This window comes from Actinoplanes sp. ATCC 53533, assembly GCF_003947245.1.
This window is the reverse complement of sequence record NZ_QHHV01000063.1, coordinates 1-87,898: the sequence shown is the minus strand read 5'-3', so window position 1 is coordinate 87,898 and position 87,898 is coordinate 1. Positions and strand designations below refer to the sequence as shown.

Sequence of the window (87,898 nt, the reverse complement as noted above, 5' to 3'; positions counted from 1 at the left end):
TCGGGGTCGACGTGCCGGAACACGTACGAGGTGGTGACCATGGCCAACGCGATCTCCCAGGCGGGGAAGGCGTCGATCTCGAACGTGATGAGGTAGTGCAGGAACACGAACAAAGGCACTAATAGGACGAACATCCCATACTGCGCGTACGGCAGGTGCATGGGCAGCGTGTAACCGGGCGGGCCCAGGTAGACAAGGCGTGCCCGGTAGATGTCGTCATCGGTGCGCAGCCGCATATGTCCGCCCGCGGCCTCAGGTGAAGATGAGGCTGATGAGGAAGTCGCCGACGAAGAACAACGTCGCGGCGCCGGCGATGAACGCGAGGCCGACGATGGCGATCGCTGAGCTGGTGAGCACCTTGGAGATCTCGCCGCGGCTGGCCCGGCCGATGAAGATGACCCCCAGCACGGCGAGCAGGATCGGCGCGACATTGCTGGCGAAGAAGGTGACGACACCCTCGGTGTTGATGCCCTTGGGCTCGGGGGCGGCCAGAGCGCCCTGTTGCAGCGCCGCTGCGACCTGCGTAGCGAACTCTGTGGCGATCATCGGTAAACCTCCCGGGTGCCCGGCGTGAGGGCGCCGCGCACACTGCAGTTGTAAAGCCTCGCTGACGGCAACGCCCATATGGTGCTACTTCCAGCTCACCGCGTCGAGTGAGCTGGTCAGGGCGCTCCTGTCCTACCCAAAGCCCGTCTGCTCTCTTCGGTCCTTCAATGATGCCCAGTTCCAAAGAGTACGGGCCGTACTTCTTACCTACAAGCTGCCTGATTCGTTACCCAAGGTAAAGGCGTGATTGAAGATGAGTCACGGTCGATCGTACACGTGTACTAAAGAGCCCGGCCCGGTACCGTCTTCCCGTGACCGATCCGACCGGTAGCGCAGCGACCGCGCAGCTCAGCGGCGACCTGCTGGCCCAGCAAGATCACCCGGTCGTGATGGGCGTTCTCAACGTGACCCCCGATTCCTTCTCCGACGGCGGCCGGTATGCCAATGTCGACGCGGCCGTCGCGCATGGCATCGAGCTGCTCCGGGCGGGTGCCGACATCATCGACATCGGTGGCGAATCCACCCGGCCGGGCGCCGACCGGGTGGACGGTCCGACCGAGACGGCCCGGGTGCTCCCGGTGATCCGGGCGCTGGCCGCCGCCGGCGTGCCGCTGAGCATCGACACCACCCGGGCCGAGGTGGCCGCGGCCGCCCTCGGCGCGGGTGCCGTGATGGTCAACGACGTGTCGGGCGGCCTGGCCGACCCGGGGATGGCCGCCGTGGTGGCGGACGCCGGCTGCCCGTGGATCCTCATGCACTGGCGCGGGCACTCCCGCCGGATGCTCGACCTGGCCCACTACGACGACGTCGTCGCCGAGGTCCGCGCCGAGCTGAGCGAGCGGGTGGACGACGCCGTCGCCGCCGGTGTCGACCCCGCCCGGCTGATCCTCGATCCCGGCATCGGCTTCGCCAAGCACGCCGAGCACAACTGGGCCCTCAGCGCCCACCTGGACGAGTTGATCTCCCTCGGCCACCCCGTGCTCTTCGCGGCCAGCCGAAAGACGTACCTCGGCCGGCTGCTTGCCACCCCGGACGGCGTGCCGCGGGGTGTGGACGGCCGGGAAGCGGCGACGCTTGCCACCTCTGTGCTGGCGGTGGCCGCCGGCGCCTGGGGCGTCCGGGTGCACGACGTACGCGCGACCGTCGACGCCCTGGCGGTGTGGCGGGCCACCGGCAGCCCGCGCATCTCACGCTCGACAGCCGGAGGCACGCCGTGAACGACCGCATCTCCCTGCACGGCCTGCGGGTCCGGGGCCACCACGGGGTCTTCGACTTCGAACGCCGCGACGGCCAGGATTTCGTGGTCGACGTCGAGCTGGAGCTGGCCCTCGCCAAGGCGGCGGCCAGCGACGACGTGGCCGACACCGTCCACTACGGCGAGCTGGCCGGCCGGCTGGCCGAGGTGATCGCCGGCGAGCCGGTCAACCTGATCGAGACGCTGGCCGAGCGGCTGGCGACGGTCTGCCTCGCGGATGTCCGGGTCGACGCGGCCACGGTCACCGTGCACAAGCCCCAGGCGCCGATCCCGCACGAGTTCGCCGACGTCGCGGTCACCGTCCGGCGCGCCCGGTGACCCGGGCGATCCTCTCGCTGGGCAGCAACCTCGGCGACCGGTACGCGTACCTCAAAGGTGCCGTGGAGCAGCTGGGCGAGACGGTCGTGCTGGTCTCCGGGGTCTACGAGACGCCGCCCTGGGGCGATGCCGACCAGCCCGCGTACCTGAATGCCGTGGTCCTGGTCGTGGATCCGGCGGCGGAGCCGGCCGGCTGGCTCACCCGGGCCCGGGCGGTCGAGGAGGCCGCGGGTCGCGTCCGGGATCCGGCGCGGCGGTTCGGGCCGCGCACGCTGGATGTGGACGTGATCGCGGTATGGCGGGCGGACGACACCCCGGTGCTCAGCGACGACGCCGAGCTGACGCTGCCGCACCCCCGCGCGCACCAGCGGGCATTCGTGCTCAAACCCTGGCTCGATCTGCAGCCCTATGCCCAACTGCCCGGCCACGGGTGGGTGACGGACCTGCTGAACGGCCCGGAACTCACAGCCGACGCGAACGCACTGACCCCGCGGCCCGATCTGCCGTTAGAGTCACAAGAGTGAGCAGCAACCCCGGCGGCGGCGCACCCGATCCGTCGATGCGGCCGACCAGCCTGTCCGTGCTGGTGGTCGCCGGGCTGGCCGCCGCCGCGGTGGGCTGGCTGCTGCTGAGCGCCTTCTACGCGCAGATGCCCCGGCTGCCCTGGCTGCCGATCATCGTGCTCGGGACGCTGGCCGTGGTTGAGGCGATCCTCGCGCAGAACACTGCGGCGCGGATCCAGCACAAGTCCGGTTCACCCCGGGTCGACCCGCTGGCCGTCGCCCGGTTCGCCGTGCTGGCCAAGGCGTCGTCGCTGGCAGGTGCGCTGTTCGCCGGCTTCTCCGCCGGGCTGCTGGCCTGGCTGGCGCTGGAGCCGACCAAGGCCGCCCGCGACGACGTCCCGGCCGCCGTCGCCGGCGTGGTCGCCGCGCTCGCGCTGGTCGTCGCGGCGCTGTGGCTGGAGCGCTCCTGCCGGGTGCCGGAGCAGCCAGATCAGAAGGACGGCGGGAAGTCGGGCCGACAGGGCAGACGGTCCTGATCGCCCCCGGTTCGCGACTTGAACCGCGGGCAGTTCATTTCCGTATCCTGTTCCGGCGGCGAAGGAGGTGTGCGGGATGGCCTACGACGAGACCACGTATCGGCGTACTACGGGTGACCAGGGCGAAAGCGACCCGGCGGCGTACCGGACCGGCCTCGCGGCCACCGACTACCGGGCCCGGCGGCGTGACCTCGACCCGGAAGAGGTCGAGGGCATCCAGCTTGTCGAGCCCTCCGGCGAAATGGGCCGGCGCGACGTCGACGACGGGCGCGACCGGCTCGGCATCCACATCGGCTGGGAGATCGTCCTGCTGCTGGCGGTCGCCGCGATCGCATACCTGCTCTACCGGCTCGACCCGGCCAGCCTGCGCCGCCCGGCGCTCGACACCCTGCTCATCACCGGCGCCTCGATCGGGCTGCTCACCCTCGGTGCCGGCCTGACGCTCCGGGCCGGCGTGCCCAATCTCGCGGTCGGCCCGATCGCCCTCGGCGCATCGCTGCACTTCGCCGAGAACGGCGACAAGGGCCTGGTCCAGGCCGTCGTGCCGGCGCTGATCGTCGCCGCCGCGGGCGGCCTGATCGTGGCCTTCCTCGTGCTCGTGCTGCACGTGCCCGGCTGGACGGCGACGCTCGCCGCCGCCATGGGCGTCATCGTCTACGACCAACTGCGCACCGCACCGGTCACCGTCCAGGCCGACTACGACCCCGCCAACCAGGCATTCTACCTCTTCGGTGGCTTCGCGCTGCTGGCCGTCCTCGGCGGCGCGCTGGGCACCGTGATGCCGATCCGGCGGATGATCGGGCGGCTGCGGCCGGTCGACGACCCGGCCCGGCGCCCGGGTGGGTCCGCGGTGTTCCCGGTGCTCGCCGCCCTGGTGCTCTCCTCGGTCTTCGCCGTCGGTGCGGGCGTCCTGATGGCCGCACAGTCCACCGGGCCGATCCGGCCCGGGACCGGCCTGGAGTGGACCGGCCTCGCCTTCGGCGCGGCTTTGCTCGCCGGCACCAGCGCGTACGGCCGGCGCGGCGGCATCTTCGGCACCCTGCTCGCGGTCGCCGGGCTGACGCTCTTCCTGGACTACGCGAACCGGCGCGATTTCGACATCGCCCTGTTCGCGATCGCGGCCTGTGCCGTCGGCGGCGGCCTGATCGTCACCCGGCTGGTCGAGACGTACGGTCGCCCGCTGCTCGTGCCCGCGGTGACGGACTGGAACGCCGCGGCCTCGACCGGCACCGCCTGGACCCCGAACATGCCGCAGACGTGGTCCACCTCGGCCGAGCCGCCGGAGAGCCGCCCGCTGCGCTGGGACGAGGGACCTTGGGGCAGTGGCCGTTGAGCAGCAGCCCGGCCGTCCTATGCTGGCACCCATGACCGACTCGACCTTCGCCGAACTGGACGCCCTGCCCACCGAGGAGCTGCGTGAGCGGGCCTTCGCGAAGGCGCGGGAGCGCCGCGACCTGAGGTTCTTCTGGACGGTCGTCAAGCACCTGCCGGACGCCGACGAGGCGGCTTCGCTGGACGGCGCGCCGAACTCCGTCGGGCCGACGATCGAGGAAGCGGTCGCGCTCTGGCGTGAGCTGGCCGGTCACGGGTACGGGGAGCAGGAGCCGTTGCTCCGGGCAGCCTTCATCGATTACCTGCAAAAGCACTGATAGCACCGCAAGGATCACATTCACGGATATCAGTTCTGGCGCGTTTGGTGACCGGAATCCGTTGGGAAATAGCGGGTTCATGGCTCTCACCAACCGCTACAAAACCGCACCCGGCGCGGGCACGCTCGCCGCGCTGATACTGGTCCTGGTCTTCGGCAGCCCCTGGTATGCCGACTGGGCCCAGGACAACACCAACCCGCAGACCGCCGGTGGCTGGTGGCTGCGCCTGCTGGCGTGGCCGCACTGGCGCTTCGACTCCGACGACTCGCTGCGCTCGATCCTGATCGCCGACCTCAAGGCGATCCTGGTGGTCGTGCTGACGCTGCTCTTCCTCTACCTGCTGCCCGGCTCTCAGCTCGCGCGGGCCCGCGGCACGCTCAGCCAGTTCTTCGCGGGCTGGGCGGCGTACATCTTCGCCGGCGGCTTCGCCGCGCTGCTGACCACGCTGTTCCTGGCCAACCCTTCGCTGCTCGGAGCGTTCCGCACCGCCGGGGAAGGCGCCACCTACGGCCTCTTCATCGGCTGGATCGTCGGACTCGCCACGCTCGGTGGGCGCCGGGGCACCCACTGATCACGCCTTCTCGGCCCGGCCGTCCGGCATCCCCGCCGCTGCCGGACGAAACCGGGCCCGCGTCGCGGCGCGCCAGGTGACCGGCCGCCCCCGCCGGGCACCCGCGCGCCGCGTCACGCCGCGGCGCGACCGGACGACCTCCCCGTCCTCCGGTCGCGCCGCGGTTCGTCGCGGTAGCGCGATGAGTGCGCCGCGGTCCGTCGCGGTTCGCCCGTAGCCGCGCCGCGGGTTCGTCGCGTCAGGCGGTGGCTGCGGCCTCCTTGTTCGGCACGTCGAACAGGGCCGAGCGGGACACCGTGCCGACCGGCCTGCCGTCCTCGAGCACCACGACGTTGAGCGAGTCGCCGGTCAACAGCACCGCGAGCGCGTCGTAGAGGGTGCCCGACACGTCGACCGTGGGCAGCCGCTCGATCTCCTCGATCTGCCCGACCGGGCGCATCGCGGCGCGGATCGGCGTGACCGCCAGCCGCCGGATGCCCCGGTCGGTGCCGACGAACTCGCTCACGGCCGGCGTCGCGGGCTTGCTGAGCAGATCGGACGGGGACGCGTACTGCATCAGCCGGCCGCCCTCGGCCAGCACCGCGATCCGGTCGCCCAGCCGTACGGCTTCATCGATGTCGTGGGTGACCAGCACGATGGTCTTGCGAACCGCCTCCTGCAGCCGCAGGAACTCCTCCTGCAGGCGACCACGCACGATCGGGTCGACCGCGGAGAACGGCTCGTCCATGAGCAGCACCAGCGGGTCCGCCGCGAGCGCCCGGGCCACGCCGACCCGCTGCCGCTGGCCGCCGGAGAGCTCGTGCGGATAGCGGCCGCCGTACCGCTTCGGGTCGAGCCCGACCAGCTCCAGCAGTTCGTCCGCGCGGTCCTTGATCCGCTTGCGGTCCCAGCCCAGCAGCCGCGGCACCGTCCCGATGTTGGTGCGGATGGTCTGGTGCGGGAAGAGGCCGACGTTCTGGATCACGTAGCCGATCTGCCGGCGCAGCTCGACCGGATTTTGCGCCGAGACGTCGGCGCCGTCGATCAGGATCCGGCCCTTGGACGGTTCGATCAACCGGTTGATCATGCGCAGCACGGTGGACTTACCGCACCCGGACGGCCCGATCAGCACGGCGAGCTCGCCCGCCCGCACCTCCAGGCTGATGTCGCCGACCGCCACAGTCCCGTCCGGATAGACCTTTCCGACGTTCTCGAGCGTGATAGACGCCGCGGTCCGGCCAGCGCCGGAGTCCTTGATCGCGGTAGCGTCCACGTATGTCCTTCCTGTCGAGGGCCCCGGCGCCTGCGTGGCCCCTGGCCGCCCCCGCTGATGACGGGCCGGGAAATCCGTGGTTCTCCTGGCGCTATGTCCACGACAACGCCGACGAGATCCTCTCCGCACTGCAGTTCCACGCGGGTCTCACCGCCCGTGCGGTGATCATCGCGCTGGTCGTCGCGCTGCCGCTCGCGGTCGTCTCCTACTGGTGGCGACCGCTGACCGGCCCGATTCTCGCACTCTCCGGCGTCCTCTACACGATCCCGTCGCTGGCGCTTCTCGCGTTGATCGCCCCGGCGGTCGGCACGACCAGGGACACCTCGGTGCTGATCGCCCTGGTGCTGTACGCGCTGCTGGTGCTCGTCCGCAACTCCCTGGCCGGGCTCAGCCAGGTCCCCGCCGAGGTCCGTGACGCCGCGGCCGGCATGGGCTACGGGCGCTTCGGCCGGTTGTGGCGCATCGAGCTGCCGCTGGCCCTGCCCGGCATCCTCACCGGCCTGCGGCTGGCCACCGTCTCGACGGTCGCGCTGGTCACCGTCGGCTCCCTGATCGGCAAGGGCGGCCTCGGCGAGATGATCCTCGGCGGCTTCCGGAACAACTTCTACAAGGCCGAGATCATGACCGGGACGCTCCTCTGCGTCGGCCTGGCGCTGGTCCTCGACCTGGCGCTGGCCGGCCTCGGCCGGCTGCTCACCCCCTGGGCGAGGGAGCGCAGCTCGTGAACTACTTCCACGAGGGATACATCTGGCTCAACGACCCGCTCAACTGGACCAATCCCGGCGGCCTGCTCGACCGGCTTGAGGAACATCTGCTCATCAGCCTCTGGGCGGTGCTGCTGGGCTGCGTCATCGGCTGGCCGCTCGGCATCTGGCTCGGCCACCGTGGGCGGGGCGGCGGCGCGGTGATCACCTTCGCCAATCTGACGCTGGCCATCCCCACCCTGGCCCTGCTCACCATCCTGCCGCTGACCCCGCTCGGCTTCGGCAAGCCGCCGGTGGTCGTCGCGCTGGCCGTCTTCGCGGTGCCGCCACTGCTGGCCAACGCCTACACCGGGTTGCGGCAGATCGACCCGGAGACCCGGGAAGCGGCCCGGGGCATGGGGCTCTCCGGCGGCCAGTTGCTGCGGCAGGTCGAGCTGCCGCTGTCGGTGCCGTATCTCGCGGCCGGGCTGCGCACCGCGGCCGTGCAGGTCGTGGCGACGGCCGCGCTGGCCGCGTTCGTCAACGGCGGCGGGCTCGGCGAGATCATCTCGGCCGGCTTCGGCATCGGCATGAGCAACGGCGGTGGCGGGCAGATCGTGGCCGGCGGCATCGTCGTGGCGCTGCTCGCATTGCTGGTGGAAGCGCTGCTCGCCGGCCTGCAGCGGCTGGTGACGCCGGCTGCGCTGCGGACGGACCGGCGCCGCCGACCGACTGCGGCCGCGCCGGCCGGGTAATGGTCTCGCATCGTTACGAAACTTGTCACACCCACCGAGTAGGAATGAACGTGGCCCTTCGGCGGGCCGACAACGGAAACACACGGGCATCGAACACCGACAGCCCGTCGGACACGCGGCACGGCCAGCCCGGCCGTGCCGGGACACAGAAGGCGGCAGAATGCGTCGACACCTGCTCCTGACGGCCGGCACCCTCGTGGCCGCCGCCGTCATCCTCGCCGGCTGCGGCGAGTCCGGCTCCTCCGGCACGGAGGCACCCGCGAGCTCCGCCGCCGGCAACGGCTGCGCCCCGGTGGCCGGCGACACGCTCATCGTCCTCACCGATGACAAAAACCTGCAGAACACCGACAACGTCGTCCCCGCGATCAACAAGAAGTCGTCGTCGCCGCAGCTCATCGCGGCGCTCGACAAGGTCTCGGCGGCGCTCGACACGACCAAGCTGATCGCGCTGAACAAGGCCGTCGACATCGACCGCAAGTCGTCGAAGGCGGCGGCTGAGGAGTTCGCCACGGCGAACAACATCGCCGCGGGCATCGAGAAGGGCCCCGGCGGCGACCTGACGGTCGGCGCCGCGAACTTCAGCGAGAACGCGACCCTGGGCGAGCTCTACAACATCGCGCTGACGGCCGCGGGCTACAAAGTCAAGGTCCAGCAGATCGGCAACCGCGAGCTGTACGAGCCCGCCCTGGAGAAGGGCGACATCGACGTGGTCCCGGAGTATGCCGCCACCCTGGCGACGTTCCTCTCCGGCAAGGTCGACGGCAAGGGCGCCAAGGACCCGTCCTCGCCGCAGCTCGACACCACGATGACAAACCTGACGGCCCTCGGCGCGAAGGTCGGCCTGGTCTTCGGCAAGCCGTCCCCGGCGCAGGACCAGAACGCCTTCGCCACGACGGAGGCCTTCTCCACAAAGTACGGCGTCAAGACCCTGTCCGAACTGGCCGCCAAGTGCTCGGGTGCGGCCACTGTCCTGGGTGGTCCGCCGGAGTGCCCGCAGCGCCCCAAGTGCCAGCAGGGGCTGGTCGAGACATACCAGTTCCAGGCGGGCAAGTTCAGCTCGCTCGACGCGGGTGGCCCGCTGACCAAAACCGGGCTCAAGCAGGGCACCATCAGCGTCGGCCTGGTCTTCAGCTCGGACGGCGCACTCGCCGCCGGCTGACCGCGGTCAGCCGGCGGGCTGATCACCGGCTGACCGGCGGCTGATCACCGGCTGATCGTCGGCTGGCCAGCGGCTGAGAAGTTCCGGACGCCGGGCACCACCCGGGTGATGCCCGGCGTCCGGCCGTTTTTCGTGACGGCTGCCACTCTCGGTAGCATCTGCGACCATGTCTGACCGGGACCCCGAGGCGCCGCAGAACGCCCGCCTCCTCACGGTGTTGATCTGGGCCGGCGTCGGCCTGGCCCCGGTCGCCGCACTCGTCGTGCTGCTCGCCGGCAGCGACAACGCCATCCGCTTCGCCGTGCTGCTCACCGCGGTCTGCGTCGTCCTGATCGGCGCCGCGCTGCTGATCCGCAACGACTCGGTGCCGCCGGAGACGAACGTCGAGGGACAGGTCGAAGCGCTGCGCGGCGAACTCCGGGAGGAGATCGCCGCGAGCGGGCGCGCGGCGGGCCACCGGGTCAAGGTGCTGCAGGACGAGATGACCCGGATGCGCGCGGCCGGCTCCCCGGCCATGGCGCTCCCCCCGGCCGTTGCCGCAGCGCCGGCTGGTGCTGGAGCGCCGGCTGGCGCTGGAGCGCCGGTTGGTGCTGTGCCGCCGGGTGGTGCTGGAGCGTTTGCTCGGCCGGTTGGTGGTGTAGCGCCGGGTGGTGCTGGAGTGTCCGCCCGGCCGGTTGGTGCTGTGCCGCCGGGTGGTGCCGGAGCGTTTGCTCGGCCGGTTGGTGCTGTAGCGCCGGGTAGTGCTGGAGTGTCCGCCCGGCCGGTTGGTGCTGTGCCGCCGGGTGGTGCTGGAGTGTTCGCTCGGCCGGTTGGTGCTGTGCCGCCGGGTAGTGCTGGAGTGTCCGCCCGGCCGGTTGGCGCCGCAGCGCCGGCAGGTGCCCTGGCGTCCGCCTATCCGGCCGGTCCCGCTGTGCCGGCCGGTGCCGGGACGTCGGCTGGTCCGGTGGGGCCGGTCGATCCCGCAAGGCCGGTTGGTCCCGCAAGGCCGGTAGGTGCGGCAGCGGCGGCAAGTGCCGGTCGACCGGAGGCCGGGCATACGACAGGCGGTCGCGCGGGAGCGGCTGTGCCGTCGATGGCCGATCCTGGGCACTCGACAGGGGGAAGGGCGTCCGCCGGGGTGCCAGGGCGGCCTGCTGCAGCTCAGGTCCGCACCGGCGATGCCAGTCGGGTCCGGACCGGTGGCCCTGGTTGGCTGCGGTCTGCGAACGGCGAGCCCGCGCCGGTCTCCAACGGACGGCCCGCGGCGGCTACGGCGTCCGTCGCTCCGGCGGCGGGGCATATCTCGGTGGACTGGGTACCGGGAGTCGCAGGGGCCGCTGGATCGGCAGCCGGGCCGGTGTCGGCGGGATCCGTCTCGGCAGGGTCTGCTTCTGTGGGGTCTGTTTCGGTGGGAGCCAGGGCTGTGGGATCCGGGACTGCGGGATCCGGTGCTTTGGGATCGGTGCCGGTTGCCGCCGGGCCGCTTCCGCGCCAGCGCGGTGCCGCAGTCGGCCCGCCCGCCGGCAGTGGCGGTTATCAGAGCGCATACGGAACGGGCGTGCCGGACCCGGACGCGGACCTGGCTGCGCAGAGCGGGTCGCGGGCGGTCAATGACTACGGACCCGGGCTGTCCGGCTCGGCGTGGGCCGAGCGCAGCGCGCCGGCCGAGCATGGTGCCCCTGCCTACGGTGGCTATGGCGCGGCCGAAGGTGGGCCTCCGGCCGAGCCGCGTCCGTCGCGGCGGCATGCGGCGCCCGACACGGGCACGGACATCGCCCGCTTCGGTCTGAGCGCCCCCGAGAGGCCGTCGGGCCAGGGCTTCGGCGTTCCTGTTTCGCCGGTGGCCCAGGGCTATGCCGCTGCTGCTACGCCTGCTTCTCAGGTTTATGGCGCTGCCGAGACACCTGCGTCTCAGGGCCAGGACGCCGGACATGGGCTGCGGGGCGGCTATGACCGGACCGGGGATGCGTCCTGGACCGGAAGCGGCGATGACGGCTATGCCGACTCCGCTGCCCCTGATCTGCCGGCGACCGGCGGCTTCGGCGGCCGGGCGTCTAGCTTCTTCACCCAGGAAGACTCCGGCGGTTTCGCCCCGGACAGCGGATATCCGCAGCCGGACGAACAAGACCAGTCGGTCGCGGACCCATACTCCCAGGGCGCCGCCCACGGCTGGCGGAACGACTTCGGACAGCCAGCAGCCTCCGACGAGGCCGACGACTACGGCCAGGCGTCCGGCTACGGCCAGGCGTCCGGCTACGGCCAGGCGTCCGGCTACGGCGAGGCGTCCGGCTACGGCGAGGCGTCCGGCTACGGCGAGGCGTCCGGCTACGGCGAGGCGTCCGGCTACGGCGAGGCGTCCGGCTACGGCGAGGCGACTGGCTACGGCGAGGCGTCCGGCTACAGCAAGAAGACCGGCTACGGCAAGGCGACCGGCCAGGAGCATGCCGACGGCCACGACCAGCGGGTTGAACAGGAACAGGCCGGTGATCAAGCGACTGGCTACGGCCTACCTACCAGCTATGGCCAAGCGAACGGCTACGGCCAGGCGAGCAGCTACCGCCTGACTACCAGCTACGGCCAGGCCAACGGCTACGGCCAGGCCAACGGCTACGGCCAGGCGAACGGCTATGGCCTCAACGGCAGCGGCCTGAACGGCAATGGCCAAGTGAATGGCTTCGGGCAGGCGAATGGCTTCGGCCAGGCCGACGGGAACGGCGGCCATGAACAGGCGAACGGCTACGGCCTTTTGACTGGCTACGACCAGGTCGACGGCTATGACGAGGACGCCGCCCACGAGCAGCCGAGAGGTCACGGCCACGACAGCGCCGACCAAGCGCAGGCGAACGGGTCCGAGCAGGCGAACAGCTACAGCCCAGGCCAAATGAAAGGCTATGGCCACCCAGCCCCGGGCAACGCCCAGGCCGCGGGAACCTACGGGCAAGCCGCTGATCATGCTCAGACTGCGGGAACCTACGGCCAAGCCGCTGATCATGCTCAGGCTGCCGGCACCTACGGCCAAGCCACGGGCAACGCTCAGGCCGCGGGCACCTACGGGCAAGCCGCTGGCTATGCCCAAGCTGCTGGCACCTATGGCCGGGCTGCTGGCAGCTACGCCGAGGTCGCGGATGACGCCCAGGCCGGCGGCACCTACGGCCAAGCCGCTGGCAACGCCCAGGCCACCGGCACCTACGGCCGGGCCGCTGGCAGCTACATCGAAGTAGCGGGCGCCGCCCAGGCCGCGGGCACCTACGGCCAAGCCACGGGCGACGCCCAGGCGGCCGGCGCCTACGGCCAGCCCGATGACGGGTACGGCGGATACGGCCAGGTCGAGAGCCGGGTCGACCAGTACGGCCCCGACCCCATGGCCGACCACCACGGCTGGGCCCCCCGCAGCCACGAGCAGCCGGGCCGCTGGTAGCGCCTACTTGTCGATGTCGCCGACCACGAAGAACATCGACCCGAGGATCGCGATCAGGTCGGGGACCAGGCAGCCCGGGATCAAGGTCGACAACGCCTGCACGTTCGCGTACGACGCCGTGCGCAGCTTCAGCCGCCACGGGGTCTTCTCGCCGCGGGACACCAGGTAGTAGCCGTTGATGCCGAGCGGGTTCTCCGTCCACGCGTACGTGTGGCCTTCGGGGGCCTTGACCACCTTCGGCAGGCGCACGTTCACCGGGCCGCTGATCTGGTCCACCCGGTCCAGGCAGGCCTGCGCGAGGTCCAGGGACACGTAGACCTGGTCCAGCAGCACCTCGAACCTGGCGTGGCAGTCCCCGGTCGTGCGGGTCACCACGGGCACGTCGAGTTGGTCGTACGCCAGGTACGGCTCGTCCCGTCGCAGGTCGATGTCCAGGCCGCTGGCCCGGGCCACCGGGCCCGAGGCGCCGTACGCCGCGGCCTGTTCGGCGGTCAGCACGCCGACGCCCACCGTGCGGGCCAGGAAGATGTCGTTGCGGCGGATCAGTTTGTCGATGTCCGGCATCCGGCGCCGGACCTCGTCGATCGCCGTGCGGGCGCGGGACGTCCAGCCCGCCGGGACCTCTTCCTTGAGGCCGCCGACCCGGTTGAACATGTAGTGGATCCGGCCGCCGGAGACCTCTTCCATGACCGCCTGCAGCGTCTCCCGCTCCCGGAACGCGTAGAACATCGGCGTGATCGCGCCGATCTCCAGCGGGTACGAGCCGAGGAACATCAGGTGGTTGAGCACCCTGTTCAGCTCGGCGAGCGCCATCCGCAGCCAGGTCGCGCGCTCGGGCACCTCGATGCCCATGAGGCGCTCGACGGCGAGCGCGACGCCCAGCTCGTTGGAGAACGCCGAGAGCCAGTCGTGCCTGTTCGCCAGGACGATGATCTGCCGGTAGTCGCGCACCTCGAAGAGCTTCTCGGCGCCGCGGTGCATGTAGCCGACGATCGGCTCGCAGGTCACGACCCGCTCGCCGTCGAGGGTGAGCTTGAGCCGGAGCACGCCGTGCGTGGACGGGTGCTGGGGGCCGATGTTGAGCACCATGTCGGCGGTGTCCAGTCCGGACCCGGTGCCGACCGTCATCTCCCGCAGGTCACTCATGCCAGCATCGTCCCACCGCTCATGCCTGCATCGTCCCACGGAGGTCGACGCCGACCTCGTGCAGCAGCCACCAGTGCCCGCCCAGCCCTGCCGGGTCGGTGAGTTCGGCGGCGGCGCCCGCGGAGCTCAGCGCGCGCAGGTAGGCCGCCGGGTCGGTGCGGGCCAGGTCCAGCGGTGGCCGGCCGCCGTCGACACCCAGGCCGCGCAGCGCGGCACGCTGACTGATGATCCGGTACGCGGTCCCGGTGGCCGCCGCGGCCGAGTCGACGGCCACGTGGGCCGTGACGTCGGTGCTGCCGTCCGGACGGGGTGGCACCTGGCGTCCGTCCCGATACCCGGTCAGGGTGCCCAGCGCCGGTCGCGCCGCGCGCACGTGCCCATAGTCGACGGCGAGTGCGCAGCCGCGCCGTACGGCCGCCACCGCGTCGGCCCACGCCGCGTCCCGGGGCCAGCCGATCTCGATCCGGTCGCCGGGTCGCGCCGCCGGCCACCAGCGGGTCAGCCAGAACCGGTCGGCGGCGTCCACGTCCGGGCCCAGCGTCTCCTGACCGGTGCCGGGGTCGACGAGCACCCGCCGCGCCCGCCCGGCCGGGTCGACCTCGGCCACGTCGAGCGGCACGTTGTCCAGCCACTCGGTGGCCAGCAGCACCCCGGTGACCTGCTCGGGGACGTACCGCCGCCAGCGGATGTCACCCGGCAGCCCGGCCGGCCGGGCGGCGACCTCGACCCCGGTGAACCGGATCCGCCGGGCCAGGTCGTCGGCCGGGTCCGCGTGGAGCAGGGCCCGCACCGCGGCGAGCAGTTCGCCGCGGCCGGCGCCCACGTCGATCACGTCGAGGGCGCTCGGCCGGCCGAGGGCGATGTCGACGTTCCGGATCAGGCGCAGCAGCGCGCCGGCGAACAGTGGCGAGGCGTGCACGCTGGTCCGGAAGTGGTCCGCGGGGCCCTCGGCGGCCCGGGTGAAGAAGCCGCCCGGTCCGTACAGTGCGCCGGTCATCGCCGCTCGCCAACCCAGGCTCGTCACACCCCCCAATCTAGGCCGTGCAGTTGTTCACACGCTCTTGTCACGAGCGTGTTACATCGGCGCATACTTGCGATCGACCGGTACCCCTTTCGCGAGGACTGGATCTTTCTATGAGCGCTGTGCAGCGCGCCGGAAAACGCGCTAACCCGCTGGTCGTGGGCATCGTCGGGGCAGGCCGGGTGGGTGCCGTTCTCGGCGCCGCGCTCGCCGAAGCCGGGCACCGGGTGATCGCCGCGGCCGCCGTCTCCGCAGCCTCCCGGGAGCGCGCCGAGCGCCTCCTGCCGCAGGCCGCGATCCTGCCCGCCGACGAGGTCGCCCGCGCCGCCACCGACCTGCTGCTGCTCGCGGTGCCGGACGACCATCTCGCCGCCGTCGTCTCCGGCCTGGTCGCGACCGGTTCGCTGCGCCCCGGCACGGTCGTCGCGCACACCTCGGGCGCGCACGGTCTCGCGGTGCTGGGCGACCGGGACGGCCTCGCGCTGCACCCGGCGATGACCTTCACCGGCGCGGACGCCGACCTGGACCGGCTGCCCGGCATCGCCTGGGGCATCACCGCCCGCGACCGCGCGTTCGCCGCCCGGCTGGTCACCGACCTCGGCGGGGTGCCGGAATGGATCGCCGAGGACGCCCGCCCGCTCTATCACGCGGCCCTGGCGCACGGCGCAAACCACCTGGTCACGCTCGTGAACGAGGCCGCCGACCTGCTGCGTGCGGCCGGCGTCGAGCGTCCCGGCGCGGTGCTGTCGCCGCTGCTGCACGCGGCCCTGGACAACGCGCTGAGCCTGGGCGACGCCGCGCTGACCGGCCCGGTGTCGCGTGGGGACGCGGGCACCGTCGGCAAGCACCTGAGCCGCCTCGCGCCGGAGTCCGTACCGGCCTATCTCGCTCTGGCCCGGCGCACCGCCGACCGGGCCATCGCCGCCGGGCGGCTGCGGCCGCAGGACGCGGCCCCGTTGCTGGACGTTCTTGCTCAGGCGACCGTAGGGAGCTCTTCATGACCGCGCTCATCCACACCCGGGCAGAGCTCGCCGCGGCCCGCGCCGCCGCGAGCGGCCGGGTGTCCGTCGTGATGACCATGGGAGCCCTGCACGAGGGGCACCGGCAGTTGATGCGCGTCGCGCGGGAGCGGGGCGACTTCGTCATCGTCACGGTCTTCGTCAATCCGCTGCAGTTCGGGCCGAACGAGGACTTCGACAAATATCCGCGCACCCTGGCCGCCGACGTCGAGGCCTGCCGGGCCGAGCGGGTCGACGTGGTGTTCGCGCCGGACCGCGACGAGATGTATCCGGGCGGGTCGCCGCTGGTGACGCTGAACGCCGGCCCGCTGGGCGAGATCCTCGAGGGGGCGAGCCGCCCCGGGCACTTCTCCGGGATGCTCACCGTGGTCGCCAAGCTGCTCCTGCTGACCCGGGCTGACCTGGCGTTCTTCGGTGAGAAGGACTTTCAGCAGCTGGCCCTGATCACCCGGATGGTGCACGACCTGGAGATCGGCGTCGAGATCGTCGGTGTGCCGACGGTCCGCGAGGCCGACGGCCTGGCCCTGTCCAGCCGCAACCGCTATCTGTCCGCCGACCAGCGGTCGGCGGCCCTCGCGCTGTCGCAGGCCCTGCGGGAGGGCGCCGAGCAGACCGACGCGCAGAGCGTGCTGGAGGCGGCCGGCAAGATCCTCGCCGACGAGCCGGGCGTGCGGGTCGACTACCTGGCCCTCACGAGCCCGCTGCTCGGCGCGGCCCCGACGGACGGTCCCGCCCGGCTGCTCGTCGCCGCCAAGGTGGGCACCACCCGGCTGATCGACAACGTCCAGGTGCTGCTGGGGAAGGCTGCCTGACGGGGTCTTGCCGAAGGCGCCGCGATGGCCGAGCCGATTGCCATATGATCGACAAATCGGACATCGCCTGGCGCTCGGGAGGCTCGGTTCATGCGACACCTGCCCCGGCTGCGCCGTGCGCGGCGCGGGCCGGTCGCGGCGGCGCTGAGCCTGCTCACGCTGGCGGTGCTCACCGGCTGTGGCAATCCGGCCGGCGTGGACGGGAACCTCACCGACGGCTGGGCGGCGATCGGCGCACCGACCGGTTTCATCCCCGGCGCCGAGACCTGCCACCTGGGCAACTTCGCCGTGTCCGGGCCCCGGGACACCTACGAGGAGGTCGACTGCAAGCTCAAGCACCGCACCGAGACCGTGTACGTCGGCAGCTACCCGAGCCCGGCCGCCGAGGCGCCGGATCCGCCGGCTCCGGACTCGGCCGGCGCGCGGGCCGTCTACCGGATCTGCGATGCCAAGACCACCGCGTACGTGGGTGGGCCGTGGCGCACCGCCCGGCTCTGGATCGGGGTGACCCAGCCGACCCGGGCGGCGTGGGCCGGCGGCGCCCGCTGGTACCGCTGCGAGGTGCTGGTGAGCAGTTCGGTCGAGGACGACGGCGGCCTGGTGCAGCGGGTCGGCACGCTCCGCAACGCGCTGTTGGAGCCGGTGTCACCGCTGCTGCTGACCTGCTACGGCGTGCTGCTGGACAAGAACGGCAAGATCGGCACGATGCCGGCCGCGCCCTGCTCGGCCAAGCACAACGCGGAGTTCGTGGGGGTCTGGGAGGCGCGGAACCTCGGCTACCCCGACACGGCCAAGGAGTGGGACAAGTTCCACACCGGTTGTCGCAGCTTGATCGCTGCGTACGTCCAGGTGCCGGACGACGACGACCTGCAGTTCCGGGCCGGCGTGATCTCGCTGCCCGGCGGCAGCGACGTCTGGGAGCTGGGTGATCGCGGCGTGCGCTGCTACCTGTGGCTGGACGCGGCGTCGCTCACGGCGTCGCTGAAGGGCGCGGGCGCCAAGGCCATGCCGGTCCAGTACCAGTAACGCCCGGCACTTCTTGGCGCCCCACCGGTGATTTCCGCGCGTGCGCGATGTTGACTGAGCGCATGTCGCATGTTGCCGGCCTTCCGGCGCTTCCCCGTCGCCTGGCCGCCGCCGCGCCCGGCTGGACCGAGACCACCGACGTGCTGGTGGTCGGCTCCGGCGTCGCGGGCCTGACCGCCGCCCTGCACCTGCGTGAGGCAGGCCTGCACGTCACCGTCGTCACCAAGGTCAACATCGATGACGGGTCGACGCGCTGGGCCCAGGGCGGCATCGCGGCCGTGCTGGATCCGCTGGACACCCCCGAGGCGCACGCGTTCGACACCGAGATCGCCGGGGTCGGCCTCTGCGACCCCGCGGCGGTACGCGTCCTGGTCTCCGAGGGCCCCGCCCGGATCCGCGAATTGATGCGGATCGGCGCGGAGTTCGACCGCAACGACGACGGCTCGCTGATGCTGACCCGCGAGGGCGGGCACCGCGCCGACCGGATCGTGCACGCCGGCGGCGACGCCACCGGCGCCGAGGTGCAGCGGGCCCTGCACGAGGCGGTGCACCGCGACCCGTGGATCCGGCTGGTCGAGCACGCCCTGGTGCTGGACCTGCTGCGCGCGGCCGACGGCCGGGCCTGCGGCCTGACCCTGCACGTGCTGGGCGAGGGCAGCGAGGACGGCGTCGGCGCCATCCTGGCGCGCGCGGTCGTGCTGGCCACCGGCGGCATGGGCCAGATCTTCGCCTCCACCACCAACCCGGCGGTCTCCACCGGCGACGGCGTCGCGCTCGCCCTGCGTGCCGGTGCCAAGGTCACCGACGTGGAGTTCGTCCAGTTCCACCCGACGTCCTTCATGACGGCCAACGTGACCTCGGTGCAGCGGCCGCTGATCTCCGAGGCGCTGCGCGGCGAGGGCGCCCACCTGGTCGACGAGGCGGGCAAGCGGTTCATGGTCGGCCAGCACGAGCTGGCCGAGCTGGCGCCGCGCGACGTGGTCGCCAAGGGCATCCACCGGGTGCTGCGGGCCAGCGGGGCCGACCACGTCTACCTGGACGCGCGGCACCTGGGCAAGGAGTTCCTCGAGCGGCGCTTCCCGACGATCGTGGCGTCCACCCGGGCGGCCGGCGTCGACCCGGCGACCGAGCTGATCCCGGTCGCCCCGGCGGCCCACTACGCCTCCGGCGGCGTCCGCACCGACCTGCACGGCCGCACCTCCATCCCGGGCCTGTACGCCTGCGGCGAGGTGGCCTGCACGGGCGTGCACGGCGCGAACCGGCTGGCCAGCAACTCGCTGCTGGAAGGCCTGGTGTTCTCCCGGCGGATCGCCGACGACATCGTCGCGGGGCTGCCGGCGCAGGCCGACCCGGTGGCACCGCCCGGTGAGCCCGGCTGGGTGGTCGCCCCGGCGATCCGCGGGGACCTGCAGCGGGCGATGACCCGCGGGGCGGGCGTGCTGCGCTCGGCCGACTCGCTCGCCGCCACCGCGAAGGAGCTGGCCCGCCTCGGTGAGCAGCACGGCACCCCGAACAACGCGTCCTGGGAGGCGACCAACCTGCTGACCGTGGCCAGCGCCCTGGTGGCCTCGGCGGCCGAGCGCCGCGAGACGCGCGGCTGCCACTGGCGCGAGGATTACCCGAACGCGTTGGACGAGTGGCGCGGGCACCTGCTGGACGCGATCGACGCCAAGGGCACACTGACCCAGACCTTCGAGGAGATGGCATGACCGACTGCACCGAGCGGCACTCAGCCGCACCCGACAAGCCTTCAGTCCGGTTTCGGGTGGCGGGCGGGGCGGTTGGCTGGGGCCTCGCAGGCGAGGGCCAGAAGGGCATGGCGGAGGTGGGCGCAGCATGACGACGGGCTTGAATCTGGCCGAGGCCGAGCGGGTCGTCTACACCGCACTGGCCGAGGACCTCGGTGACCCGCCACGCGACGTGACGAGCGAGGCGACGATCCCGGGCGGCCAGGTCGACACGGCCGAGCTGGTGGCGCGCGCGCCGGGTGTGGTGGCCGGCCTGCCGGTCGCGGCCCAGGTCTTCGCCGCGACCTCCGGCGGCACGGCCACCTTCGACCAGCGGATCGCCGAGGGCGCCCGGGTGGCCCGCGGCGACGTGCTCGCCGTCGTCACCGGCCCCACCCGTTCGCTGCTGACCGCCGAACGCACCGCGCTCAACCTGCTCTGCCGGATGTCCGGGGTGGCCACCCACACCCGCCGGTGGGCGGACGCGCTGGCGGACACCAAGGCGACCGTGCTGGACACCCGCAAGACCACGCCGGGCCTGCGCGAGCTGGAGAAGTACGCGGTCCGCGTCGGCGGCGGCACGAACAAGCGCATGGGCCTCTACGACGTGGCCATGATCAAGGACAACCACAAGCTGGCGGCGGGCAGCATCACGGCGGCCTACCGCCTGGTCCGCGCGACCTTCCCGGACGTCGCGGTGCAGGTCGAGATCACCACGGTCGCCGAGGCCCGGGAGGCGGTCGAGGCGGACGCGAGCTTCCTGCTCTGCGACAACATGACCCCGGACCAGCTCCGCGAGGTGGTGGCGGCGGTCGGCGACCGCGCCGAGCTGGAAGCCACCGGCAACCTGACCTTGGAGACGGTCGAGGCCTACGGCGCCACCGGCGTTGACTACCTGTCGGTCGGTGCCCTGACCCATTCCAGCCCGATCCTGGACATCGCGATGGACCTGCGCCCGCGCTGAGCTGGAGCCGCTCGCCGGGGGTGAGCGGCGCCGCGACCAGGACCCGTGTGGTGTGGTCGACGGTGTCGCGGTGGTGGGGCCCGGCGCCCGTACCTTCGAACGGTTTTGATTTTCCTGGATAGGCTCCCACGGTGCTGCTTTGCATCGACATCGGAAATACCAACACCGTGCTTGCTACCTTCGACGGGGACAAGCTCGTCCACAACTGGCGGATCAAGACCGACGCCCGGTCCACAGCCGACGAGCTCGGCCTGATGTTCCGTGGCCTGCTGGCCGGCGACGCGGTGGAGATCACCGGGGTCGCCGCCTGCTCGACCGTGCCGGCGGCGCTGCGCTCGCTGCGGACGATGCTCGGGCGCTACTACGGCGACCTGCCGAACGTGATCGTCGAGCCGGGCGTGAAGACCGGAGTGCAGCTCGCCATCGACAACCCCAAGGAGGTCGGCGCGGACCGGGTGGTCAACACCCTCGCCGCGCATGCCCTCTACGGCGGTCCCTCGATCGTGGTCGACTTCGGCACCACCACGAACTTCGATGTGATCAGCGCGCGCGGCGAGTTCCTCGGCGGGGCGTTCGCGCCCGGCATCGAGATCTCCTTCGACGCGCTCGCCGCCCGCGCCGCCCAGCTGCGCAAGGTCGAGCCGGCCAAGCCGCGCTCGGTGATCGGCAAGAACACCGTGGAGTGCCTGCAGTCCGGCCTCTACTACGGTGTCGCCGGCCAGGTGGACCGGATCGTCGAGCTGATGATCGCGGAGCTGGGCCAGGTGCGCTCGGTCATCGCCACCGGCGGGCTCTCCTGGCTGGTCAAGGACGCCTGCCGGACCATCACCGCGCACGAGCCGATGATCACGCTGATCGGGCTGCGGATGGTATATGAGCGGAACGTCTGAACCGGCCTTAGTAGGATTTTCGCAACCTTGAACTTGACCCGCCCGCCTTCCGCAGACAAACCCAAACCTGTCATTCACAGAGAGTCGTGCCGTGACCGAGCAGAATCCCGCAGCCGTTGACCCCGCCGAGGACCTTCCCGAACAGATGCGGGTCCGCCGGTCGAAGCGGGACCGGCTGCTGGCCGAGGGCGTCGAGCCGTATCCGGTGGGCTTCGAGCGCACCACGACGCTGGCCGAGCTCCGCGAGAAGTATGCGGAGCTGGCCACCGACTCCGCCTCCGGCGACAAGGTCGGCATCACCGGCCGGGTGATCTTCGTCCGCAACGGCGGCAAGCTCTGCTTCGCCACGCTGCGCGACGGCGACGGCACCGAGTTGCAGGCCATGCTCTCGCTGGACAAGGTCGGCGCCGAGGCGCTGGAGCAGTGGAAGCGCCTGGTGGACCTCGGCGACCTGGTCGGCATCACCGGCGAGGTGATCACCAGCCGGCGCGGTGAGCTGTCCGTGCTCGCCGATTCCTGGGCCATGACCGCCAAGGCCCTGCGTCCGCTGCCGGTCGCGCACCGCCCGCTGGGCGAGGAGACCCGGGTCCGGCAGCGTTACGTCGACCTGATCGTCCGCCCGCAGGCCCGGGAGATCGTCCGGGCCAGGGCGACGGCGGTACGCAGCCTCCGCGAGTCGCTGCACCAGCGTGATTATCTCGAAGTGGAAACGCCGATGTTGCAGTTGCTGCACGGTGGCGCCACGGCGCGCCCGTTTGTGACGCACAGCAACGCACTCGACATAGATCTCTATCTGCGTATCGCGCCGGAACTCTTTTTGAAGCGGGCCGTCGTCGGCGGCATCGAACGCGTCTTCGAGATCAACCGGAACTTCCGCAATGAGGGCATGGATTCCACGCACTCGCCGGAGTTCGCGATGCTCGAGGCGTACCAGGCGTATGCGGACTACAACGTGATGCAACGGCAGGTGCGCGAGTGGATTCAGGAGGCCGCCAACGCGACCGCCGGCTCACACATCGTGACCCACTTCGATGGCACCGAGTTGGACCTGAGTGGCGAGTGGCGTTCGATCACCCTCTTCGGTTCTCTCTCCGAGGCGCTCGGCGAAGAGGTGACGGTGCACACAGATCTGGCGAGCCTGCAGCGGCACGCCGAAAAGCACGACCTTTCCGTCGACCCGAAGTGGGGGCCGGGCAAGCTCGCCGAGGAACTCTTCGAGCACCTCGTGCAGCACACCCTGCAGACGCCGACCTTCGTGCGCGATTATCCCGAGGAGACCACGCCGCTGACCCGGGCGCACCGCTCGGAGCCCGGGCTGACGGAGAAGTGGGACCTCTACATCATGGGGTTCGAGCTGGCCACCGCATACTCGGAGCTGGTCGACCCGGTTGTGCAGCGAGAACGCCTGGTGGCGCAGTCGTTGCTGGCCGCCGGCGGCGACGCCGAGGCGATGCGGCTGGACGAGGATTTCCTGCGCGCGATGGAGTACGGAATGCCCCCCGCCGGCGGGATGGGAATGGGAATCGACCGGCTCTTGATGGCGCTCACCGGGCTGGGCATTCGGGAAACGATCCTGTTCCCGTTGGTGCGGCCGGAGTAGGACGTACCGGGACACGATTTGCATCGCCGCGCGGCAATCGGCTGCCCGCCATTGACGGATCATGCATCGCGGGCGTTATTGTTCAGGGGAAAAGCGTGGAGTGAGAACCTGTGTTCGGGAGGATAACGGCGCGTGGCCAAGCAGATCATTCACAAGCTGGTTGATGACCTCGACGGTGGTGACGCCGAGGAGACCGTCAAGTTCGCCCTCGACGGCATTCAGTACGAGATCGACCTATCCGAGTCCAACGCCGCGAAATTGCGTGACATCTTCGCGCCGTACGTGGGCGCGGGTGCCAAGGTCGCGCGCGGTGGCGTCGTCGTCGGTGGCCGCGCGGCCCGCGGCCGCGGCGGTGCGACCGCGGACCGCGAGCAGAACAAGGCCATCCGGGAGTGGGCCAAGAAGGCCGGCAAGGAAATCTCCGACCGGGGCCGGATCCCGCAGGAGATCGTGGACGAGTTCCACGCCAAGGGTCCCGGCCGCTGAGGCGGTCGGCCCGGCGTAGGGGGTCCGCAGCGCTCAGCGCTGCGGACCCTTCTGCTTTTTCGCGCGTTCTTCGCCGACTTTGCGTAAGTTATCCACAGGAGGGACGGCGTTGTCCACAGGCTGTGGACGGGGCTCCCGGCCCTGGGGATTTCGCTGTGCGCGTACTCCGCAAGGGTGGGGAACAGGCGTTGAGCGTGCGAAGTTGGGGAGAACATCGGCGCAGGACGTCCCGAGAGGGCTTGAGGGCCCAGCAGAGTCTCCCGACGGCGATAGAGTGAGAGAGCACAGGTATCACCGATACCCGTGCGCTGGCCCCGCCAGTTCATTGGCGCACGGCACGTGAGGAGCACGAGGGCATGTTCGAGCGGTTCACCGACCGAGCGCGACGGGTTGTCGTCCTGGCCCAAGAAGAGGCCCGGATGCTCAACCACAACTACATCGGGACAGAGCACATCCTGCTCGGACTGATCCACGAGGGCGAAGGCGTTGCCGCTAAGGCTCTGGAGAGCCTCGGCATCTCCCTCGAGGGCGTCCGGCAGCAGGTCGAGGAGATCATCGGCCAGGGCCAGCAGGCGCCGAGCGGGCACATCCCGTTCACGCCGCGGGCCAAGAAGGTGCTGGAGCTCTCGCTGCGCGAGGCCCTGCAGCTCGGCCACAACTACATCGGCACGGAGCACATCCTGCTCGGGCTGATCCGTGAGGGCGAGGGCGTCGCCGCCCAGGTGCTGGTCAAGCTCGGCGCCGACCTCAACCGGGTCCGTCAGCAGGTCATCCAGCTGCTCTCGGGCTACCAGGGCAAGGAGCCGGCCGCCGCCGGAGCCGCCGCGGGCGAGGCCGCCCCGTCGACCTCCCTGGTGCTCGACCAGTTCGGACGCAACCTGACCCAGGCCGCCCGCGAGGGCAAGCTCGACCCGGTCATCGGCCGGGAGAAGGAAATCGAGCGGGTCATGCAGGTGCTCTCCCGCCGCACCAAGAACAACCCGGTGCTGATCGGCGAGCCCGGCGTCGGCAAGACCGCCGTCGTCGAGGGGCTGTCGCAGTCCATCGTCAAGGGCGAGGTGCCCGAGACGCTCAAGGACAAGCAGCTCTACACGCTCGACCTCGGCGCGCTGGTCGCCGGTTCCCGCTACCGCGGTGACTTCGAGGAGCGCCTGAAGAAGGTGCTCAAGGAGATCCGCACCCGCGGCGACATCATCCTGTTCATCGACGAGATCCACACCCTGGTGGGTGCGGGTGCCGCCGAGGGCGCCATCGACGCCGCCTCGATCCTGAAGCCCATGCTCGCGCGTGGTGAGCTGCAGACCATCGGCGCGACCACCCTTGACGAATACCGCAAGCACCTCGAGAAGGACGCCGCGCTGGAGCGCCGGTTCCAGCCGATCCAGGTGGGTGAGCCGTCGCTGGCGCACACCATCGAGATCCTCAAGGGCCTGCGTGACCGCTACGAGGCGCACCACCGGATCAGCATCACCGACGCCGCTCTGGTGGCCGCCGCGACGCTGGCCGACCGGTACATCTCGGACCGGTTCCTGCCGGACAAGGCGATCGACCTGATCGACGAGGCCGGCGCCCGGATGCGCATCCGCCGGATGACCGCGCCGCCGGACCTCCGCGACTTCGACGAGCGCATCGCCCAGGTCCGTCGCGACAAGGAGTCCGCGATCGACGCGCAGGACTTCGAGCGGGCCGCGCAGCTGCGCGACAAGGAGAAGCAACTGCTGGGCCAGAAGGCGCAGCGGGAGAAGGAGTGGAAGGCGGGCGACCTCGACGTCGTCTCCGAGGTCGACGACGAGCAGATCGCCGAGGTCCTCGGCAACTGGACCGGCATCCCGGTCTACAAGCTGACCGAGGAGGAGACCTCCCGGCTGCTGCGGATGGAGGATGAGCTCCACAAGCGGGTCATCGGCCAGGAGGACGCGGTCAAGGCGGTCTCGAAGGCGATCCGGCGCACCCGCGCCGGCCTGAAGGACCCGAAGCGCCCCTCGGGCTCGTTCATCTTCGCCGGCCCGTCCGGTGTCGGTAAGACCGAGCTCTCCAAGGCGCTCGCCGAGTTCCTCTTCGGCTCCGAGGACGCGCTGATCCAGCTCGACATGTCCGAGTTCCACGACCGATACACCGTGTCCCGGCTCGTCGGTGCCCCTCCCGGCTACGTGGGCTACGACGAGGGCGGCCAGCTGACCGAAAAGGTCCGCCGCAAGCCGTTCTCCGTGGTCCTCTTCGACGAGATCGAGAAAGCCCACCCGGACGTGTTCAACACGCTCCTGCAGATCCTGGAGGACGGCCGCCTCACCGACGGTCAGGGCCGCATCGTGGACTTCAAGAACACGGTGATCATCCTGACCACCAACCTGGGCACGCGCGACGTGGCCAAGGCGGTGTCGCTGGGCTTCCAGGCGTCCGAGGACGTCGAGAGCAACTACGACCGGATGAAGGTCAAGGTCAACGACGAGCTGAAGCAGCACTTCCGCCCGGAGTTCCTCAACCGCATCGACGACACGATCGTCTTCCACCAGCTCCGCCAGGACGAGATCCTGCACATCGTCGACATCTTCACCGCGCGGATCGAGACCCAGCTCAAGAACAAGGACATGGGCCTCGAGCTGACCGACAACGCGAAGAAGTTCCTGGCGAAGAAGGGCTTCGACCCGGTCCTGGGCGCCCGGCCGCTGCGCCGGACGATCCAGCGCGAGCTGGAGGACACCCTGTCCGAGCAGATCCTCTTCAACGAGCTGCGCCCCGGCCAGATCGTGGTGGTGGACTGCGAGGGCGACCCGGAGAACATCGAGAAGTCGAAGCTGACCTTCACCGGCGCCGACCGTGGCGCCGTGGTCCCCGACGCGGTGCCCGCCGACCTCGGCGCGGCCGCCACGGAGGAGTAAGGCAGCACGACTCCGAAACGGCCCGGCACTTCCCCGAAATGGGGCGGCGCCGGGCCGTTCCGCGTTGCTCGGGCACCGCGTTCCGGGTCCTACCCCAGCGGCGGGAAGCGGGGCGGGTGGTCGCCGGCCAGCACGAAGCGGTCCGCGTCCGAATCCAGCGGCTCCACCAGGCCGTCCGTGACCAGGCCGGACAGCGCCCGCGCCCGCTGCACCTCGTCGGTCCAGACCGCGTCGAGCCGCTGCCGGGGCACCGGGCCGGTGGCGTGCCGGAGCACCTCCAGCAGCAGGCCGCGGACCTGCCGGTCGGTGCCCGCATACTTCTGCGGCCGCCGGGTCGGACCGGCCGGCGCGGGCGCCCCGCTCTGCCGCCACGCGCACACCGCCTCGAACGGGCACTCCGGGCAGCGCGGCGAGCGGGCCGTGCAGACCAGCGCCCCCAGCTCCATGAACGCGATGCTCGCCCGGGCCGCCCGCGCCGCCTCCTCGGGGAGCAACTCCGCCATCGCCGCCAGGTCCGCCGTCGTCGTGGTCGGCCCGGCATCCGGGTCACCGGCCACCGCTCGGGACACCACCCGGCGGACGTTCGTGTCCACGACCGGGTGACGTTGCCCGTAGGCGAAGGTCGCCACCGCCCGGGCCGTGTAGGTCCCCACGCCCGGCAGCGCGAGCAACTGCTCCAGGTCGTCGGGCACCCGCCCGCCGTGCCGTTCCACGATGGCGACCGCGCACGCGTGCAGCCGCATCGCCCGGCGCGGATAGCCCAGCCGGCCCCACATCCGGATGGCCTCGGACGGGGGATCCTCGGCCAGCGCCGCCGGATCCGGCCAGCGTGCCATCCACGCGTGCCAGGCCGGTGTCACCCGGACCACGGGCGTCTGTTGCAGCATCACCTCGCTGACCAGCACCGCCCAGGCGGTGCTGCCGGGGACCCGCCAGGGCAGGTCGCGGGCGTTGGCGTCGTACCACTTGATGACTGAGTCGGCGAGCGTCATAACCGGACCAGCTTAGGGGGTGTCGCACGGATCCTGACGGCCCGCGCGAGACCACCGCCTACGATGCCGGAGTGAACGAGCTTGCCATCACCGTCATCGGTCCCGACCGGACCGGCATCGTCGCCGACGTCTCGGAGGCGCTCGCCGGGGTCGGGGCCAACCTCTCCGACTCCACCATGACCCGGCTGCGCGGCCACTTCGCGATGACCCTGATCTGCACCGGCCCCACGACCGAGGAGGTCGAGCGGGCGCTGGCGCCGCTCGACGGGGTGCTGACGACCGTCCGGGAGGTGGCGCCCGAGGAGGACACCGACGCGGCGGGGGAGCCGCACTTGGTCAGCGTGCACGGCGCCGACCGGCTCGGGATCGTCGCCGCCGTCACGCGGGTGGTCGCCGCCGCCGGCGGCAACATCACCGACCTCACCACCCGGCTGACCGGCCCGCTCTACGTGCTGATCGCCGAGGTGGACGTGCCGCCGGGCGGCGCCGACGACCTGGCCGCGCAACTGGCCGTGGCCGCGCAGGAACTGGGCGTCGACGTCACCCTGCGCCGGGCCGAGTCGGACGTCCTGTGAGCGACGCCCTGGCGGGCTGGAAGCCCGACGCGCTCGGCGTCGACGGCAGGGTGCTGTCCGTGGTCACCGCCCCGGCCGGCGTGCTGAGCAGCGAGGGTGCCGAGGTCGATCCGGCCGATCCGGCGATCGTGCAGCTCGCCGCCGACCTGGTCGCCACCATGCGGGTGTCGCCGGGCTGCGTCGGCCTGGCCGCGCCGCAGGTCGGGGTGGGCGCGCAGGTGTTCGTCGTGGACGTGACCGAACACCCGAAGACGGTGACCGCGCACGGCACGTTCGTGCTGTGCAATGCCCGGGTGGTCGAGGCCAGCCGCTGGCGGCCGGGCCGCGAGGGCTGCATGTCCGTTCCGGACCTGACCGGCGACGTGAAACGCGCCAGCCGCGTCGTGGTCGAGGCCGTGCTACCCGGCACGGGGGAGCCGGTGCGGCTGACCACCGACGCCTTCGAGGCGCGGGCGCTGCAGCACGAGATCGACCACTGCGCGGGAAAACTCTTCCTCGATCGGGTGGCCGGCGCGCACGCCGTCTACCAGCGCAAGGTCTATCTCTAACGATCAACGCGCGAGTCGGTGTCGCGTTGTCGGCGCGTCGCGGCGGCCGCACCCGCTCGGCGGGGATACCGTGCACCCATCATGCGTTCGACGGTCGGTCCCCTTCCTGCCGCCGTGTACTGGCGGCGTCGCGCTGTGGTGCTCGGTGCGCTGCTGCTCGGCGTCATCGTGCTGTTCGTGTCCTGCTCCGGCGGGGACGACAAGAACAGCGATCGCGGCACGGGCGCTTCCTCGGGGGCGCCGATCTCACCGTCGGTGTCGGCCACGCCCGAGGACGAGCCCAGCTTCACCGACCCCGGCCCGGGCGCGGGCAACCCGTCCCTGCCGGACCCGGGCGACCTCACGGCCAGCGGTGCGGGCGCCAACCCGTCGGCCGGCACCGATGACGGCTCCGGGGACGACGGCGACGACGACGCGCAGGGCGGCACCAACGACACGAACGTCACGGCCCCGTCCGCTGGCACGTGCACGGACGCGGAGATGTCCGTGACGGCGGTGCCGGCGACCACGACGATCCGCCGCGGTGCCTCGGTGGCGGTCGAGCTCAAGATCAAGAACATCTCGGCCCGAACCTGCACCCGCGACGTGGGGGCGGACGTGCAGGAGCTCTACATCGAGCAGGGAGCCGGCCGGGTCTGGTCCTCGGACACGTGCAGCGCGGCCAAGGGCTCCGACGTCTACTCGTTCCCGCCGAACGGCGTGCGCGCGTTCGACGTGAGCTGGAACGGCAAGCAGGCGACGAAGTGCACGACGGGCCAGGCGGCGGGCCCCGCCCCGCCCGTCGGTCAGTACGAGATGCGCTACCGGCTGGGCGCCAAGATCAGCGCCCCGGTGGCCCTCACCATCACCGCTTAGCAGCCGGCTTCGTCGCCCGCCGACCAGCACGTCCCGGCGGCGGTCTAGTCGTCGAAGCCGCGGAATGTGCCGGTCTCGTCGGTGGCGTCCGCGAAGTCGGCGAAGTCCATGTTCGCGATGGTCAGGTTGGCGGAGACGTCGGTGAACCAGCGGGGCGGCACCCGGAATGTCCGGCCGGGCTCGCCTTCGAGGTCGACGGCCAGCAGCGCGTGCTCCTCGTCGCCCAGCGTGGTCGCGTCGGCGAGGAAGACGTACGTCAGCTTGTCGTCCTCGCTCGCGGCGGCGTCCGCGTCGACCAGGGCCTGGATCGTCACCCCCGCGTAGGCGGGGTCGCTGACGTAGGTCGCGCTGCGGTGGGCGGCCTCGCCGCGCATCTCCGCGAGCAGCGCCTCCCAGGCGGCGTCGTCGCCGAAGTCCGTGCGGAGGATCAGCGATGTCAGGTCGTCGGGCGAGGGGAGAGCGCTCATGTCCGCCGACGATACCCAGGGGGCGTCGCGCCGATCATGACGGCCCACGGGAAGCCCGGCTTCCGCCGGACAGCCCTAGCCCGCCGTCGACCCCCTTACGAACCCCGGGTTAGACGTAGCGTTCGAGGATCGAGGCCTCGGCGAGCCGGGAGAGTCCCTCGCGAACCCCGCGGGCGCGCGCGTCGCCCACCCCCTCGACCGCTTGCAGGTCCTCCACCGTCGCGCCCAGCAGCCGCTGCAGGCTGCCGAAGTGGTCGACCAGCCGCTCGACGATCTGCGCCGGCAGCCGGGGCACCTTGGCCAGCAGCCGGAAGCCCCGCGGGCTCACGGCCGCGTCCAGCGCGTCGGAAGCGCCCGGGTAGCCGATCGCCTTGGCCACCGCGACCAGGTCGATCATCTCGGTGGCGGTGAGCAGATCGAGCTCGACCAGCGCCTCGTCCAGCGTGCGGGCCTTGCGCCCGGTCGGCAGGTAGTCGCGGATGACCAGGGTGCGGTCGGAGTCGACGCCGGCCATCAGCTCGTCGAGCTGCAGGGCGAGCAGCCGGCCGTCCGTGCCCAGCTCGACCACGTAGCCGGAGATCTCGTCGGCGATGCGGCGCACCATCTCCAGGCGCTGCACCACCGCCACCGCGTCGCGGACGGTGACCAGGTCTTCGATCTCCAGTGCGGACAGCGTGCCGGAGACCTCGTCCAGGCGCAGCTTGTAGCGCTCCAGGGTGGCCAGGGCCTGGTTGGCACGGGAGAGGATGGCCGCGGAGTCGTCCAGGACGTGCCGCTGGCCGTTCACGTAGAGGCCGATGATGTGCATCGACTGGCTGACCGAGATCACCGGGAAGCCGGACTGCTTGGCCACCCGCTCCGCGGTGCGGTGCCGGGTGCCCGACTCCTCGGAGTGGATGCCCGGGTCGGGCATCAGGTGCACGGCGGCGCGGACTATGCGGGTGCCGTCGCTGGAGAGCACGACAGCGCCGTCCATCTTGCACAGCTCGCGCAGGCGGGTCGCGGAGAACTCCACGTCGAGCGGGAAGCCGCCGGTGCAGATCTGCTCGACCATCGCGTCGTAGCCGAGCACGATGAGCGCGCCGGTGCGGCCGCGCAGGATCCGCTCGAGGCCGTCGCGCAGCGCGGTGCCGGGGGCCATCAGGGCGAGGTTGGCGCGCAGCGGGTCACCGCTGACTCCACCACCGGTCAGGCCGGGCGTCGTGGGGGTCATCGGACGGGCTGCCGAACCGTTGACGCCGGCAGCAGCGCCATTGGTATGGCGGTTTGATGAGGCATCGCGGTCGAGCGGCACCTGTACATTCTACGGACTCTTATCCAGGTCAACGAGTCGCGGTTCCGACGATGCTCCAGAGCGTCATCGACGGTCACCGCCGGTGAGTGCGTCATGGGGGTCATTCGGCCGACGCCCGGGCCGCCCACTGCACGGCGGTCTGCAGGTCGCCGACCTCGACGACGCGCATGTCCTTGGGCGGGCTGTCGCCGTCACCGGTGCCGTAACCGGGCGGAACCAGGGCGAAGCGGAAGCCGAGCCGGGCCGCCTCGGCCAGCCGGCGCCCGATCGCGCCGACCCGGCGCACCTCCCCGGTCAGCCCGACCTCGCCGATCGCCACCAGGTGCGGGGCCATCGCCAGATTGAGCGCGCCCGAGGCCACCGCCAGGGCCATCGCCAGGTCGGCCGACGGCTCGGTGACGCGGATGCCGCCGACCGTGGCCGCGAAGACCTCCCGGTCGTGCAGCTTGATCTTTTCCATCCGGCGCTGCAGCACCGCCAGCACCATGGCCAGCCGGGCGCTGTCGAGGCCGGACACCGTGCGCCGGGGTGAACCCTGCACTTGGGCGCCGATCAGGGCCTGCACCTCGGTCACCATCGCCCGGCGGCCCTCCATCGCCACGGTGACGCAGGTGCCCGGCACCGGCTCGTTGTAGCGGGTGAGGAACAGCCCGGACGGGTCGGCGAGGCTGACGATGCCGGTTTCGTGCATCTCGAAACAGCCCACCTCGTCGGCCGGGCCGTAGCGGTTCTTCACGCCGCGGACCAGGCGCAACGACGAGTGCTTGTCGCCCTCGAAGTGCAGCACCACGTCGACGAGGTGCTCAAGCACGCGCGGGCCGGCGACCGAGCCGTCCTTGGTGACGTGCCCGACCAGCACGGTGGCGACGCCGCGCTCCTTGGCGATGCTGACCAGCGCCGCGGTGACGGCGCGGACCTGGGTGACACCGCCGGGCACCCCCTCGGTGCCCGGGGCGGAGATGGTCTGCACCGAGTCGATGATCAGCAGGCCGGGCTTGACCGCGTCGAGGTGGCCGAGAACCGCGCCGAGGTCGCTCTCGGAGGCGAGATAGAGGTTGTCGTGCAGGGCGCCGAGCCGCTCGGCGCGCAGGCGCACCTGGCTGACCGACTCCTCGCCGCTGACCACCAGGGAGGGGGTGTTTGTGCCGGCCGCCCACTGCTGGGCCACGTCGAGCAGCAGGGTCGACTTGCCGACGCCGGGCTCGCCGGCCAGCAGCACCACCGCGCCGGGCACCAGGCCGCCGCCGAGCACCCGGTCGAGCTCGCTGACCCCGCTGGGCACGGCCTTGGCCGGGGCGGCGCTGATCGTCTTGATCGGACGGGCCGGCTCGGACGGCAGGCGGGAACTGACCACCCGGCCGGCGACCACCGGACCGGTCAACGTGGACTCGATGATCGAGCCCCACTCGCTGCACTCCGGGCAGCGGCCCAGCCACTTGGGCGGCTGGTGACCGCAGGCGTCGCACTGATAGGCAGGTCTCGGCTCAGAGCGGGCACGGGACGGAGTGCGAGAAGTCGTCACATGGTCACGCTAGCCCGGTGGTATGACAAACCGGGGACTTACTCTTCGGTGTCTTCGTGCGGAACGCCCGGGGCGCGCGACGCCGGGACCAGCGGGATGGCCACCGGGGCCTGCAGAACCAGCGGGGCCGCGCCGCTGCTGAACTCGAACACCAGGTTGATCGACTGACCCGGGACCAGCTTGCCGCTGAGGCCCAGGGCCTGCAGCTGCTGGGCGTCCTCCGGCAGGAACGTGGCCGCGCCGAGCGGGGCGATCTCGATCCGGGCCGGCCGGGCCGCCGGAGCCGACGCGCTGGGCTCGGCCGACGGGGTCACACTGGAGCTCGGGCCGGCGCTCGGGTCCGTGCTGGGCTCCGGGCTGGCCGTCGCGGCCGCGGACGGGGTCGCCGAGGCGCCGCCGACCAGGCCGACGGACTGCGCGGAGACCACGGTGTCCTTGCCGTCCGTGCCGGCGGCCGGCTTGCTGCTGATCAGGACGGTGACGGTCTGCCGGGTCTGGTTGTAGAGACCCACCTGCAGCGTCGCGTCGGCGCCCGCCGGGTAGCCGGTGGTGCCCTTGTAGGCGACCGCGAGGTTGCGGATGGCGACCGACTGGTCGGAGCTTTCCGCGTTCACGCCGTAGACCGACGGCTTCTTGAGCGACGTCTCGGCGACCTGACCGGCGCTGCAGCCGGCGAGCGCGATCGCGGCCAGCGTGGCGACACCCGTGGCCAGGGCGGCGCGGCGGGTTACCAGCGAGCGCATCACAGTCCTCCAAGAAACTCGAGAATGCTCCGCCGATCAGCCTAGAGGGCGTAGATCCGGCGCGTACGGCGACCCGTCCATTCACACCACCCGCCCGCTGAACACCAGCAGCACGACGTCCAGCAGCGCCACCACGATGACCGACCGGAACATCGCCACCTGTCGGGTGCCGCGCCGCTGGGCCCGCTGACCTGCGTACCAGCCCAGCGGCAGGACCACCGCGGCGGCCGCGGCGGCCGCGATGCCCGGCCACGACGGCGGCCCCGCCGGCCCGAAGACCAGGGTGAGGGTCGCGATGAGCAGCAGGCCGGCCGCGGCGATCTGCGACCAGGTCGCGCCGAGCCGGTGCGGGAGGCCGACCACGCCGGTGGCGGCGTCGTCGGCGAGGTCCGGCAGCACGTTGGCGAAGTGCGCCCCGCCGCCGAGCAGGGCGCCGGCGGCGACCAGCCAGGCCGGCGGCCAGGGCTGGCCGGGCAGGGCGAGCACCACGAACGCCGGCATCAGCCCGAACGCCACCAGATAGGGCAGCACCGACAGTGGGGTGGACTTCAAGGGCCAGTCGTAGAGCAGCGCGAAGATCCCGACCAGCGTGAGGCAGACCGCCGCGGCCGCGCCGAAGGGCAGCCCGAGCAGCGGCACCGCCAGCGAGGCGAGCAGGCCCGCGATCCCCACGGCGCGGCGGGAGACCAGCCCCGAGGCCACCGGCTTGTCGGCGCGCCCGGCGATGCGGTCCCGGTCGGCGTCCAGCCAGTCGTTCACCCAGCCCACCGAGAGCTGGGTGGCCCCGATTCCGGCGGCGACGCCGAGCACGCTCCAGCCGCGATGCCCCACCCCGACGGCGAGCAGCGTCATGGCCAGGGTGACCGCGCCACCCGGTTCGGGGTGGGAGGCCTTGAGGAGAGCGACAGGTCCGAACATGAAAGCAGTGTGGTGGTTGTGACTCGCGCGTGCCACGCTCGGTCACATGGCACTGCTGCCCCGTAACGATCCGCGTCAGTACGACGACCTCGCGGGTGAGTGGTGGCGGCCCGGCGGCGGCTTCGAGCTCCTGCACTGGCTGGCGCGTGCCCGCGGTGCCCTGGTGCCGCCCGCGGAGCGCCCGGCGGCGATCCTGGTCGACGCCGGCTGCGGCGGCGGCCTGCTGGCCCCGCACGTCGAGCGGCTCGGCTACCGGCACGTCGGCGTCGACCTGCGCCGCGCGGGGCTGGAGCAGTCCGCGGCCCGGGGAGTGACCCCGGTCACCGGCGACGTGACCGCGCTGCCGCTGGCGGACGGCGCGGCCGACGTGGTGGTGGCGGGCGAGATCCTCGAGCACGTCACCGACCTGCCGGCCACAGTGGCCGAACTGTGCCGGGTGCTGCGGCCGGGCGGGCTGCTGGTGCTGGACACGGTCAACGACACCCGGCTGGGCCGGTTCGTCACGGTGACCCTCGCCGAGCGGTTCGGCGCGGCCCCGGTGGGCATTCACGACCCGGACCTGTTCGTCGACCCCGGCGAGCTGACCACGGAGTGCGCGAAGCACGGCGTCCGGCTCCGGGTCCGCGGCCTGCGCCCGAGCCTGGCGGGCCTGATCCGCTGGCTGTTCCTGCCGGCCGGCGCGGGCTCCGGTCCGCTGGGCCGGATGATCCCGACCCGCTCCACGGCGGTGGTCTACCAGGGCATGGGCCGCAAACAGGCGGCTGGGCGCCGAGGCGCTCGGCGGTGATCCGGACTCGCAAAGGCTCCGTCCCGCGATGGTGATCGCTCTTGCGGGTAAGCACCAGTCGGCGGGGTTCGGCCTGGGGAGGCACAAGTGAAGAGGAACGGTCAGGCGGTGATCGGCGGCGTGGGCATCGCGCTGCCGCCGGCAGCAGCGCAGGACGAGTTGTGGGAGGGCTACTTCGCCGGGCACTACGCGGGCGGCCGGCGCGGGCTGGCGCGGCGGATCTTCGCAAACTCGGGGGTACGCACCCGGCAGGCGGCGGTCAGCCCGCTGCTGGAGGACGTCTCCGGCTGGTCCACCGAGCGCCGGATGCGCCGCTACCAGGTGGAGGCCATGCCGCTGGCCAAGGAGGCGGTCGGCCGGGCGCTCACCGATGCCGGCGTCGCCGCCGACGAGCTGGGCCTGCTGGTGGTCTGCTCCTGCACCGGCTACGCGACGCCGGGCCTGGACATCCTGCTGGCCCGGGACATGGGCATGGCGACGTCGCTGCAGCGGCTCTTCGTCGGACACATGGGCTGCTACGCCGCGCTGCCGAGCCTGGGCGCGGCGGCCGACTTCGTCGCCGCCCGCGGGCGCCCGGCGCTGCTGCTCTGCGCCGAGCTCACCAGCCTGCACCTCCAGCCCGCGGATCCGCGGGCGGACATCCAGCAGATCGTCTCGCACGCGCTCTTCTCGGACGCCGCGGCCGCCGTCGTGCTCACCCCCGAGAGCAAGACCGGGGGGTACGTCCTCAGCGACGTCGCCGCGCTCACGGACACCACCACGGCCGGCCACATGACCTGGGACGTCACCGATCTGGGCTTCCGGATGGGGCTGTCACCGCAGGTGCCGGACGTGCTGGCGGTGCACGTCCGGCGCATGGTCGACGACCTGCTGGCGCGCAACGGCCTGACGATCGCCGACGTGGACGGCTGGGCGGTGCATCCGGGCGGCCCGAAGATCCTCGACGTGGTGCAGGAGCAACTCGGGCTCCCGGCCGAGGCCATGGCCGCCTCCAGGGAGGTGCTGGCGACGTACGGGAATTGCTCGTCCCCCACGGTATTGCTGGTCCTGGACGCGCTGCGGTGCGCGCCGCGGCCGCCGGGCCGGGTGGTGATGCTGGCCTTCGGGCCCGGCCTCACGCTCTATGGCCTGCTGCTCGACACGCCCTAAGGTGGGTCCCGTGCGAGAGGACCGGGCGGCGGGCGTGACGCTCTACGCGTTCGCCCTGGTTCTGCTGCTCGCCGGTGGTGTCTGGTTTGTGCGGGCCGCCCCGGAGGTCGGCGAGGACCCCGAGGTCGTGGCCGGCCGGGCCGCCGTCGAGCGCCTGCTGCCCGACGTGCCGCGGCAGGCGCAGGCGGAGACGATGGTCCTGGCCGAGGGCGTACGCACCGAGCGCAGCACCGTGGTGGCCGGCGGCTCGTACGCCCTCACGATGCTGTGCGTGGGCGCCGGTCAGGTGCGGGTGCGGCTCAGCGCGACGGGCGAGGACTCCGGGCGGGCGGTGCCGTGCGCGGCGCGGGAACCGAAGCCGGTGGAGCTGACCGTAGGCCTGGCGGACGGCCTCTTCCTCGCCGTTTCGGCTGAGACCCGGGGGACGGCCGTCTTCCGGTGGCGAGCCACGCGGACCCGCACCTATTGACTGTCATCCACTGACTGTTACCTGCCTGACTGTTACCTACGCGGCGGCCGGCCGGGCCGCTGTCACGCAGTGTCAGAGCCGGGCCAGATCGGGCCGGAACTCGTCGATCATGGCGGTCCGGTCGAGCTTGCGGACGATCCCGCCATTTCGGTCGACCAGCAGGGCTGCCGCGGTGCCGTCGGGGGCGCCGAGGTGGAGCCCGGCGCGGAGCTCGCCGGTGGGGTCGCGCAGCGCGCGCACGGGCTGGCCCTGGGTCGGTGAGGCGGCGTTGGTGGGCGGAGCGCCACCGGTCTGCCCGGCGGCGGCACCGGCGACGACCGTGACGACGGTGATGCCGGCCGGCGCCGCGGCGACCGTGTCGGCGATCAGGCCGGCGCAGTCGCAGCCGTCGATGAGCAGCACGACCGCCGGCAGTTGGGCCCGCAGCGGGACGGTCTTGCCGTCGCTGCCGATCAGCTCCAGCGCGGGCAGGGTGAGACTGCGGGCGTCGGTGGTGGTGGCCGTGCGCTGGGTGGCGGGCGACCGGGCCGGCCCGGGCCAGGCCGAGGCGAAGAGGCTGGCCACGGTGACCAGGACGGCCATCGAGATGATCAGGACCGGGGCGCGCAGGCTGGCGGCGCCGACCCGGCGCAGCGTGCGCATGCCGGGGCGCTCGGCGAAGCGCTGCCAGCGGGTGTGGTGCTTTGATCTGTCCAGCTCGGCCCGGACGGCGCTGACCTCGTCGGACAACTCGGAGAGATCGTCGGGGATGACGATGACGCCCCACTCGTCGGGCAGACCCGGCAGGCCGTCAGGGGAGCCGCCATCGGGCGGCCAGTTGCCACCGTTGTCACTCAGACTGCCCACGATTCACCCTCCCCACTGCAGACGAGTCTCGCGTGGCCGAGGACCTGAGTCCAGCCTCCCCCACGCATGGGTTCGACCGCCAGTGGTGGGCGGTTCCGGTCGCTAGCGATAAGCTTGACCTCGCAAAGGCTTCAGGTCCGGAATATCCGACTCGCTGAGTCGAGTGGTCACGACGCAATCACCCTGCGTTACTGAGGCAGCTCTTCGCCCGCATGTCAAGCGGTAGAAAGACGGCTCACAGGGCCTCTGAGCTGCACTAACAGTCACGGCCAGGGTGGGACATCGCTGCGTGAGCGTGTTACCCTAGACACAGCGAAAGGGGTTTCGAACCTATGGTTTTCAGTGTCGGCGAGACCGTTGTTTACCCCCACCACGGGGCCGCACTCATCGAGGCAATCGAGACTAGGGTCATCAAGGGCGAGCCGAAGCAATATCTCGTTCTGCGAGTCGCCCAGGGCGACCTTACTGTCCGGGTGCCCGCTGAGAATGCCGAGATCGTCGGCGTGCGCGAAGTGGTTGGCGAGGAAGGCCTGGGCAAGGTCTTCGACGTCCTCCGCGCACCGCACACCGAGGAGCCGACCAACTGGTCGCGGCGTTACAAGGCCAACCTCGAGAAGCTCGCCTCCGGCAATCCGCTGAAGGTAGCCGAGGTCGTTCGCGACCTTTGGCGTCGCGAGCGCGAGCGTGGTCTCTCGGCTGGGGAAAAGCGGATGCTCGCCAAGGCCCGCGACATCCTCGTTGGTGAGGTCGCCCTCGCCGAGAAGAGCACCAAGGACGAGGCGGAAGTCCTCCTCGACAAGGTTCTCACCGAGGCCTGACTTTTCCACCACTTTGCCCCACCCCCCACAGTGACACCAGTCGAACAGGACCGCGACGTGACCGCGCAGCTCAACCCGCGCGGTGACGTCGCGGTCCTCGTTCCGGCGGCCGGCGCCGGCCTCCGCCTGGGCCCCGGCGGCCCGAAGGCCCTGCGCCTGCTCGCCGGCGAGCCCCTCCTCGCGCACGCCGTCCGGCGCATCGCGGCGGCTCCGTCCGTGCGGATGATCGTGGTGGCCGCTCCCGCCGCGGAAGTCGACGCGGTCCGCGCCCTGCTCGCCCCGATCGCCCCGGTCACCGTCGTCCCGGGCGGCGCCGAACGACAACACTCCGTCGCCGCGGCGCTCGCGGTGGTGCCTCCGGACGTCCGCATCGTGCTCGTGCACGACGCCGCCCGCGCGCTCGCCCCGCCGGAGCTGACCGAGTCGGTCGCGGCGGCCGTGCGCGCCGGCCGGCCGGCCGTGATCCCGGTCCTCCCGGTCGTGGACACCATCAAGGAGGTCGGGCCCGCACTGGAGCCCGACGCCGTCGGCCCCGGATCCGCTCCGGCCGGGGCGGATGGGCCGGTTGAGGTCGTGGTGGGGACTGTTGACCGGTCCGTGTTGCGGAGCGTGCAGACGCCGCAGGGGTTCCGGCGGGAGGTGCTGACCGCCGCGCATGCCGACGGGTTCGGCGCGCACACCGACGACGCCGGGATGGTGGAGAAGGCCGGCATCCCGGTGACCTGCGTGCCCGGCTCCGAGTTGGCTATGAAGATCACCCGTCCACTGGACCTGGTGATCGCCGAGGCGCTGCTCCACGTAACCTGACGCCGTGAGTTCTGTGAGCCCGTTGAGCCAGCGTGTCGGGATCGGCACCGATGTGCACGCGTTCGATCCGGCGCGGGTGTGCTGGGTCGCCGGCCTCATGTGGCCCGGCGAGTCCGGGCTGGCCGGGCATTCCGACGCCGACGTCGCCGCGCATGCCGCCTGTGACGCCCTGCTCAGCGCCGCCGGGCTGGGTGATCTCGGCAGCAACTTCGGCACCACCGAGCCCGAGTGGGCCGGCGCCGCCGGTGTGACGTTGCTCGCTGAGACCGTCCGTCGGCTCGCCGCGCACGGTTTCGCGGTCGGCAACGTCGCGATCCAGGTCATCGGGAGCCGTCCCAAGATCGGCAAGCGCCGCGAGGAGGCCCAGCAGGTGCTCTCCGCCGCGGTCGGCGCGCCGGTCACCGTCGCCGGCACCACCACCGACGGGCTCGGGCTGACCGGGCGCGGTGAGGGACTCGCGGCCGTAGCCACCGCTCTGATCTACGAGGTCACCGCCCGTACGGCATGATCAGATCCATGACCACAGCCCTGCCCGAGAAGGTTCGCCGACTGCTCGACGGCAACACCTTTGCCGTCGTCACGACCATCAACCCCGACAGCGCCCCGCAGTCGACCGTGGTGTGGGTCAAGCGGGACGGCGACGACGTGCTCTTCTCCACCGTCCGGGGTCGCAAGAAGACCCGGAACATGGAACGGGACCCGCGGGTGTCGATCTGCGCGTACGACCCGGCGCAGCCGTACTCGTACTTCACCGTCGAGGGTTCCGTGACGCTGGTGGAGTCCGGTGGCAAGGAATTGATCAACGAGTTGAGCCTCAAATACAACGATCAGCCGTACACCTTCGACCCGCCGGAGGCCGTCCGAGTCGTATGCCGGCTCACCCCGGGCAAGGTGATCTCGCAGTAGACGACTTACGCTCGATGGGTGTCGAGCGAGCCCACGTCCCAGTCCGAGCCGGAGACGACCCCTGAGGAGTACCGGCAGCGGGCACTCCTGATGGCCGATCTCGGCCGTTATGACGAGGCGGTCGGCGAGATCGCCCTCGGTCTCGCCACCGCCCCCGACGATGCCGCGCTGCTGAGCACGCTGGCCCGGGTGCACGTCGCCGCGGCGCAGCCGGCCGACGCGCTGGCCGCCGCCGAGCGGGCTGTCGCCGCCGCGCCCGGCACGGTCGGGCCGCTGGTCGTGCGGGCGATGGCGCTGTCCGACGAGCGCCGGTTCGGTGAGGCGGCCCAGATCGCGGCATCGATCCTGGCGGCCTGGCCGGCCGACCCGTACGCGCAGCGCACCGGGGCGGCCCTGCTGAGTGAGGCGCGCAACGGCCAGGACGCCCTCAATGCCGCGTGGAACGGGGTACGGCTCACGCCCGCCGACGCGGAGGCACACCTCGTGCTGGCTGTGGTGGCGGCCCGGCTGCGGCTTTTCGACCTGGCGCAGCGGGCGTACGGGGAAGCTCTTGATCTCGATGCCGCGATCGGTGACGCGCAGCGCGACGTCGGCGTGGTCCGCCTGGAGCGCCACCGGTGGGCGCTGGCCCTCGAAGGCCTGGCCGACGCCGCGATGCCGGTCCCGGACCCGGCCGTCCCCGCCGACCTCGCCACCCCGGAGCCGCCCGCCACGCCCCCGCCCGCGATCACCCGGCCGCGCGGGCCGGTGCTGGACCGCTCGGCCGCGGTCGCCGACACGTTCCGCCAGGCGGTGCTGTACGGCAGCAACGGCGTGCTCGTCGCCGCCGTGCTCGCCGCGGTGATGACGATCGCCAGCACCGGGGTGGCCCGGGCCTGGGGCGGGGTCATCGGCGTGGTGATCGTGGTCGCGATCATGGCGTGGCTGACCCGGCAACTGCCTGTCCCGGTCGGTGCGGCGCTGCGCGAGCTCCGGGGCGCCGGCCGCCTAGTCGCCGCCGTCTACGCGACGGCGCTCGCACCGCTCGGTCTGGTGGCGTTCGCGGCCGTCGGCGGCGTTGTCCCGCTGGCCATCGCGATGGTCCTGGCCGCCTTCGCGGAGCTCGTCGTCCTGACCCAACGCTCGTAGCTCCCGTGCCGGGCGACGCCGATCGGGTAGCGCGGGTTAGAACAGCCGCGGCGGCTCGGCCGGGATGACTGTGGTGGTTGCTTCCTTTGCTCTGCTTCCCTATTGGAAACAGCCGCGGCGGCTCGGCCGGGGTGACTGTGGTGGTTGCTTCCTTTGCTCTGCTTCCCTATTGGAAACAGCCGCGGCGGCTCGGCGGGGGTGACTGTGGTGGTTGCTTCCTTTGCTCTGCTTCCCTATCGGAAACAGTGGGTTGGTCGATATCAGCTGTCGGTTGAGGGGTGTTTCCTCGGGGGAAGCAGAGCAAACGGCGGTGGAGAGTGTCATCACTGATCGCGGGAGCCGACACCGTCGTAGCGGTTAGGCCGCGGCCTTGAACTGGCTGTCGGGTTCGGTCGCGGCGAGAGCCGCGCGTAGGCCGGCCTCCGCCCGCCCGGCGGTGCCGAGATCGTCCAGGGCCAGCAGTGCCGCGCCTACCACCGGCGGAGTGTCCAGGACGCTGATCCTCGCCTGCGGTGCCTGGGTCAGCGCGCCCTCGACCACCTGGCGATGCAGCACGGGGTGCCGGGCGCGCAGCACCCCGCCGCCCAGCACCAGTGCGTGCGGGGCGTGCAGCAGGTCTAGGCGGGTCGCCGCCACCCGGTGCTGGGCCAGGATCTCGGTCACCTGGCGGCGGATCAGCTGCCCGGCCACCGCGTCGCCGGTCGCCGCGATGTTGAACAGCAGCGGCGTCAGCTCGCGCACCCGGATCAGGTCCAGTTCGCCCAGGTGCAGGGCGATGCTGACCTCCTGCACGGTCGAGTAGCCGAAGTGGTCCGCCACCGCCCCCGACAGCCCTGTCTCGTCGCCTCGGCCGTCCTCGCCGCGCGCCGCCATCCGCAGGGTGTGCTCGGCGAGGTCGTGGCCGCCGCCCCAGTCGCCGGAGATCGGGCCCAGCGCGACGAATCTCGCCGTGCGGCCGTCCGCCGCCCGGCCCACGCAGTTGTTGCCCGCGCCGCAGACGACCGCGATCGCGTCCGGCATCGACGTGCCCGCGCGTAGCAGGGCGAAGCAGTCGTTGTCCACGATCGTTCTCGTGGTCCAGGACTGCGCGCTGATCGCCGCGTGCAGGCGTTGCACCTCTATCGGGAGATCCGCGCCGGCCAGGTAGACCGTGGCCAGGTCGATCGGGGTCGCCGCGGCCAGGCCGGCGTCGGCGCGGGCCGCGGCGATCAGGTCCCGCAGCACCTCGACGGTGCCGGTCAGGCCGATGTTGTGCGGCGAGCTGGTCGGTCCTCGGACGAAGCCGAGGACCTCGCCGTGCGCGGTGCCGAGGACGACGTCCGTCTTGGAGTTGCCGCCGTCCACGGCCAGGTAGAGCGTTCTCATCGGGCCCAGGCCAGGTGCTGCGCGCCCGCGGCGAGCAGCTTGCCGGTCAGCGCCTCCGCGTCCTCGTGCTGGCCGATCAGGGGGTGGGCGAGCAGCGCGCGGTAGACCCGGTTGCGGCCACCCCGCACGGCCGCGTCCAGGGCCAGTTCCTCGTACCCCGAGACATGCGCGACCAGACCGGCCAGGTCGGGCGCCAGCGGGGTGACCGGCAGCGGCACCGGGCCGAGCTTGCCGACCCGGGCCGAGACCTCGACGACCGCCTGATCCGGCAGCAGGGGCAGCGTCCCGTTGTTGCGGATGTTGACCGAGTGCACGCCGTCCGGATCCAGGCCGTGCAGGGCCGCGATCAGGCCGACCGCCGCCTCGGAGTAGTAGGCGCCGCCGCGCTCGCCCAGCAGCGCCGGCTTCTCCACCAGCGCCGGATCGCGGTACATCGCCATCAGCGTGGCCTCGATCTCCGCGACCCGCTGCCCCCGGGTCTGGCTGCCGCGCGCCTGCCGGACGTGCCGGTCGTGCGCGTAGAAGTAGCTCAGGTAGTAGCTCGGCACGTTGCCCAGCGTCGACAGCACCTCCGTGGGCAGGTCCACCTCCTCGGCGAGTTCACCGAGGTGCTTGGCGAGCAGTTCCGGGAGCCGGTCGACGCCGTCGACGTACGCGGCGCGTTCCCAGGTCAGGTGGTTGAGCCCGACGTGGTCCAGGACCACCGCCGCCGGGTCCACGCCCAGCATCCGGGCGAAGCGGCGCTGGAAGCCGATGGCCACGTTGCACAGCCCGACCGCCCGGTGGCCCTCGTCGAGCAGCGCCCGGGTGACGATCCCGACCGGGTTGGTGAAGTCGACGATCCACGCGCCCGGCCTCGCCCGTGCCCTGATCCGGGCGGCCACGTCCAGCACCACCGGCACGGTCCGCAGCGCCTTGCCCAGCCCGCCCGCCCCGGTGGTCTCCTGGCCCACGCAGCCGCAGTCCAGCGGGAACGTCTCGTCGCTGATCCGGGCCGCCTGGCCGCCGACCCGCAACTGGATCACCACGACGTCGGCGTCGGTCACGCCGGCGTCCAGGTCCGTGGTCCAGGTGACCTTTCCGGGGTGGCCGTAGTGCCGGAAGATCCGGGCGGAGAAGGCGCCGACCACGTCGAGCCGCTCTTGCGCCGGGTCGATCAGCACCAGTTCCGACACCATGGCACCGAGCCGGGCGAACCCGTCGACCAGTTCCGGCGTGTACGTCGACCCACCGCCGACGACAGCGATCTTCACCCTTTGACTCCTGTGAGTGTGACGCCCTGGACGAATGCCTTCTGGGCGAAGAAGAACACGACGACGATCGGGGCCATGGCCAGCACGGTGGCGGCCGTGACCAGGTTCCAGTCGACGTGATGGACACCGTGGAACGAGGCGAGGCCCAGCGAGAGCGTCCACGAGTTCTCGTTCTCGCTGGTGTAGAGCAGCGGGCCGTAGTAGTCGTTCCAGGCGTAGAAGAACTGGAACAGCCCGGCCGCCGCGATGCCCGGCCGCGCCATCGGCAGCACGACCCGGATCAGGGTGCGCCACTCGCCGCAGCCGTCGACCCGGGCCGCGTCCAGGTAATCGGTCGGGATGGTGAGCAGGAACTGCCGCAGCAGGAAGATGCAGAACGCGTCGCCGAAGAGCATCGGGATGATCAGCGGCGCGAGCGAGCCGGTCAGGCCGTACCGGGCCCACATCAGGTAGAGCGGCACGGTCACCACCTGCGGCGGCAGCATCATCACGCAGAGCACGGTCAGGAACATGGCGTTGCGGCCGCGGAACCTGAGCTTGGCCAGGGCGTACGCCGCGGGCACGCTGGACAGCAGCATCAGCACGGTGGCGGACACCGCGTAGATGACCGTGTTGAGCAGGTACCGGGGCAGCGGGGTGACCTCGAAGACCCGGACGTAGTTCTCGAAGTGCCAGGTGTTGGGCCAGTAGTCGCTGGTCAGCGCCTGGTTGCTGGTCATCACCGAGATCAGGAACAAGTAGACCACCGGGGTCAGAAACATGATCGCCAGCACGATCGCGATGCTGTGCCGCGCGATCCACGCGAGCCGGTGCTGCCGGCGTACCTGTCGGACGGTGGGCGGCGCGGCCGGCGCCGGCCGGTCCAAGAGGGTTGTCACTGTTCCTCCCCGGAGAAGGCCTTGGAGCGGCGCAGCAGGATGACCGTCACCGACAGGGCGACCGCGAACAGCGCGACGGCCATCGCGTTGGCGTAGCCGAGCGCGTTGTAGCGGAATCCGACCGTGTAGAGCCAGAGCGGATAGGTGAACGTGGAGCCCTCGGGGAAGCCGAACGACGAGGAGATGCCGCCGCCGGTCACCGCCTGCCCGCTGGCGATCGACCCGGCCACCGCGGCCTGGTCGAAGTACTGCAACGTGTAGATGACGCCGGTGACCGCGGCGAACAGGATCACCGGCTGGATGGTGGGCAGGGTGACGTAGCGGAAGCGGTGCCAGGCGTTCGCGCCGTCGAGCGCGGCCGCCTCGTACAGGGTGGCCGGGACGCCCAGCACCGCCGCCAGGAAGATGATCATCAGGTCGCCGATGCCCCAGAGGCCGAGCAGGACCAGCGACGGCTTGGACCACTCGGGCGAGTTGAACCAGAGCGGGCCCTCGATGCCGATCCGTGCCAGGAACGTGTTGACCGGGCCGGTGCCGGGCTTGAGCAGGTAGACGAACGCGATGGTGGCGGCCACCGGCGGGGCCAGCGCCGGCAGGTAGAAGATCGTCCGGAAGAAGCCGGCACCCCGCTTGAGCTGGGTGAGCAGCATGGACAGGCCGATCGCGCTGACGATCCGGACCGGTACGAAGACCACGACCATCCACAGCGTGTTGCGGACCGACTGGAGCAGGAACGGGTCCTCGCCCATCCGCCGGTAGTTCGCCAGCCCGACCCACTCGGGCACCGTGAGCAGGTCGAACTTTGTGAACGAGAAGTACACGGCGCTGAGCAGCGGGTAGCCGAAGAAGACCACGATGCCGATCAGCGCGGGGGCGAGGAACGACCACGTGGTCAGGTTCCGGCGCAGCCGCATGGTCAGCCGCCCAGGGTCATCACGCTGTTGATCTGCTTGTCGGCGTCGGCCAGGCCGGCGTCCAGATCCTTGACCTTGCCGGACTGCCAGTTGGTGGCGAAGGTGCCGAAGGTCTCCTGGTACGCGGGCCCGGAGGCGGCCGGCGGCGAGGTGAGCGAGTTCGGGTTGGCGAAGATGTCCATGAAGGTCTTGAACTCGGGCTCGACCTGCAGCTCCGGGTCGTTGGTCGCGCCGGTCGTGGTCGGCACGTTCTTCAGCGCGTTGGCCAGCTTGACGATGGTCTTGTCGTTGGTGGTCAGGTATTTGATGAGCTCCCAGGCCGCCTCGGGGTTCTTGGCGTGCTTCGAGATGCCCACGATGTTGCCGGTGACGTAGCCGCCGCCGTACCGGGCCCGGGTCGCTGGTCGGGATCGGCGCGACGCCGTACTTCAGGTTCGGCGCCTGGTCCTTGACGAACGCCAGCCGGTATTCGGCGTCGACGTTGATCGCCACCTGACCCTTCTGGAACGCGTTGTCCGCGCTGAACTCGTCGCCCAGGCCGGCCCGGAACTTCTGCAGGTTGTCGTAGCCGTACCAGTCGACCAGGCCCTTCTGCCAGGTCATCAGCGTCTTCCAGGCCGGGTCGGTGCCGACCGCCGACTTGCCCTCCGCGGTGAGCCACTTGGCGCCGACGGCGGGGGCCAGGTGCGCGGCGGCGTTCTCGTAGAAGTCGAAGAGCGGCAGGAAGCCGACCGTCTTCAGCGAGCCGTCCTTGTTCTTGACCGTGAGCTTCTTGGCGTCCTCGGTGAGCTCGTCGAGGGTCTTGGGCGGCCCGTCGATGCCGGCCTTGGCGAACAGGTCCTTGTTGTAGAAGATCCCGTACGCGTCGGCGAGGAACGGCATCGCGCAGCGCTTGCCGTCGAACTCGGTGTACGAGCGCGTGGTCGCGTTCAGCTGGCTCAGGTCCACATTGTCCCGTTTGACGTACGGCGCCAGATCGACCCACGCACCGGACGAGCAGAACTTGCCCACGATGTCGGTGGAGTACGAGAGCCCGATGTCCGGCCCGTTGCCGGCGCCGATCGCCTGGGTCATCTTCGAGTCGTCCTGACCCGGCTTCACCGTCACCTTGATGTTCGGGTGGGTGCTGGTGAAGTCCTTGATGACCGTGTCGATGGCGGCGGCCTCGCGCTCGGTGAAGAAGTGCCACAGCTCGACCGTGCCGGACACCTCCGTACCCTTCTCGGCGATCTTGGTGTCCTTGGGCGCCGGGGTGCAGGCGGCGGTCAGCAGCAGCGCGGCAGCGGCGGCGATGATCGATTTTTGGGCATGGGGTATCCGCTTGTTCACGGCGAGGGGTCCTCTCAGGGGTGGTGCGGCAGGGGAATCAGGCTTGGTTGTCGCGGATCGAGGCGATCAACGCCTCGCGGACGGCGGTGAGCCCGGCGTCGAGGGCGCCGAGCAGCACCGCGTCGTCGTCGATCGTGGTGACGGCGATCGTGCTCTCCAGCGGGGCGGCGCGGAGCAGGGCGCCCTTGACCGCGGCGAGCAGCGGCTGCCCGCCGGCCTGGGCGATCGGGCCGGCCAGCACGACGAGCGAGGGGTCGAGCACGGCGATCACGGCCGCCAGGCCGACCGCGATCCGGTCGGCCAGGTGGGTGAAGAACTCGCCGGCGGCATCCGGACCGGCCGCCGCGGCGGCCACGACGTCGAACGGGGTCCCGCCGGAGACGCCGTGGTCCTGGCCGAGCGCGAGGATGGCCGCGCCGCCGAACAGGTCCTGCAGGTCGATCTTGCGGTAGGTGGAGTCCGGGGAGTAGAGCGGCATGTAGCCGATCTCGCCCGCGCCGCCGCGCGCGCCGCGGATCAGCGTGCCGGCGATGTCGATGGCCAGACCGAGGCCCTCCTGGCCGAGCCAGAGCAGGGCGAAGCCGTCGACCTCGCGACCGACGCCGCGGCGGCGCTCGGCCACGGCGGCGAGGTTGACGTCGTTGTCGACGCCGACGTCGGTGCCGAGCGCCGCGGCGATCTCCGGGACCAGGCCCGGTCGGCCGAAGCCCGGCACATCGACGTGCCGGATCGTCTCGGTCCGGCTGTCGTAGGAACCGGGCACGCCGAGTTGCACGTGGTGTACCCGGCCGGCCGCTACGCCGGCGGCCTCTCGCAACTCCGCCATGACGTCCACCAGGGCGGCCTTGGGATCGGCAAGCAGGAAGTCGACCGGGGACTCGATGCGGGACCGGACGGTCCCGGTCAGGTCGCAGAGCGCGGCCACGACGGACGGCACCCCGCTGGCTCCGACATCGCGCACGGAGACGGCTGCGGCGTAAGCTGCGTCCGGATTCGCCGCATAGATCTCCGCGTTCGGTCCCGGGCGCCCGCTGTTGTAGCCGACGACGGTCACCAGGCCGGCGTCGGTGAGCCGGCGCAGCACCTCCGAGATGGTCGGTGTGGAGAGCGCCGTGAGCCGGCGCAGGTCGGCGCGGGTGAGCATGCCCGGCTCGAGCAGGTGGGCGAGCGCCGCGCTCTCGTTCATGGCGCGCAGCAGCTTGGACGATCCCGCCAGTCGCGGCACGGAGCCCCCTCGGGTAATTGGAAAAACAGCTAACAATTAGTTGGACCGTAGGTCGGTCTCCGATCGGCTGTCAATACTTCGTCGCGCTCTGTTTCCTCCGTGAAGCAAGTCCGGCCCGTGTTCGGGCCCTGACTGCCGGTCGAAGCGGTCTTTCGCCAGCAAAAGTGATTAATCGACGGGTATTGATTAATCAACTTAACTGACCTAGCGTGACCACTCATCGCCTCGGCGACGGAACCCCCAACGTCCGTCATCGATGGCTTCACCCTGCGCGCCCACCCCCTCAACCTCACGAGGAGCGCCCATGACCATCCCCTCACGCCCCCCACGCCGGCTGCGAGTGATCGCGTACGCCCTCGGCGGCGTCCTGCTGCCCGCCGCGGGCATCGCCTTCGGCCTCCTGCCGGCCAGTGCCGCCACCGCCGGACCGATCAAGGGCCTCGCCGGCAAGTGCGTCGACGTCGCGGCCGCCAACAACGCGAATGGAACCCCGGTGCAGCTCTACGACTGCAACAGCACGGGCGCTCAGACCTGGAGCGTCGGCAACACCGACAACTCGATCAGGGCGCTGGGCAAGTGCCTGGACGTCACCGCGGGGTCCGCCGCCAGCGGTGCGAAGATCCAGATCTATGACTGCAACGGTACGGCCGCCCAGAAGTGGACCGCCGGCGCCGGCGGCACACTGATCAACCCCGGCTCCGGCAGGTGTCTCGACGTCCCGAACAACAACTCGGCCAACGGCAACCAGTTGCAGATCTGGACCTGCGGCAACGGCGCCAACCAGAAGTGGACGCTGCCCGGCGGCACCACCACACCGCCGAGCAGTGGCGTGAATTTGGACAACCCGGCCAAGAAGGACGTGGCGATGCAGATCGTCTCGGCCGCCGAGAACTCCTCGCTCGACTGGCGGGCCCAGTTCTCCTACATCGAGGACATCAACGACGGCCGCGGCTACACCGCCGGCATCATCGGCTTCTGCTCCGGCACCGGCGACATGCTGGAACTGGTCGAGGCGTACGCGGCGACCAAGCCGGGCAACGTGCTGGCCAAATACCTGCCGGCGCTGCGAAACGTCAACGGGACCTCGTCACACGCGGGCCTCGACCCGAACTTCACCAGGGACTGGCGTACGGCCGCGGCCGACCCGGTCTTCCAGGCGGCGCAGGAGTCCGAGCGGGACCGGGTGTACTTCAACCCGTCGGTGCGCGACGGCAAGGCCGACGGCATCCGGGCACTGGGCCAGTTCGCCTACTACGACGCGGCGGTGGTGCACGGCTACGAGGGCATGCGGTCGATCCGCAGCCGGGCGCTGCAGCGGGCCAGGCCGCCGTCGCAGGGTGGCAACGAGACGACCTGGCTGAACGCGTTCCTCGACGAGCGGGTCATCGAGATGAAGAAGGAAGAGGCCCACTCCGACGTCACGCGGATCGACACCGCGCAGCGCGTCTTCCTGCGCAACGGCAACCTGGACCTGAACACCCCGCTCGACTTCGCCGTCTACGGCGACCAGTTCCATATCGGATAGAACTACCTGTTCCAGGTCCAGGCGTATCCGGTGTCCTCTACGGACAGGGCCGCGTCGCAGAGGTCCAGCGGGCGGAAGGTGTCGACCATGACGGCGAGTTCGTCGAAGTGGTCGGCGCCGATCGCCCGTTCCACGGCACCCGGCTGCGGGCCGTGCGTGAAGCCCGACGGGTGCAGGGAGATCGAACCCTGCTCGATGCCCGAACCGCGCCGGGCCTCGTAGTTGCCGCCGGTGTAGAACATCATCTCGTCGGAGTCCACGTTGTGGTGGTTGTACGGCACCGGGATGGCCAGCGGGTGGTAGTCGACCTTGCGCGGCACGAAGGAGCACACCACGAAGTTCGGCCCCTCGAACGTCTGGTGCACCGGTGGCGGCTGGTGCACCCGCCCGGTGATCGGCTCGAAGTCGCGGATCGAGAACGCCCACGGGTACAGGCAGCCGTCCCAGCCGACCACGTCGAACGGGTGGTGGGCGTACACGTGCCGGGTCCAGCCCGCGCGGTGCTTGACGTACACCTCGACGTCCGTACCGTCGGCCCGCAGCGGCGCGTCCGGGCCGCGGACGTCGCGCTCGCAGTACGGCGAGTGTTCGAGGAACTGCCCGCGCACCGACAGATACCGCTTCGGCGGGCCGATGTGCCCGTTCGCCTCGATGGTCAGCATCCGGACCTGGCCCTCCGGCACGATCCGGTGCACCACGGAGGTCGGGATGATCACATAGTCGCCGGCGGTGACCCGCAGGGCGCCGAAGGTCGTCTCGATGGTGGCGGCGCCGTCCTCCACATACAGGCACTCGTCGCCGACCGCGTCCCGATACAGCGGGGACGGCCGATCGGCGACCACGTAGCCGATCCGTACGTCGCCGTTGGCCAGCAGCGGGCGGCGGCCCAGCACCGCGTCGCCGGGGCCGGCGTCGAGCTTGTGGGTGCGCAGGTGCCGGGGCTTGAGCGGCAGATTCGGCAGCTGGCTGGTGGCCGGCGGCTCGTGCACCTCCGCCGAGGAGATCGCGGTGGGTGCGTACCGGTGATAGAGCAGGGAGGAGTCGGAGGAGAAGCCCTCCTGGCCCATCAACTCCTCCGCGTAGAGTCCGCCGTCCGGACGGCGGAACTGGGTGTGTCGCTTACGAGGGATCTCCCCGACGCTGCGGTAGTACGGCATCGTTGCCACCACCCCTAGAAAACTGACATTACGGACGGTGTTGTCCGCCTCTCGAAGCGTCCATTAGGTTCAGATTCGTGTCAACGCTGGTGCCACCGCTGTTCGCAGGACTCGTCGATGACGCGTCCCTGCTGCCGCCGGGCATCATCGGGCCGCCCGAGGCCCTCGCGACGCACCTCAAACACCGCGACGCCTGGTACGCCGGACTGCTGGGCGCGCTGCTCGTGCCCTCGTCGCTGGTCCATCTCGAGATCGCCCCGCGCGGGCTGGCGGTCGGCGTCGTCAACGACACCGCGATCGGCGCCCTGCCCGCGGTGGTCGCCAAGCTGCGGGCCGCCGGCGCCGGCGTGGTCCGGGTCGAGGCGGCCGTCGCGCGCCGCGGCGAGGACCCGCAGCCCGGCCTGAGCGCGCTCGGCGCGCTCGCCGGCGAGGACCCCGACCTGCACGTGTACGCGGAGATCCCGCTCAGCTGGGGCCTGCTCGCGGGCCTCGACACGGTGGCCGCCCAGCGCGCCGCGGGCCTGCGGATCGCGCCCAAGTTCCGCGTCGGCGGGCTCGCCGCGGAGCTGTTCCCGACCCCGGTCGAGCTGGCGGCGGTCATCTGCGCCTGCCGGGACCGCGGCCTGCCGTTCAAGCTCGCCGCCGGGCTGCGGCACGCGCTGCGGCACACCGACCCCGAGACCGGATTCACCCACCACGGCTTCCTGAACGTGCTGGTCGCGTCGGTGGCGGCGAGCGACGGTGCCGAGGTGGCCGAGGTCGCCGAGGCGCTGGCGGCGACGCACCCGGTGCCGCTGGTCGAGCCGGCCCGGACCCGCCGGGACGAGCCGCGGCCGCTGTGGGCCGGGTTCGGGGCAACCAACGTGCTGGAGCCGCTGACGGAGCTGATCCGTCTCGGCCTGATCAACGGCGGCTACGAGTGACCCTCTTTGACCTGCGCAACCTCCCCTACGGCGTGTTCAGCACGGGCGGCGGGGTGCGGCGGATCGGCGTCCGGCTGGGCGACGCGGTGCTGGACCTGTCCCGCGCCGAGCAGGACGACCTGATCCTGGCCGGGGGCGCGCTGCGGCAGCCGACGCTCAACGTGCTGATGTCCCTCGGGCGTCCGCAGTGGAGCGCGATCCGGGCCCGGATCGTCGAGCTGGCCCCCACGCTGCCGGCCATCCCGCTCGGCGAGGTCGAGCTGCACCTGCCGTTCGAGGTGGCTGACTACACCGACTTCTACTCCTCCGAACACCACGCCACCCAGGTCAGCAGGATCCTGCGGCCGGAGCGGCCCGGGCTGCAGCCGAACTGGAAGCACCTCCCGATCGGCTACCACGGCCGCGCGGGCACGGTCGTCGTCTCCGGCACCCCGATCGAGCGGCCCGCGGGACAGCTCGGCCCGGGCGCCTTCGGGCCGACGCAGCGGCTGGACGTCGAGGCCGAGGTGGGCTTCGTGGTGGGCGTGCCGGGCCGGCGGATCAGCACCGCCGACTTCGCCGAGCACGTGTTCGGCGTCGTCCTGGTCAACGACTGGTCGGCGCGCGACATCCAGGCATTCGAATACCAACCCCTCGGGCCGTTCCTGGCCAAGTCCTTCGCCACCTCGGTGTCGCCGTGGGTCGTGCCGCTGGAGGCCCTGTCCGGCGCGCTGGTGCCCGCGGTCGCGCAGGATCCAGTCCCGGCGGAATATCTGACGCCGCCGGGCGACGGCCTGGACCTGTCGCTGACGATCGAGTGGAACGGGAGCCCGGTCAGCTCGCCGCCGTTCGCGCAGATGTACTGGACGCCCGCCCAGCAGCTCGCCCACCTGACCGTCAACGGCGCGAGCGTGCGAACCGGCGACCTCTTCGCCTCCGGTACGGTCTCCGGGCCCGAGCGCGCGCAGGCCGGCTCGTTCCTGGAGCTGACCTGGAACGGCACCGAGCCGGTCAAACTCGGCGACGGCTCGGTCCGGGGCTTCCTGCTCGACGGCGACACGGTCACGATCAGCGGCGCCGCGCCCGGTGTCGGCGGCGCGCCGATCGGGCTCGGTTCGGTAAGCGGAACTGTCTGTCGCTGACGGACGACTGCCCGTACCTTGTAGGCGGGAGGTCACGCAATGTCCACGGTAGCGGTGACGCGACTGGTTGAAGCGCCGGTCGCTGCTGTGTGGCAGGTCTTCACCGACCTGCCGAGTCGCTGTGACCGGCTGTCCACCGTCATAGCCGTCGAGCTGCTCACCCGGGGTCCCTTCGGCGCCGGCACGGTGTGGCGCGAGACCCGGACGATGGCCGACGGCGGGGAGATCACCGAGGAGTTCCGGGTCGACGAGTGCGTCATCCCCGAGCGCTTCGTCGTCACGTCGCCGGGCATCGGCGCGGAATATCGGATGACCTACACCTTCGTGCCGGTCATCGAGGGCCGGCACCGGGGCGGCACGATGGTCACCGTGGTGCAGGACGGCACCCCGACCGCGCCGGCGGGCCGGTTCCTGGCGCTGGTCTTCGGCGGGCTGGCCGCCCGCACGGTCGAGGGCGCGCTCCGGCGTGACCTGGACGACCTGGCCGCCGCCGCCTGACCTATCGTCCCTGTGGTGATCGGGAAGCTGCTGCGCATCGTCGCCGCCGCCGTCGTGCTGGCGGCCGCGGCCCTGATCGGCTGGCGGGTGCTGGCCCCCGCCGAGGTCTTCGAGTCTTCAGTCCGGTCAGGGGCGGGGCGGTCGGATGGGGAGCCGGCCACCGGCGCCTACCCGGTCGCCGTCACGCTGCCGCCGGGAGTCACCGGCAAGACCACGCTGGCCCCGCTGATCGTCGACGGCCGCATCCGGGTCTACGCCGGCGAGCGCCTGGTCAAGGCGGACGGACCGGTCGAGGCGAAGACCATGTCCACCGCGCGCTGGTCGTACCGCCGCTGGCCGGAACGGCTCACCGGGATCGTCGCCGTGGCGGCCACGGTGGTCACCCGCTGGTCGGACGGCGACGTGGTGGCGCTCGACGGGCGTACCGGAGAACTCGCCTGGCGGGCCGGCGGACCCGCCGCCGAACCCTTCGCCGGGCGCACCGGCTCCGCGGCGGTCTGGGCCCCACCGGGCCTGCACACGGCCGGGACCAGCGTGCTGATCACCGACGGGCGGCAGCTGATCGCCCGCGCGGCCGCGGACGGCACGCAACGCTGGGCGGTACCGTTGCCGCCCGGGTGCGGCGACGGCTTCGTGACCACCGGCGGCCGGTACGTGTGCGGAGCCGGCGCGTGGGACGTGCTATCCGGAACCGTGGTCCGCGGCTGGCCCACCGGACCGTTCACGGCGGTCGGCTGCGATGTGGCCCGCTCCGGCTGCGCCGGCCTGCGCGACGGGTCGGGCCAGGGCTGGCTGACCGGCGCCCGGCGGCCGGAACGTGCCCCGGCCCTCGACGCACCGGACGCCACCGCCGCGGCTGACCTGGTGCTGACCGTCTCTGGCGGCGGTGCGGTCGTTCCCGGGGTGACGGCTTCGGGCGGTGCGGTCGTTCCTGGGGTGACGGCTTCGGGCGGTGCGGTCGTTCCTGGGGTGACGGCTTCGGGCGGTGCGGTCGTTCCCGGGGTGATCGCTTCGGGTGGCGCGGTGACCGCCTCGGGCGGTGCCGTGGTCGCCTCCCGGGCGGGGCGGGAGGTGTGGCGCTGGTCTGGCGCGGCGCGGGTGCTCGGCGTTCGGGGCGGCCGGGCCGTGCTGCTCGCCGCCGACCGCCGGCTGATCGTGCTGGACGCGGCGACCGGGGTGCTGCGGGCGGAGTTTCCGCTGTATGTGCCGAAGGAGCGGGTCGAGGCCTGGAAGCCGGACCGCTGGCAGCTGACGGACGGCTATCTGGCCGTCGAACGCTTGCAGCCGTCGGCAGGCACCGACCCAGACGAGGCGAACCACTTCTATACGACCGACCCGGTGGTCATCGCTGCGCTGTAGGCGGCCGCGTGCCGCTTTGCGGGTGCTGCCCTGTGCGTCGGCGTCGGCGTCGGCGTCGGCGTGGGCGTGGGCGCTGGCCTTTCTTTGCCCGCTGCCGGTCTTCTTGCGCCCGCCGCCCGCCGCCCGCTGCCCGGCTTCTTGGGGTCCGCCGCTGGTCTTTTGCGCTCACCCGCCAGTTTTGCGCCCGCCCGCCGCCGGCCGGGCCTAGGTCAGCCGGGCCAGCAGTGCCGTCCAGGCCTCCTCTGCCGCTCCCGCGATCGGCCCGTCGTCGCCCAGCAGGGCGGGCAGCACCGGCGGTGGCGCTGCGCGGCGAAAACCCATCAGACCCGCCTCGTACGCGGTGCTGAGCTGTTCCGGCGCCGCCGCCAGCAGGTCGACGCCGAGGCCGCCCAGCGTGACGAGGTCCGCGTCCAGGCCGTTGACCAGGCCCGCGATGCCCCGGCCCAGGGCCGTCGCCACGGTCGCGGCGGCTGCGGCCGGCCCGGGCTCCGGCGAGGTGATGATCCGCCGGGCGTACGTGACCGGGTCGGGGGGCGGCTCGTGGCCCAGCAGCCGGGCCAGCGCCGAGCCGTCCACGGCGGTGCCCCAGCAGCCGTACGCGCCGCATGGGCACCGGACCGCGGGATCGCCGAACGGCATGTGCCCGAACTCCCCGGCCGCGCCCAGCGCGCCGATCAGCACCCTGCCGCCGTCCACCACCGCGCCACCCAGCCCCGCCTCGATCCGCAGGTGCAGGGCGACGGCCGCGCCGACGGCCATCCCGCGCCGGGACTCGGCCGACGCCGCCAGCGTCGCGTCGTTGCCGGCCACGAAGATCTCCGCCCGGGGCCAGGCCGCGGCGAGGTCCACGTCGTGCCAGCCCAGGTTGCTGGCGTCCAGCATGAGGTCGCGCGAGACCGTGCCCGGCACCGCGATGCCGATACCGCGGATCCGGTCGCCGTACCCGTGGCGCAGCCGGCGGACCGCCGCGCCCAGCGCCGCGACCACCTCGTCACCGCCGCGGCCGGCCAGCTCCTCACCCGCGGTCGCCAACAGGCTGCCGCCCAGCTCGACCACGTCGACCCGCCAGGACTCGTGGGTGATCGAGGCGGCGGCGATCAGCGGCCCGCGCGGGTGCGGGATCAGCGCGGTCGTCGGGCGGCCCCGGGTGCCACTCGGCGCGGTCGGACCCTCGGCGAGCAGTTCGGCCTGCCCGAGGCGGCCGACCAGTTCGGTGGTAGCGCCGGTGCCGACGCCGATCAACCGGGCGGCGTCCGCCCGGGTGACGCCGGGACGGGCGTGCACCACCCGCAGCAGCTCGGTTGCGCGCGTCGACACAGCGTTCCCCCTTCTTTTGCTCGGATCAAGAGCATATTGTCGATTGGTGAGCCAGAACCACCGCAGCGGACTGGTCGTGCTCGGCACTGCCTGCTTCGTCTACGTCACCGCGGAGACCATCCCGGTCGGGCTGCTCCCGCAAATCAGCGACGGCCTGGCGGTCAGCGAGGCGGACGTGGGCCTCCTGCTGACCAGCTACGCCGTCGTGGCGGGGCTGACCACCATCCCGCTGACCGCGCTCACCATGCGGATCCCGCGGCATCTGCTCATCGCCGTGACCGTGGCGATATTTGCAATCTCCCAGCTCATCGCCGCTTTCGCGGCCACGTTGCTCATCCTCACCCTGTCGCGGCTGATCTGTGCGGTGGCACACGGCGTGTTCTGGTCCACGATCGCGCCGGTGGCCGCCCGGCTCGTCCCGCCAGACCGGGCCGGCCGCGCCACGGCGCTGGTCTTCCTCGGCAACTCGCTGGCCATCGTGCTCGGCGTGCCGCTCGGCACGGCCCTGGGCCAGTGGCTGGGCTGGCGGGTCGCGCTGGCGGCGCTGGCGGCGGGTGGCGCGGCCTGCGTCGTGGCGCTGCTGGTTGTGCTGCCCAAGCTGCCGGCGCTGCCGCAGGACCTGGCGGTCGGGGCGGGCGCCCGGCTGAAGGCCTCGGTCCGGATCATCCGCAACGGACCGGTGGCGGCAGTCTGCGTGATCACGGTGGTGCTGGTGATCGGGCACTTCGCGGCGTACACCTATATCGCCCCGCTGGTGCGGCGCGACGGCGGACTGCAAGGGCTCGGCCTGAGCGCACTCCTCCTCGGCTACGGCGCCGCCGGCCTGCTCGGCAACGCGATCGTGGGACGCTTCGTGGACCGGCGACCCGGCCCGCTGCTCATCACGCTGACCGGGCTGATGGCGGTCTCGCTGACCGTGCTCGTGCCTGTCCTCGGCGCGGTCCCGACCGTGCTGGCGGCGCTGGTCTGGGGCGGCACGTTCACCGCGATCCCGGTGGTGCTCCAGTCGGCGATCCTGCGCGTAGCGCCGCAAGCGCGAGACGCCGCCTCGGCCGTCTACGTGGTCGCCTTCCAGGTCGGCATCGGCGGTGGCGCCCTGGTCGGCGAGCGACTCGTCTCCTCGGCGCGCCTGGCCTGGCTGCCGGGGCTGGCCGCGGCGCTCACCATAGTCGCGGCCCTGGTCGTCCTGGCGGCCCGGCGGACCTTCCCGGCGCACGCACCGACTCCGGGGCCGGCAGCGGCCTGACCAGCCCGGTCTCGTACGCCACGATCACCAACTGGGCTCGGTCCCGGGCCTGCAGCTTGGCGAGCAACCGGCCGATGTGGGTCTTGACCGTGGCGAGGCTCAGCCGCAGGTGCTCGGCGATCTCGACGTTCGACAGGCCCCGGCCGACCAGGGTGAGGACCTCGCGCTCGCGGTCCGTGACACCAACGAGCGAACCGGTGGGCTCACTCGCGGGCTCCCCCCGGGCGGCGAAGTGGGTGATGAGCCGCCGGGTGACCGTGGGCGCGAGCAGCGCCTCACCCGCGGCCACCACCCTGATCGCAGCCACCAGGTCATCCGGCATGACGTCCTTGAGCAGAAAGCCGCTGGCCCCGGCGCGCAACGCGGCGAAAACGTACTCGTCGAGGTCGAAGGTGGTCAGGATCAGCACCTTCGTGTCCGGCGTCAGGGGCGACCCGGTGATCAGCCGGGTCGCCTCGATGCCGTCGAGATCGGGCATCCGGATGTCCATCAGGACGACGTCAGGCTGCTCCCGCCGCGCCGCGGCCACCGCCTCGGCTCCGTTGCCGGCCTCGCCCACCGCGACGAGACCGGGGGTGACGTCGATGAGCAGCCGGAAACCGGCCCGGAGTAGCGCCTGATCATCGGCGATGAGAACCCGGATCGACCCGCTCGGCTCACTCAGGCCGGTCATCGATCCCCTTCCGTGGAAACCCACGGCTTTAGCCGTGGGGAGGAAATGGAACCCCCGCGGAGCAGGCCAGCGATAGCCGATCCACCGTCAAGGCGGACGGGCGTCACCCTGTGCGTCCCGTCAGGCGTTGTGCGGACGTCGACCTTGCCGTCGATGACGTCGCGCAGGTACTGGCGGCACCCGGCGATATGGTAGTAACATCGGTACACAGCGACGTTGTATCGCTGCGAACCCTTGCCCATGATTCGACTGCGTAGCCTCGCGCTGAAAGGTCGTGGATCTGGTGACCGAGACGGTGCGTTCCACCTACCGCCTGCGGCCCGGCCGCATGGCGCAGGCCGCCCTGCTCGCGGAGTGGGGCCGTTGCCGGTGGCTGTGGAACGAAGCCGTCCACCAGCAGCAGACCCGCCGTAAGCCGACCCTGTGCAAGCTGTCCAAGTTGCTGACCGAGGCTCGCGGCAGAAACGCCTGGCTGCGCGAGGGCTCGCAGGTCGCCCAGCAGCAGACACTGCGCACCTACACGACTGCCCTGGACGCCTCGTTTAGACTGAAGGGCCGGGGCAGGCCGAAGGCCAAGAAGCTCAAGTCCGCGTTGCCGAGCCTGCAATACACGACCCGAGGCTTCCGTATCAAGGCCGGGCTGCTGTGCTTGCCGGGTAAGGTCACCGTCCCGGTGGTGTGGTCGCGGGATCTGCCGTCGGATCCGACCAGTGTGCGGGTGTACCGCGACAACCTCGGGTACTGGTATGCGTCGTTCGTCGTCAGACGCGACGCCGTCGTGCCGGCCGTTGCGGACGGCTCTGCCATCGGCGTCGACTGGGGTGTGAAGGCCACCGCGACCACCACCGACCCCGCGTTTGACCTGCCGCACCTGGGCCACCGGAAACGCTGCGCCGCCGAACGGGCCAAGGCCCAACGCCGGATGGCCCGCCGGCGGCGGCCGAAGGGCACGCCCCCGTCGAAGGGCTACCTGAACGCGAAGCGGCAGGCAGCCCAGGTCGAGAAGAAGGCCGCCCGGCAGAACACCCACGACGCCCGCCAGTGGGCCGCCCGCGTGGTCGCCGGCCACCACCTGATCGCGGTCGAGGACTTCAAACCAAAGTTCCTGGCCAGATCCACCATGGCCCGTAAGGCGGCCGATGCCGCTGTCGGGGCTTGTAAACGTGAGTTGATCTATCGGGGTGTGCGGGCGGGCCGGAAGGTGGTGTTGGTGCCGCCCGCCTACACCACGATGACCTGCTCCGGGTGCGGAACGAGAGCCAAGGAACGCCTCGGGTTGGGTATCAGGACCTTCGAGTGCTCGACCTGCGGTTACACCGCTGATCGTGATGTCAACGCCGCGAGGACGATCCTCGCCACGGCAGAGCGTGTCCGTGCCAGTGCTGACGACGTCAGACATGCGATCGCCTCCTTCCGGGACGGTGGATCGGATGCGGTCCGAGCTGGAAATCCCCCGGATTCATCCATGGGGAAGCGTTAAGTCGGGCGCTCGTAGGGCAGGGTCGCCTGTACCCGGAAGCCGCCGTGGTCTCGCGGGCCGGCGGTCAGCGCGCCCGCGTGCAGGGCGACCCGCTCGCGCATGCCGGTCAGGCCCGCGCCGTCGGTGGCCGGGCGGAGACCCGGCGCACCGTCGTTGGTCACCTCCACGCGCAGCTCGCCGGGGCTGCCGACGACGTCGATCCGGCAGCTCGTCGTGCCGACGTGCTTGACCACATTGGTCAGTGACTCCTGCACGATGCGGACCGCGGCCAGCGCGACGCCGTCCGGGACATCGCAGTCGCCGCGCACCTCCAGCCGCACGGCGACGCCGGCCTCCGCTGCGCGGTCTGCCAGCTGCCGCAGGTCGGCCAGCGTCGGTGCGGGGGCGAAATCCGGCTCGGTGCGCAGAGCGCTGACCGCCCGGCGCAACTCCGTCAGCGCACTGCGGCTCGTCGCGGCGATGACGTCCAGCGCGGCTCCCGCCTCGGCAGGTCGCTGAGCCGCGACGTGGCTGCCGATGGCGGACTTGACCGCGATCACCGTCAGGCTGTGCCCGACGATGTCGTGGATCTCGCGGGCTATCCGCAGCCGCTCCTCGGTCACCGCCTGGGTGGTGGCCTGCGCGGCGGCCCGGGCCGCATGAGCCCGCCGCTCCCGCAACGTCCAACCGAGCAGCCAGCAGGCGCCGAACACCAGGACCACGAAAGCCACCTCGATGCGCCCCGGCCCGTCGGGGGCGTCGTCGGCGACGAGCGTCGCCGCGGCCACCAGGCCGGCGCCGGCCGCCAAGGTGACGAGGCCGGGGCGAGTGGGAGCCGCCGCACCGACGGAATACAGCGCGACGCCGGCCGCGAGCGCCGGGGCGGGAAACGTATAGGCCGGAATCAAGCCGGTGGCCAGGCAGGAGGCCGCCGCGAACAGCACGACTGCCGCGACGCTCAGGGGCCGGTGCCGGCGTGCCGCGAGCGGGGCACCCAGGGCCAGAGCCGCGATGAGGGTCAGCCACGCTGGCTCGCGCGGGCCCGCGGCCGGTGACTCGGCGGCTGCCAACAAGCACACCAGGGCGACCGCGGCGGCCAGCACGGAGTCGAAGATCCGTTGCTGGACAGGGCGGGGTCGCCAGAGCAGTGCGGGCGGGACAGGCACGTCATCGACCCTAGCGGCGCGCGGCTGCGGTGGCGTCGTCCCTGAGTCGTCGTCCCTGGGGATGAGCCCGCGTCCGGTCGTACGGCCCGGGGTGGACTATTTGATGACGCCTGGAGCGTGACGACATGCCGGGGCGGACGCGACATCGTGCTGGGCATGACAGTCTCACTCCGCGACGTGCGGATGATCTACCGTTCGGGCATCCGGCAGGTGCTCGCCCTCGACGACGTCACTGTGGAGTTCCCGCCCGGGACGTTCAGCGCCGTGATGGGCCCGTCGGGGTCCGGCAAGTCGACGCTGCTGCACTGCGCCGCGGGCCTGGAACGGCCAGTCGGCGGTCACGTGTCTATCGCCGGCACGGCCCTCGGTGATCTGGGCGAGACGGCCCTGACCCACCTGCGCCGCGACCGCGTCGGCTTCATCTTCCAGGCGTTCAACCTGGTCTCCTCGCTCACTGCGGCGCAGAACGCGGCGCTGCCGCTGCGCCTGGCCGGCCGCCGCCCCGCCACCGGCGAGGTGACCGCCGCGCTGGCGGAGGTCGGGCTGGCCGACCGGGCCCGGCACCGTCCGAGCGAGCTCTCCGGGGGTGAGCAGCAACGGGTCGCCATCGCCCGGGCCCTGATCACCCGGCCGGCCGTCGTCTTCGCCGACGAGCCGACGGGGGCCCTCGACAATCGCACTTCCCGACAGGTCCTCGACCTGCTGCGCGCGCTCGTGGACGAGCACGGCCAGACGATCGTCATGGTGACCCACGACCCGGTCGCCGCAGCCGTGGCAGACCGGGTGCTGCTGCTGGCCGACGGCCGGATCGCCGGTGAGCTCACCGAGCTCGACGCGGGCGCCATCGCGGCCCGGATGACCACGCTGGAGTCGGCATGCTGACCCGCGACCGGCTGGGCACGTTCCTCGCCGTGGTGTTCAGCACGGCGATCGTGGCGGCAGCTCTGCTGCTCTGGGCGTCCGCGCGGCCCCGGGTGCCGGAGAGATTCGCGGAGCTGAGCGTGGTGGTGCAAAGCCCGACCGCGGCGAATCCGGCCGAGTTCTTCACCGAGTCGGTGCCCTGGTCGGCCGCCACCGCGCAGGAGCTGGCGGATCGGCTGGCCGCGCTCCCGGGGGTGACCGCTGTCGTCCAGGACCGGCCGTTCTATGCGCAGCCGGTCCGCTCCGGCCGGCCGCTCCCAAACCTGACCACCGGATACGGCTGGACGGCGAGTGCTGGGCCGCTGGTCGCCGGCAAACCGCCGGTGGGCGAGCGGGAGGTGGTCGTCGGCGCCGATCTCGAGGTGCCGATCGGCCAGGACGTCACCCTGCTGACCGCGACGGGCCCGGCGTCGTGGCGGGTCACCGGTCACGTCGGCACGTCGGCGGTGTTCGTCTCCGCTGACGTCGCGGCCCGGCTGCGACCGGGCGTGCGGGCGATCGGGCTCGGCGGCAGCCCCGACCCGGCCGCGGTGCGCGCTGCCGTCGGCGAAGCGGGAACGGTGCTCACCGGGACGGCACGTGGGGCGCTGGAGCCGCGTGTTGACGCCCGCACCCGGTGGATAGGCACGCAGGTGTTGTCCGCGACGGTCGCGCTGGCGGGCTTCGCCTGTGTGTTCCTGGTGGCCTCGACCTCGGCCTTCGCGGTCAATCAGCGGCGTCGCGAGATCGGGTTGCTGCGCGCGGTGGGTGCGACGCCGCGGCAGATCCGGTCCTCTCTCTACCGGTCGGCCCTGCTCACCGGAGGGCTCGCCGCGGGGCTGGGCGTCGTGCTGGGCGGCGTGCTGGCGGTGCCGTTGGGCGGATTCCTGGTCGATGCCGGCTTCGAACCGCCCGGGTTCAGCGTGCGGTGGGAGCCGTGGGCGCTGGCGGTGGCGTTTCTCGCCGGGCCGATGGTGTCGCTGCTCGGCGCGGCGGCGTCCGCCCGCCGGGCGTCCCGGATCGGTCCGCTGGAGGCCCTGCGGGTGGCCGAGGTGGAGGGTAGGCCGATGTCGCGGCCGCGCTGGATCGCCGGCCTGGCAGCGGCGGTGATCGGCGCCGCCGCGGGCATCTACACCGCGACTGCCGCGAGCGTCACCGACATGGCCCAGTTCGCGTTGCTGGGCGCCATGGCCCTCGTCGTCGCGGCTGCCCTGCTGGCGCCGGCTGTGGTCCCGCTGCTGGTCCGCGTGCTGCTGCGGCCGGTCACCGGCATCACCGGCACGCTGGTGCGGCAGAGCGCGCTGGCCGGCGTCCGGCGTACGGCGTCGACAGCCGCGCCGGTGCTGCTCACGGTGGCCTTCGGCGTCTTCATCGTCGGCACGGTGCAGACCTCGACGGCGGCCTATGCGGCCCGCCGGGCCGCCGCCGTGCACACGGGCACCGTGCTGATTCCCGATGGCACGCCGGGCCTGACGGATGCGGCGGCGCCCGACGCGCCGCTACCGACCCAGGTATACGTCGCCGGCACGGCCGTCGCGGCCGTCGGACTGCCGAGCCAGGCACCCGGCACCGCACTCGCAGCCCCGGACGCGGCCGACCGCTTCGGTGACAGCGTCACCCTCACCTACGCCGACGGGGTGCGGGAAACGCTTCGAATCACCGGCCCCGCTCCGGCCGGCCCGATCGCGGCGGATCTCGTCCTGGCCCGTGGCGCGGTCCGCGACCACGACAGGTCGGCACTGGCCCCGGCGGCCTTCACCCCGAACGCCGCCCTCACCCCGGGCGCGGAGCTGGTCCCGGTGGCCACCTACGCGCGCCGGGCGGATGCCGCAGAGGACCGCCTCGTCTGGTCGTTCACGTTGTTGCTGCTGGGGATGTCCGCCGGCGCGGGCGCGCTCGCGGTGGCGAACACCCTGCTCATGGCGACCAGGCACCGCATCCGCGACTACCGGGTGCTGCGCCTGGCGGGAGCGACACCACGCCAGGTGGCCGCGACGGTGGCCCTGGAATCGACTCTGGTCGTGACGATCGGCTCGATCCTGGGAGTGGCGGCCGCCCTCCTCGCCCTGCTGGGCTCGACAAGATCCCTCAGCGCCCAGGTCGGCACCGAGATCAACGTGATCATCCCCTGGCCGCTGATGGCTCTGGTGATAGCGACATGCCTCTTGCTCGCCCTGGTGGCGAGCACACCGTCGGCCTTGACTGCTCGACCTGCGAGATGATTCAGGCCGTCGGGCCTCTGCTCGACCTGCGAGATGATTCAGGCCGTCGGATTTCTGCCAGCAGAACGCCGCGAGAGCCGACCAAGATCGATGCCGCATTCCGAGAAATGCCGCCGACCAGCACGGGCGCGATATCCGGCAGGTGCAGCTCGGTAGTGCGCTGGGTAGCGGCGGGGCCGGACAACACCACGGGCCAGGCAACTCGCACCGGCCGGGTTGAGCTGCACGGGCTGGGCAGGGCTACCCACCGACCTGGCCCGTGCCGCCTCGGTTTCCGCGATTATCTGATCTTTGAGCTAGAGGGCCGCCTCGGCCGCGGCCAGGAGGGCGTCGTTCTCCTCCGGCTTGCCGATCGTGATGCGAACGCCGTCCCCGGGGAAGGGCCGGACGATCACTCCGCGCTTCTCGCAGGCCGCGCCGAACGCCGCCGCCTGGTCGCCCAGCGGCAGCCAGACGAAGTTCGCCTGGCTCGTGGGCACGTCGGGGTGCAGCTTGCGGAGCGCCTCCGTGACCCGCTCCCGCTCGCTGATCACCAGCGCGCAGCGGCGGAGCACCTCCTTTTCGGCGTCCAGCGCCGCCAGCGCCGCGGCCTGGGCGACCACGCTCGTGGAGAACGGGGTCAGTACCTTGCGGATCGCCGCGGCCACCTCGGGCTGGGCCACCAGGAAGCCGATCCGCAGCCCGGCCAGGCCCCAGGCCTTGGACAGCGTGCGGAGCACCACCACGTTCGGCCGGTCGCCGTAGGTCGCCAGGCCGTCGGGGACCTCGACGTCCGTGACGAACTCGCGGTACGCCTCGTCCAGGACCACCAGCACGTCCGACGGTACGGCGTCCAGGAAACGGTCGAGTTCCGCCTTTCGGATGCTCGTACCGGTCGGGTTGTTCGGGGTGCAGACGAACACCAGCCTGGTCCGGTCGGTGATGGCTTCGGCCATCGCCCGCAGGTCGTGGCCGTGTTCCGGGGTGTTCGGGACGCGGATGCCGGCCGCGCCCACGCCGGCCGAGATGATCGGGTAGGCCTCGAACGACCGCCATGAATACACGATCTCGTCGCCCGGCAGGCACGTCGCCTTGGCGAGGTGCTCGGCCAGCGCCACCGAGCCGCAGCCCGTGACGATCCGGTCGGGGCTGACGCCGTAGCGGGCGGCGAGGCGGTCCCGCAGCTCCAGCACGCCCATGTCGGGATAGCGGTGCGACTGGGCCATCGCCGCCGCCACCGCCTCTGGCACTCCCGGTAGCGGGCCGTACGGCACCTCGTTGCTGGCCAGCTTGATCGCCTCGGCGATGCCCAGCTCGCGGGCCAGGTCGGCGACGTTGCGGCCCGGCACGTAGGTCGGCAGCGCGTCCAGGTCGGCGCGAGTCAGCCTGCTCATCGTTTCCCTCCGGTGGAGTCGTCGGCGTGATCGGGTGCCGCCTTGACGGGCTGGTTCCGATGGCCGGGTGGCACGGCGACGACCACGGTCGCGGCCGACTTGTCGTGCAGGGCCTGGCGGAGTTGCTGGTCGAACAGCACCGAGCCGGCACCGACGAGCTGGGCGAGGAAGCCCAGGCCGTAGCAGCTCCACAGCGGCGTCCACATGCCGAGCCGGGCCCAGCGGCGGAAGGCCCGGCCGAAGCCGAGCGGTTCGGTGTTCTCCAACTTCACGACTTTGACCTGCAGCAGACGTTTGCCGAGGGTCTGGCCACTGTTCGCCAGCGCCGGCACCTCGTAAGCGAACCACAGGGCCGTGGCGACGACGAGCATCGTGAGGACCAGGTAGCTCGATCGTGCGGAGGCCGGCTGCGGGCTGGTGAACGGGTCCGCCATGGTGGCGCGGAAGATCGGCTCGACCTCCAGCCACCACTGATAGGCCAGCCAGCCGTTGACCAGCACGTTCAGGATCAGCACGGCGACGATGTCGACCAACCGGGCGACCAGGCGCCGGCCCAGTCCGGCGAGCGGCTGGCCGTGCGGCCGGGCCTGCACCTGATACGCGTAGGCGTGCGGTGCCCAGCCGGGCGGGGGTGCCCAGCCCGGCGGTGGCCCCCAGCCCGGCGGAGGCGTCCAGCCGGGCGGGGGCGCCCAACCAGCCGGGGGCATCGAGCCGGGCGGGGGCGTCGAACCAGCCGGGGGAGCCGCACCAGGCAGGGGCGTCGAGCCGGGCGGGGAGTCGAGCCGGGCGGGGGCGTCGAACCAGGCAGGGGCGTCGAACCAGGCAGGGGCGTCGAGCCGGAGGGAGGAGCCGAGCCGGCCGGGGGCGTCCAGCCAGGAGGCGGAGGCGTCCAACCGGGCGGCGGCGGCTGATAGCCCGGGGGCGGCGTCCACCCCGGGGGCGGCGTCCAGCCTTGTGGTGGGTACGTCCAACCCGGCGGCGGCTGCTGATAACCCGGCGGCGGCGGCTGATAACCCGGCGGCTGCTGATAGCCCGGCGGCTGCTGATAGCCCGGCGGTGGCGTGCCCCAGCCCGGCGGTGGGCCGGTCGGCGCGGGTGGTGCGGACGAGCCCGGGGCGGCCGGTGTGACCTCACCCTGGGCCGGAGCGGTCGGCGCGCCCGGAGTGCGCGGGGCGCCCGGAGCGGAGCCGGCCGGCGAGGGATCCTCGGCGGGTGGCGGGCCGTCGGGCGGCGTCGCGTCGGCCGGGAGGGCCGTGCCGAGCCAGCCCTCGCCGTCCCACCAGCGCTGAGTCGTCGGGTCGGCCGGGTCTTTGTACCAACCGGCGGGCAGCGAAGTCATGGCGCAACCTTTATCACGACGGTCTTGGCGAACTTGTCGTGCAGGGTCTGCTGGTACGGCTTGTCCCAGAGCTGCCAGAAGCCGTCGACATAGCTGAGGAAGGGCACGAAGATGCCGCACGGAAACTCGATCAGGTATCGCTTCGCGGCCATGGCGCGGGTCAGCATCGCACCGGGCTCGAACGGGATCACCCTGATCTTCATCGCCTTCTTGCCGACCGTCTGACCGCCGCGATACATCATCTCGACGTAGTACACGTAGTAGCCCGCGAGCATGAACAGGATGAAGCCCAGCTCGATCAGCAGCATCGGCAGCAGGAAACCCTCGAGCAGGGTCTCCGGCCCGGTCGTGGGGTCGTAGCCGTTCGCGGAATCGGCGAGGTCCGGCATGAGTTTGAAGATCAACACGAACATCACCGGGATGAAGACGACCGCGGCGATGCCGCCGACGATCGCGCTGTCGATCAAGTACGCGAGCAGCCGGGTGCCGAAGTCGGCCAGCGGGCGCCCGTCGGGGGCCAGCGGCACGGGCGGTGGCCGCCATCCGTACGGCGGCGGACCGTAGTACGGCGGCGCACCCACCGCCGACCCGTACCGGATGGGCGGAGGATAGGCCGGCAGGCCACCAGGCGGCAGGCCACCAGGCGGCAGGCCACCAGGCGGCAGGCCACCAGGCGGCAGGCCACCAGGCGGCAGGCCACCAGGCGGCAGGCCACCAGGCGGCAGGCCACCAGGCGGCAGGCCACCAGGCGGCAGGCCACCAGGCGGTGGCCCGCCGGCCTGCGGGCCACCGGGCTGTGGCGGCACCGGGGCGCGGACCGGCCCACCGGTCGGCGGGCCGGCCGCGGCCGCGGCGTCGTCGTTCGCTTGCGTCACGAAGACAGTGTTACAGGTTTCCGCGCAGCTCTTGTTCCCGCTCGATGGCCTGGAACAGGGCCTTGAAGTTGCCCTTGCCGAAGCCGAGCGAGCCGTGCCGTTCGATCAGCTCGAAGAAGACCGTCGGGCGGTCCTGCACCGGCTTGGTGAAGATCTGCAGCAGGTAGCCGTCCTCGTCCCGGTCGACCAGGATCGAGCGCTTCTTCAGCTCCTCGATAGGCACCCTGACCTGGCCGATGCGGGCGCGGAGCGAAGGGTCGTCGTAGTACGAGTCCGGCGTGTCGAGGAACTCGCACCCGGCCGCGCGCATCGCGTCGACGCTGGCCAGGATGTCGTTGGTGGCGACCGCGACGTGCTGGGCGCCCGGGCCGCCGTAGAACTCGAGGTATTCGTCGATCTGTGACTTGCGTCGCGAGATCGCCGGCTCGTTGAGCGGGAACTTGACCTTGCGGGTGCCGTCGGCGACGACCTTCGACATCAGCGCGGAGTAGTCGGTGGCGATGTCGTCGCCGATGAACTCGGCCATGTTCGTGAAGCCCATCACGCGGCCGTAGAACGCGACCCACTCGTCCATTTTGCCCAGTTCTACGTTGCCGACGACGTGGTCGACGGCCTGGAAGTAGCGCTTGGGCTGCAGGCCGGCGTCGATCGCGGGCCGCCGGTCGACGATCGGGCCGCGGGCGGCGAAGCCGGGCAGGAACGGTCCGTCGTACTTCGAGCGGTCCACCAGGGTGTGGATGGTGTCGCCGTAGGCGGCGATCGCGGCGACGCGGACCGTGCCGTGCTCGTCGGAGAGATCGTGCGGCTCACTCACCGAGGAGGCGCCCGCCGAGATGGCGTGCCGGTAGGCTGCGTCCACGTCCGGCACGGCCAGCGCGATGTCGTAGATGCCGTCGCTGTGCTTGGCGACGTGCGCGGCGCTGGGTGCGCCGGCGTGCGCCGCGCCCGTGATCACGAACCGGGCCGACCCACTGACCAGGACGTACTCGGCGTGGTCGCGGTAGCCGTGCTCCGGCCCGCGGTAGGCCACACAGGTCATCCCGAAGGCGGTCGAGTAATAGTGGGCCGTCTGCTTGGCGTTGCCCACGAGGAACTGGAGGTGGTCGACGCCCTTGACGGGGAACACGTCGACGGTCTTAGTGGCGGCTTCCATCACCTGCGTCATATGCAGAGGCTTGTCTCTTGCCGGGTGCTGGGCAATAGTGGGTTTTCAGGCTGGTCAGTCTGTGCATTTGGTAGAGTGCTCAGGCATTATGGCTGGACAAGATGTGCAGTTGGATGCGCTAGACGGGCAGTTGCTCGCACTGCTCGCCGAGGAGCCCCGGATCGGCGTGCTGGAGCTCTCCCGCCGGCTCGCGGTCGCCCGCGGCACGGCCCAGGCCCGGTTGGACAAGCTGATCGCGCGGGGCGCGATCCGCGGCTTCGGCCCGGAGGTCTCGCCGGCCGCGATCGGCTACGGCGTGATGAGCTTCGTGACCCTGGAGATCAGCCAGCGGTACGGCCACCCGGCGGTGACCGCGCACCTGGCGGACATCCCCGAGGTCCTCGAGGCGCACACGATCACCGGCAGCGGCGACCTGATGTGCCGGATCGTGGCCCGCTCCAACGCCGACCTGCAACGGGTGATCGACGAGATCGTCACGTACGAGGGGATCTTGCGGGCGTCGACCATCATCGCGCTGGCGGAGCAGATTCCGTACCGCACGATGCCCTTGGTCAAGGCGGCAAGCGGGGCATAAGCGCGCGACACGGGCCTTTCGGGCTCGCGGTCGAGTCATGTCGATCTCGTTACCGTGTCCGACGTGGCTTCCGGCGGCTCGGCGAAAGGCTACGCGCTGGTCGGCGTCGTGGTCATCATCGTCCTGGCCACCACCGGGGTGTGGAACCCGTTCCCGAAGATCTGGTCCTGGATCAACCAGAGCGACCCGATCGCCGAGGGCGTCGCCACCTGGCAGACCGCCATCGGCGGGTCACCACGCAGCGTCACGATAAGCGGCGGCGCGGTCGTGGTCGAATACCGCACCTCCATCGAGGCGTACGGGATCACCGCCGGGGTCCGGCTGTGGAAGTCCGACGCCGACTGGGCCGGCGTGGCCGGCACCGACGGCGACGCCGTCGTGGTCGTCGGCCGGCTGCTCACCAAGGGGTACGAGGTGCTGGACCCGGCCACCGGCGCGGTCCGCCGCCGCGACACCGAGGCCACGGCCGTGTGGACCTACGGCGACGCGGTGCTCGACCTGCGCTGCCCCAAGGCCGGCGACTGCGAGCTCAGCGCCTGGGAGCCGCGCGGCAGCAAGCCGATGTGGACCATCGGCACGCCCGGCATCGGCTTCGTTCTGGACGCCGCCAACCCCGATCTGCCCGACACCCAGCCGCTGAACTCGTCGCAGATCGACGTGCGGGCGGCCGGGCCGCGGCCGCTGCCCAGCCTCATCGGGCTGGTCGGCGACGGCAAGGTCGAGGTGGTCGACACGGCCCAGGGCCGGGTCGTGCAGACCCGGACGCCGGCCCGGGACCAGCGCCTCGCCGTGGTCGGCAGCCGCGTCCTCACCGTCACCGGCGAGGCGCGGGACGGCACCTGCTATTTCAGTGTCATCGCCCACGACCCGCCCAACGGCCGGCCGGTCTGGCAGCGCGACGGGCTCAACCTGCGGACCGCGGAGAACGGCTCGGCCTGCAAGCAGGAACGGGATCCGGCCGGCGGGGACGAGGTGGTGCTCGGCGTCGACCCGGTGGGCCGGCAGGAGCTGATCGCCGCGCATGACGGCCGGACGCTCTGGCACGGTGCGAAGGGGCAGAGCGTGCTCGCCGTCAACGACCGTTACACGCTGATCCGCACCGCGGACCAGCGGACCCTGGTCGCCCGGTCGTTCAGCCGGGGCAAGACCGTCTGGCGGCGGGGCATCACCGCGAACGCGCAGGCCGCGCTGACGCCGTACGCGGCGGTGGTGGCCGATCGGAAGCCCGCCAAGGTGATCGCGCTGAGCCCGCGGACCGGGGCCGTGCTGACCGAAGCGCGCACCGATGCGAAGGTTTTCGCGGTGGGTCCGGGCGGCCTGATCCTCATCGACGGGCGCGACATGGCGTACCTTTCGTTCGGTTCCACGCCCGCGCGTTGATCGAACCGGTATCTCGGTGTAACCGTGCTGGTTCGCGCCTCGTGCGGGCGCTGGCCTAGGCTTGCCCGTCATGAGCAGAGCCGCCGCTTTCTCGTACTCGCCGCTGTTGCCGACGGGCGACGACCCGACCGAGTACCGACTGGTCGCGGACGAGGGTGTCGACGTGGTCAACGGGCCCGGCGGCCGGCGGTTCCTCACCGTCGACCCGAGCGTGCTGACGCTGTTGACCGCCGAGGCCATGCACGACATCGCGCACTTCCTGCGCCCCGCCCACCTCGCCCAGCTCCGGTCCATCATCGATGACCCGAAGGCCTCGCCGAACGACCGCTTCGTGGCCATGGACCTGCTGCGCAACGCGAACATCGCGGCCGGCGGCGTGCTGCCGATGTGCCAGGACACCGGCACGGCGATCGTCATGGGCAAGCGCGGCCGGCACGTGCTGACCGACGGCACCGACGAGCAGGCCATCGCCCAGGGCGTGTACCAGGCGTACACCCGGCTGAACCTGCGCTACTCCCAGCTCGCCCCGCTGACGATGTGGGACGAGCGCAACACCGGCTCCAACCTGCCGGCCCAGATCGAGCTGTACGCCGAGGACCCGGGCGGCCAGCCGGACGCGTACAAGTTCCTGTTCATGGCCAAGGGCGGCGGCTCGGCCAACAAGTCGTACCTCTACCAGGAGACCAAGGCGCTGCTGAACCCGGCGCGGATGATGGAGTTCCTGGACGAGAAGCTGCGGCTGATCGGCACGTCCGCGTGTCCGCCGTATCATCTGGCGGTCGTGATCGGCGGCACCAGCGGCGAGTACGCACTCAAGACCGCGAAGCTGGCCAGCGCGAAATACCTGGACAATCTGCCCCGGGCCGGCTCGATGTCCGCGCACGGCTTCCGCGACGTCGAGCTGGAGGCGGCGGTCCTCGAGTTGACCCGCGACTTCGGCATCGGCGCCCAGTTCGGCGGCCGTTACTTCTGTCACGACGTACGGGTGATCCGCCTGCCCCGGCACGGCGCGTCCTGCCCGGTGGCGATCGCGGTCTCCTGCTCGGCGGACCGCCAGGCGCTCGCGAAGATCACTCCTTCGGGTGTCTGGCTCGAACGGCTGGAGCCGGATCCGGCGCGCTACCTGCCGGACGTGACCGACGACAGCCTGGAGGCCGACGAGGTCGTCCGCGTCGACCTCAACCGGCCGATGGCCGAGATCCGCGCCGAGCTGAGCAAATATCCGGTCAAGACCCGGCTCTCGCTGAGCGGCCCGTTGGTCGTCGCCCGCGACATCGCGCACGCCAAGATCGCCGAGCGGCTGGACGCGGGCGAGCCGATGCCGCAATACCTGCGCGACCACGCGGTCTACTACGCGGGCCCGGCCAAGACCCCCGAGGGGTACGCGTCCGGCTCGTTCGGTCCGACGACCGCGGGCCGGATGGACGCGTACGTGGAGAAGTTCCAGGCCGCGGGCGGCTCGCTGGTGATGCTGGCCAAGGGCAACCGCTCCACCCAGGTGACCAACGCCTGCAAGAGCCACGGCGGCTTCTACCTCGGCTCGATCGGCGGCCCGGCGGCCCGGCTCGCCCAGGACTGCATCCGGCACGTCGAGGTCCTGGAATATCCGGAGCTGGGCATGGAAGCGGTCTGGAAGATCGACGTGGTGGACTTCCCGGCGTTCATCGTCGTCGACGACAAGGGCAACGACTTCTTCGCCGAGGTCACCAAGCCGGTCCTGGGCATCGGCCGGCGGTAGCCCCGACCGGCCGCCCGGATCGACCCGGACTGACCGGGTCGTCCCGGTCTGCTCAGGTCGCGCAGAGGCCGGCGACCGGGTCCATCCAGTCGGGCATCTTCGCCGCCAGGGTCCGGTCCAGGTCCTTCGTGGTCTTGATCTTGTCGAAGAGGGCCTTGTCGGTGGAGCTCTTGGAGAACTTCGTCGCCGAGATGGCCCCCGCCTGCTTCAGGTCGGGGTCCGCGGCCGCCGCGGTCTCCTTGCGGACCTTCGCGCCGACCTCCTTGAGCTCCTTGCTGGCCGCCTTGCGGGCCTGCTCGGCCTCGGCGGTCTGCTTCGCCTCCTTGTAGGCGATCATCTTGCCCACCGCGGTGCCGAACTCGGCCACGTCCGCGTCGAAGATCTTGTTGAGCGCGGCACAGACCTTGCGGGTGTTGGCGTAGTAGTCGGGCGCCGGCACGGTGGTCGTCGCCGTCGAGGGCGTCTCCGCCACAGGTGCTTCGGCGATCGTCTCGGTGCCGTTGTCGTCGCTGCTGCAGGCGGTGCCCGTGAGGAGCAGACAGGCGAGGGAGCCGGCGAGGAGGGCGGTTCGCATGGCAAAGATCCTGTTCGTCGGGGAAGGCCAAACCCTTCGCGACGATACGTTCCGGCCTGGGTGCCGTCCAACCGGTGCCCGGCCCCGGAACGTGAACAGCTCGCCCGCGACGTCGTCGCGAACGAGCTGAACACCCCCGTTACGGGCCGTTCCGCTTCTCGGGGCGATGTTGGGCACATCGAAGCGGAACGGCCCGGGAAACAGCTTGCGGTAGGGCGCTCTCGTTCCGCTGTCGTTCCACTCTCGTCGGGCGCCCGTCCACTATCTGGATTCGGCTATGGTCGATCCCGATCGAGGTGCGGGACGGGGTGACCTGATGCGATTCGGCATATTGGGTGCCCTGTCGGTGACCGCCGCCGGGCGGGATGTGGCGATTACCGCCGGTAGGGACCGGGTCGTCCTGGCGATGCTGCTGTTGCACGCCGGTCGGATCGTCAGCAACGAGGATCTGATCGACGCGGTCTGGGAGGATTCGCCCCCGGTCACCGCCCGCGGTCAGCTGCAGACCTGCGTCTCCCGCCTGCGGCGGACACTCGCGGGAGAGGCGATTCTCACCGACCCCGCGGGGTACGGCATCCGTATCGCCGACGACCAGCTCGACGCCACCATCTTCGCCCGGCTGGTGGCGCTGGCCCGGGCCGCGACCGACACCGAGGCGGGGGTCGCCCGCAAGCAGTTCCGCGAGGCGCTGGCGCTGTGGCGGGGGCCGGCGCTGGCCGGGACGGATTCCCGTGCGGTGCGACAGCGCGCCGCGGTGCTGGACGAACAGCACGCCATGGCCATCGAGGACTGGGTCGACCTGGAACTCGCCGGTGGCGGCGACCGGGACCTGGTCGCTGAGCTGACCGGGCTGGTGGAGCGGTTCCCCTTGCGGGAACGGCTTCGGGTGCAGCTGATGCTCTCGCTGTACCGGATCGGACGGCAGGCCGACGCGCTCGCCGAATACCGCCGTGCCCACGACCTGCTCCGGGACGAACTGGGCATCGAGCCCGGCGCGGCGCTGCGGGATCTGCACCGGCGCATCCTGGCCGGGCAGGTCACGCCGGCTCCGGCCGTTGCCGCCGAGTCTGTGCCGGTGCACTGCCTGCCCCGTACGGTGGGCGACTTCACCGGCCGGGACACGGCGGTCCGCCGCCTGCTCGCCGCCGCGGAGCACGACGTCACCGATGGCCCCGTGGTGTTGGTGATCGACGGTATGGCCGGCAGCGGCAAGACCACACTCGCGCTGCACGTCGCGCACTGCCTCGCCGAGCGCTATCCGGACGGGCAGCTCTTCCTGGATCTGCAGGGCCACAGCGAGCACGAGCCGATCGAGCCGGCTGCCGCGCTGCTCACGCTGTTGCGGCAGCTCGACGTCCCGCCCGACCGGATTCCGCCCGACCTGCCCGGGCGAGTGGACCTCTGGCGCCGGGAGCTGGCTGGTCGCCGGATCCTGCTGGTCCTGGACAACGCCGGGTCCAGCGCTCAGCTCACCCGCCTGCTGCCGACCTCCGCGGCCAACCTCTGCCTGATCACCAGCCGGCGCCGGCTCGTCGGTCTCGACGGCGTGCACCCCGAGTCCCTGCCGGTTCTCGACGAGGCGGAGGCGGTCGCCCTGCTGGTGAAGATCGCCGGCGACCGGGTACGGGTCGAGCCCGAGTCGGCACTCGAGGTGGTCCGCCGGTGCGGGGGCCTGCCGCTGGCGATCCGGTTGGCGGGAGCCCGGCTGGCGCACCGGCCCCGCTGGCGGGTCGCGGATCTGGTTCGCCGGCTGGGCGAGTCGGCGCTGCCCGAACTGGCCGCCGAGGAACGGACCGTGGCGAGCGCCTTCGCTCTGTCCTATGCGCAACTCTCGGCGGGGCATCAGCGCGTCTTTCGGCTGCTCGGTTTGCAGCCGGGCGAACGCGCCGGCGCGTTGGCTGTCGCGGCCCTGGCCGGCCTGGCGCTCGACGAGACCCGGAAGGCGCTGGACGGGCTGGTCGACGCGCACCTGGTCGAAGAGCCCGAGCCGGATGTCTTCCGCCTGCACGATCTGCTGCGGCAGTATGCCGCCGCGCTGGCCGCCGAGCTGCCGGAGGACGAGCGCCGGAAAGCCGTGATCCAGCTGCTCGACTTCCACCTGCACGCCCTGGCCGCGACCACCGAGGCACAGTGGCACGAGCTGGTGGTCCACGATCTGGCCCTGGGCGCGCCGGCGCGAACAGACCTGCTCGCCGAGCTGACAGACCCGGCCGCCTACCTGGAGCAGGCACGACCATACCTGGCCGCCTACGTCGACGCGGGCCTGGCCGCCGGCCGCCCGGACTACGCCTGGAGCCTGCCGCGGGCAGCGTGGCGCCGCCTCTACGTCCTGGGCTACATCGCTGAGATCGACACCCTGCTGCGCCGAGGGCTCGCGGTCGCGCGTCAAGTGGGCGACCTCGCCGCGGTGGCCACGGCGGCGAACTATCTCGCCTCGGCCTCCAACCGCCTCGGTCGCCAAGCCGAGGCCCGCAGCCTGCTGGAGACCGCGGTCGAGCTGCGTGGCAAGCTCGGAGACGAGGTGGGCCTGTGCGCGGCGACCGGCAATCTGGCCACGGTCGCCGAGGCGGCGGGTGGCTTCGCCGAGAGCATCATGCTCTCGGAGAATTCCCTCCGGATCGTGCGCCGGAACACGACCAGGCCGGACACCATGGTCCAGATCGCGTTGCGCCACCACGCCATCTCGATCGGCTGGACCAAGCTCGGCGAGCTGGTCCCGGCCCTGCGCCACGCGCGGCTGCAGCTGCTGGCGGCGGTGGAGGTGGGCGATCGTGGGTTGATCGCGGTCGGGTTGCTGAACGTCGCCATCATCAAGTTGCGGGCCGGCCTGCAGACTCCCGCCCGATCCCGGCGCATGCTGACGATCGCTCTGCGACTCACCCGGAACAGCCGCCATCCCCTGGCGGAGGCGCGCGTCCTGGGTGAACTGGCGCATCTGTGCCAGCTCGAGAGCCGGTTCGACGCGGCCCGGGATCTGCTGCTGCAGGCCATCCCGATATTCCAGCGCGTCGGCCACAAGCGCTACGAAGCGGTTTCCCACAGCCGCCTGGGCGACGTGTTCCTGGCGACGGGGGACATCGCGACCGCGCGGGAGTGCGCCGACCGTGCGATCGCGCTGGCCGGCAACCATTACCCGTACGAGCGGGGGGTCGCGCTGATCGGCCGGGCCGGGGTCGCGTCGGCCGAGGACGACCCGCGGCTCGCCGGGCGGCACCGGGAGCAGGCGCTGGAGCTGTTCACCCAGCTCGGCGTCCCCGAGCGGCACGGCATCGCCCGACGCCTCATGTGACAGGGCTCTCGTCGACGGTCGTTGCGGGTATGCGGCTCGGCTATCGTCGATGCCGTCCGGCCAGCGGGAACGGAGCCTTCAGTGCGATTCGGCATCCTTGGGCCTCTCCAGGTGACCGACTCCGGGCGAGAGGTGGTCATCTCCGCCGGCCGGGACCGCATCGTGCTGGCCATGCTCTTGCTGAAGCCCGGCCAGATCGTCGCGACGGACGACCTGATCGACGCTCTGTGGGACGACGATCCGCCGGCCACGGCACGCGGGCAGCTGCAAACGTGCGTCTCCCGGCTGCGCCGGGCGCTGCCGCCGGGCATGATCCGCACAGATCCCGCCGGGTACGGCCTTCTCGTCGGCGGTGACGACCTGGACTCGCTCGCCTTCGCCCGGCTGGTCGCACAGGCACAGACCGGCGACGGCGCGGCCGGCAAGCTACTCCGCGAGGCCCTGGATCTCTGGCGGGGTTCGGCGCTGGCCGGCATCGACAGCCGGGCGGTGCGACACCAGGCGGCCGTCTTCGACGAACAGCGGGCCACGGCGATCGAGGACTGGCTCGACCTGGAGCTCGACGACGGCCACGACCGGGACCTGGTGGCCGAGCTCAGCGGTCTGGTCGAGCAGTTCCCATTGCGTGAACGGCTGCGGGCCCAGTTCATGCTCGCGCTGCACCGGGCCGGGCGGTCGGCGGACGCCCTGACCGAATACCGCCGCGCCTGCGACCTGTTCCGCGATCAGCTCGGCATCGACCCCGGACCGGTGCTGCATGACCTGCACCGACGGATCCTGCTGGGCAAGGTGGCCGGACCGCGATCGCTGGCGGCCGGGCTGGTGGCGATCGACAGCCTGTTCCGGGCGGTGGGCGACTTCACCGGCCGCGATGAGCTGATGGTCCGGTTGCTGGGCACTGTGGACGCCGCGGGTTCGGCCCCGGCGATCAGGATCATCGACGGCATGGCCGGCAGTGGCAAGACAACGTCCGCCGTCCACCTCGCCGGGCTGGTCGGTGCGCGTTTCCCCGACGCCCGCCTCTTCGTCGACCTGCAGGGGCACAGCGATCAACGTCCGCTGCGGCCGGAGGCGGCGCTGGTGACGCTGCTCCGGCAACTGGGGGTGCCGGCCGAGCACATCCCGGATCACCTGGACGAGCGCATCCGGCTCTGGCGGGGCGAGCTGGCCGCCCGCCGGGCCATCGTGGTGCTCGACAACGCGGCGTCGACGGCCCAGGTTCTGCCGCTGCTGCCCACGTCGGGTGCGGCCCTGGTGCTGATCACCAGCCGGCGCCGGTTGGCGGGGCTGGACGGTGTGCACCCCGAGTCGCTCCCGGTTCTCGACGACGCCGAGGCGGTGACGCTGCTGGAGAAGATCGTCGGAGCACGGGTCGCCGCGGAGCCGGAGGCGGCGTTGGAAGTGGTCCGCCGGTGCGGGCGCCTGCCGCTGGCGATCCGGCTGGCCGGGGCGCGGCTGGCGCACCGGCCGCGCTGGCGGGTCGCCGATCTGCTCCGGCGGCTGAGCGAGTCGGCCCTGCCGGAGCTGGCCGCCGAGGACAGGACGGTGGCGAGCGCGTTCGCGCTGTCGTACGAGCAGTTGCCCGACCGGGCCCAGCGGATGTTCCGGCTGCTCGGGCTGCATCCCGGCGAGCGCTTCGAGGCGCTCGCGGTGGCGGCGCTGACCGACGAACCCTTGGACCGGGCCCGCGACCTGTTGGATGATCTCCTCGACGTGCACCTCGTCGAGGAACCCGAGCCGGAGGTCTACCGGCTGCACGATCTCCTGCGCGAGTATGCGGCGGTTCTCGCCGCCGACCTGTCCGCCGCCGACCGCCGGGACGCCCTGGTCCGGCTGTTCGACTTTCACCTGCACATGTTCGTCGCGGCGAACGACGGACCGCAGCGCGGGGCTGTGACGGCCGATCTCGATCTCGGACCGCCCAAGCGCCCGGATCTGGCGGCTTGCTCCGCGGATCCCGCCGCCCACCTGGAACGCGAACGGCCGAACCTGGTCGCGTTCCTCGACGCCGCGGCCGCCGCCGACCTGACGGAATGGGTGTGGCGACTGCCCCGGGCCGCCTGGCGGTATCTCTACGCCCGCGGCTACGTGCCCGAGATCGAACTGCTACTGCGCCGGGGGATCGAGGCGGCTCGGCAATCGGGCGACGAGTTGGCGGTCGCCGTCTGTGCCAACTATCTGGCCTCGTGCGCGCAGCGCCTCGACCGCCGGGACGAGGCCCGGAGCCTCCTGGAGCTCGCCGTCCGCATCAGCCGGGCGCTGCACGACGACACGCGCACCGCGAATGTGATGGGCAACCTCGCCGCTCTGCACGAGCCGGAGGGCCGCTTCGTCGAGATGATCGAGATGTCCCGGGAGGCGCTGCGGATCGGGTCGGGCCTTCGGGACGACCGGATGAACGCGGCACTGCGCCACGGCGCCATCGGGTCGGGGCTCGCGCGGCTCGGCCGGATGGACCCGGCGCTGCGTCATCTCCGGATCCGGCTGCAACTGGCGATCGAGATGACGGACTCCGTCGGCATCGCCTTCTGCCTGCACAGCATCGGCATGGTCAAGTGGCGGGCGGGGCTGGCCGACGTCGCGACCGCGCGGCGCATGGTCACCGCGGGGCTGCGCCTCATGCGCTCGGCCGGCTACGCGCTCGGTGAGTCCGAGTGCCTGAGCCGGTTGGCACGGCTGAAGCACACCGAGGGACAGACCGGGGCGGCGCTCGAGTTGGTGAGCCAGGCGATCGCGATCGCCGACCGGATCGGTCATCGACGCTACGAGGCGCTTTATCGAGCCGACCGCGGCGAGTTCCTGCTGGCTGCCGGCGATGTGCCGGCGGCCCGCGAGAGCTGCGCGAACGCGCTGCGGCTGGCCGACAAGCGATACCCGTACGAGTGGGCGGTGGCTCTTTCCGGCCGGGCGGCCGTGCACCTCGCCGAGGACGAGCCCGAGGCCGCACGCAGGCTCTGGGAGCAGGCGCTGACCATGTTCAGCCGGATGGGAGTGCCCGATCGCCGCGAGGTCGAACAGCGGCTGGCGGAGGTCGACAGTGGCACGGATCAACTGCGGACCTCGGTCGGCGGGGGCAGGATGGAAGGGTGACGACGACTGACGAGAGCGGTTACCGGATCGAACGCGACACCATGGGCGAGGTCCGGGTGCCGGCCGACGCCCTGTGGCGGGCGCAGACCCAGCGGGCGGTGGAGAACTTCCCGATCTCCGGGCGCGGGCTGGAGCCCGCGCACATCCGGGCGTTGGCCCGGATCAAGGGCGCGGCCGCGCAGGTCAACGCCTCGCTCGGGGTGCTGGAGGACGACATCGCGAAGGCCATCGTGACCGCCGCCGCGCAGGTCGCCGAGGGCGGCTACGACGACCAGTTCCCGATCGACGTCTTCCAGACCGGCTCGGGCACATCGTCCAACATGAACACCAACGAGGTCGTCGCCGAGCTGGCGACCCGTGCGCTGGGCCGGCCGGTGCACCCGAACGACCACGTCAACGCCTCGCAGTCCAGCAATGACGTGTTTCCCTCGTCGATCCACCTGGCCGCCACCGAGGCGTTCACCAGCGACCTGATCCCGGCCCTGGACCACCTGGTGGTCGCGCTGAGCGCGAAGGCCGACGGCTGGTCGGAGGTCGTCAAGGCCGGCCGGACGCACCTCATGGACGCGACGCCGGTCACCCTGGGGCAGGAGTTCTCCGGGTACGCGGCGCAGATCCGGAACGGCATCGACCGGCTCACCGACACCCTGCCCCGGCTCGCCGAGCTGCCGCTGGGTGGCACCGCGGTCGGCACCGGGGTGAACACCCCGCCCGGGTTCGCCCCCGCGGTGATCTCCCTGCTGAAGGAGATGACCGGGCTGCCGCTGAGCGAGGCGCGCAACCACTTCGAGGCGCAGGGCGCCCGGGACGCGCTGGTCGAGGCGTCCGGCCAGCTCCGGGTGGTCGCGGTCAGCCTCTACAAGATCGTGAACGATATCCGCTGGATGGGCTCGGGTCCGCGGGCCGGGCTGCGCGAGCTGCGCCTGCCCGACCTGCAGCCGGGCTCGTCGATCATGCCGGGCAAGGTAAACCCGGTGGTCCCCGAGTCGGTACGCCAGGTCGCCGCGCAGGTGATCGGCAACGACGCCGCGGTCGCCTTCGCCGGGACCCAGGGCGACTTCGAGCTCAACGTCATGCTGCCGGTGATGGCCCGCAACCTGCTTGAGTCGATCAAGCTGCTGGCCGCCGCCGCGCGGATGCTCGCCGACCGCTGCGTCGACGGTCTCGAGGTCAACGAGGAGGTGGTCCGCTCGTACGCCGAGGGCTCGCCCTCCATCGTCACGCCGCTCAACCGCTTCCTCGGCTACGACGAGGCGGCGGCCATCGCCAAGCAGGCGCTCAAGGAGGAGAAAACCATCCGGGCCGTCGTCATCGAACGCGGTCACGTCGCGAACGGCACGCTCACCGAGGAGCAGTTGGACGCGGCGCTGGACGTGCTGCGGATGACTCGCCCGTAACGACATCGCGGAGCTGTCCAATCTACCCTTGTGGATGATCTAGATCTTCGATCGAATGCGGGAATGAGAAGACGTCTGACGGCCGGGGCCGTCGCCACCGCGACGGGCCTGGCCCTGCTCGTCGGTCTGCCCACCTCGCCTGCCGCCGCAGCCACCATCGTCGAATACACCGTCGTCGCGGATGACGGGGTGTCGGCTTCCGCCGCCGTAGCCGCCATCACCGCGGCCGGCGGGACGGTAGTCAGCAGCAACGCCGCGGTGGGCACATACCGCGTTTCATCCTCGGCTGCGGACTTCAGGTCCAAGGCCGCGCAGTCGACCGCCTTGATCGGGGCGTCGGTCCGCAAGCCGATCGGGCGCGCGCCCGGGAACGCGCCGGCGATCGAGCAGCCGGTCACCACCGCGACCCACGGCAAGCCGCCGAAGGGCGTGGTCGCCGACCCGCTGGACGACAAGCTCTGGGGCCTCAAGATGGTCGGGGCGGACAAGGCCCACCGCATCGAGGCAGGTGACCGTGGTGTCACTGTCGGTGTCCTGGACACCGGCCTCGACGCCAGCAACCCCGACCTCGCGCCGAACTTCAGCCGCAAGCTCTCCCGCAACTTCGCCCCCGACATGGTGGACGTCGACGGGCCGTGTGAGGTGGCCGGTTGTCTCGACCCGGTCGGCACCGACGACGGCGGCCACGGCACCCACGTCGCCGGCACCATCGCCGCGGCGGCCAACGGCTCCGGCGTCACCGGCGTGGCCCCGAAGGTGACGCTCGTCGAGCTCAAGGGCGGCCAGGACTCGGGCTACTTCTTCCTCGACCCGGTGGTCAACGCGCTCACCTACGCGGGCGACGCCGGCCTGGACGTGGTCAACATGTCGTTCTACGTCGACCCGTGGCTCTACAACTGCCGGTCGAACGCGGCCGACAGCCCCGAGGCCCAGGCCGAGCAGCGGGCGATCATCGCCGGCATGAAGCGGGCCCTGAACTACGCACACGCCCGCGGCGTGACGCTGGTCGGCGCGCTGGGCAACCAGCACGACAACCTCGGTGACCCGCTCGACGACGCGACCAGCCCGGACTACGGCCCCGCGCCGTACCTCCGTGACATCGACAACAAAGACTGCCTGAGCCTGCCCGCCGAGGGCCCGCACGTCATCGGCGTCTCGGCCGTCGGCCCCTCCACGTCGAAGTCCCACTACTCCAACTACGGCCTCGAGCAGATCTCGCTGGCGGCGCCGGGTGGCTTCACGCGGGACTTCTTCGGCACTCCGCAGTACAACTCGGCGGCCAACAACATCCTGTCCACGTACCCGCTCAAGGTGCTCCAGGAGAGTGGTGCGGTCGACGCTAACGGCGAGCCGACCCGTCCCACGGTCTTCAAGGACTGCTCCAGCGGTAAGTGTGGCTACTACACCTACCTGGCGGGCACGTCGATGGCTTCGCCGCACGTGGCCGGTGTCGCGGCGCTGATCATCAGCAAGTACGGCCACCGCGACTGGTGGCGCGGCGGCCTGACGATGAACCCCAACCTGGTCGAGCAGCGGCTGTACCGCACGGCGACGGAGACCGCCTGCCCGGAGCCGCGGCTGCGCAGCTACGTCCAGGAGGGCTTCACGACGGCGTTCGACGCGTACTGCGCCGGCCCGAAGAAGTTCAACAGCTTCTACGGACACGGCATCGTCAACGCCAATGCCGCCGTCGGCGGCCGCTGATCATCTGTCCCGGGGCGCCCGCCGCAATGCGGGGGGCGCCCCCTCAGGTCCCTGTGGACGAGGGTGTGGATAACCTCCGGCGGGAGGTCCCTCGGGCGGGACGCTACTGGCTGGCGGAGGTCGGTACCCTTGTACGGTGACGCTCCGCCTGCATGACACCGCGACCCGATCCGTCCGGGACTTCGTCCCGATGACGCCCGGTCAGGTCGGTGTGTACCTGTGCGGCCTCACGGTGCAGTCGGTGCCGCACATCGGGCACCTGCGCTCCGCGGTCAACTACGACGTGTTGCGGCGGTGGCTGCTGCACCTCGGCCTCGATGTGACCTTCGTCCGCAATATCACCGACGTCGACGACAAGATCCTGGTGAAGTCGCAGGAGACGGGCCGCCCCTTCTGGGCGATCGCGTACGCGAACAAGCTCGCCCTCGACGCCGACTACCGTTCCCTCAACGTGCTGCCGGCGACCTACGAGCCGCTCGCCACCGGCCACATCACCGAGATGCACGAGCTGATCGCCGAGCTGATCGAGCGCGGCCACGCGTATGTCTCGGCCGAGGGCACCGGCGACGTGTATTTCGACGTGCCCAGCTTCCGTAACTACGGTGCGTTGTCCGGGCAGAAGCCCGAGGACATGCTCTCCGCCGGCGAGGCCCCGGAGCGCGGCAAGCGGCACCCCGCCGACTTCGCGCTCTGGAAGGGCGTCAAGGACGACGAGCCGGGCGACGCGTCCTGGTCCTCACCGTGGGGCCGCGGCCGGCCCGGCTGGCATATCGAGTGCTCCGCGATGGCCCAGCGCTACCTCGGCGCCGAGTTCGACATCCACGGCGGCGGCCTCGACCTGACCTTCCCGCACCACGAGAACGAGATCGCCCAGTCCCACGCCGCCGGGCTGCCGTTCGCCCGCTACTGGGTGCACCACGCGCTGCTCAACCTCGGCGAGGCCAAGATGAGCAAGTCGCTGGGCAACGTCATCGACGTGGAGGCGGTCGTGGCGATGGGCATCCGCCCGGTGGAGCTGCGCTACTACCTGGGCGTGCCGCACTACCGCTCGCGCATCGACTATTCCGACGACGCGCTGCGGGAGGCCGCCACGGCATACCGCCGGATCGAGGGTTTTGTGCAGCGGGCGGTCGAGGTCGTCGGTTCCGGCCGGCCGAAGGCCGTGCCGCCGGCCTTCGCCGCGGCGATGAACGACGACCTGAACACCTCGGCGGCGCTGGCCGTCGTGCACGACACGATCCGTGAGGGCAACACCGCGCTGGCCGCGAGCGACGAGACCGGCGTTCGCGCGGCGCTGACCGAGGTCAGGGCCATGCTCGGGGTGCTCGGTCTGGACCCGCTCGACGACGCGTGGCGGACCGGTGACGGCGGCGGCGACCTCAAGCCGATCGTCGACTCGCTGGTGGCGCTCGCGCTCGAGCAGCGCGCGCAGGCGCGCACACGCAAGGACTGGGCGGCGGCCGACTCGGTCCGCGACCAGCTCAAGAACGCGGGAGTTCAGGTGGAGGACACTCCGGCCGGGCCGCGCTGGACGGTAGGAGAGCAGCACTGATGCCGGGTAATTCGTTCAATGTGAGCAAGCGCGTCACATCCAAGAAGGGCGCGTCCGCCGGCACCGGCGGTAAGAACAGGGCCGGTCTCAAGGGTCGCGGCAAGACGCTGCCGGCCGACGAACGGCCCTGGCACAAGGGCTACTCCGGCACCGAGAAGCTGCCCGAGAAGACGGCCCGCAAGCAGGACAAGGAGCGGCGGGCCGCCGCGGCCGAGGGCCGCGCACCCAAGATCGGCATGCCGGGCACCAAGGACACCACCTGGGGCCGTGGCGGCGGCCGGGGCACCGGCCGGCCGGCTCAGCAGCCGCAGCGCGGCGGGCGGGTGCAGGGTCGCGGCGGGCCTCGGATCGCGCCCGGGCGCCGGTCCAACCCGACCAGGGAAGGACCCGAGCTGCTGCTCGGCCGCAACCCGGTGACCGAGGCGCTGCGCGCCTCGATCCCGGCCACGGCCCTCTACGTGGCGCAGGGCATCGACATCGACGACCGGATCACCGAGATCGTCCGGACGGCCGGCGACCGGGGCATCCCGATCCTGGAGATCAGCCGGCTCGAGCTCGACCGGATGACCGGTGGCGTCCTGCACCAGGGCGTCGGCCTGCAGGTCCCCCCCGTTCGCATACGAGAACTTCGACGACCTCGTGGCCGCGGCGATGGAGCAGACCGCGCCGCTGCTGGTGGCCCTCGACGGGGTGACCGACCCGCGCAACCTCGGCGCGGTGATCCGCTCGGTGGCCGCGTTCGGCGCGCACGGCGTCTTCATGACCGAGCGCCGGGCCGCCGGCATCACCGCGACCGCGTGGCGCACCAGCGCCGGCGCGGCCGCGCGCGTGCCGGTGTCCCAGGTGGTCAACCTGACCCGGTCGATCAAGGCCGCCCAGCAGGCCGGCTTCACGGCGATCGGCCTGGACGCGGACGGCGAGACCGACCTCTATCAGCTTGAGGCCGCGGTCGGCCCGTTGCTCGTGGTCGTCGGCTCCGAGGGACGCGGCCTGTCCCGCCTGGTCGGCGAGACCTGCGACCTGCGGGTCAGCATCCCGATGATGTCCGAGGTGGAATCGCTGAACGCCAGCGTCGCCGCCGCGGTCACGCTGGCCGAGGTCTCCCGCCGCCGCATCTACGGTTAGTCGTACCCGGCCTGTACCGTGACGGGCCGGGTACACCGCGACGTGGCGGGGCAGGGCATGACCGCCTGCATCGAGCGGCACCCAGCCGGGCCGGGCGGCGGCCTGGCAGGCGAGGGCCAGAAGGGCGTGCCTAAGGAGGGCAGGGCATGACCGCCTGCACCGAGCGGCACCCAGCCGGGCCGGGCGGCGGCCTGGCAGGCGAGGGCCAGAAGGGCATGCCTAAGGAGGGCACGGCGTGACCGACGGCTTTGTGCTCGGCGTCGATCTCGGCACCTCGCACACGGTGGCGATGCTGCGGCGGCCCGACGGCCGCACCCGGCCGCTGCTCTTCGACGGTCAGCCGCTGCTGCCCTCCGCCGTCTATCTGGACACCACCGGCCGGCTGCACGTCGGCCGGGACGCGGTCCGGCTCGGTCAGGCCGAGCCGGGCCGGCTCGAGCCCAACCCGAAACGTCACGTCGACGCGGAATCGGTGCTGCTCGGCGGTGCCGAGGTGCCGACGGCCGACCTGCTGGCGGCCCTGCTCGGGGCGGTGGCCCGGGAGGCCGTCGCGGCAACGGGCTTCCTGCCGCCGGCCGTGCTGACCTATCCGGCGGCCTGGGGCACCCGGCGCCGCGCGGTGCTCACGACGGCGCTGGCCCGGGCCGGCTGGCCGCCGGCCACCGCGCTGCTGGCCGAGCCGGTCGCGGCGGCACACTACTTCGCCGACGTGCTGCGCCGCCCGGTCCCGGTCGGGTCCGCCCTGGCGGTCTTCGACTTCGGCGGCGGCACGCTCGACGTCGCCGTCGTCCGCAACGAGGGGATCACCCCGGACGGACTGCCCCGGTTCGCGGTGGCGGCCTCCGGCGGCATCGACGACCTCGGCGGCCTCGATCTCGACGCGGCACTGGTCGAGCACCTCGGCGCCGCGGTGCGGCAGAGCGAACCAGCCGCGTGGGCGGCGCTGACCGAGCCGGTCACGCTGGCCCAGTGGCGGGCCCGCCGGCAGTTCTGGGACGACGTCCGCGGTGCCAAGGAGATGCTGTCCCGCACCGCGCTGGCGCCGGTGCCGGTGCCGGGCGTGGAGCAGGCGGTGCACCTGACCCGGGAAGAATTCGAGGCGGCGGTGGGGCCGTTGCTGCGCCGCGGGGTGGCCGAAACGGACGCGGTCATCCGCGCGGCGGGGGTGACGCCCGCCGAGTTGGCCGGTTTGTTCCTGGTCGGCGGCTCGTCGCGGGTGCCGCTGGTGGCCCGCCTGCTGCACCACGAGTTGGGCATCGCCCCGACGGTGCTGGACCAGCCGGAGCTGCCGGTGGCGGAAGGCGCGATCATCGTCGTCAGCCCGGGCGCTTCCCGCGGTGCGGCGCCCTGGGGCGCGTCTGGCGGTGCGGCGCCCTGGGGCGCGTCTGGCGGTGCGGCGCCCTGGGATGCGTCTGGCGGTGCGGCGCCCTGGGATGCGTCTGGCGGTGCGGCCTCGGGTGCTTCTGACAGCGCAGCAACCCCGGCCGAACCGATGCGCCCTGCGGCGGTCCCGCCGATGAGCGACACCATGACCCATCCCGCCGCAGGCATCGCGGCCTCATCCGGAGCCCCGGCGGGCGGGTCCGGAGTTGCCGCGGAAGCAGCCGGAATTCCGGCGGAGCCGCCGGGAGCAGCGGCCGATGGTTCGCGGCCGAGGCCGGTGCAAGCCGACCCTGATGGCGGCGGCGCGGTCACCCCCGATGACCAGGCGGATCCGCACCCTGACGACCTGGCCCGGCCGGCTGGTCAGGCCGGTCCCGAATCCGCGCGGCGTAGCTCACAGGCGCGTCGACTCCTCGCGACGGAGGCCCTCGAGCCCACTGCCGCCGCGGCACCGCCGGAACCGGACATCGCCGCGCCGCCGGCCCACGTGGCCGCGTCAAATCAGCCCGCGCCGTCGGCTGCCGCGCCGAATCAGGTCGCGCCGTCGGCTGCCGCGTCAAATCAGCTCGCGCCGTCGGCAGCTGCGCCGAATCAGGCTGCGTCATCGGCTGCTGCGCCGAATTCTGCAGCGCCAGTAGCGAGCGCGCCGTCGCCCGCTGCGCCGCCGCCGGGCGCTGCGCCGGCTTCCGCCGGGTCGCCGGCCGGGCTGGGCGCTGCGTCGGCTTCCGCCGGGCCGCACGCTGCGGGTTCGCGGGCCGCTGCCGCGCAGGGCGACGCGGAGCCGCAGTATGCCGAGCCGGTCGACCCCTGGGCCACCGGTGAGGCTGCCGCCTTCGGGAACGCGAGCGGCGGCCCGATTCTGCACCCCGTATCGGGTGCCCCGGTCTCGGGGAGCCCCAGCCCCAGCCCCAGTGCCGAGCCATGGCTGGCCTCGACGCATCCGGATCCCGAGGCGGAGGCGGAGGCGGGGACGAGGCTCCCGGCGTACAAGAGGAAGTTTGTCTGGATCGTCGCTGCCGCGACCGTCGTCGTGCTCGGGGCCGCCGCGACCGTGGTCGCGCTGCTCTGGCCGGGTTATCCGGCGCTGGACTACCGGCCGCTCGCCGATCTGCGGCGGATCAAGCCCGCGGTGCCGGTCACGTCCGCTTTCAACGCCGCCGCGCTGCGCGACGGCCGCGCCTACTTCGCCAGCGCGGACGATAACGGCACCCTCGGGATCGTCGGGGTCGCGACCGACACCGGGAAAAGCTGGCGCAGCACGGAGGCCGGAGTCGCGAAGCGGTGGTATTCCCTCTTGACCTTGCCGGACGCGGTTGTCGCGCTCACCGACACCGACTCCCTTACCAACTCCTGGCGGATCGTGCTGCTCGATCCGGGCGACGGCAAGAAACTCTGGGAGCGCACGATGGACGCCAACGACAGCGTGCTGTTCGCGGGCGACAAGGTGGTGCTGGTCGACCGCAGGGAGGGCCGGCTGGTCGGGCTCGATGTGCGCACCGGCAAGGGTCGCTGGGATGAGAAGAATCCCAAGACCGAGTCCGGCCAGACCACCACCCATGTCGTCGCCGTCACGACCGAGGAGGATTTCGCCGGTCCGGCCACGATCGGCGGCGACGCGTTCGCCGAGCCGTTCGACGACGACCAGCGGATCGTGCAGATCGGTGCCGACGAGTCGGCCCGGGTCATCGACGCGGACACCGGCAAGGTGGTCGCCGGTCCGCGGCAGAGCGTGGCCGACACCAACGACAAGATCATCGCGCACAACGGCCGGCTGATCGTGGCCGAGTCCGCG

The 87,898-nt window shown here is 71.6% G+C and carries 76 protein-coding genes and 3 pseudogenes; 50 read left to right on the top strand and 29 right to left on the bottom strand.

Annotated features, from left to right (window positions below; genetic code table 11):
• On the bottom strand, positions 1–236 hold a 236-nt coding region (locus tag DMB66_RS22185; protein ID WP_125806032.1), incomplete at its 3' end, for a hypothetical protein.
• Between the two features lie 16 nt (positions 237–252).
• Entirely contained in the window at positions 253–546 is a 294-nt protein-coding gene (locus tag DMB66_RS22180; protein ID WP_125806031.1) for a hypothetical protein, read from the bottom strand.
• Positions 547–935: 389 nt separating this feature from the next.
• On the opposite strand from DMB66_RS22180, the gene folP reads away from it, so the two are divergent.
• The 7 genes from folP (at position 936) to DMB66_RS22145 (ending at position 5,378) form a co-directional block, all read left to right on the top strand.
• Complete coding sequence (gene folP / locus DMB66_RS22175; RefSeq protein ID WP_125806040.1) at positions 936–1,763, top strand: dihydropteroate synthase; 828 nt, start codon at positions 936–938, stop codon at positions 1,761–1,763.
• Positions 1,760–2,119 carry a dihydroneopterin aldolase gene (gene folB, locus DMB66_RS22170; protein ID WP_125806030.1) on the top strand — a complete coding sequence of 120 codons (360 nt, stop codon included), beginning with the start codon at positions 1,760–1,762 and terminating at the stop codon, positions 2,117–2,119. Before folP ends, folB begins: the two co-directional genes overlap by 4 nt.
• Positions 2,116–2,643 carry a 2-amino-4-hydroxy-6-hydroxymethyldihydropteridine diphosphokinase gene (gene folK / locus DMB66_RS22165; RefSeq protein ID WP_125806029.1) on the top strand — a complete coding sequence of 176 codons (528 nt, stop codon included), beginning with the start codon at positions 2,116–2,118 and terminating at the stop codon, positions 2,641–2,643. The genes folB and folK overlap by 4 nt, the downstream gene beginning before the upstream one ends.
• 35 nt (positions 2,644–2,678) lie before the next feature.
• A complete protein-coding gene (locus DMB66_RS22160; protein ID WP_125806039.1) occupies positions 2,679–3,158 on the top strand; it encodes a DUF3180 domain-containing protein in 480 nt (159 codons plus the stop codon).
• 76 nt (positions 3,159–3,234) lie between these two features.
• Positions 3,235–4,491, top strand: a complete 1,257-nt coding sequence (locus tag DMB66_RS22155; protein ID WP_125806028.1) for an ABC transporter permease — start codon at positions 3,235–3,237, stop codon at positions 4,489–4,491.
• Positions 4,492–4,522: 31 nt separating this feature from the next.
• Complete coding sequence (locus DMB66_RS22150; RefSeq protein ID WP_233624760.1) at positions 4,523–4,807, top strand: hypothetical protein; 285 nt, start codon at positions 4,523–4,525, stop codon at positions 4,805–4,807.
• A gap of 79 nt (positions 4,808–4,886) precedes the next feature.
• Positions 4,887–5,378: a hypothetical protein gene (locus DMB66_RS22145; protein WP_125806027.1), complete on the top strand. Its 492-nt coding sequence runs from the start codon at positions 4,887–4,889 to the stop codon at positions 5,376–5,378.
• 238 nt (positions 5,379–5,616) lie between these two features.
• Here the strand turns inward: DMB66_RS22145 and DMB66_RS22140 are convergent, their stop codons facing one another.
• A complete protein-coding gene (locus DMB66_RS22140) occupies positions 5,617–6,630 on the bottom strand; it encodes an ABC transporter ATP-binding protein (RefSeq protein ID WP_125806026.1) in 1,014 nt (337 codons plus the stop codon).
• A 2-nt stretch (positions 6,631–6,632) separates the two neighbouring features.
• On the opposite strand from DMB66_RS22140, the gene DMB66_RS22135 reads away from it, so the two are divergent.
• The 4 genes from DMB66_RS22135 to DMB66_RS22120 all read left to right on the top strand — a co-directional run bounded on the left by DMB66_RS22135 (position 6,633) and on the right by DMB66_RS22120 (position 12,624).
• Positions 6,633–7,355, top strand: coding sequence for an ABC transporter permease (locus DMB66_RS22135; RefSeq protein WP_125806025.1), 723 nt, complete (start codon positions 6,633–6,635; stop codon positions 7,353–7,355).
• Entirely contained in the window at positions 7,352–8,068 is a 717-nt protein-coding gene (locus DMB66_RS22130; protein ID WP_125806024.1) for an ABC transporter permease, read from the top strand. Before DMB66_RS22135 ends, DMB66_RS22130 begins: the two co-directional genes overlap by 4 nt.
• Before the next feature lie 160 nt (positions 8,069–8,228).
• Positions 8,229–9,227, top strand: coding sequence for a glycine betaine ABC transporter substrate-binding protein (locus tag DMB66_RS22125; protein ID WP_125806023.1), 999 nt, complete (start codon positions 8,229–8,231; stop codon positions 9,225–9,227).
• Between the two features lie 1,537 nt (positions 9,228–10,764).
• Positions 10,765–12,624: a hypothetical protein gene (locus DMB66_RS22120; RefSeq protein ID WP_125806022.1), complete on the top strand. Its 1,860-nt coding sequence runs from the start codon at positions 10,765–10,767 to the stop codon at positions 12,622–12,624.
• Between the two features lie 3 nt (positions 12,625–12,627).
• Here the strand turns inward: DMB66_RS22120 and DMB66_RS22115 are convergent, their stop codons facing one another.
• Positions 12,628–13,770, bottom strand: coding sequence for an NADH-quinone oxidoreductase subunit D (locus DMB66_RS22115; RefSeq protein ID WP_125806021.1), 1,143 nt, complete (start codon positions 13,768–13,770; stop codon positions 12,628–12,630).
• A gap of 19 nt (positions 13,771–13,789) precedes the next feature.
• A complete protein-coding gene (locus DMB66_RS22110; protein WP_125806020.1) occupies positions 13,790–14,767 on the bottom strand; it encodes an SAM-dependent methyltransferase in 978 nt (325 codons plus the stop codon).
• Between the two features lie 137 nt (positions 14,768–14,904).
• On the opposite strand from DMB66_RS22110, the gene DMB66_RS22105 reads away from it, so the two are divergent.
• From DMB66_RS22105 to DMB66_RS22065, 9 genes are all read left to right on the top strand, one after another.
• Positions 14,905–15,792: a Rossmann-like and DUF2520 domain-containing protein gene (locus DMB66_RS22105; RefSeq protein WP_125806019.1), complete on the top strand. Its 888-nt coding sequence runs from the start codon at positions 14,905–14,907 to the stop codon at positions 15,790–15,792.
• Positions 15,789–16,622 carry a pantoate--beta-alanine ligase gene (gene panC, locus DMB66_RS22100; RefSeq protein WP_125806018.1) on the top strand — a complete coding sequence of 278 codons (834 nt, stop codon included), beginning with the start codon at positions 15,789–15,791 and terminating at the stop codon, positions 16,620–16,622. The genes DMB66_RS22105 and panC overlap by 4 nt, the downstream gene beginning before the upstream one ends.
• Positions 16,623–16,712: 90 nt before the next feature.
• Entirely contained in the window at positions 16,713–17,648 is a 936-nt protein-coding gene (locus DMB66_RS22095) for a septum formation family protein (RefSeq protein ID WP_125806017.1), read from the top strand.
• Positions 17,649–17,710: 62 nt separating this feature from the next.
• Positions 17,711–19,357, top strand: coding sequence for an L-aspartate oxidase (locus DMB66_RS22090; protein ID WP_125806016.1), 1,647 nt, complete (start codon positions 17,711–17,713; stop codon positions 19,355–19,357).
• A 127-nt stretch (positions 19,358–19,484) separates the two neighbouring features.
• A complete protein-coding gene (gene nadC, locus DMB66_RS22085; protein WP_125806015.1) occupies positions 19,485–20,339 on the top strand; it encodes a carboxylating nicotinate-nucleotide diphosphorylase in 855 nt (284 codons plus the stop codon).
• 131 nt (positions 20,340–20,470) lie between these two features.
• Complete coding sequence (locus tag DMB66_RS22080; RefSeq protein WP_125806014.1) at positions 20,471–21,229, top strand: type III pantothenate kinase; 759 nt, start codon at positions 20,471–20,473, stop codon at positions 21,227–21,229.
• 91 nt (positions 21,230–21,320) lie between these two features.
• Positions 21,321–22,829, top strand: coding sequence for a lysine--tRNA ligase (lysS, locus tag DMB66_RS22075; RefSeq protein ID WP_125806013.1), 1,509 nt, complete (start codon positions 21,321–21,323; stop codon positions 22,827–22,829).
• A 132-nt stretch (positions 22,830–22,961) separates the two neighbouring features.
• Positions 22,962–23,315 (top strand): Lsr2 family protein, encoded by a 354-nt coding sequence (locus DMB66_RS22070; protein ID WP_125806012.1) that lies wholly within the window; start codon positions 22,962–22,964, stop codon positions 23,313–23,315.
• Positions 23,316–23,671: 356 nt separating this feature from the next.
• Entirely contained in the window at positions 23,672–26,194 is a 2,523-nt protein-coding gene (locus tag DMB66_RS22065; protein WP_125806011.1) for an ATP-dependent Clp protease ATP-binding subunit, read from the top strand.
• Between the two features lie 89 nt (positions 26,195–26,283).
• Here the strand turns inward: DMB66_RS22065 and DMB66_RS22060 are convergent, their stop codons facing one another.
• The gene (locus DMB66_RS22060; protein WP_125806010.1) at positions 26,284–27,186 is read right to left on the bottom strand and encodes an A/G-specific adenine glycosylase; all 903 of its coding nucleotides are present in this window, start codon (positions 27,184–27,186) and stop codon (positions 26,284–26,286) included.
• A gap of 71 nt (positions 27,187–27,257) precedes the next feature.
• Here DMB66_RS22060 and DMB66_RS22055 point away from each other — a divergent pair, with 71 nt between their 5' ends.
• The 3 genes from DMB66_RS22055 (at position 27,258) to DMB66_RS22045 (ending at position 29,164) form a co-directional block, all read left to right on the top strand.
• Positions 27,258–27,761, top strand: coding sequence for a glycine cleavage system protein R (locus DMB66_RS22055; protein WP_125806009.1), 504 nt, complete (start codon positions 27,258–27,260; stop codon positions 27,759–27,761).
• On the top strand, positions 27,758–28,309 hold the full coding sequence (locus tag DMB66_RS22050) for a peptide deformylase (RefSeq protein WP_125806008.1): 552 nt from the start codon (positions 27,758–27,760) through the stop codon (positions 28,307–28,309). The genes DMB66_RS22055 and DMB66_RS22050 overlap by 4 nt, the downstream gene beginning before the upstream one ends.
• Positions 28,310–28,390: 81 nt before the next feature.
• Positions 28,391–29,164: an adhesin gene (locus DMB66_RS22045; protein ID WP_125806007.1), complete on the top strand. Its 774-nt coding sequence runs from the start codon at positions 28,391–28,393 to the stop codon at positions 29,162–29,164.
• A gap of 44 nt (positions 29,165–29,208) precedes the next feature.
• Here the strand turns inward: DMB66_RS22045 and DMB66_RS22040 are convergent, their stop codons facing one another.
• The 5 genes from DMB66_RS22040 to DMB66_RS22020 form a co-directional block, all read right to left on the bottom strand.
• Complete coding sequence (locus tag DMB66_RS22040; protein WP_125806006.1) at positions 29,209–29,631, bottom strand: hypothetical protein; 423 nt, start codon at positions 29,629–29,631, stop codon at positions 29,209–29,211.
• A 109-nt stretch (positions 29,632–29,740) separates the two neighbouring features.
• Positions 29,741–30,925, bottom strand: a complete 1,185-nt coding sequence (gene disA, locus DMB66_RS22035; protein WP_370318936.1) for a DNA integrity scanning diadenylate cyclase DisA — start codon at positions 30,923–30,925, stop codon at positions 29,741–29,743.
• Positions 30,926–31,025: 100 nt separating this feature from the next.
• Positions 31,026–32,447 carry a DNA repair protein RadA gene (gene radA / locus DMB66_RS22030; protein WP_125806004.1) on the bottom strand — a complete coding sequence of 474 codons (1,422 nt, stop codon included), beginning with the start codon at positions 32,445–32,447 and terminating at the stop codon, positions 31,026–31,028.
• Between the two features lie 38 nt (positions 32,448–32,485).
• Complete coding sequence (locus DMB66_RS22025) at positions 32,486–33,190, bottom strand: hypothetical protein (RefSeq protein WP_125806003.1); 705 nt, start codon at positions 33,188–33,190, stop codon at positions 32,486–32,488.
• 81 nt (positions 33,191–33,271) lie between these two features.
• On the bottom strand, positions 33,272–34,108 hold the full coding sequence (locus tag DMB66_RS22020) for a UbiA family prenyltransferase (protein ID WP_125806002.1): 837 nt from the start codon (positions 34,106–34,108) through the stop codon (positions 33,272–33,274).
• A 46-nt stretch (positions 34,109–34,154) separates the two neighbouring features.
• Between DMB66_RS22020 and DMB66_RS22015 the strand changes: the two genes are divergently transcribed.
• The 3 genes from DMB66_RS22015 (at position 34,155) to DMB66_RS22005 (ending at position 36,513) form a co-directional block, all read left to right on the top strand.
• Positions 34,155–34,895: a methyltransferase domain-containing protein gene (locus DMB66_RS22015; RefSeq protein ID WP_125806001.1), complete on the top strand. Its 741-nt coding sequence runs from the start codon at positions 34,155–34,157 to the stop codon at positions 34,893–34,895.
• Between the two features lie 87 nt (positions 34,896–34,982).
• Positions 34,983–36,044 carry a type III polyketide synthase gene (locus DMB66_RS22010; protein ID WP_125806000.1) on the top strand — a complete coding sequence of 354 codons (1,062 nt, stop codon included), beginning with the start codon at positions 34,983–34,985 and terminating at the stop codon, positions 36,042–36,044.
• Between the two features lie 10 nt (positions 36,045–36,054).
• Positions 36,055–36,513 (top strand): DUF6023 family protein, encoded by a 459-nt coding sequence (locus DMB66_RS22005; RefSeq protein WP_125805999.1) that lies wholly within the window; start codon positions 36,055–36,057, stop codon positions 36,511–36,513.
• 72 nt (positions 36,514–36,585) lie between these two features.
• Here DMB66_RS22005 and DMB66_RS22000 read toward each other — a convergent pair whose 3' ends face one another.
• The gene (locus DMB66_RS22000; RefSeq protein ID WP_125805998.1) at positions 36,586–37,359 is read right to left on the bottom strand and encodes a hypothetical protein; all 774 of its coding nucleotides are present in this window, start codon (positions 37,357–37,359) and stop codon (positions 36,586–36,588) included.
• A 332-nt stretch (positions 37,360–37,691) separates the two neighbouring features.
• Between DMB66_RS22000 and DMB66_RS21995 the strand changes: the two genes are divergently transcribed.
• Genes DMB66_RS21995 through DMB66_RS21975 form a run of 5 tightly spaced genes read left to right on the top strand, consistent with a single transcriptional unit; the run spans position 37,692 to position 41,018 of the window.
• Complete coding sequence (locus DMB66_RS21995) at positions 37,692–38,177, top strand: CarD family transcriptional regulator (protein WP_026206027.1); 486 nt, start codon at positions 37,692–37,694, stop codon at positions 38,175–38,177.
• 57 nt (positions 38,178–38,234) lie between these two features.
• Complete coding sequence (ispD, locus tag DMB66_RS21990) at positions 38,235–38,984, top strand: 2-C-methyl-D-erythritol 4-phosphate cytidylyltransferase (protein ID WP_125805997.1); 750 nt, start codon at positions 38,235–38,237, stop codon at positions 38,982–38,984.
• Positions 38,985–38,988: 4 nt separating this feature from the next.
• The gene (gene ispF / locus DMB66_RS21985; protein WP_233624759.1) at positions 38,989–39,492 is read left to right on the top strand and encodes a 2-C-methyl-D-erythritol 2,4-cyclodiphosphate synthase; all 504 of its coding nucleotides are present in this window, start codon (positions 38,989–38,991) and stop codon (positions 39,490–39,492) included.
• Between the two features lie 8 nt (positions 39,493–39,500).
• Positions 39,501–39,890, top strand: coding sequence for a PPOX class F420-dependent oxidoreductase (locus DMB66_RS21980; RefSeq protein ID WP_233624758.1), 390 nt, complete (start codon positions 39,501–39,503; stop codon positions 39,888–39,890).
• Between the two features lie 18 nt (positions 39,891–39,908).
• Complete coding sequence (locus DMB66_RS21975; RefSeq protein ID WP_125805995.1) at positions 39,909–41,018, top strand: hypothetical protein; 1,110 nt, start codon at positions 39,909–39,911, stop codon at positions 41,016–41,018.
• 357 nt (positions 41,019–41,375) lie between these two features.
• Here DMB66_RS21975 and DMB66_RS21970 read toward each other — a convergent pair whose 3' ends face one another.
• The 7 genes and pseudogenes from DMB66_RS21970 to DMB66_RS21945 all read right to left on the bottom strand — a co-directional run bounded on the left by DMB66_RS21970 (position 41,376) and on the right by DMB66_RS21945 (position 47,982).
• Complete coding sequence (locus DMB66_RS21970; protein WP_125805994.1) at positions 41,376–42,383, bottom strand: N-acetylglucosamine kinase; 1,008 nt, start codon at positions 42,381–42,383, stop codon at positions 41,376–41,378.
• Complete coding sequence (locus DMB66_RS21965; protein WP_125805993.1) at positions 42,380–43,636, bottom strand: 6-phospho-beta-glucosidase; 1,257 nt, start codon at positions 43,634–43,636, stop codon at positions 42,380–42,382. Before DMB66_RS21965 ends, DMB66_RS21970 begins: the two co-directional genes overlap by 4 nt.
• Complete coding sequence (locus DMB66_RS21960) at positions 43,633–44,514, bottom strand: carbohydrate ABC transporter permease (protein WP_125805992.1); 882 nt, start codon at positions 44,512–44,514, stop codon at positions 43,633–43,635. Before DMB66_RS21960 ends, DMB66_RS21965 begins: the two co-directional genes overlap by 4 nt.
• On the bottom strand, positions 44,511–45,164 hold the full coding sequence (locus DMB66_RS21955; RefSeq protein ID WP_233624762.1) for a carbohydrate ABC transporter permease: 654 nt from the start codon (positions 45,162–45,164) through the stop codon (positions 44,511–44,513). The genes DMB66_RS21960 and DMB66_RS21955 overlap by 4 nt, the downstream gene beginning before the upstream one ends.
• A gap of 266 nt (positions 45,165–45,430) precedes the next feature.
• Positions 45,431–45,784, bottom strand: a complete 354-nt coding sequence (locus DMB66_RS65270) for an extracellular solute-binding protein (RefSeq protein WP_255440877.1) — start codon at positions 45,782–45,784, stop codon at positions 45,431–45,433.
• Between the two features lie 91 nt (positions 45,785–45,875).
• Positions 45,876–46,535: pseudogene (locus DMB66_RS65265) on the bottom strand (extracellular solute-binding protein); the annotation flags it as partial.
• Between the two features lie 259 nt (positions 46,536–46,794).
• The gene (locus DMB66_RS21945; protein ID WP_125805990.1) at positions 46,795–47,982 is read right to left on the bottom strand and encodes an ROK family transcriptional regulator; all 1,188 of its coding nucleotides are present in this window, start codon (positions 47,980–47,982) and stop codon (positions 46,795–46,797) included.
• Between the two features lie 304 nt (positions 47,983–48,286).
• On the opposite strand from DMB66_RS21945, the gene DMB66_RS65580 reads away from it, so the two are divergent.
• Positions 48,287–49,507, top strand: a complete 1,221-nt coding sequence (locus tag DMB66_RS65580) for a chitosanase (RefSeq protein WP_125805989.1) — start codon at positions 48,287–48,289, stop codon at positions 49,505–49,507.
• A 2-nt stretch (positions 49,508–49,509) separates the two neighbouring features.
• Here the strand turns inward: DMB66_RS65580 and DMB66_RS21935 are convergent, their stop codons facing one another.
• Positions 49,510–50,664, bottom strand: a complete 1,155-nt coding sequence (locus tag DMB66_RS21935; RefSeq protein ID WP_125805988.1) for a homogentisate 1,2-dioxygenase — start codon at positions 50,662–50,664, stop codon at positions 49,510–49,512.
• Positions 50,665–50,741: 77 nt separating this feature from the next.
• Here DMB66_RS21935 and DMB66_RS21930 point away from each other — a divergent pair, with 77 nt between their 5' ends.
• From DMB66_RS21930 to DMB66_RS21915, 4 genes are read left to right on the top strand one after another with little or no spacing between them, the layout of a single operon-like run.
• The gene (locus DMB66_RS21930; RefSeq protein ID WP_233624757.1) at positions 50,742–51,587 is read left to right on the top strand and encodes a hypothetical protein; all 846 of its coding nucleotides are present in this window, start codon (positions 50,742–50,744) and stop codon (positions 51,585–51,587) included.
• Positions 51,584–52,708 carry a fumarylacetoacetase gene (fahA, locus tag DMB66_RS21925; protein WP_125805987.1) on the top strand — a complete coding sequence of 375 codons (1,125 nt, stop codon included), beginning with the start codon at positions 51,584–51,586 and terminating at the stop codon, positions 52,706–52,708. Before DMB66_RS21930 ends, fahA begins: the two co-directional genes overlap by 4 nt.
• Before the next feature lie 39 nt (positions 52,709–52,747).
• Complete coding sequence (locus DMB66_RS21920) at positions 52,748–53,206, top strand: SRPBCC family protein (protein WP_125805986.1); 459 nt, start codon at positions 52,748–52,750, stop codon at positions 53,204–53,206.
• A gap of 15 nt (positions 53,207–53,221) precedes the next feature.
• Positions 53,222–54,565 (top strand): PQQ-binding-like beta-propeller repeat protein, encoded by a 1,344-nt coding sequence (locus DMB66_RS21915; protein ID WP_125805985.1) that lies wholly within the window; start codon positions 53,222–53,224, stop codon positions 54,563–54,565.
• Positions 54,566–54,769: 204 nt separating this feature from the next.
• On the opposite strand, the gene DMB66_RS21910 is transcribed toward DMB66_RS21915, so the two are convergent.
• Complete coding sequence (locus tag DMB66_RS21910; RefSeq protein WP_125805984.1) at positions 54,770–55,882, bottom strand: ROK family protein; 1,113 nt, start codon at positions 55,880–55,882, stop codon at positions 54,770–54,772.
• Between the two features lie 46 nt (positions 55,883–55,928).
• Here DMB66_RS21910 and DMB66_RS21905 point away from each other — a divergent pair, with 46 nt between their 5' ends.
• Complete coding sequence (locus DMB66_RS21905; protein ID WP_233624756.1) at positions 55,929–57,128, top strand: MFS transporter; 1,200 nt, start codon at positions 55,929–55,931, stop codon at positions 57,126–57,128.
• Here the strand turns inward: DMB66_RS21905 and DMB66_RS21900 are convergent.
• Positions 57,043–57,801 carry a response regulator transcription factor gene (locus tag DMB66_RS21900; RefSeq protein WP_125805982.1) on the bottom strand — a complete coding sequence of 253 codons (759 nt, stop codon included), beginning with the start codon at positions 57,799–57,801 and terminating at the stop codon, positions 57,043–57,045. The two genes, DMB66_RS21905 and DMB66_RS21900, sit on opposite strands and share 86 nt — an antisense overlap.
• Before the next feature lie 283 nt (positions 57,802–58,084).
• Here DMB66_RS21900 and DMB66_RS21895 point away from each other — a divergent pair, with 283 nt between their 5' ends.
• Positions 58,085–59,281 (top strand): RNA-guided endonuclease TnpB family protein, encoded by a 1,197-nt coding sequence (locus DMB66_RS21895; RefSeq protein ID WP_199752559.1) that lies wholly within the window; start codon positions 58,085–58,087, stop codon positions 59,279–59,281.
• Here DMB66_RS21895 and DMB66_RS21890 read toward each other — a convergent pair.
• Complete coding sequence (locus tag DMB66_RS21890; protein WP_125805981.1) at positions 59,278–60,426, bottom strand: sensor histidine kinase; 1,149 nt, start codon at positions 60,424–60,426, stop codon at positions 59,278–59,280. The genes DMB66_RS21895 and DMB66_RS21890 overlap by 4 nt on opposite strands.
• A 156-nt stretch (positions 60,427–60,582) precedes the next feature.
• Between DMB66_RS21890 and DMB66_RS21885 the strand changes: the two genes are divergently transcribed.
• Both DMB66_RS21885 and DMB66_RS21880 read left to right on the top strand, forming a co-directional pair.
• A complete protein-coding gene (locus DMB66_RS21885; protein WP_125805980.1) occupies positions 60,583–61,308 on the top strand; it encodes an ABC transporter ATP-binding protein in 726 nt (241 codons plus the stop codon).
• Positions 61,302–63,548, top strand: coding sequence for an ABC transporter permease (locus DMB66_RS21880; protein ID WP_125805979.1), 2,247 nt, complete (start codon positions 61,302–61,304; stop codon positions 63,546–63,548). The genes DMB66_RS21885 and DMB66_RS21880 overlap by 7 nt, the downstream gene beginning before the upstream one ends.
• 296 nt (positions 63,549–63,844) lie before the next feature.
• On the opposite strand, the gene hisC is transcribed toward DMB66_RS21880, so the two are convergent.
• The 5 genes and pseudogenes from hisC to hppD form a co-directional block, all read right to left on the bottom strand.
• Positions 63,845–64,921: a histidinol-phosphate transaminase gene (hisC, locus tag DMB66_RS21875; protein ID WP_125805978.1), complete on the bottom strand. Its 1,077-nt coding sequence runs from the start codon at positions 64,919–64,921 to the stop codon at positions 63,845–63,847.
• Positions 64,918–65,892, bottom strand: coding sequence for an RDD family protein (locus DMB66_RS21870; RefSeq protein ID WP_233624755.1), 975 nt, complete (start codon positions 65,890–65,892; stop codon positions 64,918–64,920). The genes hisC and DMB66_RS21870 overlap by 4 nt, the downstream gene beginning before the upstream one ends.
• A 17-nt stretch (positions 65,893–65,909) precedes the next feature.
• Positions 65,910–66,260: pseudogene (locus DMB66_RS65975) on the bottom strand (DUF2510 domain-containing protein); the annotation flags it as partial.
• On the bottom strand, positions 66,257–67,135 hold the full coding sequence (locus tag DMB66_RS65575) for an RDD family protein (protein ID WP_305025740.1): 879 nt from the start codon (positions 67,133–67,135) through the stop codon (positions 66,257–66,259). The gene DMB66_RS65575 and the pseudogene DMB66_RS65975, both read right to left, overlap by 4 nt.
• A gap of 10 nt (positions 67,136–67,145) precedes the next feature.
• Entirely contained in the window at positions 67,146–68,300 is a 1,155-nt protein-coding gene (hppD, locus tag DMB66_RS21850) for a 4-hydroxyphenylpyruvate dioxygenase (RefSeq protein ID WP_125805976.1), read from the bottom strand.
• Positions 68,301–68,388: 88 nt separating this feature from the next.
• On the opposite strand from hppD, the gene DMB66_RS21845 reads away from it, so the two are divergent.
• From DMB66_RS21845 to DMB66_RS21835, 3 genes are all read left to right on the top strand, one after another.
• Positions 68,389–68,874, top strand: a complete 486-nt coding sequence (locus tag DMB66_RS21845; protein ID WP_125805975.1) for an Lrp/AsnC family transcriptional regulator — start codon at positions 68,389–68,391, stop codon at positions 68,872–68,874.
• Between the two features lie 63 nt (positions 68,875–68,937).
• Positions 68,938–70,254, top strand: a complete 1,317-nt coding sequence (locus DMB66_RS21840; protein WP_233624754.1) for a PQQ-binding-like beta-propeller repeat protein — start codon at positions 68,938–68,940, stop codon at positions 70,252–70,254.
• A gap of 70 nt (positions 70,255–70,324) precedes the next feature.
• Complete coding sequence (locus DMB66_RS21835; RefSeq protein WP_125805973.1) at positions 70,325–71,992, top strand: fumarate hydratase; 1,668 nt, start codon at positions 70,325–70,327, stop codon at positions 71,990–71,992.
• 52 nt (positions 71,993–72,044) lie between these two features.
• On the opposite strand, the gene DMB66_RS21830 is transcribed toward DMB66_RS21835, so the two are convergent.
• Positions 72,045–72,566, bottom strand: coding sequence for a hypothetical protein (locus DMB66_RS21830; RefSeq protein ID WP_125805972.1), 522 nt, complete (start codon positions 72,564–72,566; stop codon positions 72,045–72,047).
• A gap of 316 nt (positions 72,567–72,882) precedes the next feature.
• Here DMB66_RS21830 and DMB66_RS21825 point away from each other — a divergent pair, with 316 nt between their 5' ends.
• The 7 genes and pseudogenes from DMB66_RS21825 to DMB66_RS21795 form a co-directional block, all read left to right on the top strand.
• The gene (locus DMB66_RS21825) at positions 72,883–75,855 is read left to right on the top strand and encodes a BTAD domain-containing putative transcriptional regulator (protein WP_125805971.1); all 2,973 of its coding nucleotides are present in this window, start codon (positions 72,883–72,885) and stop codon (positions 75,853–75,855) included.
• Positions 75,856–75,966: 111 nt separating this feature from the next.
• Positions 75,967–78,945, top strand: coding sequence for an AfsR/SARP family transcriptional regulator (locus tag DMB66_RS21820; RefSeq protein WP_233624753.1), 2,979 nt, complete (start codon positions 75,967–75,969; stop codon positions 78,943–78,945).
• Between the two features lie 41 nt (positions 78,946–78,986).
• On the top strand, positions 78,987–80,342 hold the full coding sequence (locus DMB66_RS21815) for a class II fumarate hydratase (RefSeq protein ID WP_370318948.1): 1,356 nt from the start codon (positions 78,987–78,989) through the stop codon (positions 80,340–80,342).
• Positions 80,343–80,405: 63 nt separating this feature from the next.
• A complete protein-coding gene (locus DMB66_RS21810; RefSeq protein ID WP_125805969.1) occupies positions 80,406–82,046 on the top strand; it encodes a S8 family serine peptidase in 1,641 nt (546 codons plus the stop codon).
• Positions 82,047–82,182: 136 nt separating this feature from the next.
• On the top strand, positions 82,183–83,598 hold the full coding sequence (gene cysS / locus DMB66_RS21805) for a cysteine--tRNA ligase (protein WP_125805968.1): 1,416 nt from the start codon (positions 82,183–82,185) through the stop codon (positions 83,596–83,598).
• Positions 83,598–84,723: pseudogene (gene rlmB / locus DMB66_RS21800) on the top strand (23S rRNA (guanosine(2251)-2'-O)-methyltransferase RlmB). Before cysS ends, rlmB begins: the two are co-directional and overlap by 1 nt.
• A 235-nt stretch (positions 84,724–84,958) precedes the next feature.
• Positions 84,959–87,898, top strand: a 2,940-nt coding sequence (locus DMB66_RS21795; RefSeq protein WP_148112756.1) for an Hsp70 family protein, incomplete at its 3' end; no start/stop codon positions are given.

Coding starts and splice junctions, on each gene's coding strand:
- DMB66_RS21835 (WP_125805973.1), top strand. CDS start 70,325: ATGAGCAGAGCCGCCGCTTTCTCGTACTCGCCGCTGTTGCCGACGGGC.
- hisC (WP_125805978.1), bottom strand. CDS start 64,921: ATGAGCAGGCTGACTCGCGCCGACCTGGACGCGCTGCCGACCTACGTG.
- DMB66_RS22135 (WP_125806025.1), top strand. CDS start 6,633: ATGTCCTTCCTGTCGAGGGCCCCGGCGCCTGCGTGGCCCCTGGCCGCC.
- DMB66_RS22060 (WP_125806010.1), bottom strand. CDS start 27,186: ATGACGCTCGCCGACTCAGTCATCAAGTGGTACGACGCCAACGCCCGC.
- DMB66_RS22020 (WP_125806002.1), bottom strand. CDS start 34,108: ATGTTCGGACCTGTCGCTCTCCTCAAGGCCTCCCACCCCGAACCGGGT.
- DMB66_RS22160 (WP_125806039.1), top strand. CDS start 2,679: ATGCGGCCGACCAGCCTGTCCGTGCTGGTGGTCGCCGGGCTGGCCGCC.
- DMB66_RS21830 (WP_125805972.1), bottom strand. CDS start 72,566: ATGCGAACCGCCCTCCTCGCCGGCTCCCTCGCCTGTCTGCTCCTCACG.
- DMB66_RS22090 (WP_125806016.1), top strand. CDS start 17,711: ATGTCGCATGTTGCCGGCCTTCCGGCGCTTCCCCGTCGCCTGGCCGCC.
- DMB66_RS22115 (WP_125806021.1), bottom strand. CDS start 13,770: ATGAGTGACCTGCGGGAGATGACGGTCGGCACCGGGTCCGGACTGGAC.
- DMB66_RS22110 (WP_125806020.1), bottom strand. CDS start 14,767: ATGACCGGCGCACTGTACGGACCGGGCGGCTTCTTCACCCGGGCCGCC.
- DMB66_RS21955 (WP_233624762.1), bottom strand. CDS start 45,164: ATGCTGCTCACCCAGCTCAAGCGGGGTGCCGGCTTCTTCCGGACGATC.
- DMB66_RS22025 (WP_125806003.1), bottom strand. CDS start 33,190: ATGCGCTCGCTGGTAACCCGCCGCGCCGCCCTGGCCACGGGTGTCGCC.
- DMB66_RS21825 (WP_125805971.1), top strand. CDS start 72,883: ATGCGATTCGGCATATTGGGTGCCCTGTCGGTGACCGCCGCCGGGCGG.
- DMB66_RS22045 (WP_125806007.1), top strand. CDS start 28,391: ATGCGTTCGACGGTCGGTCCCCTTCCTGCCGCCGTGTACTGGCGGCGT.
- DMB66_RS22105 (WP_125806019.1), top strand. CDS start 14,905: ATGAGCGCTGTGCAGCGCGCCGGAAAACGCGCTAACCCGCTGGTCGTG.
- hppD (WP_125805976.1), bottom strand. CDS start 68,300: ATGACGCAGGTGATGGAAGCCGCCACTAAGACCGTCGACGTGTTCCCC.
- DMB66_RS22065 (WP_125806011.1), top strand. CDS start 23,672: ATGTTCGAGCGGTTCACCGACCGAGCGCGACGGGTTGTCGTCCTGGCC.
- DMB66_RS21920 (WP_125805986.1), top strand. CDS start 52,748: ATGTCCACGGTAGCGGTGACGCGACTGGTTGAAGCGCCGGTCGCTGCT.
- DMB66_RS22180 (WP_125806031.1), bottom strand. CDS start 546: ATGATCGCCACAGAGTTCGCTACGCAGGTCGCAGCGGCGCTGCAACAG.
- DMB66_RS21815 (WP_370318948.1), top strand. CDS start 78,987: ATGGGCGAGGTCCGGGTGCCGGCCGACGCCCTGTGGCGGGCGCAGACC.
- DMB66_RS21885 (WP_125805980.1), top strand. CDS start 60,583: ATGACAGTCTCACTCCGCGACGTGCGGATGATCTACCGTTCGGGCATC.
- folP (WP_125806040.1), top strand. CDS start 936: ATGGGCGTTCTCAACGTGACCCCCGATTCCTTCTCCGACGGCGGCCGG.
- DMB66_RS22040 (WP_125806006.1), bottom strand. CDS start 29,631: ATGAGCGCTCTCCCCTCGCCCGACGACCTGACATCGCTGATCCTCCGC.
- DMB66_RS21970 (WP_125805994.1), bottom strand. CDS start 42,383: ATGAGAACGCTCTACCTGGCCGTGGACGGCGGCAACTCCAAGACGGAC.
- DMB66_RS21845 (WP_125805975.1), top strand. CDS start 68,389: ATGGCTGGACAAGATGTGCAGTTGGATGCGCTAGACGGGCAGTTGCTC.
- DMB66_RS22125 (WP_125806023.1), top strand. CDS start 8,229: ATGCGTCGACACCTGCTCCTGACGGCCGGCACCCTCGTGGCCGCCGCC.
- DMB66_RS22015 (WP_125806001.1), top strand. CDS start 34,155: ATGGCACTGCTGCCCCGTAACGATCCGCGTCAGTACGACGACCTCGCG.
- DMB66_RS22145 (WP_125806027.1), top strand. CDS start 4,887: ATGGCTCTCACCAACCGCTACAAAACCGCACCCGGCGCGGGCACGCTC.
- DMB66_RS22150 (WP_233624760.1), top strand. CDS start 4,523: ATGACCGACTCGACCTTCGCCGAACTGGACGCCCTGCCCACCGAGGAG.
- DMB66_RS65580 (WP_125805989.1), top strand. CDS start 48,287: ATGACCATCCCCTCACGCCCCCCACGCCGGCTGCGAGTGATCGCGTAC.
- DMB66_RS21995 (WP_026206027.1), top strand. CDS start 37,692: ATGGTTTTCAGTGTCGGCGAGACCGTTGTTTACCCCCACCACGGGGCC.
- DMB66_RS22095 (WP_125806017.1), top strand. CDS start 16,713: ATGCGACACCTGCCCCGGCTGCGCCGTGCGCGGCGCGGGCCGGTCGCG.
- DMB66_RS21810 (WP_125805969.1), top strand. CDS start 80,406: ATGAGAAGACGTCTGACGGCCGGGGCCGTCGCCACCGCGACGGGCCTG.
- nadC (WP_125806015.1), top strand. CDS start 19,485: ATGACGACGGGCTTGAATCTGGCCGAGGCCGAGCGGGTCGTCTACACC.
- DMB66_RS21980 (WP_233624758.1), top strand. CDS start 39,501: ATGACCACAGCCCTGCCCGAGAAGGTTCGCCGACTGCTCGACGGCAAC.
- DMB66_RS21900 (WP_125805982.1), bottom strand. CDS start 57,801: ATGACCGGCCTGAGTGAGCCGAGCGGGTCGATCCGGGTTCTCATCGCC.
- DMB66_RS22155 (WP_125806028.1), top strand. CDS start 3,235: ATGGCCTACGACGAGACCACGTATCGGCGTACTACGGGTGACCAGGGC.
- panC (WP_125806018.1), top strand. CDS start 15,789: ATGACCGCGCTCATCCACACCCGGGCAGAGCTCGCCGCGGCCCGCGCC.
- DMB66_RS21880 (WP_125805979.1), top strand. CDS start 61,302: ATGCTGACCCGCGACCGGCTGGGCACGTTCCTCGCCGTGGTGTTCAGC.
- DMB66_RS21935 (WP_125805988.1), bottom strand. CDS start 50,664: ATGCCGTACTACCGCAGCGTCGGGGAGATCCCTCGTAAGCGACACACC.